General features: G+C 70.5%; 107 protein-coding genes and 1 pseudogene (2 of these 108 cut by a window edge). 62 read left to right on the top strand and 46 right to left on the bottom strand.

From position 1 onward, the window contains the following. Positions 1 to 55, top strand: partial view of a VOC family protein gene (locus tag ABT304_RS17675; protein ID WP_350717087.1) — the 3' end only. Its footprint begins 362 nt before the window's first position; only the last 55 of its 417 coding nucleotides appear in the window; its start codon lies off the left edge, out of view; its stop codon occupies positions 53 to 55. On the opposite strand, the gene ABT304_RS17670 is transcribed toward ABT304_RS17675, so the two are convergent. The 3 genes from ABT304_RS17670 to ABT304_RS17660 form a co-directional block, all read right to left on the bottom strand. After that, a complete protein-coding gene (locus ABT304_RS17670; RefSeq protein ID WP_350717085.1) occupies positions 44 to 919 on the bottom strand; it encodes an NAD(P)-dependent oxidoreductase in 876 nt (291 codons plus the stop codon). The genes ABT304_RS17675 and ABT304_RS17670 overlap by 12 nt on opposite strands. A gap of 80 nt (positions 920 to 999) precedes the next feature. Beyond that, positions 1000 to 1818: a sulfurtransferase gene (locus ABT304_RS17665; protein ID WP_350717084.1), complete on the bottom strand. Its 819-nt coding sequence runs from the start codon at positions 1816 to 1818 to the stop codon at positions 1000 to 1002. 24 nt (positions 1819 to 1842) lie between these two features. Beyond that, positions 1843 to 2736: a LysR family transcriptional regulator gene (locus tag ABT304_RS17660; protein ID WP_350717082.1), complete on the bottom strand. Its 894-nt coding sequence runs from the start codon at positions 2734 to 2736 to the stop codon at positions 1843 to 1845. Between the two features lie 94 nt (positions 2737 to 2830). On the opposite strand from ABT304_RS17660, the gene ABT304_RS17655 reads away from it, so the two are divergent. After that, positions 2831 to 3526, top strand: coding sequence for a type 1 glutamine amidotransferase domain-containing protein (locus ABT304_RS17655; protein WP_350717080.1), 696 nt, complete (start codon positions 2831 to 2833; stop codon positions 3524 to 3526). A gap of 66 nt (positions 3527 to 3592) precedes the next feature. Here the strand turns inward: ABT304_RS17655 and ABT304_RS17650 are convergent, their stop codons facing one another. From ABT304_RS17650 to ABT304_RS17635, 4 genes are all read right to left on the bottom strand, one after another. Beyond that, positions 3593 to 5134 (bottom strand): AbgT family transporter, encoded by a 1542-nt coding sequence (locus ABT304_RS17650; RefSeq protein WP_350717079.1) that lies wholly within the window; start codon positions 5132 to 5134, stop codon positions 3593 to 3595. 5 nt (positions 5135 to 5139) lie between these two features. Beyond that, the gene (locus ABT304_RS17645) at positions 5140 to 6120 is read right to left on the bottom strand and encodes a CE1 family esterase (RefSeq protein WP_350717077.1); all 981 of its coding nucleotides are present in this window, start codon (positions 6118 to 6120) and stop codon (positions 5140 to 5142) included. 103 nt (positions 6121 to 6223) lie between these two features. Then, on the bottom strand, positions 6224 to 6985 hold the full coding sequence (locus tag ABT304_RS17640) for a creatininase family protein (protein ID WP_350717076.1): 762 nt from the start codon (positions 6983 to 6985) through the stop codon (positions 6224 to 6226). Further along, positions 6985 to 7671 (bottom strand): FadR/GntR family transcriptional regulator, encoded by a 687-nt coding sequence (locus ABT304_RS17635; RefSeq protein WP_350717074.1) that lies wholly within the window; start codon positions 7669 to 7671, stop codon positions 6985 to 6987. The genes ABT304_RS17640 and ABT304_RS17635 overlap by 1 nt, the downstream gene beginning before the upstream one ends. Positions 7672 to 7760: 89 nt before the next feature. On the opposite strand from ABT304_RS17635, the gene ABT304_RS17630 reads away from it, so the two are divergent. The 5 genes from ABT304_RS17630 to ABT304_RS17610 all read left to right on the top strand — a co-directional run bounded on the left by ABT304_RS17630 (position 7761) and on the right by ABT304_RS17610 (position 13813). Beyond that, positions 7761 to 8780, top strand: a complete 1020-nt coding sequence (locus ABT304_RS17630; protein WP_350717072.1) for a LacI family DNA-binding transcriptional regulator — start codon at positions 7761 to 7763, stop codon at positions 8778 to 8780. Between the two features lie 118 nt (positions 8781 to 8898). Further along, entirely contained in the window at positions 8899 to 10578 is a 1680-nt protein-coding gene (locus tag ABT304_RS17625) for a glycoside hydrolase family 13 protein (RefSeq protein ID WP_350717070.1), read from the top strand. A gap of 30 nt (positions 10579 to 10608) precedes the next feature. Further along, positions 10609 to 11976 (top strand): ABC transporter substrate-binding protein, encoded by a 1368-nt coding sequence (locus ABT304_RS17620; RefSeq protein ID WP_350717068.1) that lies wholly within the window; start codon positions 10609 to 10611, stop codon positions 11974 to 11976. A 2-nt stretch (positions 11977 to 11978) separates the two neighbouring features. Continuing rightward, the gene (locus ABT304_RS17615) at positions 11979 to 12944 is read left to right on the top strand and encodes a carbohydrate ABC transporter permease (protein ID WP_350717066.1); all 966 of its coding nucleotides are present in this window, start codon (positions 11979 to 11981) and stop codon (positions 12942 to 12944) included. Further along, entirely contained in the window at positions 12944 to 13813 is an 870-nt protein-coding gene (locus tag ABT304_RS17610) for a carbohydrate ABC transporter permease (RefSeq protein WP_350717064.1), read from the top strand. The genes ABT304_RS17615 and ABT304_RS17610 overlap by 1 nt, the downstream gene beginning before the upstream one ends. 25 nt (positions 13814 to 13838) lie before the next feature. Here ABT304_RS17610 and ABT304_RS17605 read toward each other — a convergent pair whose 3' ends face one another. The 12 genes from ABT304_RS17605 to ABT304_RS17550 form a co-directional block, all read right to left on the bottom strand. Beyond that, positions 13839 to 15044, bottom strand: coding sequence for an MFS transporter (locus ABT304_RS17605; RefSeq protein WP_350717063.1), 1206 nt, complete (start codon positions 15042 to 15044; stop codon positions 13839 to 13841). Positions 15045 to 15053: 9 nt separating this feature from the next. Beyond that, positions 15054 to 15800: a respiratory nitrate reductase subunit gamma gene (gene narI, locus ABT304_RS17600; RefSeq protein WP_350717061.1), complete on the bottom strand. Its 747-nt coding sequence runs from the start codon at positions 15798 to 15800 to the stop codon at positions 15054 to 15056. Beyond that, a complete protein-coding gene (gene narJ, locus ABT304_RS17595; protein ID WP_350717060.1) occupies positions 15800 to 16468 on the bottom strand; it encodes a nitrate reductase molybdenum cofactor assembly chaperone in 669 nt (222 codons plus the stop codon). Before narJ ends, narI begins: the two co-directional genes overlap by 1 nt. After that, on the bottom strand, positions 16465 to 18129 hold the full coding sequence (gene narH, locus ABT304_RS17590; protein ID WP_350717058.1) for a nitrate reductase subunit beta: 1665 nt from the start codon (positions 18127 to 18129) through the stop codon (positions 16465 to 16467). The genes narJ and narH overlap by 4 nt, the downstream gene beginning before the upstream one ends. Positions 18130 to 18151: 22 nt before the next feature. Continuing rightward, positions 18152 to 21775 (bottom strand): nitrate reductase subunit alpha, encoded by a 3624-nt coding sequence (locus ABT304_RS17585; RefSeq protein WP_350717056.1) that lies wholly within the window; start codon positions 21773 to 21775, stop codon positions 18152 to 18154. Positions 21776 to 22060: 285 nt separating this feature from the next. Next, complete coding sequence (locus ABT304_RS17580; protein ID WP_350717055.1) at positions 22061 to 23260, bottom strand: NAD(P)/FAD-dependent oxidoreductase; 1200 nt, start codon at positions 23258 to 23260, stop codon at positions 22061 to 22063. A gap of 2 nt (positions 23261 to 23262) precedes the next feature. Beyond that, entirely contained in the window at positions 23263 to 23457 is a 195-nt protein-coding gene (locus tag ABT304_RS17575; RefSeq protein WP_350717053.1) for a ferredoxin, read from the bottom strand. Then, the gene (locus tag ABT304_RS17570; RefSeq protein ID WP_350717051.1) at positions 23454 to 24878 is read right to left on the bottom strand and encodes a fatty acid desaturase; all 1425 of its coding nucleotides are present in this window, start codon (positions 24876 to 24878) and stop codon (positions 23454 to 23456) included. The genes ABT304_RS17575 and ABT304_RS17570 overlap by 4 nt, the downstream gene beginning before the upstream one ends. A gap of 106 nt (positions 24879 to 24984) precedes the next feature. Further along, entirely contained in the window at positions 24985 to 26181 is a 1197-nt protein-coding gene (locus tag ABT304_RS17565; protein WP_350717050.1) for a helix-turn-helix domain-containing protein, read from the bottom strand. An 81-nt stretch (positions 26182 to 26262) separates the two neighbouring features. After that, a complete protein-coding gene (locus ABT304_RS17560; RefSeq protein WP_350717048.1) occupies positions 26263 to 27186 on the bottom strand; it encodes a universal stress protein in 924 nt (307 codons plus the stop codon). Continuing rightward, a complete protein-coding gene (locus tag ABT304_RS17555) occupies positions 27183 to 27392 on the bottom strand; it encodes a hypothetical protein (RefSeq protein WP_350717047.1) in 210 nt (69 codons plus the stop codon). Before ABT304_RS17555 ends, ABT304_RS17560 begins: the two co-directional genes overlap by 4 nt. Positions 27393 to 27399: 7 nt before the next feature. After that, positions 27400 to 28020, bottom strand: a complete 621-nt coding sequence (locus tag ABT304_RS17550) for a CBS domain-containing protein (RefSeq protein WP_350717045.1) — start codon at positions 28018 to 28020, stop codon at positions 27400 to 27402. A 232-nt stretch (positions 28021 to 28252) separates the two neighbouring features. Here ABT304_RS17550 and ABT304_RS17545 point away from each other — a divergent pair, with 232 nt between their 5' ends. From ABT304_RS17545 to ABT304_RS17525, 5 genes are read left to right on the top strand one after another with little or no spacing between them, the layout of a single operon-like run. Beyond that, a complete protein-coding gene (locus ABT304_RS17545) occupies positions 28253 to 29746 on the top strand; it encodes an APC family permease (RefSeq protein ID WP_350717043.1) in 1494 nt (497 codons plus the stop codon). Beyond that, positions 29743 to 30969: an arginine deiminase gene (locus ABT304_RS17540; RefSeq protein WP_350717042.1), complete on the top strand. Its 1227-nt coding sequence runs from the start codon at positions 29743 to 29745 to the stop codon at positions 30967 to 30969. Before ABT304_RS17545 ends, ABT304_RS17540 begins: the two co-directional genes overlap by 4 nt. Then, on the top strand, positions 30966 to 32009 hold the full coding sequence (argF, locus tag ABT304_RS17535; protein WP_350717040.1) for an ornithine carbamoyltransferase: 1044 nt from the start codon (positions 30966 to 30968) through the stop codon (positions 32007 to 32009). Before ABT304_RS17540 ends, argF begins: the two co-directional genes overlap by 4 nt. Further along, complete coding sequence (locus ABT304_RS17530) at positions 32006 to 32914, top strand: carbamate kinase (protein ID WP_350717038.1); 909 nt, start codon at positions 32006 to 32008, stop codon at positions 32912 to 32914. Before argF ends, ABT304_RS17530 begins: the two co-directional genes overlap by 4 nt. Beyond that, a complete protein-coding gene (locus ABT304_RS17525) occupies positions 32911 to 35391 on the top strand; it encodes a cation-translocating P-type ATPase (RefSeq protein WP_350717036.1) in 2481 nt (826 codons plus the stop codon). Before ABT304_RS17530 ends, ABT304_RS17525 begins: the two co-directional genes overlap by 4 nt. Here the strand turns inward: ABT304_RS17525 and ABT304_RS17520 are convergent. Continuing rightward, entirely contained in the window at positions 35354 to 37978 is a 2625-nt protein-coding gene (locus ABT304_RS17520; protein WP_350717035.1) for a cation-translocating P-type ATPase, read from the bottom strand. The genes ABT304_RS17525 and ABT304_RS17520 overlap by 38 nt on opposite strands. A gap of 252 nt (positions 37979 to 38230) precedes the next feature. Here ABT304_RS17520 and ABT304_RS17515 point away from each other — a divergent pair, with 252 nt between their 5' ends. The 8 genes from ABT304_RS17515 to ABT304_RS17480 all read left to right on the top strand — a co-directional run bounded on the left by ABT304_RS17515 (position 38231) and on the right by ABT304_RS17480 (position 49058). Further along, complete coding sequence (locus tag ABT304_RS17515; RefSeq protein WP_350717033.1) at positions 38231 to 39124, top strand: universal stress protein; 894 nt, start codon at positions 38231 to 38233, stop codon at positions 39122 to 39124. After that, positions 39121 to 40116 carry an ABC transporter ATP-binding protein gene (locus tag ABT304_RS17510; protein ID WP_350717031.1) on the top strand — a complete coding sequence of 332 codons (996 nt, stop codon included), beginning with the start codon at positions 39121 to 39123 and terminating at the stop codon, positions 40114 to 40116. Before ABT304_RS17515 ends, ABT304_RS17510 begins: the two co-directional genes overlap by 4 nt. After that, on the top strand, positions 40116 to 41291 hold the full coding sequence (locus tag ABT304_RS17505) for an ABC transporter permease (RefSeq protein WP_350717030.1): 1176 nt from the start codon (positions 40116 to 40118) through the stop codon (positions 41289 to 41291). Before ABT304_RS17510 ends, ABT304_RS17505 begins: the two co-directional genes overlap by 1 nt. Further along, positions 41288 to 42451: an ABC transporter permease gene (locus ABT304_RS17500; protein ID WP_350717028.1), complete on the top strand. Its 1164-nt coding sequence runs from the start codon at positions 41288 to 41290 to the stop codon at positions 42449 to 42451. The genes ABT304_RS17505 and ABT304_RS17500 overlap by 4 nt, the downstream gene beginning before the upstream one ends. Before the next feature lie 152 nt (positions 42452 to 42603). Then, positions 42604 to 45360: a bifunctional acetate--CoA ligase family protein/GNAT family N-acetyltransferase gene (locus tag ABT304_RS17495; RefSeq protein WP_350717026.1), complete on the top strand. Its 2757-nt coding sequence runs from the start codon at positions 42604 to 42606 to the stop codon at positions 45358 to 45360. Further along, positions 45360 to 46358, top strand: coding sequence for a zinc-binding alcohol dehydrogenase family protein (locus ABT304_RS17490; RefSeq protein ID WP_350717024.1), 999 nt, complete (start codon positions 45360 to 45362; stop codon positions 46356 to 46358). Before ABT304_RS17495 ends, ABT304_RS17490 begins: the two co-directional genes overlap by 1 nt. Further along, a complete protein-coding gene (locus ABT304_RS17485; protein ID WP_350717022.1) occupies positions 46355 to 47869 on the top strand; it encodes a bifunctional aminoglycoside phosphotransferase/ATP-binding protein in 1515 nt (504 codons plus the stop codon). The genes ABT304_RS17490 and ABT304_RS17485 overlap by 4 nt, the downstream gene beginning before the upstream one ends. A 166-nt stretch (positions 47870 to 48035) precedes the next feature. Next, positions 48036 to 49058 (top strand): universal stress protein, encoded by a 1023-nt coding sequence (locus ABT304_RS17480; protein WP_350717020.1) that lies wholly within the window; start codon positions 48036 to 48038, stop codon positions 49056 to 49058. Here ABT304_RS17480 and ABT304_RS17475 read toward each other — a convergent pair. After that, the gene (locus tag ABT304_RS17475) at positions 48979 to 49968 is read right to left on the bottom strand and encodes a 1-phosphofructokinase family hexose kinase (RefSeq protein WP_350717018.1); all 990 of its coding nucleotides are present in this window, start codon (positions 49966 to 49968) and stop codon (positions 48979 to 48981) included. The genes ABT304_RS17480 and ABT304_RS17475 overlap by 80 nt on opposite strands. A 179-nt stretch (positions 49969 to 50147) precedes the next feature. On the opposite strand from ABT304_RS17475, the gene ABT304_RS17470 reads away from it, so the two are divergent. Further along, the gene (locus ABT304_RS17470) at positions 50148 to 50570 is read left to right on the top strand and encodes an Hsp20/alpha crystallin family protein (protein ID WP_350717016.1); all 423 of its coding nucleotides are present in this window, start codon (positions 50148 to 50150) and stop codon (positions 50568 to 50570) included. Between the two features lie 3 nt (positions 50571 to 50573). Next, complete coding sequence (locus ABT304_RS17465; protein ID WP_350717014.1) at positions 50574 to 51785, top strand: universal stress protein; 1212 nt, start codon at positions 50574 to 50576, stop codon at positions 51783 to 51785. A 9-nt stretch (positions 51786 to 51794) separates the two neighbouring features. On the opposite strand, the gene ABT304_RS17460 is transcribed toward ABT304_RS17465, so the two are convergent. Further along, on the bottom strand, positions 51795 to 52778 hold the full coding sequence (locus ABT304_RS17460) for an Acg family FMN-binding oxidoreductase (RefSeq protein ID WP_350717012.1): 984 nt from the start codon (positions 52776 to 52778) through the stop codon (positions 51795 to 51797). 1 nt (position 52779) lies between these two features. Next, positions 52780 to 53295, bottom strand: coding sequence for a flavodoxin family protein (locus ABT304_RS17455; protein ID WP_350717010.1), 516 nt, complete (start codon positions 53293 to 53295; stop codon positions 52780 to 52782). A 153-nt stretch (positions 53296 to 53448) separates the two neighbouring features. Between ABT304_RS17455 and ABT304_RS17450 the strand changes: the two genes are divergently transcribed. The 3 genes from ABT304_RS17450 (at position 53449) to ABT304_RS17440 (ending at position 56755) form a co-directional block, all read left to right on the top strand. Then, positions 53449 to 54198 (top strand): DUF4389 domain-containing protein, encoded by a 750-nt coding sequence (locus tag ABT304_RS17450; RefSeq protein WP_350717009.1) that lies wholly within the window; start codon positions 53449 to 53451, stop codon positions 54196 to 54198. A 94-nt stretch (positions 54199 to 54292) separates the two neighbouring features. Beyond that, positions 54293 to 54961, top strand: a complete 669-nt coding sequence (locus tag ABT304_RS17445; RefSeq protein ID WP_350717007.1) for a response regulator — start codon at positions 54293 to 54295, stop codon at positions 54959 to 54961. A 99-nt stretch (positions 54962 to 55060) separates the two neighbouring features. After that, a complete protein-coding gene (locus ABT304_RS17440; RefSeq protein ID WP_350717005.1) occupies positions 55061 to 56755 on the top strand; it encodes a sensor histidine kinase in 1695 nt (564 codons plus the stop codon). A 1-nt stretch (position 56756) separates the two neighbouring features. Here the strand turns inward: ABT304_RS17440 and ABT304_RS17435 are convergent, their stop codons facing one another. Further along, entirely contained in the window at positions 56757 to 57815 is a 1059-nt protein-coding gene (locus tag ABT304_RS17435; protein ID WP_350717003.1) for an alcohol dehydrogenase catalytic domain-containing protein, read from the bottom strand. Positions 57816 to 57950: 135 nt separating this feature from the next. On the opposite strand from ABT304_RS17435, the gene ABT304_RS17430 reads away from it, so the two are divergent. The 9 genes from ABT304_RS17430 (at position 57951) to ABT304_RS17390 (ending at position 67956) form a co-directional block, all read left to right on the top strand. Beyond that, positions 57951 to 59615: a SulP family inorganic anion transporter gene (locus ABT304_RS17430; RefSeq protein WP_350717001.1), complete on the top strand. Its 1665-nt coding sequence runs from the start codon at positions 57951 to 57953 to the stop codon at positions 59613 to 59615. A 109-nt stretch (positions 59616 to 59724) separates the two neighbouring features. Then, on the top strand, positions 59725 to 60681 hold the full coding sequence (locus ABT304_RS17425; RefSeq protein ID WP_350716999.1) for a universal stress protein: 957 nt from the start codon (positions 59725 to 59727) through the stop codon (positions 60679 to 60681). A gap of 37 nt (positions 60682 to 60718) precedes the next feature. Continuing rightward, positions 60719 to 61366 (top strand): hypothetical protein, encoded by a 648-nt coding sequence (locus ABT304_RS17420; RefSeq protein WP_350716997.1) that lies wholly within the window; start codon positions 60719 to 60721, stop codon positions 61364 to 61366. A gap of 79 nt (positions 61367 to 61445) precedes the next feature. After that, positions 61446 to 62147 carry a hypothetical protein gene (locus ABT304_RS17415; RefSeq protein ID WP_350716995.1) on the top strand — a complete coding sequence of 234 codons (702 nt, stop codon included), beginning with the start codon at positions 61446 to 61448 and terminating at the stop codon, positions 62145 to 62147. Between the two features lie 367 nt (positions 62148 to 62514). Continuing rightward, positions 62515 to 63102, top strand: coding sequence for a hypothetical protein (locus ABT304_RS17410; RefSeq protein ID WP_350716993.1), 588 nt, complete (start codon positions 62515 to 62517; stop codon positions 63100 to 63102). Positions 63103 to 63166: 64 nt separating this feature from the next. After that, positions 63167 to 65521, top strand: a complete 2355-nt coding sequence (gene ppsA / locus ABT304_RS17405; RefSeq protein ID WP_350716991.1) for a phosphoenolpyruvate synthase — start codon at positions 63167 to 63169, stop codon at positions 65519 to 65521. 81 nt (positions 65522 to 65602) lie between these two features. Next, a complete protein-coding gene (locus ABT304_RS17400; RefSeq protein WP_350716990.1) occupies positions 65603 to 66565 on the top strand; it encodes a universal stress protein in 963 nt (320 codons plus the stop codon). A 44-nt stretch (positions 66566 to 66609) separates the two neighbouring features. Next, positions 66610 to 67026 (top strand): pyridoxamine 5'-phosphate oxidase family protein, encoded by a 417-nt coding sequence (locus tag ABT304_RS17395; RefSeq protein WP_350716988.1) that lies wholly within the window; start codon positions 66610 to 66612, stop codon positions 67024 to 67026. A gap of 39 nt (positions 67027 to 67065) precedes the next feature. Then, positions 67066 to 67956, top strand: coding sequence for a universal stress protein (locus ABT304_RS17390; RefSeq protein WP_350716986.1), 891 nt, complete (start codon positions 67066 to 67068; stop codon positions 67954 to 67956). A 3-nt stretch (positions 67957 to 67959) separates the two neighbouring features. On the opposite strand, the gene ABT304_RS17385 is transcribed toward ABT304_RS17390, so the two are convergent. Further along, complete coding sequence (locus ABT304_RS17385) at positions 67960 to 68475, bottom strand: GNAT family N-acetyltransferase (protein WP_350716984.1); 516 nt, start codon at positions 68473 to 68475, stop codon at positions 67960 to 67962. 267 nt (positions 68476 to 68742) lie between these two features. Here ABT304_RS17385 and ABT304_RS17380 point away from each other — a divergent pair, with 267 nt between their 5' ends. Next, positions 68743 to 70428 carry an ABC-F family ATP-binding cassette domain-containing protein gene (locus ABT304_RS17380; protein WP_350716982.1) on the top strand — a complete coding sequence of 562 codons (1686 nt, stop codon included), beginning with the start codon at positions 68743 to 68745 and terminating at the stop codon, positions 70426 to 70428. A 167-nt stretch (positions 70429 to 70595) separates the two neighbouring features. Here the strand turns inward: ABT304_RS17380 and ABT304_RS17375 are convergent, their stop codons facing one another. Beyond that, positions 70596 to 70988 (bottom strand): DUF5615 family PIN-like protein, encoded by a 393-nt coding sequence (locus tag ABT304_RS17375; protein ID WP_350716980.1) that lies wholly within the window; start codon positions 70986 to 70988, stop codon positions 70596 to 70598. Beyond that, entirely contained in the window at positions 70985 to 71233 is a 249-nt protein-coding gene (locus ABT304_RS17370; protein ID WP_350716978.1) for a DUF433 domain-containing protein, read from the bottom strand. The genes ABT304_RS17375 and ABT304_RS17370 overlap by 4 nt, the downstream gene beginning before the upstream one ends. 129 nt (positions 71234 to 71362) lie before the next feature. On the opposite strand from ABT304_RS17370, the gene ABT304_RS17365 reads away from it, so the two are divergent. Next, on the top strand, positions 71363 to 72121 hold the full coding sequence (locus ABT304_RS17365; protein WP_350716976.1) for an ArsR/SmtB family transcription factor: 759 nt from the start codon (positions 71363 to 71365) through the stop codon (positions 72119 to 72121). Between the two features lie 36 nt (positions 72122 to 72157). Beyond that, positions 72158 to 72538 carry a VOC family protein gene (locus ABT304_RS17360; RefSeq protein WP_350716974.1) on the top strand — a complete coding sequence of 127 codons (381 nt, stop codon included), beginning with the start codon at positions 72158 to 72160 and terminating at the stop codon, positions 72536 to 72538. On the opposite strand, the gene ABT304_RS17355 is transcribed toward ABT304_RS17360, so the two are convergent. Further along, entirely contained in the window at positions 72533 to 73135 is a 603-nt protein-coding gene (locus ABT304_RS17355) for a TetR/AcrR family transcriptional regulator (RefSeq protein WP_350716972.1), read from the bottom strand. The two genes, ABT304_RS17360 and ABT304_RS17355, sit on opposite strands and share 6 nt — an antisense overlap. A gap of 61 nt (positions 73136 to 73196) precedes the next feature. Here ABT304_RS17355 and ABT304_RS17350 point away from each other — a divergent pair, with 61 nt between their 5' ends. Next, positions 73197 to 74459: an oxygenase MpaB family protein gene (locus ABT304_RS17350; protein ID WP_350716970.1), complete on the top strand. Its 1263-nt coding sequence runs from the start codon at positions 73197 to 73199 to the stop codon at positions 74457 to 74459. A gap of 6 nt (positions 74460 to 74465) precedes the next feature. Here ABT304_RS17350 and ABT304_RS17345 read toward each other — a convergent pair whose 3' ends face one another. From ABT304_RS17345 to ABT304_RS17330, 4 genes are read right to left on the bottom strand one after another with little or no spacing between them, the layout of a single operon-like run. Continuing rightward, positions 74466 to 75047: a TetR/AcrR family transcriptional regulator gene (locus ABT304_RS17345; protein ID WP_350716968.1), complete on the bottom strand. Its 582-nt coding sequence runs from the start codon at positions 75045 to 75047 to the stop codon at positions 74466 to 74468. Between the two features lie 30 nt (positions 75048 to 75077). Beyond that, on the bottom strand, positions 75078 to 75542 hold the full coding sequence (locus ABT304_RS17340) for a GNAT family N-acetyltransferase (RefSeq protein ID WP_350716966.1): 465 nt from the start codon (positions 75540 to 75542) through the stop codon (positions 75078 to 75080). Next, a complete protein-coding gene (locus ABT304_RS17335) occupies positions 75539 to 75988 on the bottom strand; it encodes a hypothetical protein (protein ID WP_350716964.1) in 450 nt (149 codons plus the stop codon). The genes ABT304_RS17340 and ABT304_RS17335 overlap by 4 nt, the downstream gene beginning before the upstream one ends. Further along, positions 75985 to 77415: an MFS transporter gene (locus ABT304_RS17330; RefSeq protein WP_350716962.1), complete on the bottom strand. Its 1431-nt coding sequence runs from the start codon at positions 77413 to 77415 to the stop codon at positions 75985 to 75987. The genes ABT304_RS17335 and ABT304_RS17330 overlap by 4 nt, the downstream gene beginning before the upstream one ends. Before the next feature lie 158 nt (positions 77416 to 77573). Here ABT304_RS17330 and ABT304_RS17325 point away from each other — a divergent pair, with 158 nt between their 5' ends. Then, the gene (locus tag ABT304_RS17325) at positions 77574 to 77786 is read left to right on the top strand and encodes a dodecin (RefSeq protein WP_350716960.1); all 213 of its coding nucleotides are present in this window, start codon (positions 77574 to 77576) and stop codon (positions 77784 to 77786) included. Between the two features lie 12 nt (positions 77787 to 77798). On the opposite strand, the gene ABT304_RS17320 is transcribed toward ABT304_RS17325, so the two are convergent. Further along, entirely contained in the window at positions 77799 to 78638 is an 840-nt protein-coding gene (locus ABT304_RS17320) for a helix-turn-helix domain-containing protein (RefSeq protein WP_350716958.1), read from the bottom strand. A gap of 77 nt (positions 78639 to 78715) precedes the next feature. Here ABT304_RS17320 and ABT304_RS17315 point away from each other — a divergent pair, with 77 nt between their 5' ends. After that, positions 78716 to 79516, top strand: a complete 801-nt coding sequence (locus ABT304_RS17315; protein WP_350716956.1) for an alpha/beta fold hydrolase — start codon at positions 78716 to 78718, stop codon at positions 79514 to 79516. Positions 79517 to 79533: 17 nt separating this feature from the next. On the opposite strand, the gene ABT304_RS17310 is transcribed toward ABT304_RS17315, so the two are convergent. Next, positions 79534 to 80031 carry an Lrp/AsnC family transcriptional regulator gene (locus tag ABT304_RS17310; protein ID WP_350716954.1) on the bottom strand — a complete coding sequence of 166 codons (498 nt, stop codon included), beginning with the start codon at positions 80029 to 80031 and terminating at the stop codon, positions 79534 to 79536. A gap of 114 nt (positions 80032 to 80145) precedes the next feature. Between ABT304_RS17310 and ABT304_RS17305 the strand changes: the two genes are divergently transcribed. The 4 genes from ABT304_RS17305 to ABT304_RS17290 all read left to right on the top strand — a co-directional run bounded on the left by ABT304_RS17305 (position 80146) and on the right by ABT304_RS17290 (position 84312). After that, the gene (locus tag ABT304_RS17305) at positions 80146 to 81327 is read left to right on the top strand and encodes a trans-sulfuration enzyme family protein (protein WP_350716952.1); all 1182 of its coding nucleotides are present in this window, start codon (positions 80146 to 80148) and stop codon (positions 81325 to 81327) included. A 71-nt stretch (positions 81328 to 81398) separates the two neighbouring features. Next, on the top strand, positions 81399 to 82148 hold the full coding sequence (locus ABT304_RS17300) for a nucleotidyltransferase domain-containing protein (RefSeq protein WP_350716950.1): 750 nt from the start codon (positions 81399 to 81401) through the stop codon (positions 82146 to 82148). A gap of 243 nt (positions 82149 to 82391) precedes the next feature. Then, positions 82392 to 83705: a hypothetical protein gene (locus ABT304_RS17295; protein ID WP_350716948.1), complete on the top strand. Its 1314-nt coding sequence runs from the start codon at positions 82392 to 82394 to the stop codon at positions 83703 to 83705. A gap of 226 nt (positions 83706 to 83931) precedes the next feature. Beyond that, complete coding sequence (locus ABT304_RS17290; protein WP_350716946.1) at positions 83932 to 84312, top strand: hypothetical protein; 381 nt, start codon at positions 83932 to 83934, stop codon at positions 84310 to 84312. Between the two features lie 84 nt (positions 84313 to 84396). On the opposite strand, the gene ABT304_RS17285 is transcribed toward ABT304_RS17290, so the two are convergent. After that, positions 84397 to 85401, bottom strand: coding sequence for a 5'-3' exonuclease (locus ABT304_RS17285; RefSeq protein WP_350716945.1), 1005 nt, complete (start codon positions 85399 to 85401; stop codon positions 84397 to 84399). A gap of 307 nt (positions 85402 to 85708) precedes the next feature. On the opposite strand from ABT304_RS17285, the gene ABT304_RS17280 reads away from it, so the two are divergent. After that, on the top strand, positions 85709 to 86785 hold the full coding sequence (locus ABT304_RS17280; protein ID WP_350716944.1) for a lysylphosphatidylglycerol synthase transmembrane domain-containing protein: 1077 nt from the start codon (positions 85709 to 85711) through the stop codon (positions 86783 to 86785). Positions 86786 to 86829: 44 nt separating this feature from the next. Here the strand turns inward: ABT304_RS17280 and zwf are convergent, their stop codons facing one another. Further along, on the bottom strand, positions 86830 to 88272 hold the full coding sequence (gene zwf / locus ABT304_RS17275) for a glucose-6-phosphate dehydrogenase (protein WP_350716943.1): 1443 nt from the start codon (positions 88270 to 88272) through the stop codon (positions 86830 to 86832). Positions 88273 to 88411: 139 nt separating this feature from the next. Between zwf and ABT304_RS17270 the strand changes: the two genes are divergently transcribed. Continuing rightward, positions 88412 to 89278 (top strand): GNAT family N-acetyltransferase, encoded by an 867-nt coding sequence (locus ABT304_RS17270; RefSeq protein ID WP_350717138.1) that lies wholly within the window; start codon positions 88412 to 88414, stop codon positions 89276 to 89278. 40 nt (positions 89279 to 89318) lie between these two features. Here ABT304_RS17270 and ABT304_RS17265 read toward each other — a convergent pair whose 3' ends face one another. The 3 genes from ABT304_RS17265 to ABT304_RS17255 form a co-directional block, all read right to left on the bottom strand. After that, positions 89319 to 89879: a Uma2 family endonuclease gene (locus ABT304_RS17265; protein WP_350716942.1), complete on the bottom strand. Its 561-nt coding sequence runs from the start codon at positions 89877 to 89879 to the stop codon at positions 89319 to 89321. A 119-nt stretch (positions 89880 to 89998) separates the two neighbouring features. Next, positions 89999 to 90271: a hypothetical protein gene (locus ABT304_RS17260; protein WP_350716940.1), complete on the bottom strand. Its 273-nt coding sequence runs from the start codon at positions 90269 to 90271 to the stop codon at positions 89999 to 90001. Between the two features lie 123 nt (positions 90272 to 90394). Beyond that, complete coding sequence (locus ABT304_RS17255; protein WP_350716938.1) at positions 90395 to 91111, bottom strand: helix-turn-helix domain-containing protein; 717 nt, start codon at positions 91109 to 91111, stop codon at positions 90395 to 90397. 397 nt (positions 91112 to 91508) lie between these two features. Between ABT304_RS17255 and ABT304_RS17250 the strand changes: the two genes are divergently transcribed. Continuing rightward, positions 91509 to 92411: an NsdA family TPR-like regulatory protein gene (locus ABT304_RS17250; protein WP_350716936.1), complete on the top strand. Its 903-nt coding sequence runs from the start codon at positions 91509 to 91511 to the stop codon at positions 92409 to 92411. Further along, positions 92399 to 93130 (top strand): creatininase family protein, encoded by a 732-nt coding sequence (locus ABT304_RS17245; protein WP_350716934.1) that lies wholly within the window; start codon positions 92399 to 92401, stop codon positions 93128 to 93130. The genes ABT304_RS17250 and ABT304_RS17245 overlap by 13 nt, the downstream gene beginning before the upstream one ends. 105 nt (positions 93131 to 93235) lie before the next feature. Here ABT304_RS17245 and ABT304_RS17240 read toward each other — a convergent pair whose 3' ends face one another. After that, the gene (locus ABT304_RS17240) at positions 93236 to 94198 is read right to left on the bottom strand and encodes an LPO_1073/Vpar_1526 family protein (RefSeq protein ID WP_350716932.1); all 963 of its coding nucleotides are present in this window, start codon (positions 94196 to 94198) and stop codon (positions 93236 to 93238) included. 1088 nt (positions 94199 to 95286) lie between these two features. Between ABT304_RS17240 and ABT304_RS17235 the strand changes: the two genes are divergently transcribed. The 7 genes from ABT304_RS17235 to ABT304_RS17205 all read left to right on the top strand — a co-directional run bounded on the left by ABT304_RS17235 (position 95287) and on the right by ABT304_RS17205 (position 101342). Further along, the gene (locus tag ABT304_RS17235) at positions 95287 to 95904 is read left to right on the top strand and encodes a M23 family metallopeptidase (protein WP_350716930.1); all 618 of its coding nucleotides are present in this window, start codon (positions 95287 to 95289) and stop codon (positions 95902 to 95904) included. A 332-nt stretch (positions 95905 to 96236) separates the two neighbouring features. Next, complete coding sequence (locus tag ABT304_RS17230; RefSeq protein WP_350716928.1) at positions 96237 to 97310, top strand: class I SAM-dependent methyltransferase; 1074 nt, start codon at positions 96237 to 96239, stop codon at positions 97308 to 97310. A 25-nt stretch (positions 97311 to 97335) separates the two neighbouring features. Continuing rightward, positions 97336 to 97860: a 2'-5' RNA ligase family protein gene (locus ABT304_RS17225; protein WP_350716926.1), complete on the top strand. Its 525-nt coding sequence runs from the start codon at positions 97336 to 97338 to the stop codon at positions 97858 to 97860. An 86-nt stretch (positions 97861 to 97946) separates the two neighbouring features. Next, positions 97947 to 98648, top strand: a complete 702-nt coding sequence (locus tag ABT304_RS17220) for a class E sortase (protein ID WP_350716924.1) — start codon at positions 97947 to 97949, stop codon at positions 98646 to 98648. Between the two features lie 142 nt (positions 98649 to 98790). Continuing rightward, positions 98791 to 99444 carry a TetR/AcrR family transcriptional regulator gene (locus tag ABT304_RS17215; RefSeq protein ID WP_350716922.1) on the top strand — a complete coding sequence of 218 codons (654 nt, stop codon included), beginning with the start codon at positions 98791 to 98793 and terminating at the stop codon, positions 99442 to 99444. Beyond that, a complete protein-coding gene (locus ABT304_RS17210) occupies positions 99441 to 100676 on the top strand; it encodes an NADH:flavin oxidoreductase/NADH oxidase family protein (protein ID WP_350716920.1) in 1236 nt (411 codons plus the stop codon). Before ABT304_RS17215 ends, ABT304_RS17210 begins: the two co-directional genes overlap by 4 nt. Positions 100677 to 100691: 15 nt before the next feature. Next, a complete protein-coding gene (locus ABT304_RS17205) occupies positions 100692 to 101342 on the top strand; it encodes an enoyl-CoA hydratase-related protein (protein ID WP_350716918.1) in 651 nt (216 codons plus the stop codon). Here ABT304_RS17205 and ABT304_RS17200 read toward each other — a convergent pair. Next, positions 101337 to 101780, bottom strand: a complete 444-nt coding sequence (locus ABT304_RS17200; protein ID WP_350716916.1) for a pyridoxamine 5'-phosphate oxidase family protein — start codon at positions 101778 to 101780, stop codon at positions 101337 to 101339. The two genes, ABT304_RS17205 and ABT304_RS17200, sit on opposite strands and share 6 nt — an antisense overlap. Continuing rightward, positions 101773 to 102357, bottom strand: coding sequence for a dihydrofolate reductase family protein (locus ABT304_RS17195; protein ID WP_350716914.1), 585 nt, complete (start codon positions 102355 to 102357; stop codon positions 101773 to 101775). The genes ABT304_RS17200 and ABT304_RS17195 overlap by 8 nt, the downstream gene beginning before the upstream one ends. An 85-nt stretch (positions 102358 to 102442) precedes the next feature. On the opposite strand from ABT304_RS17195, the gene ABT304_RS17190 reads away from it, so the two are divergent. Further along, the gene (locus tag ABT304_RS17190) at positions 102443 to 103426 is read left to right on the top strand and encodes a winged helix-turn-helix domain-containing protein (protein WP_350716913.1); all 984 of its coding nucleotides are present in this window, start codon (positions 102443 to 102445) and stop codon (positions 103424 to 103426) included. Here the strand turns inward: ABT304_RS17190 and ABT304_RS17185 are convergent. The 3 genes and pseudogenes from ABT304_RS17185 to ABT304_RS17175 form a co-directional block, all read right to left on the bottom strand. Next, positions 103423 to 105045, bottom strand: a complete 1623-nt coding sequence (locus ABT304_RS17185) for an ABC-F family ATP-binding cassette domain-containing protein (RefSeq protein ID WP_350716911.1) — start codon at positions 105043 to 105045, stop codon at positions 103423 to 103425. The genes ABT304_RS17190 and ABT304_RS17185 overlap by 4 nt on opposite strands. 257 nt (positions 105046 to 105302) lie before the next feature. Continuing rightward, on the bottom strand, positions 105303 to 105698 hold the full coding sequence (locus ABT304_RS17180) for an STAS domain-containing protein (RefSeq protein ID WP_350717136.1): 396 nt from the start codon (positions 105696 to 105698) through the stop codon (positions 105303 to 105305). 87 nt (positions 105699 to 105785) lie between these two features. Then, positions 105786 to 106768, bottom strand: a pseudogene (locus tag ABT304_RS17175) (SulP family inorganic anion transporter); the annotation flags it as partial. A gap of 213 nt (positions 106769 to 106981) precedes the next feature. On the opposite strand from ABT304_RS17175, the gene ABT304_RS17170 reads away from it, so the two are divergent. The 3 genes from ABT304_RS17170 to ABT304_RS17160 are packed head-to-tail and all read left to right on the top strand — an operon-like array spanning position 106982 to position 110393. After that, on the top strand, positions 106982 to 108481 hold the full coding sequence (locus ABT304_RS17170; protein ID WP_350716909.1) for an arylsulfatase: 1500 nt from the start codon (positions 106982 to 106984) through the stop codon (positions 108479 to 108481). Next, entirely contained in the window at positions 108481 to 109497 is a 1017-nt protein-coding gene (locus ABT304_RS17165; protein ID WP_502890365.1) for a formylglycine-generating enzyme family protein, read from the top strand. Before ABT304_RS17170 ends, ABT304_RS17165 begins: the two co-directional genes overlap by 1 nt. Beyond that, complete coding sequence (locus tag ABT304_RS17160) at positions 109494 to 110393, top strand: HAD family hydrolase (protein ID WP_350716905.1); 900 nt, start codon at positions 109494 to 109496, stop codon at positions 110391 to 110393. The genes ABT304_RS17165 and ABT304_RS17160 overlap by 4 nt, the downstream gene beginning before the upstream one ends. A gap of 48 nt (positions 110394 to 110441) precedes the next feature. Here ABT304_RS17160 and ABT304_RS17155 read toward each other — a convergent pair whose 3' ends face one another. Next, the gene (locus tag ABT304_RS17155) at positions 110442 to 110642 is read right to left on the bottom strand and encodes a DUF8691 family protein (RefSeq protein WP_160023944.1); all 201 of its coding nucleotides are present in this window, start codon (positions 110640 to 110642) and stop codon (positions 110442 to 110444) included. 137 nt (positions 110643 to 110779) lie between these two features. On the opposite strand from ABT304_RS17155, the gene ABT304_RS17150 reads away from it, so the two are divergent. The 3 genes in view from ABT304_RS17150 to ABT304_RS17140 are tightly spaced (at most 4 nt apart) and all read left to right on the top strand, a layout consistent with a single transcriptional unit that may run on beyond the window. Then, positions 110780 to 111265, top strand: coding sequence for a DUF1269 domain-containing protein (locus tag ABT304_RS17150; RefSeq protein WP_350716903.1), 486 nt, complete (start codon positions 110780 to 110782; stop codon positions 111263 to 111265). Between the two features lie 4 nt (positions 111266 to 111269). Beyond that, on the top strand, positions 111270 to 111785 hold the full coding sequence (locus ABT304_RS17145; RefSeq protein ID WP_350716901.1) for a DUF1269 domain-containing protein: 516 nt from the start codon (positions 111270 to 111272) through the stop codon (positions 111783 to 111785). Positions 111786 to 111787: 2 nt separating this feature from the next. Next, positions 111788 to 112208, top strand: partial view of a DUF6069 family protein gene (locus ABT304_RS17140; protein ID WP_350716899.1) — the 5' portion only. Its footprint extends 38 nt past the window's final position; only the first 421 of its 459 coding nucleotides appear in the window; it begins with the start codon at positions 111788 to 111790; the stop codon falls past the right edge of the window.

The following is a 112208-nucleotide window of genomic DNA, read 5'->3' as shown; positions in this document are numbered from 1 at the left end:
GCTGCGCTCCGAGGCGGAGGTCGCCGCGCAGGAGGCACAGGTCTCAGGGGCGTAGCAGCTCATACATGCTGGAGAACCCCTGATCGCCGTGACCCTGGGCGATCCGGCGGTCCATCAACGACTTCACCTCGCGCATCCGGACCGCCTCGACGCCGGTCGACTCCCGGTGCCCGATCAGGTCGTCCATCAGGGCCGCCTGGACGTCGAGCGAGCCGAGGTCGGGGCCGTACGTCCCGCTCTTGATCGCTCCGGCCATCATCGTCAGCAGGCCGGCGTAGCCGTTCAGCGACCCGGCGAGCCGCTCGGTGAACGCCTCCAGGTCCATGCCCTCCCTCTCCACCAGGTCGAGGGTGTGCAGGAAGCCGATCAGGAACTCGTAGCCCATCGCGACCTGGGCGTTGAACTCCACGGCCGCGAACCCGGCGTCGGGTCCGTGGTAGCGGACCGTGCCGAGCTCCCGCAGGGCCGGCTCGGCGGTCTCGTAGGCGCCGCGGTCACCGCTGAAGGCCAGCGACACCCTGGGCGTGCCGACATCGGGCGGGTCTCCCATGACCTTGCCGTCCACATAGACCGCCCCGTGCTCGATGGCCCAGGCCTCGTTGGCCCGGGCCTGGGCGGGGGAGCCGCTGGTCAGGCTGACCAGGGTGCGGCCGGCGCCCGCGTCGCCGACGGACTCCAGGACGTCCGCGACCGCGGTGTTGTCCAGCAGGCTGAGGATCGTCAGCGGGCTGGCCGCCACCGCCTTCGCCGCCGTGGACGCGACGGCGGCTCCCGCGTCCGCGAGCACCTCGGCCTTGTCGGCGGTCCTGTTCCAGACCGTGGTCCGGTAGCCGCGTTCGAGGTAGGCGCGGGCGACCGCCGATCCCATGTTGCCCATCCCGATCACGGTCACCGCGGGTCGGTCGTTGCGTTCCGTCATGGTCCAGCTCCATCTCTCTCGTGGTGGATCACCATCGTCAAAGATGAAGTTGACTTGAGGTCGAGGCGATTGCTGTCGGGCTAGCCGGTCTCCACCGGGAGGTCGTGGTTGCTCCACTGGCTCCACGAGCCGGGGTAGAGCGCGGCGTCATAGCCGGCGATCGCCAGCGCGGCGACCTCGTGGGCGGCGGTGACACCGGAGCCGCAGTAGGCGGTCACCGGGGAGCCGGCCTCGACCCCGAGCTCGGCGAAGCGGGCCCGGAGCTCCTCGACCGGCAGGAACCGGCCGTCAGCTCCGAGGTTGTCGGCGGTCGGCGCGGAGACCGCGCCGGGGATGTGGCCGGACTTGGGATCGACGGGCTCGACCTCGCCGCGGTAGCGCTCGGCCGCGCGGGCGTCGAGCAGAAGACCCTCGTACGCCTCGACCTGCTCGAACCGCAGCACCGGCAGGTGGCCCGGGGTGAGTGTCACCGTGCCGGGCTCGGGCTCGACGTCGTCGGTGGCCAGCGGATGCCCGGCGGAGGTCCAGGCGCCGAGGGCGCCGTCCAGGAGGCGTACGTCGGCGACGCCCGCCCAGCGCAGCAGCCACCAGGCGCGAGCGGCGGAGGTGTTGCCGACGGCGTCGTAGGCGACCACGGTGTCACCCTCGGAGATGCCCCACCGGCGGGCGGCGGCCTGCAGGTCCGCGAGCTCGGGGAGCGGGTGGCGGCCGTCGGTGGGCTCGCCGTGGCGGGCCAGCTCGGTGTCGAGGTCGACGTAGACGGCGCCGGGGATGTGGCCCTCGAGGTAGGACTGGTGTCCGGGCGGGCCGCCGAGCTGCCAGCGTACGTCGAGGAGGACCGGGGGCTGGTCCGAGGCGAGCGCGGTCGCGAGCTCGTCGGCGTCGATGAGTACGTTCACGGGTGAAGTCTTTCAGGAAAGCGGTCAGGTGCTCGCCCAACCGGCGGCTTCGGCGCTCAGGTGTCGGCAGACGTGGCCGACGGCCGGTGGCGCGCTGCGGCCGGTGACGAGCCAGAGGGTGTTGAGCGGCCCGAGCCTGGGTTCGTGGAGGCGTACGACGGTGCCGTCGGCGAGGGCTCCGTCGACCAGGTAGCGGGGCAGCACCGAGGCGCCGATGCCCGCGACGACGGCGCGGAGGATGCCGCGCAGGTCGGGCAGGACGAGCGCGGTGCGGTTGGTGGGGCGCTCGTCGAACTCGGTGAGCCAGTAGCGCCGGATGATCGGCAGGTCGGGGGAGTAGGCCGCCAGGGGTACGGCCGCGAGCGCGCGGACCGGGTCCTGTGCCAGCTCGGCGGGGTCGACCTGTCCTGCGATCGCCGGCGCCGCGACCAGGAGGAACTCCTCGTCGACCAGTGCCGCCGACCGCAGCCGCTCGTCGCCGGGGCGTACGGAGGAGACGACGAGGTCCAGGCGCTCCTCGGCCAGGTCGTCGAGGAGCTCCTGCGCGAGTCCGGTGGTCACCGAGACGTCGAGGCCGTCGCGTACGAGCGGGGCGAGGGCGGGCACGATCCGGGTGGCCATCACGTCCGCGGCGCCGCCGATCCGGATGCTCCCCGGGCCGATCGAGGACTCGGTGCCGACGGCGCCGCGCAGCTGGTCGACCAGTGGCGTGATCCGGGCGGCGAGCGCGTCGGCGCGCCCGGTGGGCACCAGCCCGGTGCGGGAGCGCTCGAACAGGACCGCGCCGAGATCCTGCTCGAGCTTGCGGATCCGGGCGGTCACCGCGGGCTGTGAGAGATCGAGGCGACGGGCCGCGGCGCTGATCGAGCGCTCCCGGTAGGCGTGCGTGAACGCTTCCCAGAGATCGAGCGAGGTCATAGAAATCATTATGACCTCGCGACGGTGTTCGGGACTGAAGCGGGCGAGGGTCGTCGTTACGTCATCACCGAACCGAACAAGAAGGAAGAACCTCATGACTCGCGTACTGATGGTCGTCTCCGCGGCCGACACCCTCGTCCTCGCCGACGGCACCGAGCACCCGACCGGCTTCTGGGCCGAGGAGGTCGCCGCCTCCCACGAGACGCTCGCCGCGGCCGGCGTCGAGATCGACATCGCCACCCCCGGCGGCAGGGCGCCGACGGTCGACGCGCTCTCGCTCAGCGAGCAGGGCGGCGTCCAGCCCGAGGACGCCGAGCGGTTCCGCGCCTACCTCGACACTCTCGAGAAGCAGCTCGCCCACCCGCTCGATCTCGCCGACATCGACCCGGCCGCGTACGACGCCGTCTACATCCCCGGCGGCCACGCCCCGATGACGGACCTGGTCGAGGACGCCTCGCTCGCCGCGCTCCTGACCGCCACCGACTCCGCCGGCCGACCGGTCGTCGCGCTCTGCCACGGCGTCGCCGGCCTCCTCGCCGCGACCGGCGAGGGAGGCTGGCTCTTCCGTGGCCGCCGGATGACCGGTTTCACCGACACCGAGGAGCAGCAGGGCGGCTACGGCGATAGCATCCCGTTCTCGGTCGAGCAGCGGATGCGTACGGCCGGCGGCATCGTCGAGACCGGCGAGCCGTGGAGCGACACCGTGATCGTCGACGGCACCCTGATCACCGGACAGAACCCTCAGTCCAGCGTCTCGACCGCGAAGGCGCTGCTGGAGCTGCTCGCCTGAACCACTCCCGAAGGCGTGACAGCGGCCCGGCGACCTCGACAGGTCGCCGGGCCTCGTCGCAGCGGATCAGCGGACCGGAGCCCCCGGGCCGAGCGGGATGCCGAGCGCCCACCAGAGGAAGAACAGGGCGGTCCAGGCGAGGCTCATCGCGATGGCCAGCGGCAGCGTGTAAGAGGCGAGGGTGCCGATGCCGGCGTCCTTGCGGTAGCGCTGCAGGAAGCCGAGGGCCATCACGAAGTACGGGCTCATCGGGGTGATCGCGGTGGAGCCGGAGTCGGCGATCCGGAAGAGCGCCTGGGTGGTCTCCGGCGGCACCGAGAGCAGCATCAGCATCGGCACCAGGACGGGCGCGGCGATGGACCACATCGCCGAGCCGCTGGTGACCATGATGTTGACGATGCTGAGCAGGGCCAGGACGAGCAGGAAGACCACCCACACCGGGATGTTGCTGGTCTCCAGGGCCTCGGCTGAGTTGACCGCGAGCACGTCGCCGAGGTTGGACCACTCGAAGTACGCCAGGAACTGGGCGATCGCGAAGAAGAGCACCAGCACCGGCGCCATCTGCTTGATCCCCTGGCCCATCAGCGCCGGCACGTCACCGGCCTTGGTGATCGAACCGGACAGCGTGCCGTACACGGTGCCGGCGAGGCCGAAGAGCACCGCGACGACCGCGGCGATGCCGGTGAGGAACGGCGACTCGGTCAGCGACCCGTCCTCGCCGCGCAGCGGAGAGCCCGGCGGGATGACGACGGCGGCGACGACCACGATCGCGACCAGCAGGCTCAGCAGGGACCAGCGCAGCGCCCGGCGCTCACGGCCGTCGAGCTCGAGCGTGCCGAAGTCGCCGTCGTCGGCGTCCTCGTCGGCGTCGAGGTCGGGCCGCTTGGAGAGGACGAACTTGGTCATCAGCGTGATCACCGCGGCCAGCAGCACCGAGGAGGCGATGTTGAAGAACCAGTTGCTGACGGGGGAGACGTACGCGCTCTCGTCGACGATCTGGGCCGCGGCCGTGGTGATGCCGGCGAAGATCGCGTCGTTGGGCGTGGGGATCGGGCTGGCGTCGTACCCGCTCGCGATCGCGGTGTAGGCGACCACGATCCCGAGGATCGGGGAGCGCCCCACTGCCCGGAAGGCGAGGCCGCCGAGCGGGACCAGGATGATGTACGCAGCCGCCGATGCCACGTGGGCGACGGTTCCGGTGAACGCGACGGCGAAGACCACCCAGCCGACGGGCACCCGGGAGATCCCGGTCTTCATCGCGGCGGTGAGGAACCCGGTGCGCTCGGCGACGGCGACACCCATGATGACCACGACGATGGTCGCCATCGGCGGGAACTCGGCGAAGTTGGAGACCATCGTGGAGACCGCCATCGCCAGGCCCTCACCGCTGAGCAGGCTCTGTACGACGACCTCCTCCCCGTCGGTGGGGGAGATGACCGAGACGCCGGCGGCCGCGCAGATCGCACTGATCACGGCGAGGATCGCGGCGAGGATCCAGAAGAGCCAGAACGGGTGGGGCAGGGCGTTGCCGACGCGCTCGATCACGCCCATCGCGCGGATGATCCACGGCAGCCTGTCACTGCCGGTGGGTGTGGTGGTGCTGGTCATGGGGGTCACCCTTCGCTGGTGAGGCGGTGGCGGGAGAAGAAGTCCCAGATCACCGTCGCGGACTCGATGGTGTGGGTGACGTGGCCGCCACCCGAGTAGATGTCGCCGCCGGGCCAGACGTGGCCGCCGCCTTCGACGGCGACGTGCTGGACCTCGGCGCCCTGGTCGCACCCGGTCCACCGGGTGGTCTCGACGTCACGGTTGGTGCGCGTGGCGGAGGCGGTGCAGCCGTTGTGGTCGGCCCAGCCCTGGACCCACTCCGGGATCGCGGGCAGGTCACGGTCGGCGTCGCCCGCGTAGGGGATGGTCGCGTCGGCGACGCCGTGGATCTCCAGGATCGGCGTCGGCGGTGCCTCGGCGCACCCGGTCCGGGTGCCTGGATAGAGGGCAGGCGCGACCGGGGCGACGGCGGCGAACGTGTCCGGCAGCCGGCAGGCGAGCAGGGCGGCCAGACCGGCGCCGTTGGACTTCCCGGTGGCGTAGACGCGGGACGTGTCGATGCAGTGGTCGGCCTCGATCGCGGCGAGGAGGTCGGAGGTGAAGGCGACGTCGTCGACGCCGGGAGCCTCGTACGGTGCGCCCTGCCAGGCCTTGCGATAGCCCGACCCGGTGCCGATCGCGCCGTCGGGGTAGGCGACCACCGCCGGGAGGTCGGAGAGCTCGGAGAAGCCCTCGACCTCGACGCCGGTGCTGCCGCGGCCGTGGTAGGCGACGATCAGCGGCCAGTCCGCGCGCCGTTCGTAGCCCTCGGGCAGGCGGAGCACGTAGCTGCGCTCGAGGTCGCCGCTGGTCAGCTCGTACTTCTGGCTGCTGTCGGGCTCCTGGTCCGTGGGCTTGGCGCAGGGCGCCGGAGTGCTCTCGCCGGTTGCTCGGCCTTGACCGGAGGCGTGGGTGAGGGCGGAGGTGGCGGTCGGTACCAGGGACAGCGCGGCCACGGCCGCGACCGCGACGGCCGGGGCCAGGAGGCGGGATCGTCGTGGGGACATGGGTGCTCCTTCGGGGCAGATCGATGCGTTTTCGGGTGTGCTGGATCGCCCGGCGACGCGGTGTGCGTCCCGGTCGGGTCCCGAGCTGGAGAGGGCGGGTGGCCTAGGTGTCGAGCCACTCCTTGATGAAGGCGACGATGCGGTCGGTGGCCTCGGCGAGGATGGCGCGGCCGTCCTCCGCGGTGGCGTGCCGCGGGTCGCCGAGCACGCCGCTGGGGGAGAGGCGGTCGTAGGGGAGGGCCACGGCCGGGTGGTTCACCGAGCGGGCCAGGCGGGCGAAGGGGTCGAGCTGGTCGGGCGAGGTGGTGCCCGGGACGAGCTGGTCGCGGCGTACGAGGTGGGGGGCGATGTGCAGCATCTGGGCGGTCTCGGCCTCGCCGCTGTGACCGGACACCGCGGTGAGCTCCATCGTGGCCACGGCGTCCTTGGCCAGCGCGGTCACCGGCGCCCAGGCGAGCTCCAGGTCGGGCCGGTCGCGCAGCAGCTCCTGGGCGAGGGTGCCGAGGGTGGCGTTGTTGCCGCCGTGCCCGGTCACCACGAGGAACCGGCGCCAGCCGTGGCCGGCCAGCGACTCGACGTACTCACGTACGACGGCGGCGAACAGCGCCGGACGCAGGCTCACCGTGCCGGCGAAGGCCTGATGGTGGGGCGAGACGCCGACCGGTACGCCCGGCCCGATGACGACCTTGCCGGGCAGGGCCTCGGCGACCGCGTCGGCGAGGGCCTCGGCGCGGATCTGGTCGGTGGCGAGGGGCAGTCCGGCGCCGTGCTGCTCGAACGCGCCCACGGGGATCACCACGACCGTCCCGCTCGCGGCGGCGGTCGCGGCCTCGAGGGTGGTCATCTCGGCGAGCTTCGCGGTCATCAGGCCTGCTCCGGGCCGAGGGTGGACGCGATCGCCTCGCGGATGGCAAGCAGGTGCTCGCGGGTGAGGGTGGCCGCGGCGTCGGGGTCGCCGTCACGTACGGCCTCGACGATCCGGAGGTGGTCGGCGTGGTCACGGTCGCGGTCGGTGTAGCGGTGCCGGATCTCGATCTGGTCGCGGGCCCTCACCTGCAGCAGTGCCTCGATCGTCTCGCGCAGCAGCAGGTTGCCCGAGGCGCCGGCGAGCGCGACGTGGAAGTGCAGCTCGGGCCGCTCGTCGGCGTACTGCGGCTTGAGCGAGTTGTCGGCCGAGAGCATCAGCGCTGCCAGGTCGTCGTCGGTGCGCGCCGCGGCCGCGGCCGCCGCGACCGGCGGCTCGAGCACGATCCGGGCGTCGAGCAGCTCGAGGACCGACTCGCTGCGCGACTCCGAGACATGCGGGTTGACCAGCAGGCGCCGGTTCACCCCGCCGCTCACGTAGGTGCCCGACCCGTGCCGGAAGCGGATCACGTCGGTCGCCTCGAGACGGCGCAGCGCCTCCCTGATCGTCGGTGTGGTCACCTCGAACCGTTTGGCCAGCTCGCGCGAGGAGGCCAGGGCGTCGCCCGGCTCCAGGCCCGCGGCCTCGATCATGGCGACGATGCCGTCGGCGATGCGTTCAGAGAGCGATGATGTGTTGCTGGTCACAGAAAGTGACTAAATCACTTATTGAATTGCGCGTCAAGGAGGCCATCGCTTGCAGACAGCTTGCGTAAAGCAGTTATATTCTTGCGTTCATGAGTAGACGTCTTGCCGACGCAGCCGCCCGCGCCAAGGTCTCCGAGGCGACCGTGAGCCGGGTGCTCAACGGCAAGCCGGGGGTCTCGGAGGCGACCCGCGAGCGGGTGCTGACCGCGCTCGACGTGCTCGGCTATGAGCGGCCGGTGAAGCTTCGCGGCGAGCGCGCCAGGCTGGTGGGCCTGGTCCTGCCCGAGCTGCAGAACCCGATCTTCCCGGCCCTCGCGGAGGTCCTCGGCGCACACCTCGCCCAGCAGGGGCTGACCCCGGTGCTGTGCACGCAGACCGCCGGCGGCGTGACCGAGTCGGAGTACGTCGACCTGCTCCTCGAGCAGCAGGTGGCCGGCGTCGTCTTCGCCGGCGGCGCCTACGCCCAGCGGGACGCGGACCATGCCCACTACGACCGTCTCGCCGGCCGCAACCTTCCCGTCGTGCTCATCAACGCGGCCATCGACGATCTGCCTTTTCCCCGGGTGGTCTGCGACGACGCCGATGCGATGGAGCAGGCGGCCGAGCACCTGATCTCGCTCGGGCACGAGCGGATCGGCCTGGTCCTGGGCCCGCGCGACCACGTTCCCTCCGAGCGCAAGCTGGCCGCCTTCCGCACCGTCTGCGACCGGACCGGTGTGCCGTTCGAGGAGGATCTGGTCGTACGCAGCCTCTACTCGCTCCAGAGCGGGCAGGCCTCCGCGGCGCGGCTGGTCGAGCAGGGTGCGACCGGCATCGTGTGCGCCAGCGACCCGCTCGCTCTGGGGGCGGTGAGGGCGGTCCGCCGAGCGCGGCTCTCGACACCCGCCGACGTGTCGGTGATCGGCTTCGACGACTCGGCGTTCATGGCGTTCGCCGACCCGCCGCTCACCACGATCCGGCAGCCGATCGAGGCGATGGGCCGGGCGGCCGTCGACTTCCTGGTGAGCCAGATCGACGGCACGCTCGGGCCGGTCGACGAGCTGCTCTTCGAGGGCGAGCTGGTGGTCCGGCGCTCGACCGGACCCGCAAGCCAGCGCGCAAAGTCCTGAAATTAATTACGCTCTGTCAAGTTCTTGCGCACTTTCATCGGCTGGCTTTACGGTCGCTGCACGCCGTCAAGGTGACGGCGGTCACATGAACGTGTGACCTGCTGAGAACGGAGTGCCCGTGACCGCCACGGAACCTCGACGGAGCGAGCCGGCACCGGTGGCGCTTCCGGTCTTCACCGAGCGCCCCGCCGACTGGTGGCGCTCCGCGGCGATCTACCAGATCTACCCGCGCAGCTTCGCCGACGCCAACGGCGACGGCACCGGTGACCTGGCCGGCGTACGGGCGCATCTGACGTATCTGCGCGACCTCGGGGTGGACGCGATCTGGTTCACGCCGTGGTTTCCGTCGCCGATGGCCGACGGGGGCTACGACGTCGCCGACTACCGCGCGATCGACCCGATCTTCGGCGACCTCGCCGAGGCGGAGGCGTTGATCCAGGACGCCCTCGAGCTCGGCATCCGCACGATCATCGACATCGTCCCCAACCACGTCTCCGACCAGCACCGATGGTTCCGGGCCGCGGTCGCCGCCGGGCCCGGTGCACCCGAACGGGAGCGGTTCTGGTTCCGAGACGGCCGCGGAACCGATGGCGAGCTGCCGCCCAACGACTGGACCTCGGAGTTCGGCGGCACGCCATGGACGCGACTGACGACGCCCGACGGCGTCCCCGAGCAGTGGTACCTGCACCTCTTCTCCGCCGAGCAGCCCGACCTCAACTGGCAGCACGAGGACGTACGCCGCGAGCACGAGGAGATCCTGCGGTTCTGGTTCGACCGAGCGGTCGCCGGGATCCGGATCGACTCCGCCGCCCTGCTCGCCAAGGACCCGGCCCTCCCCGACGTCCCCGACGACCCGCGACCGGGCGAGCACCCGTACGTCGACCGCGAGGAGCTCCAGGAGATCTACCGCGGCTGGCGCCGGATCGCGCAGGAGTACGGCACCGACCGGGCTCTGATCGGCGAGGTCTGGCTCCCCGACACCGCCCGGTTCATCCGCTACCTGCGCCCCGACGTCCTGCACGCGGCGTTCAACTTCGACTTCATGACCGCGCCCTGGGACGCCGAGGCGCTGCGTACCTCCATCGAGACGACGCTGCGCGTGCACGGCGAGGCCGATGCGCCCGCCACCTGGGTGCTCTCCAACCATGACGTCACCCGGCCGGTGACGCGCTACGGCCGTGCGGACACCGCGTTCTCGTTCGAGACCAAGCGCTTCGGCACTCCGACCGACCGGGCCCTCGGCGAGCGGCGGGCGCGGGCGGCGGCGATGCTGGCGATGGGGCTGCCCGGGGCGTACTACCTCTACCAGGGCGAGGAGCTGGGCCTGGACGAAGCCGACATCCCGCCGGACCGGATCCAGGACCCGATGCACTTCCGCAGCGGCGGTGTCGACCCCGGCCGGGACGGCTGCCGGGTGCCCCTGCCATGGAGCGGGGACCGGCCGCCGTACGGCTTCAGCCCACCGGGCGTGAAGACCTGGCTGCCGCAGCCCGAGGGCTGGGCGCGGCTGACGGCGCAGGCCCAGTCGGCCGACCCCCGGTCGATGCTGTCGCTGCACCGGATGGCGCTGCTGATCAGGCGTACGCACCCCGACCTGGTCGCCGGCGACTTCAGCTGGATCGACACCGACCCCGGGATCCTCGCCTTCCGCCGCGGCACGCGCTTCGCCTGCGTCGTCAACCTGACCGACACGCCCGTGGAGCTGCCGAGCAGCGACCACGTCTGGCTGGCCAGCTCGCCGCTCGAGGCGGGCCGGCTCCTTCCCGATGCCGCGGTCTGGCTGCGGCCCACGACCTGAGACCCCACCACAACATCCAGGAGACAGACCATGAGAACCACTCGGTTGCGCAGCGTCGCGCTCGCCGCGGTCGCGGCTGTCGTGCTCGGCTCGCTCACCGCTTGCGGTGAGACGTCGGACGACGGCGACGGCGTCACGATCACCGTCGAGGGCTGGCGCCCCGGCGACAAGCAGGCCACGATCGACGCCGTCAAGGCGCAGGCGGCAGCCTTCAACAAGGAGCATCCCGACATCACCGTGAAGCCGGTGGAGTGGCAGTGGAACGCGCAGACGTTCCCTGCCCAGCTCGCCGGCGGGACGCTGCCGATCTCGTTCCGGGTGCCGTTCACCGACACCAAGGGCCTCGTCGAGCGCAAGCAGGTCGCCGACGTCGACGCCGAGGTCCGCGAGCTGCCCTACTTCGACAAGCTCAACCCGACGGTGCTGGCCGCGGCGCAGGGCACCGACGGGAAGGTCTACGGGCTGCCCTCCGACGTCTACGCCAACGCGCTCCACTACAACCGCGACCTGTTCACGAAGGCCGGCCTCGACCCCGACAAGCCGCCGACCACCTGGGAGGAGCTGCGCGCGGCCGCCAAGCAGATCCACGACCGGACCGGTGCCACCGGGTACGCCGAGATGACCAGCTCCAACACCGGTGGCTGGATCCTCACGACCCTGACCTACGCCCTCGGCGGCCGGATGGAGACGCAGGACGGTGACACGTTCACCGCGACCGTCGACAACCCGCAGACCGCGGAGGCGCTGCGGCTGCTGCACGACATGCGCTGGACCGACAAGTCGTTCTCCGGCAACACCTCCTACGACTGGAACAGCATCAACCAGGCGTTCGCGGCGGGGAAGGTCGCGATGTACATCAGTGGATCCGACGTCTACAACTCCCTCGTCACGACCTCGGCGATCGACCCGGAGACCTACGGGCTCACCGCGGTCCCGATGGGTGACTCGGCCGAGGCCGGCGCGCTCGGCGGAGGCTCGGTCAACGTCGTCAGCGCCAAGGCGACCGAGGCGGAGGCCGAGGCGGCCGTGGCCTGGGCGGACTTCTTCCGGGTCCGCAAGTACACCGACGAGTCCGCGGCCGTCGCCGACGCTAAGACCCAGACCGCGGCCGAGCAGCCCGTGGGGACGCCGACCTTCCCGATCTTCGACGAGGCGTCGTACACCACCTACCAGGGCTGGGTGAAGGACTACGTCAACGTGCCGTTGGAGCAGATGACCGGCTACACCTCCAGGATGTTCGACCTCACGCTGGTCGCCGAGCCGCCCGCGCAGACGCAGGCCGTGTACGGAGCGCTCGACCCGGTCGTGCAGAAGGTGCTCAGCGACGAGAACGCCGACATCCCCGCGCTGCTGAAGGATGCCGACGCCTCCGTGCAGCAGATCCTGGACAAGGGCTGAGCGTGGTCGCTGACATGTCCCGGGTGGGTGGGCCGGCCCTCGTGCGAGGGCCGGCTCGCCGGCGTACGTCCTTCGTCTCCATCGTCGCGAGCTGGTGGCGCGGCAGCGCCGCGACTCTGGTCTTCCTGCTGCCGATGCTGCTCGTCTTCGGGCTGTTCTCGTGGTGGCCGATCGCCCGGACCGTGGTGATGAGCCTTCAGGAGACCAACCTCGTCGGGCCCGCGGAGTGGGTGGGCCTGGAGAACTTCCGCACGGTGCTCTCCGACCCGCTGCTGCCGGTGGCCTTGCGCAACACGGCGGTCTTCGCGGCGATCGCGTTCGTCTTCGGCTATCCGATCCCGCTGGTCATGGCGGTGGTCTTCAGCTCGCTGCGGAAGCTGCGTGGCCTCTACGCCTGCCTGGCCTACCTGCCGGTCGTGGTGCCGCCCGCGGTGGCGGTGCTGCTGTGGAAGACCTTCTACGACGCCGGGTCCGGGGGCGTGTTCAACACGATCCTGGGCTGGGTCGGGCTCGGGCCGGTGCCGTGGCTGGAGTCGGCCGACTGGGTGCTGCCCTCGCTGGTGATGGAGGCGACCTGGGCCGCGGCCGGCGGCACGGTGATCATCTATCTCGCGGCGCTGACCACGGTGCCGCAGGAGCTCTACGACGCCGCCTCGGCCGACGGAGCTGGCGTGCTCGGCAAGGTCTGGCACGTCACCCTCCCGCACCTGCGCCCGGTGCTGTTGATCACCTTGATCCTGCAGATCATCGGCACCGCCCAGGTCTTCCTGGAGCCCTATCTCTTCACCGGCGGCGGGCCTTCGCACGCCTCGTTGACGCTGCTGCTCCTGATCTACGAGTACGCCTTCGGCAGCACCACAGGCGGCGGCGACTACGGCCCGGCGACCGCGCTGAGCCTAATGATGGCGGTCGGGCTGGCGCTGCTGTCGTGGGCCTACTTCCGGCTGACTCGCGGATGGAGCGACTGATGAGCTTCGTCTCCTCCCTCGACCGGCGGCGTACGTCGGTGCGCTGGGGTCTTCGCGGCGTGCAGCTGGCGACGCTCGCGGCGCTGGTGGTGGTCTGTCTCGGTCCGCTGCTGTGGCTGGCGAAGTCGGCGGTCACGCCGACCCAGGACACGCTGCGCTCGCCGATCTCGCTGTGGCCGAACGGGCCGGACCTCTCGATCCTGTCGCAGGCCTGGACCGAGCTGGGCCTGTCGGCCTACCTGGTCAACACGGTGGTCATCGCCGCCGGTTCCTGGGCCGTCCAGGTGGTGGTCGCCACGACCGCGGGCTATGCGCTATCGGTGCTGCGGCCGCGGTTCGGGCGGATCCTCTACGGAGCCGTGCTCGCCACCATGTTCGTGCCGGTCGTGCTGCTGCTCGTCCCGCTCTACCTCACCGTGCTGAGCCTGCCGGTCGTGCACTGGTCGCTGGTCGGGACGTACGCCGGAGCCTTCCTGCCCGCGGGCGCCTCGGCGTTCAACGTGGTGATCATGAAGCGGTTCTTCGACAGCCTGCCCCGCGAGATCCTGGACGCCGCGCGGATCGACGGCGCCGGGGCGTACCGGCTCTTCTGGTCGGTGGTCCTGCCGATGTCGCGACCGGTGCTCGGGGTGGTGTCGGTCTTCGCCGTGCTCGCCGCGTGGAAGGACTTCATCTGGCCGCTGATCGTGCTGCCCGACCCGGCCAAGCAGCCGATCGCGGTCAGGCTGCCCTCGATCGCGCCGACCACCGACCTTTCCGTGCTGCTGGCCGCGATGGCGATCTCCGCCGCGCTGCCGATCCTCTTCTTTCTCGCCTTCCAGCGGCTCTTCCTGCGCAGCGAGGGTCTGGAGGGAGCGGTGAAGGGATAGCGACGGCGCGGACCAGGCCGGGAGGTCACCTGGCGCCCGGGACCCGTCGCTCCGGCGACGCCTGGGCGGCGTCCCGGTTTCGGATGCCGAGGACGGCGTATGTGCCCGCCACCGCGGCGACGACGACCAGGAGCAGCAGGCCGATGGTGTAGGAGTGGGAGGCCTCGTCGTACGTGGCGCCGAGAACGAGCGGGGGGAAGAAACCGCCCAGGCCACCGGCAGCGCCGACGATGCCGGTGACGGAGCCGACGCGAGCAGGTGGAGCGAGCTGGGCGACCCAGGTGAAGACTGCGCCCGCGCCGAGACCGAGGCACGCGGCCATCAGCACGAAGACGATGCCGGCCGGGATCTCGAGCGGAGGCTGGAGCGCCATCGCGACCGCGAGGACGGCAGCGCCGCCCAAGGCGACGGCGGTGACGAGCTTGGGTCCGAGGCGGTCGGAGAGGATGCCACCCAGCGGGCGGCAGACGACCGCGGCGACCGCGAAGCCGGCGGTGCGGGTGCCGGCGGCGGTCAGGTCGAAGGCGTACACGTCCTTGAGGAAGGTGGGCAGGTAGGTCGAGAACGCGACGAAGCCACCGAAGGCGACCGCGTAGAGGAACGACATCTGCCAGGTGACCGGCAGCTTCGCCGCGGCGACCAGCTTGGGGACGACCGGGTCGTGGTTGGGACGCCACGAGGGTGCGTCACGCAGGGTGAACCAGACCAGCACGGCCGATGCGACCAGGGCAGCGGTGACGATCACGTGCGTGCCGACGTACCCGAACCAGGAGACGAACCGTGGGGTGAAGAAGGCCGACAGCGCGGTGCCACCCATCCCGGCACCGAAGACACCCGTGGCGAAGCCGCGCCGCGACTTCTCGTACCAGGCGTTCGCGAAGGGGATGCCCACCGCGAAGGTGGTGCCGGCGATGCCGAGGAAGAACCCGAAGACGAGAAGCAGCACGTACGAGTCCAACGAGCCCGCCAGCGCGACCAGCATCACGAACGGGGCCGCGGCCAGCATCAGCACCGGGAACATCACCCGGGCGCCGTATCGGTCTGCGAGGGCACCGGCGAGGATCCGGCCCACCGAGCCGACCAGCACCGGCGTGGCCACGAGCACCGACTTCTGGGTGGCCGAGAGCCCCAGCGACTCGGTGTAGGTCACCCCGAGCGGGGCGATCATGTTCCAGGCCCAGAACGAGATGGTGAAGGCCCAGGTGGCCAGGAGCAGGTTCTTCAGCTGCATCGGGACTCCTCAACGGTGCCGGTCGGAGGTGCCGACCGGTGACCAGCCGGGCCGGTCGGGACGGCTGCGTGGGGTGGGTGCCTCATCGCGGCTGCGGTAGACGATGTAGGGCCGGAACAGGTAGTGCAGCGGCGCGGTGAACGCGTGCACCAGCCGGGTGAACGGCCACATGGTGAAGAGCAGGAGCCCCACCAGCACATGGACGTGGAACTGCACCGGCGCGGCCGCCATCGCTGCCACGTCGGGCTGCAGGATGAACAGCGAGCGGAACCACACCGACACCGTCTCGCGGTAGTCGTGGGCGTCGTGCCCCGCTCCGATGCTCACCAGCGTGGTCCACAGCCCGAGCACGATCGCGGCCACCAGCACGACGTACATCACCTTGTCGTTGGCGGTGGTGGCCATGAAGACCGGACCCGTCGTACGCCGCCGGTAGACGAGCAGCAGGATGCCGGCGAGCGTGCAGACCCCCGCGATCGCTCCCCAGAGCAGCGCGTTGACGTGGTAGACGCCCTCGGATATCCCGACCGCCTCGGTCCACGACTTCGGGATCAGCAGGCCCGCGACGTGTCCGACGATGACGACCAGGATGCCGAAGTGGAACAGCGGCGACCCGATCCGCAGCAGCCGCGACTCGTAGAGCTGGGACGAGCGGGTCGTCCAGCCGAACCGGTCATAGCGGTAGCGCCAGATCGTCCCCGCGACCAGGATCGCGACGGAGAGATAAGGGAGTACGCCCCACAACGCGGTATCCACTAGCGGGCCCCCATCATCGTGGCTGGGCTCGTTCCCGGGCTCGTTCCTGGGCTCGTCGGGAAGGGCAGATCGATGCCGACCGACTCCCGCGGAGGCTCGGCCCGGGCCATGGCCAGAGCCTCACGGCGGTCCTTCGCCGACGGCCCCGGAAGGGTCGCGCACACCGCGGCGAGCACATCGGCGTACGCCGAGCCGCGCTCGGTCAGGGAGAGCCGGATGAGCTCCAGCGCCGAGCGGTTCTCGATCATGAGCTCCCGCCCGCCGGCCGGATCGGCGAGCGCGGCGTACTCCAGCACCATCGGCAGATGGTCGGGCAGCTCGCCACCGGTGTCGACGAGCCAGTCGCCCTTGGCCGACCCCTCTCGCAGCCGGGCCTTGAACGCGGCCAGCGACTCACCGCGACGCCGGGTGTCGCCGTCGCGCCAGTAGGAGAGGTGCAGGGTCTGGTGGCGGCGCAGGTCGAAGAGCTCGACGTAGACGTGCTGCAGCGCATGCGGGTCCTGTTTCGCGAGGGTGTCGACGAAGCCGCGCAGCAGCCGCACCGGCTCCGAGGAGGGCTGCTCGGCGAGGGCGCTGCGCAGCAGCGGGAGCTTCGCGATCAGCTCCTCGTCGGGGTAGCCCAGGCACCAGGCGGCGACCTGGTGCACCACCCGCCAGTCGCGTCTCATGCCTCCTCCTTCGTCGGCGGGAACAGGCCGTCAGGACGACCGTGGCCGTCCCAGTTGAGGAGGTTGACGCGGCCGCGGAGGGTGTCGTCGGAGGTGGGGGTGTCGGAGGTCTGGCGCTGTTGCAGCGCGTGGAAGGTCTCCACGGAGACCGGGGTCAGCGGGCCGGAGGCTTCGCCGAGCGGCCCCGAGTCGTACATCCCCGGGCCGTCGTCGTAGTCGAGCGAGCAGGCCATCTCCTCCAGCTCGTGGGCGCGCTCGGCGTGCGCGGTCGGGATCACGTAGCGCTCGGCGTACTTGGCGATACCGAGGAGGCGGTACATCTCATAGACCTCCTCCTCGCTCATGCCCACCGATGCAGGGATCGACTCGTCCGGCTCGCGACCGAGGGTGACCTCGCGCATGTACGCCCGCATCGCCGCGAGCCTGCGGAGCACGCCGGTCACCACGTCGGTGTCGCCGGCCGTGAACAGCTCGGCCAGATACTCCACGGGGATCCGCAGCGCTTCGATCGCGCCGAAGAGGGTGCCGGCGGCCTCGGCGTCATGGCCCTGCTCACGCAGCAGGTCGACGACGGGGGAGAGCGGCGGGACGTACCAGACCATCGGCATCGTCCGGTACTCCGGGTGCAGCGGTAGCGCGACCTGATAGTCCTTGATCAGCCGGTAGGTCGGGGAGCGGCGTGCCGCGTCGAGCCAGTCCTCCGGTATCCCCTGCTCCCGAGCGGCCCTCAGCACCGACGGGTCGTGGGGGTCGAGGATCACGTCGAGCTGGGCGGCGTAGAGCTCCTGCTCGTCCTCGGTCGAAGCGGCCGCGGTGACGGCGTCGGCGTCATAGAGGACCAGGCCCAGGTAGCGCAGCCGGCCGACGCAGGTCTCGGAGCAGACGGTCGGCAGCCCGACCTCGATCCGTGGGTAGCACATCGTGCACTTCTCGGCCTTGCCGGACTTGTGGTTGAAGTAGATCTTCTTGTACGGGCAGCCGGTGATGCACTGGCGCCAGCCGCGGCAGCGATCCTGGTCGACGAGCACGATGCCGTCCTCGGCGCGCTTGTAGATCGCCCCCGACGGGCAGGAGGCCATGCATGAGGGGTTGAGGCAGTGCTCGCAGATCCGGGGCAGGTAGAACATGAAGGTCTGCTCGAGCTCGGCCTTGACCTGCGCGTTCGATTCGGCCCGGAGCTTGGCGACGATCGGGTCCTTCTCGAGGTGCTCCGCGGATCCACCGAGGTTGTCGTCCCAGTTGGCCGACCAGGTGATCTTGGTGTCCTCGCCGGTGATCAAGGACTTCGGCCGGGCGACCGGGAAGTCGTCGCCGAGCGGCGCGTCGATCAAGGTCGCGTAGTCGTAGGTCCACGGCTCGTAGTAGTCGCCCAGCACGGGCTGCACGGGTGAGGAGAAGATGGTGAGCAGCTTCTTGATCCGGCCGCCGGCCTTGAGCTCGAGGCGGCCGCGGCGGGTGAGGGTCCACCCGCCGCGCCAGCGATCTTGGTCCTCGTAGCGGCGCGGGTAGCCCTGACCGGGCCGGGTCTCGACGTTGTTGAACCAGACGTACTCGGTGCCGGCGCGGTTGGTCCAGGCCTGCTTGCAGGTCACCGAGCAGGTGTGGCAGCCGATGCACTTGTCGAGGTTCATCACCATCGTCATCTGGGCCATCGGTCTCATCGGGTCGCTCCGCTCCGGGGCATCAGTAGGTCACTTCCTGCGATCGTTTGCGGATGGTCGAGACCAGGTCGCGCTGGTTGCCGGTCGGACCGAGGTAGTTGAACGTGTAGGAGAGGTGGGCGTAGCCGCCGATCAGATGGGTCGGCTTGACGAGCAGCCGGGTCACGGAGTTGTGGATGCCGCCACGTCTCCCGGTCGCCTCCGAGAGGGGTACGTCGATGGTGCGCTCCTGGGCGTGGTGGACGTAGACGACCCCCTCGGGCATCCGGTGGGAGACGATCGCGCGCCCGACCAGCACGCCGTTGGCGTTGGTGGCCTCCACCCAGTCGTTGTCGCGGACGTCGATGGCGTCGGCGTCCTGCGGAGACATCCACACCGTCGGGCCGCCGCGGGAGAGGGAGAGCATCAGCAGGTTGTCCTGGTACTCGGAATGGATCGACCACTTCGAGTGCGGCGTCAGATACCTCACCGTCACCTGCGCGGACCCGTCCGCGCCGAGCCGGGGCTCGCCGAAGAGACGGTGCATGTCGAGCGGCGGGCGGTAGATCGGCAGCCCCTCGCCGAGGTCGGTGATCCAGTCGTGGTCGAGATAGAAGTGCATCCGGCCGGTCAGGGTGTGGAATGGCTTGAGCCGCTCGATGTTGACCGTGAACGGTGCGTACCGGCGCCCGCCGGTCTCCGAGCCCGACCACTCCGGGCTGGTGATCACGGGCACCGGGGCCGACTGCGTCATCGCGAAGGTGATCCGCTTCTCCTCCGAGCCCTCGGCCAGGTCGGCGAGCGGCTTGCCGACGCGGGTCTCCTGATCGCGGAAGCCCTGCACCGCGAGCTCACCGTTGGTGGTGCCGGACAGCAGCAGGATCGCCTCGGCCATCCGCTCGTCGGTATCGATCGCCGGTCGCCCGGCCGCCGGCCCGCTCGGCATCACGCCGTGCTGTCGAGCCAGCCGTCGGGTCTGCTCGGCCACCCGATAGGTCACGTTCTTCACCGTGAAGCCGAGCGTGTCGGCCAGCGGCCCGACGCTGGCCAGCTTGTCGGCGATGGCGGTGTAGTCACGCTCCACCACCTGGAACAGGGGCGTGGTGGCGTACGGGTCGAGCGGGGTCTCGCCCGGGGTGTCGTGCTGCAACGGCACGCTGACCAGGTCCTTCCGGACCCCGAGATGCGTCTTCGCGAGGTCGGAGAGCTTCCGGGCCAGGCCGTGGAAGAGCTCGAAGTCGGTACGCGCCTCCCAGGGCGGGTCGATCGCCGGGGAGAAGGCGTGCACGAAGGGGTGCATGTCGGTCGAGGAGAGATCGTGCTTCTCGTACCAGGTGGCCGCCGGGAAGACGACGTCCGAGAGCAGCGTCGTCGACGTCATCCGGAAGTCGGCGCTGACCAGCAGGTCCAGCTTCCCCTCCGGCGCCTCCTCGTGCCACGCGATCGTCTCCGGTCGCGGCGTCTCGGGCGACTCGGTGCCGAGCACGTTGTGGTGCGTGCCGAGCAGCGTACGCAGGAAGTACTCGTTGCCCTTCGCGGAGGATCCGAGCAGGTTCGATCGCCAGAGCATGAGTGTGCGCGGCCACGCGGTGGGCGCGTCGATGTCGTCGATCGCGGCTCGGAGGTCGCCCGAGGCCAGGGCGGCGTTGACGTGGGCCGGGATCTCCTCGGGCGAGGAGACCGCTGCGGCCACCTCGTCGGCGACATCGAGCGAGTTGCGGTCGAACTGCGGGTAGAACGGCATCCAGCCGCGCTTGGCAGACTGGGCGATCACGTCGGCGGTGTGCCCGCGAAGATGACCCTTGGCAAGGGGCGTGGCGAGGGAGTCGGCCGAGTAGCCGTCGGTGCGCCACTGGCCGGTGTGCATGTACCAGAACGAGGTGCCGGTCATCGTGCGCGGCGGTCGCGACCAGTCCAGCCCGTTGGCCAAAGAGATCCAGCCGGTGATCGGCCGGCACTTCTCCTGGCCGACGTAGTGCGCCCAGCCGCCGCCGTTGCGGCCCATCGCGCCGGTCAGGATCAGCAGCGCCAGGATCGACCGGTAGGTCGTGTCGCCATGGAACCACTGGCAGATCCCGGCGCCCATGATGATCATCGACCTGCCCTGCGACTGCGCCGAGTTGGTGGCCAGCTCGCGGGCGATGCGCGCGCACTTCTCGGCCGGCACCGAGGTGACCTCCTCGGCCCACGCCGGTGTGTAGGGCACGCTCGCGTCGTCGTAGCCGCTCGGCCACTCGCCCGGCAGCCCCGCCCTGGCCACGCCGTACTGGGCGAGCATGAGGTCGAAGACCGTGGTGACCAGGTGGTCGCCGACCCGGCGGGCAGGGACGCCGCGGCGCAGCACCTCGCCGGAGCCGTCGGGCTGCGTGAAGGCTGGCAGGAGCACCTCGACCGGCTCGTCGCCGATCATGGTGAGCCGCGGGGTGATGCCGTCGAGATCGAGGTTCCATCTGCCCACACCGGAGTCGGCGTAGCGGAACCCCATCGATCCGTTCGGCACGACCGGCTCGCCGGTGGTGTCCATCACCACCGTCTTCCATCTCGCCTCGGGTGCCTGGTCGCCGAGGTCGGTCGCGGTGAGGAACCGGCCCGGGACGTACGCCCCGTCGTGCTCCTCCAGACGCACCAGGTGCGGCAGGTCGGTGTAGGTCCGCACGTACGACTCGAAGAACGGGGTGGTCCCGTCGACGAAGAACTCCTTCAGGATGACGTGGCCCATCGCCATCGCGAGCGCCCCGTCGGTGCCCGCGTGCGGGCGGAGCCACTCGTCGGCGAACTTGGTGTTGTCGGCGTAGTCGGGGCTGACCGAGACCACCTTGGTGCCGCGGTAGCGCACCTCGGCCATCCAGTGAGCGTCGGGCGTGCGGGTCACGGGGACGTTGGAGCCCCACATCATCAGGTACGTCGCGTCCCACCAGTCACCGGACTCGGGCACGTCGGTCTGGTCCCCGAACACCTGCGGGCTGGCCACGGGAAGGTCGGCGTACCAGTCGTAGAAGCTCGTCATCACCCCGCCGATCAGCTGGGTGTAACGCGTGCCGACGCAGTGGGAGACCATCGACATCGCCGGGATCGGGGAGAAGCCGATGTTGCGGTCGGGCCCGTGGGCCTTGATCGTGTGCACCTGCGCGGCGGCGACCATCTCGGTCGCCTCCTCCCAGCCGACCCGCACGAAGCCGCCCTTGCCGCGGGCGCGCTGGTAGCTGCGTCGCTTCTCCGGGTCGGCCTGGATCGAGGCCCAGGCGTCGACCGGGTCCTTCCCCTCGGCCCGCGCCTGGCGGTAGAGGTCGACCAGCACGCCGCGGGCGTAGGGGTAGCGCACTCGCGTGGGGGAGTAGGTGTACCAGGAGAACGCGGCGCCCCGGGGGCAGCCGCGGGGCTCGTACTCAGGCCGGTCCGGGCCGACGCTCGGATAGTCGGTCTCCTGGGTCTCCCAGGTGATGATGCCGTCCTTGACGTACACCTTCCACGAGCACGAGCCCGTGCAGTTGACTCCGTGGGTGGACCTGACCACCTTGTCGTGGCTCCACCGGTCCCGGTAGAACACATCGCCCTGTCGGCCGCCGCGACGGAAGACGGCCCGCCCGTCCTCGCTCTCCTCCCATCGGGTGAAGAACCGTCCTGCCTTGAGCAGGGCCTGCGACGCCGTACCCGCGATGTCGGTCACCTCTTTACCCTGCGACCGTCGGCATCGTCAGGACAAGGACTTTCGGCCCGAAATCGGTCCTTTTCGGTTGAGGCGTTCTCGTGACGGTGTCGCCGAACATCGACTCGTACGCGACTGCTGCTGGCATCTGGCTCACGTCCTTCCACCGGCCGCGCCCTCCGCCTCTGCCAGTGGCACCACCCTCCATTCGTACGCCTGCGCGCCGGCAGTGGCCCACGTCCCTCACCGGAGGACCTTGGTCCGATGCCGTCGGCAGCCGGAGGACGCTCGCCTGTGCTGCTCGACCTACTCCCGAGCGGGCGCGATGCCTCCGGCCAACGCGATGTGAGGCGCGATCCGGGAGGGAGCCGCGGCGGTCAGGGCACGACGGAGCCGGGCGATCGGCCCTGGGCTGTCGATGCCGACCGCGCCCACCTCGATGCCGTCTCGCCGATACACGATGAACCCGGGCTCGCGCTCCTCCTCGTCGGCGGCCGTCGTCTCCCCGACGACCTGGATCCGGCGACCGTGCCAGGCCGACCAGGCGAACGGGACCGAGGCGAAGAGCTCGCCGGCTCCGGCGGCGTTCGCGCCGGCCACCCGACCCTGCTCGCCCGCAGCGGTCCAGTGCTCGCTGCGCTCGCCCTCGACGCACGCCACGTCACCCGCGGCCCAGACCTCGGGTGCGCTGGTGGCGAGGCTGCGGTCGCAGAGAACCCCGCCTGAGCGTGGATCCAGGGCGACGTTGCTGCCGGCGAGCCACGCCGTCGCCGGGCGGGCGCCGATCCCCAGGACCACGGCGTCGGCCGTCAAGGTCTCGCCGCTGCTCAGCTCGACCTCGTCGACACCACGCTCGGAGGTGCGTACGCCGGAGACGGTCGTCCTGGTCAGCAGCCTGACGCCGGCGTCGGCATGCAGCCCCATCAGCCGCGCGGCCGCGAGCGGCCCGACCGCACGCTCCAGCGGACGGCCGCTCGCCTCGACGACGGTGACCTCGATGCCGCGGGCGCGGGCGGCCGAGGCGATCTCCGAGCCGATGAACCCGGCCCCGAGGATCACGACCCGGCGCGAGCGGGCCAGGGAGGCGCGAACGGCGAGCGCGTCGTCGTAGCGACGCAGCACGTGTACGCCGGGGAGTCCGGTCAGCCCCGGCAGGGTCGTCGCCGCGCTGCCGGTGGCGATCACGAGCGCGTCGTAGCCGAGCTCTCCGGCGCTGGTGGTCACCGTCCGGCCCTCGGTGTCGAGGCCGTGGACCCGGACCCCGGACAGATGGCGCACCCGCAGCTCCTCGATGACCTCGCCCGACCGCAGCGCGGGCACGTCGGGCAGCTCCTCGGCGGCGAGCACCGCCTTCGACAGCGGCGGCCGGTCGTAGGGCAGGTGCGGCTCGTCGCCGACGATCGTGATCGGTCCGGACCAGCCGGCTCCGCGCGCTCCCTCGGCCGCGCGGAGCCCGGCCAGGCCGGCACCGACGATCAGGAGATGACGGTCAGGGGGAGTGGACATGGTCACCCCTTGAAGCGGAGCGCGGAGACCGGGCAGGAGTCGATGGCGGCCCGGACGTACCCACGGTCGGACTCGGGCACGTCGGAGGTGAGGACCTCGACCAGGCCGTCGTCGCCGACCTGGAAGTAGTCGTCGGCCTGGGTCTCGCACATCCCGATGCCCTCGCAGATCGCCTTGTCCGCTTCGATGGCGCTCATCGCGCTGCCTCCTTCAGGTCGTGGTCCTTCAGCGGGATGAAGTCGACCTTCTCGCGTACGCCGCAGTCCGGGCAGCACCAGTCGTCGGGGATGTCGCGCCAGGCGGTGCCGGCCGCGAAGCCCTCGAGCTCGTTGCCGACCGCGACCTCGTAGACGTAGCCGCAGCCGGGGCAGCGGCCGGCGGCGACCTCGTCGTCGAAGCTCTGTCGGGTGATGTCGCCGAGCTCCTCGACCGTCGCCTCGGTGGTCGGCGGCGGGAAGGTGGCGAGCAGCTTGTCGAGCCGGCCGGGGCGTACGTTGGCGAGGCGTACGTCGCCGTCGAAGTGCGCGACCACGCGCTTGTCCATCACCCGGCGCCACAGCGGTGGGACGAGGGCCAGCACGATCATCCCGGCGTAGCCGGTCGGCAGGGCCGGGGACTCCCGGTAGTCGCGCAGGGTCTGGTAGCGCCGGGTCGGGTTGGCGTGGTGGTCGCTGTGCCGCTGCAGGTGGTAGAGCAGCACGTTGGTCGCGATGTTGTTGGAGTTCCACGAGTGCATCGGCAGCACCCGCTCGTAGCGCCCCGACGTGGTCTTCTGCCGCAGCATCCCGTAGTGCTCCAGGTAGTTCACGATCTCCAGCAGGGAGAAGCCGATGACAGCCTGGAGGACGAGGTAGGGCAGGATCCCGACGCCCAGCCACAGCGTCATCGCGGTCCACAGGGCCACGCTCATCAGCCAGGCGTTGAGGACGTCGTTGCCGAGGTGGAACGGGTGGGTGCCCTTGCGGCGGTAGCGCTTGGCCTCCAGGCCCCAGGCGCTCCGGAGCGACCCGGACACGGTGCGGAACCAGAACGCGTACAGGTTCTCGCCCATCCGGGAGGAGGCCGGGTCCTCGGGGGTCGCGACGCGGACGTGGTGGCCGCGGTTGTGCTCGATGTAGAAGTGGCCGTAGAAGCTCTGCGCGAGGGCGATCTTCGACAGCCAGCGCTCGTGGCTCTCTCGCTTGTGGCCGAGCTCGTGGGCGGTGTTGATGCCGATGCCGCCGATGAAGCCGATGGTGAGGGCCAGGCCGATCTTGTGCGCCAGCGGCCACTCCTGGGTCGCGATCAGGTACATCGCGAAGGCGAACCCGGCGTACTGGATCGGCAGGAACGCGAAGGTGATGTAGCGGTAGTAGCGGTCCTCCTCGAGCTCCTCGATGATGTCGTCGGGCGGGTTGGAGCGGTCCAGGCCGGCCGCGAAGTCGATGGCCGGCACCACCAGGAGCACCACGATCGGCCCCGTCCACAGGAAGACGCCCCAGCCGGTCAGCGCGTAGCCGCCCACGGCGATGAAGGCGAAGGACGGGACCACGAGCCCGAGGAGCCACAGGTAGCGCTTCCGGTCCCGCCACGTCGTCGTGGAGCCCCGGTCGACGGTGCCGCTGGCGTCGAGTGTCATCTGCTGCCTCCTGTGAGGTCGGTTACGTCTCCTGTCAGAATGGACGTACGCAGCAGGGAAGTCTCTGGCCGATCAGGCCGAATCGCTCACGGATTACTGTGAATATTCACAGTCGTCGCCGCAGGAAGGCGTCGTGGTAGTCGAGCGCCAGGAGCAGGTCGCCGGCCCGCTCGCGCGGCGGGCGGCCGAGCAGCCGCTCGGCCTGGGCGAGCCGGTAGCGGATGGTGTTCTTGTGGATGCCGAGCCGCTCGGCGAGCCGGTCCGCGGTGTCGGCCGAGGTGAGCACCTCGCGCACGGTCTCGCGCAGGCGCTCGTGGGAGGGGTCGGCCAGTCCGCGCAGCGTGGTGCGCGTGAACCGTTCGGCGGCGGCCGGGTCGTGGGAGACCAGGACCAGGGCGGCCACGTCGTCGTAGACCGTCACCGCCTGCTGCCGACCGGGCGCCAGCGCGACCCGCTGGGCCGCGAGGGCGTCCCGGTGCGCCGCGACGAAGCCGTCGAGACCCCCTCCGCCGACACCGACGGTCACCCGCACGGAGCCGGCGTCGATGCCGGTCCGGTCGAGGGTGTCGGGCCGTTCCCCCTGGGCGATCCAGGCCCACACCTCTCGGCCGCCGGGCCGCACCAGGACCGACCGGGGGTGGCCCGGCTGGCGGGCGATCAGGCCGATCGCGGGCTCGAGCTGCTCGATGGCGTCGGCGGTGAGCGCATGCGCGACCAGCGCGACGTGCCCGGGGATGTTGACGGGGTGGCCGTCGAGGGCGGCGGACAGCTCGGCGGGCGAGACGCTGCGGTCGCCGAGTGCCTGGGAGACCATCTCGAAGCGGCGAGCGTCGCCACGCTGACGGATCCGGTCGGTCTCGGTCTGGTGGAGCAGCACCGACTGCTCGACCGAGGAGCCGAACCATGCGGTCGCCTTCGTCCAGAACCAGACCAGCAGGCCCGCGCGGTCGAGGTCGCTCGGAGCCTCCTCGACGATCTGCACCGCGAAGTCCCAGCTCGCCTCCTGGGCGCGCTGGTAGATCTTGAGCAGCAGCGGAAGACCGAGATGGCGGCGCGCGATCTCGAGCGCCACCGTGCGCGCGGTCGGGACCAGCTCGAACGGTCCAGCCGGCAGGGTGAGACGGTCCAGGAAGGCGTACCAGTGCTCTTCGACGGCCTTCAGGAGGAGGGGCCTGAGGTCGGCCAGGTCGATCTCGCCGTCGGCCAGGATCGCATCCGCGGTCGACGCTGCCCAGCGGGCGACCTCCTCGGGCCGGCGCTGCTCGGCGGCGAACGACGTCACCCAGGCATCGAGCTCGGTCATCGCGTTCACCTCTCCTGCCCTGGGCGTCGGATGCCAGGGCAGTGTACAAATCCGGGATCCGAGGCGAGCCGCGCCGGGCGGTCAGGAGGGCATCGGCAGCACGTCGACGGGACAGTCCGCCTCACGAAGCAGGGCCCGGGTCACGCCACCCAGGTGCGGGAACGCGTTGAGGTGCGAGGCTCGCCCGACGACTATCAGCCGGGCGGTCTCGCTGGCCGCGACCAGCGCATCCGCGGGCCCTTCCGCGAGCACCCGGCCCTCGAGTCGCGTCGGCGGCGTCTCTTCATCGTGCGCACGGGCGCGCTGGACCAGCTCTGCCACGTACGTCTCCTCGCGCGTGGTCCATTCCCGGGTCATGGTGTGGTCGGCCAGCTCGGCATGGAGGGCCATCAGGTCGAGGCCGTGGAGGACCGTGACCGCCTCGTCCATCCGGCCCGCCTCGTCCAGGGCGTAGTCCAGCACGTCGTCGTCGGTCTTGTCGTGGCCGACGCCGGCAACCACCCCGGTACGTCCCTCCGCCGACCAGCCTTCGGGAACCACGGTGACGGGGCAGTGGGCGTGACCGGCCACGTGTGCGGAGACGGATCCGGTGAAGACCCGGCGGGTACGGGAGATCCGCCGGCGCTGGAGGACGACCCGGTGCGCGTTCTCGGACTCCTTGATCAGCACGTGTGCGGCGTGGCCGCGCAACAGCTCGCCGGAGACCTCGACCGCCTCGCCGACGACCTCGCGGGCGCGGGAGACGGCCTCGTGGAGCCGCTGCTCGGCGAGCCGGCCGACGGCCGAGTCGTCGATGATCATCGACTGCGGCTGCATCGCACCGGGGAGACCCAGGATCGGATCTCCGAAGACGACGTTGGCCTGGAACACGTAGACCAGGCGCAGCGGGCGGCCACAGCTCACGGCCAGGTGGCCCGCCTGCTCGATCAGTGCGGCCTCCGTCGACGGGTCGAGGATGCCGACGAGGACGGGCGCGGTGGCACCGGGCGTGGCGGGCGTGCTCATGCCATCACGCACACGTGGTCGCCGGGGTAGGCGTGAAGTCCCTGGTGCATGCCCGGGTTGTGCGCGCCGTCGAAGCCGACGGCCTGGGTGCACTGGACGACGTGGTGCCCGAAGTCGCGCTCGGCCGCGACCGCGGACGTGGCCGATGCGGGGACGAGGGCGAGGGCGGCGACGGCCGTCAGCGCGGGGATCAGGATTCGCTTCATGATGAGATCACTCCTCGGAGATCGGTGAGAGTTCTGGCTGGTTGATGCGTACGCGGGTGACACCGGCGACCGTCGCTGCGGCCGCCTCGGCCAGGGCCCGGTCCTTCGGTGTCGTCGGTCCGGTCATCACGACGCTGCCGTTGGCGACGACGACGAGCCAGTCGGGGTGCCCGAGCTCGCTGACGAGCGCCGACAGCTCCTTCTCCACCGCCTCGTCGTCCCGCGCCAGGGCGCGAGCCACGTCGCTGCGGCTGACGACGCCGACCAGGAGGTCGTCGTCATCGAGGACCGGCAGGCTCTTCAGCGACCGCTCGGCCATGGTGTCGACGACGACGGACACCTCGGCGTTCTCGCGCACCGCGACGGTCACCGGGCTCATCACGTCCTCGACGTGTGCCGGCGGCTGATCGGGCTCCGCGGCGGGTGGGAGCACGTGCGCTCGGGGATCGGGCAGGACCCGATCACGGATCAGGTCGATCTCGGCCACGACTCCGCAGACCCGGCCTGCGGACGTCACCACCGGCATCGCGGTGATGTGATGGTCACGGAGCTGCGCGAGCGCCACCTTGACGGGGGTGCGCCGGCGTACCGTGACGGGGGACGTGGTCATGATCTCTCGGACGAGCATGATCATCACCTCTGGGAGTGCTCGTAAGTCATGACACGAGCCTGACTCGGGCAGCGGCGTCGAGCATGAGCGCAAGGTCCCGGACCGGTCAGACCTTCGGCCCGGCGGAGGACGTTGGTCATCCACGCCCATGGACGAACGTCTGTCGGATCGGACCCGGCGGCACTCCTGAGGGACTGCGCGAACACGGTGTGCTGGAGCGGTCCCAGTCCCGAGATCGAAGGAGAGGGCCATGTCCCTTCTCGACCGCACCCGGTTCCACCGCGAACCGGGCACCCCCGCATCCGGCACGACGCCCCCACCCCGACCGGCCCGCCATCGGGCTGAGGACGAGACCGCCCCGGCCGGGCAGCTCCGGCTACCCCAGGCGACGGCGCTGGTGATGGGCTCCATCATCGGCGTCGGTGTGTTCAGCCTGCCCTACGCCGTCGCGTCCTACGGCCCGATCAGCCTGGTGGCCATGGCGGTCGCGACCGTGGGAGCGGTCGCGCTCGGGCTCATGTTCGCCGTGCTCTCCCGCCGGATGCCGGCCGGCGGCGGTCCGTACGCCTATGCGCGAGCCGCCTTCGGCAACGGCTGGGGCTTCAGCCAGGCATGGCTCTACTGGATCACCGCCTGGGCGGGCAACGCCGCCATCGCGGTCGGCTGGGTCTTCTACGTGGAGACCTTCGTCAACAAGGGCGGCGCGACCGGCTGGTCCATCGTGATCGCCCTCGCCGGGCTGTGGATCCCGGCGGCGATCAACCTGACCGGCGTACGCTCGATGGGTGTCTTCCAGGTGTGGACGACGGTGCTGAAGTTCATTCCGCTGGCGCTGATGGCGACCGCCGGGCTGTTCTTCATCGAGGCCGGGAACTTCACCCCCTGGAACACCAGCGGTGAGACCAGCATCTCCGCGATCGGCGGGGCGATGGCGATCTGCCTGTTCAGCTACCTCGGCCTCGAGACCGCATCGGTCGCCGCCGCGCAGGTGCGCGACCCCGGGCGCAACGTCCCGCGGGCGACGGTGCTCGGGACGGTCGGCAGCGCGGTGGTCTACCTGCTCTCGATGATCGCCGTCTTCGGCATCCTGCCGGCGACGGCACTGGCGCAGGACGCCAACCAGGCCTCGTACTCGGCGGCCGCGAACCAGGTCTTCGGCGGCAACGTCGCGGGAGACATCGTGGCCGCGGCGGTCATCATCTCCGGGATCGGCGCCCTCAACGGGTGGACGATGATCTGCGCCGAGATGCCGCTCGCGGCGGCCAAGGAGGGCCTGTTCCCGCGGGTCTTCGGCCGGGTCTCCGGCCGCGGCGTGCCGGCGTTCGGCATCGTCGCCTCCGCGGCGCTGGCCTCGGTCGCCGTGGTCGTGAGCTATCTGGGCGCCGACGGCGCGACCGTGTTCACCACGCTGGTGCTGATGACGGGCATCACGGCGGCGATCCCGTACGCCTTCTCCGCCCTGGCCCAGATCAAGTGGCGGTGGCAGGACCACCGCCGTGGACCCACCCCGCACTTCGTCCTCGACCTGGCGGTCGCCGTGGTCGCCCTGGCCATGTCGGTCGCGTTCGTCTACTACTCCCGCAACACCGGCAGCACCTGGTACGTGGTGTGGGGCCCGTTCCTGATGACCGGCGTCGCCGCGATCCTCGGGGTGCCCGTCTACCTCTCCCAGCGGCGTAGGTTCCAGACGGTCTCGGCCTCCTCGGACGGCGCCACGGGCACGACGGACGGGGCGGACGCATGAGCTTCCATGTCGACTCCGAGGTCGGCCGCCTGCGGCAGGCGATCGTCCACCGGCCCGGCCTCGAGCTCGGGCGGCTGACGCCGAGCAACATCGAGCGGCTGCTCTTTGACGACGTGCTGTGGGCCGAGCGAGCCCGGTCCGAGCACGACGGGTTCGTCGCGGCGCTCGAGGACCACGGGGTGGTGGTCCACCACTTCGCGGACCTGCTGACCGAGGCCCTCGACCAGCCGGGCGCCCGGGAGGTTCTCCAGGAGGAGCTCTCCACCGCGCACCGGTTCGGTCCCGCGCTCGATCAGCCGCTCGACGATCTCGTCGCGACGACCCCGGCGGCCGAGCTGTCCACCTATCTGATCGGCGGCGTGCTCAAGTCCGACGTCGCCGACCGGGTGCAGGCCGGGAGCCTGCTGATGGCGTACCTGCGTGACGACGACTTCCTGCTGGCCCCGCTGCCGAATCACCTCTTCCAGCGCGACAACGTGGCCTGGGTGTACGACGCCGTCTCGCTCAACCCGATGGCGAAGCCGGCCCGGCGCCGCGAGACGATCAACTCGAAGGTCGTCTACGACTTCCATCCGATGTTCCGCGGCCGCGCCGACTATCTCTACGGCCACGACGGCCTCGATTACGGCGGCGCGACCCTGGAGGGCGGCGACGTCACCGTCATCGGCAACCGCGCCGTGATGGTCGGGATGGGGGAGCGGTCCACGCCCCAGGGCGTGGAGAACCTGGCCCGCGCACTCTTCCGGCGCGGCACGGTCGACACCGTGATCGTCGTGGAGCTGCCCCGGGAACGGGCGTTCATGCACCTCGACACCGCGATGACGATGATCGACGTCGATGCCTTCTCGGTCTATCCCTACCTCCCCGACGAGCTGCGCTCCTACTCGTTGCACCGCGTGGGTGGGGGCGGCGAGTTCAAGCTCGAGGAGAACGAGGCGCTGTTCCCAGCGGTCGCCGACGTGCTCGGCCTGGACCGGGTGCGGGTGCTGCGGGCGCCCATCGACCGGCTCGGCGCCGAGCGCGAGCAGTGGGACGACGGCAACAACTTCCTCGCCGTCGCTCCCGGGGTCATCGTCGGCTACGAGCGGAACACGACCACGAACGCCTACCTGAGCGACCAGGGCATCGAGGTGGTGCCGATCGTCGGAGAAGAGCTGGGGCGCGGCCGCGGCGGCCCCCGGTGCATGACCTGCCCGATCGAGCGCGAGGCGGTGACGTCATGACATTGCTCGCCTCGGATGCGACCATCGGGTCGCTGGCCGGCCGCGACTTCCTCAAGGAGGTCGACCTGACCGTCGAGGAGTGGCGCTCCCTGGTGGCGCTGGCCGCCGAGCTCAAGATGGAGCGGCGACTGCCCGGCAGGACCCGGCGACTGGCGGGGCGGTCGATCGCCCTGCTCTTCGAGAAGGCCTCGACCCGCACCAGGTGCGCCTTCGAGGTCGCCGCGCACGACGAGGGAGCGCAGGTGACCTACCTCGACCCGGCGAGCTCCCACCTCGGTCACAAGGAGTCCGTCGCGGACACCGCGCGGGTGCTCAGCCGGATGTACGACGGCATCGAGTACCGCGGCTCCGACCACGCCACGGTGGAGGCCCTCGCGGCGTACGCCGACGTCCCGGTGTGGAACGGACTGACCGACGCGTGGCACCCGACCCAGTCGCTGTGCGACGTGCTCACCATGCTGGAGCACTCGACCAAGGAGGCGGAGCAGATCGCGGTCGCGTACGTCGGCGACGCCCGCAACAACGTCGCCCGGTCGCTTCTCGTCGCCGGTGCCCTGATGGGCATGGACGTCCGGCTGGTCTCACCGGCCGCGCTCGCCCCCGGCCAGGATGCGGTGCGCCAGGCCGAGCTGGTCGCGGCGAGCACGGGGGCGCGGCTGACGATCACCGCCGATCGCCGCCGCGGGCTCGCCGGCGCCGACTTCGTCTACACCGACGTGTGGGTGTCGATGGGCGAGCCGCCCGAGCGGTGGGACGAGCGGATCGAGCAGCTCGCGCCGTACGCCGTCGACGACGCGCTGCTCGAGCTCACCGGGAACCCGGAGGTCCGGTTCCTGCACTGCCTGCCGGCGCTGCACGGCACCGACACCGAGCTCGGCCGTCAGCTGGCGAGCCGGACGGGGCGTACCTCGTTCGAGGTCACGCCGGACGTCTTCGAGTCGGAGCGCTCGATCGTCTTCGACCAGGCGGAGAACCGGCTGCACACCATCAAGGCCGTGCTCGTCGCGACGCTGGCGAGCCGCGGAGAGGGGATCAGATGAGGATCGTCGTCGCCATCGGGGGCAACGCACTTCTGCGGCGTGGGGAGCGGCCGGACGCCGCGCCCCAGCGCCGGCACGTGGCCGCGGCAGCGGCGGCGCTGGCCGGGGTCGTCCGCGAGCACGAGGTCGTGGTGGTCCACGGCAACGGCCCGCAGGTCGGTCTGCTCGCCTTGGAGAGCGGCGCAGATCCGAGTCTGTCCGAGCCGTACCCGCTCTCCGACCTGGTCGCGGAGTCCCAGGGACTCATCGGGCTCTGGCTCCAGCAGGCCCTCCTCGACGAGGGGATCGGCGACGTGGTCACGCTGGTCAGCCAGACGGTGGTGGACCCGGACGACCCGGCGTTCCAGGCGCCGACCAAGTTCATCGGCCAGGTCTACGACGAGGCGACGGCCGCCGGGCTCGCCGACAGGTACGGCTGGACGGTCCGGGCGGACGGGGACGGCTGGCGACGAGTCGTCGCCTCCCCGGTTCCCCGCGCCATCGTCGAGCTGCCCGTCGCCGAGCGGCTCCTCGCCGCCGGCGTGACCGTCGTGCTCGCCGGAGGCGGGGGAGTGCCGGTCGTCGACGGCGACGTCGGCTACGACAGCGTCGACGCCGTGGTCGACAAGGACCGGGCGGCCGCCCTCGCCGCGGAGGCGCTCGGGGCCGACCTGCTCCTCGTCCTCACCGACGTCGAGGGGGTGATCCGCGACTTCGGCGGACCCGCCGAGAAGGTGCTGCGGGAGGTGAGCGTCGCCGAGCTGTCCGCGATGCAGTTCCCCGCGGGGTCGATGGGCCCGAAGGTCGACGCCGTCTGCGCCTTCACCCGGCGGACGGGCCGGCGCTCGGCGATCGGCTCGCTCGAGGAGATCAACGGCGTGCTCGCCGGCACCTCGGGCACCCAGGTGCGGAGCCGAGCCCGGTGACGTCGAACCCGCACCTCGAGTCCGGCGGGCTCAGCGCCGCGGAGGCGGCGCGCCTGCTGGCGGTCGAGGGCCCGAACGCGGTGCCCGCGCCCGCGCCGACCACCTTGGCCGCGAGAGTGCTGCGGCAGCTGCGTGACCCGATGATCCTGCTGCTCGGCGTCGCCTTCGTGGTGGTGATCGTCCTGGGCGACGTCCCGGACGCGGCGATCATCGCGGTCGTGGTGCTCGTCAACACCGCCATCGGGGTCGTCCAGGAACGGCGTGCCGAGCACGCGATGGCGGCCCTGGACCGGATGGCCGCGCCACGGGCCCGGGTGCTCCGCGACGGCCTGGTGAGCGACATCGAGGCCGCCGCGCTGGTGCACGGTGACGTCGTACGCCTCGAGGCGGGTGACGTGGTCCCGGCCGACCTGGTCGCGGAGGAGGCGGTGGGCCTCGAGGTCGACGAGTCGTCGATGACCGGCGAGTCCGTGCCGGTCGGTCGTACGGTCGGCGACGAGCTGCTCTCCGGGACCGTGGTCACCAAGGGACGCGGGTGGGGTGTCGTGGTGCGTACCGGCCCGGACAGCGGTCTGGGCCGGATCGCGGCCCTCATCGCCACCACCCATGTCGGGCCCACGCCGCTCCAGGCCCGGCTGCGGCGGCTCTCCCGTCAGCTCGTCGCGGTCACCGGCGCCATCGCGGTGCTCGTCCTGGCGCTCTCCGTCCTGCGCGGCGTCTCCTTCGGGGAGGCGCTCATCCTGTCGGTCAGCCTGGCGGTCGCGGCGATCCCCGAGTCGCTGCCCGCCGTGGTGTCGGTGGCACTCGCCCTGGGTGCTCACCGGATGGCGAAGCAGTCGGCGATCGTGCGCTGGCTGCCGGCGGTCGAGACCCTCGGGTCGGTGACCGTGCTCGCCTCCGACAAGACCGGCACCCTCACCGAAGGGCGCATGAGCGTGCAGCGGATCTGGACGCCGGACACCGTCGAGGAGGCGGAGCTGCTCCGCGACGTCGTGCTGTGCAACGACGCCCGGCTCACCGGGGACGCGGCCGAGCGGACCTCGATCGGTGAGCCGATGGAGGCCGCGCTGCTGCTCGCCGCGGCCGACCGCGGGGTCGAGCCGGCGGAGCTGCGCCGGCGGTGGACCCGCATCGACGAGGTCCCCTTCGAGAGCGAGCACCGGCACATGGTGACCGTCGACCGCAACCAGGACGGTACGTCGCTGGAGGTCGTCAAAGGCGCCCCCGAGGTCCTCATGAGCATGCTCCCCGACGACGCCGAGCGGCTCGGCGCGGCGGCCGTCGCCGAGGAGCTGGCCGGCGCGGGCTTCCGGGTGCTGGCCGTGGCGCACCGGACCTGGCGACCGCCCCAGGAGCGGCCGGGGGACCTCGAGCTCGCCGGCCTCGTCGGTGTCGCCGACCCGCCGCGGGCCGATGCCGCGGCCGTCGTGGCCGACTGCCGGGAGGCCGGGATCCGGACCGTCCTGATCACCGGCGACCACTCCGCGACCGCCGGCGCGATCGCTCGTGAGGTCGGCATCCTTCCGGGGCCCGAGGGCGAGGTGACGGACGGTGTGGTCATGGACGGTGCCGCCGTGGACCGTGGCGAGCACGTCGGCGTGGTGGATCGGGTCCAGGTCTACGCGCGGACCCGGCCGGAGCAGAAGGTCGACATCGTCGACGCGCTCAAGTCCCGGGGGCACATCGTGGCGATGACCGGAGACGGCGTCAACGACGGCCCCGCGCTGCGTCGTGCGGACATCGGGGTGGCGATGGGGATGCGCGGCACCGAGGTCGCTCGCCAGGCCGCGGACGTGGTCCTGGCCGACGACAACCTGCGCACCCTCGTCACGGCCGTCGGTGAGGGCCGGCGGGTGTACGCCAACATCCGCACCTTCCTGCGCTACGGCCTCTCCGGTGGGCTGGCCGAGGTGCTCGTCATCCTCCTCGGTCCCTTCCTCGGCCTGCCCTTCCCGCTGAGCGCCGGGCAGATCCTGTGGATCAACATGCTCACCCACGGTGTTCCCGGTGTGGCCTTCGGCGGCGAGCCGCTCGACCGACGCGACATGCGCCGGCCCTCGCCGTCGCCGGAGCGTTCGGTGCTCGGTGGCGGGCTGGCCCGTCAGATCCTGACCTCGGGCCTGCTGATCGCCGCCGTGAGCCTCGTCGCCGGGCTGTTGGCCCAACGCGAGGGATGGCACGTCCAGTCGGCGGTGTTCCTCACCCTCGGGGCGGCCCAGCTCGGCCTGGCTCTTTCGCTGCGTGCCTCCGGGGGCCGCCGTACCCTGCGCGGTCGAGGCCTGGAGGTCGCCGTGGCGATCGCGCTGTTCCTGCAGCTGGCCGCCCTGTGGTTCAGTCCGCTCCGGGCACTGCTGGGGACATCGGTCCTGGAGCCGCAGGCCCAGCTGATCCTGCTCGCGCTGGCGTGCGTGCCGGGCCTTGCGATCGCCGGCGGACGGCTCATCGGTCGTCTGGGCCGGCGTCTGCGGCCAGCCTGACCGACCTGCGCCGGGCGGCGCGCCTGGCCTTGTGCAGCCGGTCGCCGATCAGCAGGGCGACACCGGCACCGACCGCCCACAGCCACCCGGACCCCGAGGGCCAGCTGCCGCCGAGCATGTCGGAGAGCCACGGCAGTCCGAGGAAGCCCGCGAGCAGGACCAGCTCCACCGCCACGGCGGCGAGGACCAGTGGGTTGCGACGGGGGTCGACGCGCCAGGCGGCGCGAGTCTCGCTGCGGCAGGCGAAGGCGTTGGCGACCTGGCCGACGGCGATCGCCGCGAACGCCGTCCCGGACGCCTGGGCGAGCAGGGCGGCACCGGGCGTCTCGCCCAGCCTCCAGCCGCCGCTGGTCAGCACCCAGACGAAGGCCGCCATGGAGACGGTGGCCTCGATCGGTCCGAGCACCAGGAACGCGCGCCGGAGCACCGATCCGCTGGCCACCCGCTCCCGCGTCCGGGGCCCGTCCATGGTGCGCTTGCTGGGCGGCTCGGCCCCGAGCGCGAGAGCTGGAAGCATGTCGGTGCCGATGTCCAGCGCGAGGATCTGGAGCACTCCGAGCGCGGCCGGCACCGAGCCGCCGGAGAGCGCCCAGACCGCGAACGGGGCGAGCTCGGCCACGTTGTCGGTCAGGTGGAAGGTCAGGAACCGGCGGATGTTGGCGTACGTCGCCCGGCCGAGCTCGATCGCCTTGACGATGGTGGCGAAGTGGTCGTCGAGCAGCACCAGGTCGGCCGCGTCGCGGGCCACGTCGCTGCCGCTGAGACCCATGGCGACGCCGACGTCGGCACCGCGCAGCGCGGCGGCGTCGTTGACCCCGTCGCCGGTCATCGCGACCACGTGGCCGTGCAGCCGGAGCGCGTTCGCGATCCTGAGCTTGTCGGCCGGGGTGACCCGGGCGACCACCGCGCCCCGGGGATCGTCGAGCAGGTCGGCGAGGGCGGTGTCGTCGGCCGGCAGCCTGTCGCCCTCGATGACGACACCACCTGCGCGGAGCAGCCCGACCTCGGTGGCGATCGCCGCGGCCGTACGGGCGTTGTCGCCGGTCATCATGGCCACCCGGATGCCAGCGGTGCGGCACGACTCCAAGGCCTCGCGTACGCCGTCGCGCGGCGGATCCTCGATCGCCAGCAGCGCGAGCAGCTCCAGGGAGTCGTCGAGGAGGCCGGCTAGCTCGTCGGGGGTGGTGGGCGACCGGTGGGCGCGGGACCTCGCCACCGCGACCACACGCCGGCCCTCGTCCGCGTAGGCGTCCAGGACCGACGTGGCCGAGGCACCTGGGGCGCCGCACGCGGGCAGGATCCTCTCCGGAGCGCCGAGGAAGTAGCTGTGCTCGCCGACCACCGCGGCGCTGAAGCGTCGCTCGGTGACGAACGGGACCCGCAGCTCGGGGTCGGTGCCGCCGTCGCCGAGCCGGGCGGCCAGGACGTCGAGGGCGACCTCCATCGGGTCGCCGGAAGGGTGCCAGAGCCCGTCTTGGAGAACGGCGCGCCCGGTGACGCAGGCCCGGGCGGCCGCGGCGGCCTCGGCAGCCGTGGCGATCGCCTCCTCCGAGCCGCTCACGGTGCCGGTCGGCTCATAGCCGACCCCCTGGGGGACGGCTCGTCCGGCCGGTGTCCAGACCTCCACCACCGTCATCTCGTTGCGGGTGAGCGTGCCGGTCTTGTCGGTGCAGATGAACGTGGTCGACCCGAGCGTCTCGACGGCCTCCAGGTGACGTACGAGCGCCTTGCTCTCCGCCATCCGCTGGGCGCCGCGGGCCAGCGACAGCGTCACCGTCGGCAGCAGCCCCTCGGGAACGAGCGCGACGCTGACGCCGACGGCGAACAGCAGGGCGCCGGTGGCGGTCCCGCCGAGCAGCAGCGAGACCACTCCCAGCACGACGCCCACCGTCAGTGCTACGGCGGCGATGATCCTGACCAGCCGGTCGAGCTCGCGGTTCAACGGGCTCGGCGGCCGGTGGGCGCTGGAGATGAGGCCGGCGACCGAGGCGACCTCGGTCCGGGCGCCGGTGGCGGTGACCAGGGCCCGTCCGCTGCCCTGGACGAGGAACGTGGCAGCACGCACGACGGCGCCAACGGGCTTGTGCACGGGCACGCTCTCGCCGGTGAGCATCGACTCGTCGGCCGTGACCTCTTCGCTGCGCAGCAGGGTGCCGTCGGCGGGCACCCGGTCGCCGGCCTCGAGGAGGACGACGTCCCCCGGCACCACCTCGGCGGCCGAGACCTCCTGGGTACGGCCGTCCCGAACCACCCGGGTGCTCGCCGGCATCAACGACCCCAGCTTCTGTGCCGCGCGGTCGGCCCGATGCTCCTGGGCATAGGCGAAGAGGCCGTTGAGCACCACGATGACTGCGATGGCCAGGGCCAGCGCCGGCATGCCCGCGAGCAGGGCGAGCGCCGCGGCGCCCCACAGCAGCACGGCGAAGAAGTGGGTGAGCTGCGCGACCAGCAGTCGCCACCAGGGGCGGCGCGGTGGACGGGGCAGCTCGTTCGGCCCGCACCGGGCCAGAAGAGCGGCGGCGTCGGCGGAGGTCAGACCACCCGGCTCATCCTCCAGGACGGCGCTCCGGGCCTGTCGAGCGGTCAAGGGTCCCCTCCTCCGTGGGACCTCGTTCGAGCCCCTCCGCCCGACTCTCGCCGACGCGCGGACCGGGGCGCAGGTCCATTGGTCCTTGGGAGCGCAGACATCCGTCCTGTCCTCAGATGGCGGGCGGTCCGGGCCGTCCGCGCGCGGACCTAGGTCCTCCGCGCCCAGCACCGATGGCCCTGACGCGCGGGCGTGGCACCCGGCGAGATTGGAGGCATCGCCGGACGCGCACCGAGTCCCCGAGGAGGGAACATGTCCAAGCAAGACCGGATCCTGGTCGCCATCGACGGAGGAGAGGGCGGCAGCGCCGCGCTTCGCTATGCCACCGAGCAGGCCAGCCGGAGCGGCGCCGACCTGTGGCTCGTCCACGTGATCGACCTCGCCATCGCCACCGGGGTCTTCTACCCGTACGGCTACTCGGGGCTGGCGGACCAGATCCGTGAGGCCGGCGCGGGCATCCTGGCCCGTGCGGAGAAGACGGCGGCCGAGCACATCGGAGCCGATCGGGTGACCACGTCGCTTCGTGACGGGGGAGTGGCCGTCGAGCTCGTCCATGCGGCCGCCGACGCCGCGATGGTGGTCCTCGGCGACGAGCGCCACCTCAGCCTGGCGCGCATCGTGACCGGCTCGGTGACCGGCAAGGTCGCCTCGCGCGCGCCGGTGCCGGTCGTCGTCGTGCCGAGCGCGTGGAGCGCCGGCTCGGGTACCCGCCAAGTGGTCGTGGCTGTCGCGGACTGCGACGCCTCCACCGAGCTCGTCGCGCACGCGCTGCGGGAGGCGGCCGACCGCGGTGCCGAGCTGGTGATCGCCCACGCCTGGGAGGTCCCCGCCGTCTACTACGAGACGACGCTGGGGCAGCTGGACGCGGCAGGCTGGGAGGCGGACGCACGCCGCCGCCTGACGAAGACCCTCGAGCAGGCACAGCACCTCGTCCCCCTCGCCGCGGAGACCAAGGCCCGGATCGAGATCCACCGTGGTCAGGCCGCGCGGGTCATCACCGAGGCATCGAAGGACGCGGACCTGCTGGTCATCGCCCGGCGTGGCCACGCCTTCCCGCTGCGCCGCCTGGGCAGCACCGGCCACGCCCTGCTGCGCGCGTCGCACTGCCCGGTCGAGGCGGTTCCTCCGGAGCCCGAGACACCGTGAGCAGCCTCGACACCTCCGCGACCGTCGGAACCGGAGCGCCGCTCCGGGCGGTCCCGGACGTGCTGCGCTGCGCCGACCTGCGCCGGTCGTTCGGACCGGTCACCGCGGTCGACGGCATCTCGTTCCGGATCCGCGGTGGCGAGACGTACGGTCTCCTCGGCCCCAACGGAGCCGGCAAGACGACCGTCATCTCGATGGTGGCGGGCGTGCTGGCGGCCGACTCGGGCTCGATCCTGGTCGGCGGCGAGGAGATGCACCCCGGTGCGTACGGTGCCAAGGCGGCGATCGGCTACGTCCCCCAGGACGTGGCCCTCTACCCGGACCTGAGCGGCCGGGAGAACCTGCTCTTCTTCGCCTCGTTGTACGGCATCGGCCGCCGTCGCGCCCGAGCCCGCGTCGAGGAGGTCCTCGACATCGTCGGGCTGGCCGACCGCGCCGGCGACCGGGTGGAGAAGTACTCGGGCGGCATGAAGCGCAGGCTCAACATCGCGGTGGGCCTGATCCACCAGCCCCGGCTCCTGGTGCTCGACGAACCCACCGTGGGCGTCGATCCGCAGAGCCGCAACTCCATCCTGGAGAGCGTCGAGCGGCTGAGCGCGGAGGGGATGGGGGTGCTCTACACGACCCACTACATGGAGGAGGCCGAGCGGCTCTGCGACCGGGTCGCGATCATGGACCTCGGGAAGATGGTCGCCGAAGGCTCGCCCAAGCAGCTGGCCGCGGAGCAGCTCGGCGACTCCGAGCACATCCGCCTCGTTCTCGGCGGTGATGTGACCGGAGCTGTCACAGCCCTGCGCGAGCTGCCGCTCGCCATCAGGGTGACCGGCGCCGACGACATGGTCGATGTGCTCGTGAGGGACGCCGGGTCGGCGCTCCCGCAGGTCATCCAGGTGGCCGCGGCCCACGGCACGGTGCGTTCGGTCACCGCGGAGGAGCCCGACCTCGAGACGGTCTTCCTCGGCCTCACCGGCAAACGGCTGCGGGACCGATGATGCACCCGACCCTGCAGATCGCGGCCAAGGATCTCCGGCAGCGTGTTCGTGACCGGTCCGCCTTCCTGCTCGCGATCGTCGTGCCCTTCGTGCTGATCGCGATCTTCAACCTGCTGTTCGGGCCGGCATCGACGCCACGGGCGTTCGAGTACGCCGTCGTCGACCAGGATCACACCGCGGTGTCGCGGACCTTCACCGTCGACGTCCTCGGTGCCCTGGCGGACCAGGGCGTCGCCGAGGTGAGCGAGCTCGACGAGGACGAGGCACGGGCCGGAGTCCGCGACGGCGATCTGGACGCCGCGTTCGTCGTGCCGTCGGGATTCGCCGACGACGTCGCGAGTCCCGGGCCCGCCGAGCTGCTGGTGGTGGGCAGCGCCGATGCCCCGACGGCCACCGTCGCGGCCCGCTCGATCGCCCGTTCCTACGCCGGAAACCTCGACGCCGCCCGGGTCGCGGTGGCCGCGGTCGGCGCCGCCCGGCCCGGGCTCGCCCCCGCCGAGATCGAGCGGGTCGCACAGGAGACCGTGCACGGCGCCTCGCCCGTGGCCCTCGAGGACATTTCGGCCACGACCCGGGTGCTCGACACCAAGACCTACTTCGCGGCCGCGCTCGCGGTCTTCTTCCTGCTGTTCACGGTGCAGTTCGGCGTCTCGTCGCTGATCGACGAGCGAGGCGGAGGCACCCTGGTGCGCATGCTGGCGGCTCCGGTGCCGCCGTGGGCGATCCTGGTCGGCAAGCTGCTCACCAGCGTGGTGCTCGGCATCGTCAGCCTCACGGTTCTGATGGTGCTGAGCGCGCTCATGCTGGGCGCCGAGTGGGGTGACCCGCTCGGGGTCGCCCTCCTGGTCGTCGCCGGCGTCCTGGCGGCCACGGGCATCACCTCGGTGGTCGCCTCGCTGGCGAGGACCTCCGAGCAGGCCGGGACCTGGCAGGCCGTCATCGCGGTGTCGCTCGGGCTCCTCGGCGGCTCGTTCTTCCCCGTGCAGCAGGCCGGTGATCTGGTCGCGGGCCTCAGCCTGGTGACGCCGCACGCATGGTTCCTGGGTGGCCTGGGCGATCTCGCGGGCGGTGGCGGAGCCATCGAGGCACTGCCGTCGGTCGCGGCGCTCCTGGCGATGGCCGCCGTCACGATGGGAGTCGCACTGCGGCGTACCGGACGGGTGGTCGCGCCATGAAGGTGCTCACGATCGCCTGGACGAACCTGCGCCGCTCGCTGCAGGACCGCACCAGCGCCTTCTTCTTCGTGCTCTTCCCGCTGTTGATGATCACGGTCCTGGGCGTCGCGTTCGGTGGTGCGTACGAGCCCCGGGTGGGCGTGGTGCAGCCGGCGACCGGTGTGCTCTCCGACCAGCTCGTGGCGGCCCTCGAGGACGCCGAGGGCTTCGACGTACGTCGCCTCGACAGCCGTGCCGAGGCCGTTGCGGGAGTCGAGGAGGGAGACCTGGAGGCGGCGGTCGTCATCCCCGCTACGTACGCCGCCACGCTCGCGGAGGGACAGGACACCGCGGTGCAGTACCTGTCACGCTCCGGCCGGAGCGCCCAGCAGATCGGCGTGATCGTCCGTGCCGTCGTCGACGACCAGGCGGGCCGCTACCGGGTGGCCAGGACCCTTCAGCACGAGCTCGGCGGGGACTTCGGCGCCAACGTCGCTCGTGGGGAGGCGTTCGCCGGGCGCGTCCCGGAGGTGGCGGTCTCCACCACCACGGTCGGCGCCACGGCGCTCCCGGAGGACCTCGGGCGCTTCGACCTCGGCGCGAGCAGCCAGCTGCTGCTGTTCATCTTCGTCACCTCCCTGACCGCGGCCGCGTCGATGATCGACACCCGGCGGCTCGGCGTCGCCCGGCGGATGTTCGCCACACCCACCGGGATGGCCACCATCGTGGCCGGCGAGGCACTGGGTCGCGTGGGGGTCGCGCTCGTCCAGGGCCTCATCATCATGGTCGGCGCCGCCGTGCTCTTCGGCGTCTCCTGGGGTGACCCGATCGCCGCTGCGCTGCTGATGCTGTCGTTCGCGACGGTCGCCGGCGGTGCGGGCATGGTGCTCGGAGCGATGGCGACCAACGTCCAGCAGTCCACCGCGGTCGGCCTGCTGGTCGGTCTGGGCGCCGCCGCCCTGGGAGGCTCGATGATGCCGCTGGAGTTCTACTCGCCCGTGATGCTGACCGCCGCCCACCTGACGCCGCACGCATGGGCGGCCGACGGCTTCGCCGTCCTGGTCCGCCACGACGGCACGGTCCTCGACATCCTGCCGGAGCTGGGGGTCCTCGCCGCGTTCGCGGCAGCGCTCTACGCGATCGGCTCGTGGGCGCTTCGCCGCCGGATCCTGGCCGGCTGAGGTGGCCAACGTCCTCCGGCCCGTGGGACGAACGGCCCCGAGCCTCCGGACTCCCTTCTCTCACCGCCGATGCGCCCGGGGCGGTTCGCTGGACTCATGGCACGAGCCGACGACATGGCGCTGCTCGGACATCGACAGCAGGAGGTAGCAGCATGAGAGGCCAGATGGAGGTCGGCGCGGGTGAGGCTGGACCCACCCCGGAGGACGTGCTGATGCGCGACGGCACGATCGCGGGCATCCGCGACGCGGTTCCCGCGGATCGGGAGCGCCTGGTCGCCCTGCACGACGAGCTCTCGGACCTCGGCCGCTACCGGAGGTTCTTCCACCTCGGACGCTTCGACGGTGCACGGTTCGTCGACGACCTCCTGCCCCGGCTCGGCCGCGGCGAGGCGATCGCGAAGGTAGCCGTGGTCGACGGGCGCGTCGTGGCGCTGGCCAGCTGCACGAGAACCGAGATCGGTGGCGAGGCCGAGCTGGCCCTGGTCGTAGCGGACCGCTTCGCCGAGAACGGCCTGGCCACCCTGCTCCTCGAGCACCTGGCCGTCGCCGCGACCGAGGCGGACGTGATGGAGTTCGTCTCCTACCTGCTGGCCGACAACGCCCCAGCCTTCGACGTGATGCGGCACTCCGGTTTCGAGATCACCTCTGTTCCCCACCAGGAGACCGTCGAGGTGCGCTTCCCGGTACGGCTCACCGAGCGGGTCCTGGAGGCGATGATCGAACGCGAGCAGCAGGCCGACGCCGCCTCCCTCGGCGCGATGCTGCGGCCGCGGTCGGTCGCGGTGATCGGCGCCGGCCGGCGCGACGAGAACCCCGGCCACCAGGTCGTCCGCAACCTGCTGCGCGCCGGCTTCACCGGGGACGTCCACCCGGTCAACCCGCACTGCGACTTCCTGCTCGGCCTCAGGTGCCATCGCTCGATCCTCGAGGTCGCGCCCGTCGACCTGGCGGTCATCGCCGTGCCGGCGGCCGAGGTGCTCGGGATCGTGCGTGAATGTGCTCGCGCCGGCGTACGCGACCTGGTGATCCTCTCCAGCGGCTTCGCCGAGACGGGTCCGGAGGGACGACGTCTTCAGGACGAGATCCTCACGGTCGCCCGCAGAGCTGGGATGCGCGTGGTGGGCCCCAACTGCCTCGGTATCGCCAACACCGACCCCGAGGTACGCCTGGACGCGACGTTCTCGCCCATCACCGTCGGCCATGGCCGGGTGGCGATGATGGTGCAGTCCGGCGCGGTGGGCATCGCTGCGCTGCAGCGGGCCGAGGACCTGGGTGTCGGTGTGTCGAGCTTCATCTCCGCCGGCAACAAGGCCGACATCAGCGGCAACGACCTGCTCATGTACGCCGCCGAGGACGACGCGACGGAGGTCGTCGCCCTCTACCTGGAGTCCTTCGGCAACCCGCGCAAGTTCTCCCGGCTGGCGAGGCGCCTGGCCGCGCACAAGCCGATCGTCGCGCTCGTCGGCGGCAGCAGCCAGACCGGCCGGCGTGGCGCCGTCGGCCACACCGCCTCGGCGGTGACCTCGTCGGCTGCGGTGGAGGCGCTGTTCGAACAGTGCGGTGTGATCGGCGTGGACGGCCTCGAGCAGATGCTGCAGACCACCAGCGTGCTGGCCAACCAGCCGCTGCCCGGCGGTCGCCGGGTCGGGATCGTCAGCAACGCCGGCGGCCCCGGCATCCTCGCCGCCGACGCCTGCGAAGGTGCCGGGCTGCGACTGAGCACGCTGAGCGAGGAGACGATGGCCAGGATCCGCGAGATCGTACCGGACGCCTCGTCGGTGCAGATGCCGGTCGACCTGGGCTCTGGCGTCGGCTGGGAGGCCTATGCCGAGGTGGTCTCGATGATCGCCCGCAGCGGCGAGGTCGACATGCTGATCGCGCTGCGTACGCCCCTGCCCGCGCTCTCCTACGCCGCCTTCGCGCGTGCGCTGCGCATCGCGTTGCGCGCCCTCCCCGGCGAGACCACCCCGCCGGTCGCCACCGTCGCCGTCATTCTGGACACGCACTGCCCGAGCCGGCCGATCAGCGCAGGGAACCACCACATACCGGTCTTCGCGTTCCCGGAGGACGCCGCGCGTGCCCTCGGTCCGGTCGCCGGGTACGCGGAGTGGCGGGCCCAGCCGCGCCGCGCCGCAGCCGAGGCCGCCTCCGGCAGCCGCGAGGCGGCTCGCGACGTCGTCGACCGCGCGCTGCGGACGGCCCCGGAGGGCTGCCGGCTGGCGGCCCCCGACGTGCGACAGCTGCTCGCTGCGTACGGGATCGGCGTGCTGCCGAGCGTGCTCGTCGACGGCGTGGAGGAGGCCGTCGACGCGGCCGAGTGGCTCGGCTACCCGGTCGTGGTCAAGCTGGCCGATCCCGAGGTCGCCCACCGCACCGACGTGGGTGGCGTACGCACCGGGCTCGGCAGTCCCGACGAGGTGCGCGTCGCGGCGCACGAGGTGCTCCGGGTGCCGGGCAAACACGCCGGTCTGCTCGTCCAGCGCCAGGCCTCCGCCGGGGTCGAGCTCATCGCCGGCGTCGTTCAGGACCCGGTCTTCGGACCGCTGGTGATGGTCGGCTACGGCGGCGCGTACACCGAGCTGATCGGCGACCGCAGCTTCCGGCTCACCCCGCTCAACCGGGCCGACGCCGCCGCGGCGCTCGCGGAGCTGCGTACGGCGCCGCTGCTCGCCGGCTACCGCGGCTTGCCACCGGCCGACGCGGGTGCCGTCGAGCATCTCCTGGTTTCCCTCGGTCGCCTCGCCGACGACTTCCCCGAGATCGCCGAGATCGACCTCAATCCCGTGATCGTGCACGAGCGAGGCGTCTCGGTCGTCGACGCGAAGGTCCGGCTGCACCCGGCTCCGCCGGCCATTGCCTCTGACCTGAGAAGCCTGCGCGCACCGGTCGGGCCGGGTGCGGATACCTGATGGCGACGATGCGCGGGTGGCGGACGACCGGCGACGGTCGGCTGTCGAGCGGCGAGCTCGAGGTGCCCGAGCCGGCGTCGGGGGAGGTTCTGATCGGGGTCGAGGCGTGCGCCGTGTGCCGGACGGACCTGCACGTCGTCGACGGCGACCTGCCGCGGCACCGGAGCCCGGTGGTGCCGGGCCACGAGATCGTCGGCCGGGTCCTGGCGCGGTTCGACCACGACGTCGACGGGCCCCGCGTGGGCACCCGGGTCGGGGTGCCGTGGCTGCGCTCCACCTGCGGCCGCTGCCGATGGTGCCGTTCCGGTCGGGAGAATCTCTGCGAGCGGTCTCGCTACACCGGCTGGGATGCGGATGGCGGCTACGCCGAGTACGTCGTCGCGCCGTCGGCCTACGTCTACCGGATCCCGGACTCGCTCGATCCGTTCCAGGCCGCGCCGCTGCTGTGCGCGGGGATCATCGGCTACCGTGCGCTGCGGCGCGCGGCACTGCCCCCGGGAGGACGGCTGGGTCTGTACGGATTCGGGGCCAGTGCCCACCTGACCGCGCAGATCGCGATCCGCCAGGGCGCGGAGGTCCACGTTGTCACCCGCGGCGAGCCCGCGCGCCGGCTCGCACTCGACCTCGGTGCTGTGACAGCCGTCGAGCCCGGTCGTGCGGTCCCGCCGCTCGACTCGGCGGTCGTGTTCGCCCCGTCCGGTGAGGTCGTACGTGAGGCTCTCGCCGCGCTGGACGCTGCGGGAACCTGCGCCGTGGCCGGCATCCACCTCTCCGACATTCCACCGCTCGACTACCAGCACCAGCTCTTCCGCGAGCGGACCCTCACCAGCGTCACCTCGAACACCCGCGCCGACGGGGTCGAGCTCTTCAGGCTCGCCGGCCGGCTCGACATCCGCGCCGAGGTCACGCTGTACCCGATGAGCCAGGCCGACCGGGCGCTGGCCGACCTCGCGGCAGATCGGGTGCGAGGCGTCGCGGTCCTGGACGCGACGCGATGACGGACGAGACGACGTCCGCGGCGACCGACTCGGGAATGAGCGCCCACGGCGTGCCGTACGGGGAGGTGCGGGAGACGCACTCCGGCCTGGTGGTGCTCGTGGGGGAGACGGCCTACAAGGTCAAGAAGCCGGTGGAGCTCGCGTTCCTGGACTTCCGGGAGCGCGACGATCGCCGTCGGGTGTGCCGTCGGGAGCTGGAGCTCAACCGCCGGCTCGCGCCGGACGTGTACGTCGGTATGACCGAGCTCCCGCAGGCCGACGGCTCGACCGAGCCTGCCATCGTGATGCGGCGCATGCCCGACGAGCACCGGCTTGCCACCCTGGTCGGGCGGGGTCGCCCGGTCACCGACGAGGTGCGGCGGATCGCGCGGGTGATGGCCGCCTTCCATGCCGGTGCGGAGCACGGCCCGGTCATCGCGGCGGAGGGCGGAGTCCGCGCGCTGCGTGAGCGTTGGCGGCACAACCTGGAGGAGGTCGCTCGATTCCGGGGCACCCTTCTCGACGACGCCATCGTCGGCGACGTCGAGCGGCTCAGCGACCGGTACACGGCCGGACGTGAGGATCTGTTCGACGAGCGGATCGATGACGGACGGATCGTCGACGGTCACGGGGACCTGCTCGCCGACGACATCTTCTGCCTGGCCGACGGCCCGCGCATCCTGGACTGCCTCGAGTTCGACGACCGCCTGCGCCGGATCGACGCGCTCGATGACATGGCCTGTCTGGCGATGGACCTCGAGCGTCTCGGTGCGTCGGCCGCTGCCGCGGAGCTGATGACCGCCTACCGCGAGTTCAGCGCCGACACGTTCCCCACCTCCCTCGCTCACCACTACATCGCCTACCGGGCGTTCATGCGCGCAAAGGTCGCGGCGCTGCGCGCCGAACAGCCTCGGGTGGGGCACGGACCGAGCGAACCGGCAGCGGAGGCCGTACGTCTGGCAGGGCTCGCGCGCGACCATCTCCGCCGTGGCGAGGTCCGGCTCGTGGTCGTCGGCGGGGCTCCCGGGACGGGCAAGTCGACGCTGGCCGGGGCGCTCGCCGACCGCCTCGAGCTGACCATGATCAGCAGCGACCGGCTGCGCAAGGAGCTGGCCGGGATCGACCCTCGGCAGCACGCGGGCGCCGGCTGGCAAGAGGGCATCTACAGCGCCGCATGGACCAATCGAACCTACGACGAGATGCTCCGGCGCGCGACCGCCCTGCTCGGCCGCGGGGAGTCCGTCGTGCTCGACGCCTCCTGGACGGAGCCGGCGCACCGGGTCCTCGTGGAGCGCGCGGCCCAGGCCACGTACAGCACCCTCACCGTCCTGCGCTGCGCTGTGGGCGCTGAGGTGGCAGCCGCGCGGATCCTGGCTCGTGACGACATCTCCGATGCCGACGAGACGGTCGCGGCCACGATGAGCCGTGCGGAGAGGCCGTGGCCGGGAGCGGTCACGATCGACACCAGCGGAGACGAGAAGGAGAGCGTGGAGGCCGCGCTCGCCGTCGTGCTCGGACCAGACCGCTCGTAGCGGTGCGTTCACGGTCGCGCGGGCTCGCCCTCGTGGACGTAGGGCGATTGGTCGCAGGGGCTCGGGACCATGGGCCCTTCGTCCGCGAGCGACCGAACGGTTGGCTTGAGGTGTCGGGGAGCACTCGGCCAGAGGAGGTTGTGATGTCGGTCGTCTCGTCCATTGAGTGTCTGAACAGGCGCGGAGCCCGGCGATGACGTACGCGGGCGACCAGGCGATCGTCGTCGTCGGAGTCGACGGCTCGGAGCGTAACCAGGCGGCGATCGAGTACGCCGTCGCCTCGGCGCTCGCTCTGCACCGTCCTCTGCTGCTGGTGAGCGTCGTCAGCTTCGACCCGGCCGAACCGCACCGTGCCGAGTCCGGCCCCGACCGTCAGTGGACCCTGCTGGAAGACATCCGGGACCGGCTGGTCGAGGAGCATCCGCGCCTGCGCGCAAGCACGTCGGTCCGATTCGGTCACCCGGTATCCTCACTCGCCTCCATCGTCGGCGAGCGGGACCTGCTCGTGGTCGGGAAGCGGGGGATGGGCCCCTCGCGCGCCATGCGGATCGGCAGCACGGCCATTCGGCTCGCCGCAGTGGCGCCATCGCTGCTGGCGGTGGTGCCGCCGAGATGGCAGGCGCCGGCGGGCCATCCGGGCCCTGTCGTCGTCGGGGTGGACTCGGCGTGGGACAACGAGAAGACGCTCCGGCTGGCTTTCCTGCAGGCTCTCCGCACCGGAGCGCCCCTCTGCGTCGTGTCCGCCACGGACCTGCGGCCGGCACTGGTGTGGGATCGTGCTCGGGGCGAGCCTGCCTATCGGCAGTGGGAGCGACGCAGCGCGGCGGCTCTGGCGGAGATGATCGGCCCTCTCCGCGGCCAGTTCCCGGACGTCGAGGTCACGGTCGCCCATGACCAGGGCCACGCGGCCGACGTGCTGACCGCCCAGGCGCGGACTCCACAGCTGATCGTTCTGGCCAGGCGAGATCACCGCGGCGAGTCGACCGGGTTGGGATCGGTGGCTCGGGAGGTCCTCGACGTCGCGGCCGCGCCTGTGCTCGTGGTTCCGGTGGTGGAGACGGCCGAGAGCGATCAGCCGGTCGCCGTCTCGGAACCGGGTTGGCCTCAGGTCACGACGCCCGGCGATCGGCGGATTCCCGGCGACCTTCCTCACGACGGTCGTGAGGGCCCCACGGCACGTCGTCGGTGAAGGCGGCGATGTCTTGGCGAGCGAACACCGAGGTGCCGGCGGTCGCGATCATGGCCGCGCTGCACGAGAGACCCAGCCGGGCCGCCCGGGGCAGGTCCCAGCCGTGCACCAGCCCGGCGATGATCCCGGCGACGAGGGCGTCGCCGGCGCCGACGCCGCTGACCACGTCGGAGGCGACGGCGGGGAGCAGCACGTCATCGGTGGCGGTGACCAGGGCGATCCCGAGGTGGCCGCGGGAGAGCACGACCACCCCTGCCTGGGTCGCGACGAGCAGCTCCCGGGCACCGGCCAGCTGATCCTCGGCCGACTCCAGGTGGCGGCCCAGGTGCTCCTCGAGCTCGCGGACGCTCGGCTTGAGCAGGAACGCGCCATGCGCCCGGGCGAGCGCGCCCCCGGAGGCGTCGAGGACCAGTCGTGCGCCGATCGAGTCGGCCAGGCAGGTCACGCGGGCGATCACGTCGCTCGAGACCCCGGGCGGCAGGCTGCCGCTCAGCACGACGTACGCGGCATGGTGTCCGACGCGACGCACGACCTCGAGGCAGCGGTCCAGGTCAGCCTGGGAGAGTGGCGTCCCCGGCAGGACGAAGCGGTACTCCAGGCCGGTGCTGAGGTCGGTCACGTGGTGGCTGAGCCGGGTCTCGCCGCCGACCTCGATCCCCTCGAAGGGGAGCCCCTCGGCCTCGAGCAGCTCCGTCAGCGCCCGCCCGATGTGACCCGCCGTGGGGAAGACCGCCAGCGTCGGGACGCCGAGCACGTGCAGCACCCGGGCCACGTTGATGCCGCCGCCCCCGGGGTCGAACCGCGGCGCGCTGCACCGCAGCTTGCGCGCAGGGACGAGCTTCGGCACCGAGAAGGAGTCGTCCAGCGCGGGGTTCAGCGTGATCGTCACGACGTCGGGTGAGTCGAGCATCGGGGTCCCTTCCGGCTTCCGTCGAGGTTGCCTCTCCAGGCAACCACCGCCCGCGCGTGGCGGCAGGTGGCGGAGGTCCCGGCGCCGGTGACCAAGGTCTCGTGAAGTGGTCGCCGGTCCCGCCAAGACTGGTGATCGAAGGGGTGCCGGAGGGCACCCGACGAACTCAAGGAGGACAGATGGCTGCCATCATCAAGCGCTCGGCGAACCCGGTCGCGGACCTGCTCGGCTGGCTGGAGACGGAGTCGGCGGCGATGCGCTCGTTCGGAACCGCCCCCTACATCAGGGTCGAGGACTTCGTCGAGGACGGCAACTACGTCGTGCGTGCGGAGATGCCCGGGGTCGACCCGAACAAGGACATCCAGATCGACATCGCCGGTGACGTCATGACGATCCGCGGCGAGCGCCGGGAGGAGGAGCACGACCGCAACCGGAGCGAGCTGCACTACGGGTCGTTCGAGCGCACGCTGCCGCTGCCCGCCGGTGTCAAGGCGGAGGAGGTTCGCGCCACCTACATCAACGGTGTGCTGGAGGTGCGTGTCCCCTACGCGGTCGAGGAGCCGAAGACGACTCGGGTCGCCATCGAGCACAACGGGAGCTGACCTATGGGCTCCGACGTGTCATCGCAGGTGCCCTCCGAGGTGGAGCTCCACGCGAGCCGGGTGTGGTCGGTCGACGTCTTCATGGAGAGGTACGACGGCGGCGTACGTGCCGAGGCACGGCTCCATGCGAACGACCGGCCCGATCTCGTCGGCTGGGGGGAGTCGGGCCTGTGTCCCGGGCAGGATCTGACGCTGGGCGAGGAGCTCGCCGCGAGCCGCGCCCTGGAGCGCCTCGCGGTCGCGCTGCTCGCCGAGGCGCACGGTCGTGTCGACGACACGGACCAGGCCGCGGCAGACGGGTCGGAGCGAAGGACCCGCCTGCTGCGTTCGGTGCCGAGGATCCTCGTCGGCGCCGACCGCCCTCTTCACCTCACCGCCTCCCTCGAGTGGTCGCTCGCGCACGCGGATCCGGACGGTCTCGGGATCGAGCTGTGCCATGTCGTCGACGACTCGGGGCCGGCGTGGGAGCAGACGCTGCGCTCCTCCGTCTCGGACGCGAAGGACGAGATGACGGAGCTGCTCGACGAGGTGCGTGAGCTGCACCCGTCCCTGAACGTCACGTCCTCGGTGCTGGTGGGCTCGGAGAGCGCACTGCTGGCCCGGTCACAGAGCCGGGAGCTCGTCGTCATCGGCCGGGCGGACATGGACGGCCAGGACGGCTCGTACGTGGGTGCGACGGCGATCACGATCGCGCAGGGCGCGAAGGTGCCGGTCGTGGTCGTCCCGCCGGGATGGTCGCCTCGTCAGGACGGTCTCGGACCGGTGATGGTGGCGATCGACGCGCTCGAGCCGCACCTGGAGGCGGTGGAGTTCGCCCTGGCGTACGCGCACTGGCGGGGCCTCCCGCTCCTGGCGGTCTCGGCATGGGATCGTCCGGCCGATCTCGGCGCACGGATGATGCTCGACAGCGAGGAGGAGTGGATGGAGCGGATCGCCGACGGGCTCGACGCCGCGGTCACGCCGCTGAGACTGCTCTATCCGGACGTCCCGGTGACCAAGCGGTCCCCGCACGGTCCGCCCGTGGACGTCATCCTCGGACTCGCCGAGAGCGCGTCGCTGCTGGTGGTGGGCAGGCCGGGGCACGGGAGGCACTGGCGGATGCCGCTGGGGTCGGTGAGCCGGCGCCTGCTGCATCGCGCCACGGTGCCGGTCGCGGTCGTTCCGACCGGCTGGCATGCCGAGGCCAGCGCGCTGCCCCGTCGCGCGCTGGGCTGATCGTTCGGCTCACGACGAGGCGGAGCTCTCATGGTGGAGGACGTCGTCGACGGGGCGCCGCGGGGTCGGCGGCAGCGGTTGATACGCGCGCTGCGGCCAGCCGATCCGCACCAGGACCTGGGGACAGGAGTTGTCGCCCAGGAGGTCGTGCTGCAGCGTACGTCGGGTGGAGCCGATCTCGATCGGCTGCGTGTAGGGCACCAGGGCCAGGCCCGAGGTCGTGCAGGAGAGCCAGATCGCGTCCAGTGCCTCGCCCGCGCGCAGCCAGGAGAGCGGGTCGTCCGAGGCGGTCGTCAGGACCAGCCACTCCTCGGCGGAGGGGCCGGCCTCGTCGTGGCTGTCGGCGAGCGTCCCGCTCGGGAACCGGGTGTAGGACGCCGGGTCGCTGCCGGCGGCGAGCAGGCTGGACTCCGGGATGCCGTCCTCGGTGCCGCCACGGGTCCAGGAGTAGAGCTCGGCCAGGTAGGCCTCGTCGGTCGACTGGTGGGCGCGGGCGTTCTCCAGCGCCGACACCACGACCGGGCGCAGGTGGTCGGGGATCGTGGTGGCCACGACGGCGTGGTCGCGGACGAGTCCGGCCAGGTGGTCGAGGCGCTCGCGCGGCACGGGCCAGGACGAGACCTGACGCCGGTCGGTGTGCCGCTGCTCGAGGGCCGCCAGCCGGCCGAGGTCGGCGACGTCCGGCTCGCGCGGCGAGAACGTCACCACGGCGAGCAGGTCGGTGCGGCCGTTCTCGGGGGTGCGGTGCACGGTGCACGCCCAGCCCATCCCGGCGGCGGCGACGACGAGCTCGTGCAGTGCGGCGCCGCAGCTCATCACCAGGTCGCGCTCGTTGGGGTCGGCGTGCAGGAGCTTGCGGTGCGGGTCGGCGCGCAGGAGCAGCATGGTGTCGCGTACGGCCCAGGCCCACGGCTGGGTGTTGTGGACCGAGGGAGCGCGGCAGGCCAGCTCGATGATCGCCCGCAGCGTGGCGTCGTTGGGGAGCCGGGACATCTCAGGCCACCTGCCGCATCAGCTGGTGGGCGAGATCGGCGGCCCAGTCGCCGGCGCGGGCCTCTTCCTCGTGGGCGAGGGGTCCCTCGATGGAAGAGACATAGAAGCTGGCCGCCGGGGGCACCTCGTAGCCACGGCGGCGCAGCAGGTGCGCCACGTGCCGGGCGGCGGAGCCGGGGAGGTGACGCATCGAGCGCGCCCGGGTGTCGAAGGCGGCGAGGTGCACGTGCTCGGCATCCTGCACGGTCTCGAGCCACTCCCGTACGCCGCGGGCCTCGACCTCCGCCGGAGCGCCCCGCAGCACCGCGTCGGCGCGCGTGTTGGGGCGGCTCATCCCGAGCGCGTGCGTGGGTGCCCCGATCACGACCAGGTCGTGGGTGCGGAGCACGTCATCGCCGGCCAGCGTCACCGGGATCACCTTGACCTCGATGCCGGCCTTCCGCAGCCCGTTGGCGACCGAGGTCGCGATGGTCGCGGTGTTGCCGAACATCGACTCGTAGACGACTGCTGCTCGCATCTGGCTCACATCCTTCCTCCGGCGCCGCGCCCTCTGCGCCCGCCATCGGCACCACCTTCCGACGGCGCCTGTACACACGGTCAGTGGCGCACGTCCCCGACCCGAGGACCTTGGTCCGATGCCGTGGACCGGTGCCGCGAGGAGCCTGGAGGTATGAACTCACTCGAATCACCCGTGGTGGTGGAGGGTCGCCTCGACGCCGTGACCAGCCGCTGGTTGTGGCTGGTCAAGTGGCTGCTGCTGATCCCGCACTACGTCGTCCTGTTCTTCCTCTGGATCGCGTTCGCCGTGCTGAGCGTCGTGGCCTGGTTCGCGATCCTGTTCACCGCGCGCTACCCGCGCGCGATCTTCGACTTCAACCTCGGCGTGCTGCGCTGGGCGTGGCGCGTCGACTTCTACGGCTACTCGGCCCTCGGTACCGACGCCTACCCGCCGTTCACGCTCGAGGACGTGCCCGACTACCCGGCACGCCTCCACATCGCCTACCCCGAGCAGCTCTCCCGGGGCCTGGTCCTGGTCAAGTCGTGGCTGCTGGCGCTGCCGCACCTGATGGTGCTCGCCTTCTTCCTGGGCGGGGGACTGTACGTCACCCAGGCCAGCGACGACCCACAGACCTGGACCTGGGCGCGCGGCATCGTCGGGCTGCTGGTGCTCTTCGCCGGCGTCGTGATGCTGTTCGGGCGCCGCTACCCGCAGGGGATCTTCGACCTGGTGCTCGGCATGGACCGCTGGGCGCTGCGGGTCGCGGCGTACGTCTTCCTGATGACCGACACCTACCCGCCGTTCAGGCTCGACCAGGGCGGGAGCGACCCGGCTGGGCCGGTGCTGCCGGAGCCGTCCTCGCCTGCAGGCGAGGCCGTGACGCCGCCCGTGGGCAACCCGGTCGGGACGGCACGGTCGTGAACGTTGCCGCGCGAGTCCGTCGAAGGACTTTGGTCCTCGGCCTGCGGGCCCGACGGGCATTGGCGAGCGCTGTTCGCGGCCGTAGATTGAACACGTGACCGAATCAGCATCGCCCGAGCGCGCGACGGAGCCCATCCGGGTCTTCCTGCTCGACGACCACGAAGTGATCCGCCGGGGGATCAAGGACCTCCTCGAGGACGAGGACGACATCATCGTCGTAGGGGAGTCGGGGCTCGCCGACGAGGCCCGGCACCGGATCCCGGCGCTGCGTCCCCATGTCGCGATCCTCGACGGCCGGCTCCCCGACGGCTCCGGGATCGACGTCTGCCGCGACATCCGCTCGGTGGACCCAAGCATCGGCGCGCTCATCCTGACCTCGTTCGACGACGACGACGCACTGTTCTCGGCGATCATGGCGGGTGCGGCGGGCTACCTGCTCAAGCAGGTGCGCAGCGCCGACCTCGTCGAGAGCGTCCGCCAGGTCGCCGCCGGCCACTCGATGCTGGATCCCGCGGTGACCGCGCAGGTGCTCGAGCGGATCCGGAGCGGCCCGAAGTCCAATTCGGCCTTCGAGAACCTGACCAACCACGAGCGCCGGATCCTGGAGCTGATCGGCGAGGGCCTGACCAACCGGCAGATCGGCAAGGAGATGCACCTGGCGGAGAAGACCGTCAAGAACTACGTCTCCTCGTTGCTGGCCAAGCTGGGTCTGGAGAGCAGGACCCAGGCTGCCATTCTGGTGACCAAGTCCCTGCAGGGTTGATAGGTTGGGGGGTGTACCAATCCTGCGACACGGGGGATCGACGTGGGCCGTACGCCGCCCAGGCAGCGCCGTTCGCCAGAGGACACTGCCGAGAAGACCTTGCACAACACACCGCTCGACGAGCTGCTGACCGAAGTGGTCGAAAGGGTCACGGACGCCCGCGACGAGCAGGTGCGGTGGCGGTTGCTGCTCGATGCCATCGTCACGATGGGCGCGGGGCTCTCGATCGACGACCTGCTGGAGCGGATCGTCGAGGTCGCCCGGGCGCTGGCCGGGGCGAAGTACGCAGCGCTCGGAGTCCTCGCCGACGGCGGTGAACGGCGGCTGCGCCTGTTCATCACCCGGGGACTCACCGAGGAGCAGCAGATCCTGATCGGGGACCTGCCCAGCGGCCACGGCGTCCTCGGCCTGCTCATCGACCACCCCGAGCCGGTCCGGATGGGCGACATCACCGCCCATGCGGCGTCCTACGGCTTCCCCGCGAACCACCCGCCGATGCACTCCTTCCTCGGTGTGCCCGTGCGCGTCGGGGAGAAGATCTTCGGCAACCTCTACCTCACCGAGAAGACCGACGGCAAGGAGTTCACCCAGCAGGACGAGAGCATCGTGGTCGCCCTGGCCGCGGCGGCCGGCGTCGCGCTCGAGAATGCGCTGCTGGCCGAAGAGGCGGCCCGTCGTGGACGCTGGCTCGGCGCCCGGGCCGAGATCACCAGCGCGCTGCTGGACGACACCGACCGGGCCACGGCTCTCCAGCTCGTGGCGGACCGAGCTCGGGAGATCTCCGGCGCCGACATCTCCTGGATCGTCACCGGTCCCTCGGCCGACCAGCTGCGGGTGGAAGTGGTCTCCGGCACCGAGGTCGACGTCGACGTGCTCAAGCACGCGCCGCTGGGAGAGTCGGTCGCCGGGCGGGCGATCAGCGAAGGTGTGCCGATGATGGTGGAGGACATCGCCGAAGCGGCGGCCGGTGGGGCTGCGGCGGCGGTCATCGACCTCAGCGAGATCGGTCCGGGTGTGCTGGTGCCGTTGGGGCGCACCGACCCCTCCGAGGAGATGAATGCGGTAGGCGTGCTCGCCCTGGCCTGGCGACGCGCCAATGCCGAGGAGGCCCAGCACGTCGACCTGGCGGTGGCTGACGCGTTCGCCGGGCAGGTGGCGGTGGCCATCCGGCTCGCACAGAACCGTGAGGAGCGCAAGCGGCTGGCCGTCTACGACGACCGCGACCGGATCGGTCGTGACCTCCACGACGTCGTGATCCAGCGGCTCTTCGTCATCGGTCTGCGGCTCCAGGGCGTGCTCAACCTCGCCGACAACCCGAAGCTGCACGGCCGTCTCGACCAGGCCATCGAGGACATCGACGACACCATCCGCGACATCCGGCGTGCGGTCTTCGAGCTCGGCACGCCGGACCACAGCGGCGACATCCAGTCCCAGGTCACCGAGATCGTCAACCGGGCCGCGAAGTCGCTGAAGTTCCGTCCGTCGCTCGCCTTCGACGGTCCGGTCCGGCTACGTGCGACCCCTGAGGTCACCAAGGACGTCCTCGCTGTACTCGGCGAGGCCCTGTCGAACACCGTCCGCCACGCGAACGCGAGCGAGGTGGAGGTCTCGCTGTCCGCCGAGACCGACCTGACGCTCCGGGTGCGTGACGACGGGGTCGGGGTCCCCGCCGACGCGGTCGAGAGCGGGCTGGCCAACATGCGTCACCGGGCCGAGGCGCACGGCGGCCGCTGCACCGTGAAGCCGGCGCGGCCGCGTGGCACCCTGGTCGAGTGGTCGGTGCCGCTGGGCTGAGTCACGTGCGGCTGAGGTCGGCCTCGTCACCGAGCATGACGACCTTCATCGCTCCCGTGTCCTGAGCGTCCGCGAAGATGTCGTACGCCTCCTGGATCTCCGCCAGGCCGAACCGGTGCGTCACCAGGTCGGGCAGCGTGATCCGCCCGGCGGCGAGCATCGACATGAGCATCGGCGTCGAGCTGGTGTCGACGAGCCCGGTGGTGATCGTGACGTCACGGTCCCACAGCGACTCCAGGCTGAGGACCGCGCTGCGTCCGTGGACGCCGACGTTCGCCACCCGGCCACAGGGCCTGACCAGCTCGGCGCACAGCTCGAAGGTCTCGGGGATGCCGACCGCCTCGATGCTCACGTCGAACCCGTCGGTTGTGTTGCTCCGCACCCAGTCACGAGCCTCCTCGGCATCGGCGAGGGTCACATCGGCGCCGAGCGCCTCGGCGGCCTTGCGCCGCGACTCCGCGGGGTCCACCACCACGATCCGCAGCGGGCTGTAGAGCCGGGCGGTCGCGATCGCGGCGAGCCCGATCGGCCCGGCACCGACGATCAGGACGGTGTCTCCGGGCCCGACCTCGCCGTTGCGTACCCCGACCTCGTAGGAGGTGGGCAGGATGTCGGCGAGCAGGACGGCGGTGACGTCGTCGATCTCGCGGGGCAGGTGGTGCATCGAGTGGTCGGCAAACGGCACCCGGACCCGCTCGGCCTGGGTGCCGTCTATCAGGTGGCCGAGCACCCAGCCGCCGCCCCCGGTGCAGCGGCCGTAGCTGCCGGAGCGGCAGTAGCGGCAGCGTCCGCAGCTGCTGATGCAGGAGATGAGCACCCGGTCGCCCGGTGCGAAGTCGCGTACGCCGGGTCCGGTCTGCTCGACCACCCCGACCGCCTCGTGGCCCAGCACGGTGCCGGGTGCCACGCTCGGCACGTCCCCCTTGAGGATGTGCAGGTCGGTGCCGCAGATCGTGACGGCGTCGACGCGGACGATCGCGTCCTCGGCGTCGCGGACCACGGGATCGGGGACATCGGTCCACTTCCGGGATCCGGGTCCGTCGTAGACGAGTGCTTTCATGGTTGCCTCCTGAGATGTGGTGCTGACGATCCTTCGCCGCCCACGGTGTGATCAGGAGTGGCCATCGGCCACGGGCGGCGGGGCCTTGGTCCTGACCGGCACACGCGACTCCCGCGCGCGTGGGAAAGTGCTCCCATGGACGTACGCCGCGTGCTGCCGACGTGGGCCATCGGCTACCAACGGCAATGGCTGTGGCCCGATCTGCTCGCCGGCGTGACGATCACCGCCTACCTGGTGCCTCAGGTGATGGCGTACGCCGAGCTGGCCGGCCTGCCGCCGGAGACCGGGCTGTGGGCGTGCGTGGGCGCGATGGTCGTCTACGGGCTGCTCGGCACCTCGCGGCTGCTGTCGGTCGGGCCGGAGTCGACCACGGCGCTGATGACCGCGGCCGCGATCGGGACCATCCCGGCCGCCGCGGCCGACCCGGCCTCCTTCGCGCCGACGCTCGCACTCGTGGTCGCCGCGATCTGCCTGGTCGGCTGGCTCGCCCGAGTGTCGGTGCTGGCCGAGCTCTTCTCCCGGCCGGTCCTGGTCGGCTACATGGCGGGCATCGCGATCCTGATGATCATCTCGCAGCTCGACAACCTGACCGGCGTCCAGATCGAGGGCGACGGGGTGCTGGCCGAGCTCGCCAGCTTCGCCGCAAACCTCGATCAGGTCCATGTGCCCACGCTGCTCCTCGGCGGGTGCGCCGCCGCTGCGATGATCCTCGGCTCCCTGCTCGCTCCGCGTGCGCCGGTCGCGCTGCTCGGCATGCTGGCCGCGACGGGGATCGTCGCCCTGCTCGGGGAGGGGCACGGCCTGCAGCTGGTGGGGGAGATCCCGGTCCGGCCGCCCACCCCGGGACTCCCGAGCCTGGACCCGGGCGTCATCGTCTCGATGCTCGGTCCCGCGCTCGGCGTCGCCTTCGTCGGCTACACCGACAACATCCTGACCGGGCGCGCCTTCGCCCGCCGCGACGAGCACGTCGATGCCCGCCGGGAGCTGCTCGCGCTGGGTGGGGCCAACCTCGGCGCCACACTCATGCACGGCTTCCCGGTGAGCAGCAGCGGCAGCCGCACCGCGATCGGTCATGCCGTGGGCGGGCGCACCCAGCTGACCTCCTACTTCACCGCCGCGGCCACCGTGCTCGCCGTCGTGCTCCTGGCTCCGGTCCTGGCCGCGTTCCCGCAGGCAGCGCTCGGCGCCGTCGTCGTCTACGCCGCCACCAAGCTGGTCGACGTCGGTGAGCTGCGCCGCTTCGCCCGGTTCCGGCGCAGTGAGCTCGTCCTGGCTCTCGTCGCGACCGTGGCGGTCCTCGTCGCCGGGGTGATGTGGGGCGTACTCATCGCCGTCGGCCTCTCCGTGCTCGACCTGCTGCGCCGGGTCGCGCACCCGCACGACGCCGTCCTGGGCTACGTCCCGGGCCTGGCCGGCATGCACGACGTCGACGACTACGCCGACGCCGAGGAGGTGCCCGGGCTGCTCGTCTACCGCTACGACTCGCCCCTCTTCTTCGCCAACGCGGAGGACTTCCGCACCCGAGCGCTGGCCGCGGTGGACGGGGCGGCCTGGCCGGTGGAGTGGTTCCTGCTCAACGTGGAGGCCAACGTGGAGGTCGACATCACCGCGGTCGACGCCCTCGAGGCGCTGCGTACGGCCCTGGCCGAGCGCGGCGTCGTCCTCGCCATCGCCCGGATCAAGCAGGACCTGCGCGAGTCGCTGGCACCGTCCGGGATCCTGGACCGGATCGGAGACGAGCTGCTCTTCCCCACGCTCCCGACAGCTGTCGAGGCCTACCGCCGACGCGGCGGTGAGTGACGGACCAAGGTCCCCGGATAGAGGCCCCGACGTCCCTGCCCGCCGAGGCGGGGTCGGATGAGAGTAGTGCTGGGGACGGCCGTACGTGCCGCGCCCGAGAGGAGACGACATGTCCGAGAAGAACCGGATCCTGGTCGGGGTCGACGGGGGGAAGGGCGGACGGGCGGCGATCGCCTACGCAGCGGCGGAGGCCGGTCTCGACGACGCGAGCCTCTGGCTCGTCCACGCGACCCTGACAGAACCCGCCGACGTGGTCCGTCCCTACCCCTGGCTCCCCGACGAGGCCCGCCGGCCCGGGATGAGGGTGCTGAAGCAGGCCGCCGACGAGGCGGCCACCTACGTGGGTGACGAGCGGGTGAGCGGCACCCTCCTGGAGGGCCGGGCGGCCCCCGGCCTCGTGCACTCGGCGGCAGACGCCCGTCTGGTGGTGCTGGGCGACGATCGCGGGCACCGGCTGGAGCACGTCGTGACCGGGTCGATCATCCACCGGGTCGCGGGCCACGCGCCGGTCCCGGTCGTGGTCGTGCCGACCGGCTGGTCGGCCGAGCAGCCCGTTCGCCGGGTCGTGGTCGCGGTCAAGGACTGCGAGGACTCGACGGGGCTGATCACCGAAGCGCTGCGGCACGCGGCGGACCGCGACGCCGAACTGGTCATCCTCCACGCCTGGCAGCTGGACACGGTCTACGAAGACATGACCCTGTCGCGCATCGACGTGAGCGACTGGGAGAGCGGCACCCGCCGTGCACTGGCCGACTCGCTCGACCGAGCCCGCCGGCGGGTGCGGGACGGGTCTGCGGTGGTCGTCGGCATCGAGGTCCGTCACGGGCAGCCCGCTCGGGTGATCGCCGACGAGGCCGCCAAGGCCGATCTGCTGGTCATCGGCCGGCGCCGCCGTTCGTTCCCGTCGGGCCGACTCGGATCCACCGGCCGTGCGGTCATCCGGGAGAGCCGATGCCCGGTCGAGATCCAGCCGCCGATTCCCGACGTCATCGCCATCGAAGACCTCGTCCTCGAGCACGAAGGTCGGTTCGAGAAGGCCGGCGCCGACCCGGCGTCCGTCGGCTGAGCCGCTCCGGCCGCTCAGTGACAGAGCGTCGGCCGTGATGACCCAGCCGCTCTCCGCCCGCCCATTTCACCTTCGGTGGACTCTGACCGTCACGGCGGCCGAGGCCGCTGGCTTCCTCGCCCCCGCCGTGGTCGGTGCTGCCACCGCGGATCTGCCGTGGTACGGCGCTCTTCCGGCGCTGCTCGCGGCCGGTGCGGTCGAGGGGGCCGTCCTCGGCTGGGCGCAGGCCGCGGTGCTCCGTCGAGCGCTGCCCGCACTCCGCGGAACCCGTTGGGTGATGCTCACCGCCGTCGCGGCGGTGGTGGCGTACCTGCTGGGGACGGCGATCGGGCTCGGCGCGACGGGGCCGGGCTGGGCGGCGATCGTCGTCGCGGCCGTCTGTGGTCCTCTGCTCCTGCTGTCGATCGGTGGCGCGCAGTGGCTCGAGCTGCGCCATCACGTCGCACGCGCGGCCACCTGGATTCCGGCCACCGCGGTCGCGTGGCTCCTGGCGCTGGCCGCCTTTCTCCTCCTCGCCACCCCGTTGTGGCACGAGGGGCAGCGGGTCGGGGTCAGCGTCGCGATCGGTGCGGGCGCAGGAGTCGTGATGGCGTTCGTCCAGGCGGTGCTCACCGGATGGTGGCTGCTTCGGCTGCTGTCTCAGGGCAGGAGGCCCCGGCGTCGACAGCCAGTGCCAACCGGGTGATGTCGTCGGGGCCTTGGTCCCGAACCGATGGGCTCGTCGACCCTTCGCGTGGCGTCGGCGCCCGTGGAGGCTGGCTCTCATGCGACGTTGGGTGTGGAGCCTGGTGGCCGGCACGACCGCCGGTTGTGGACTGGCCGTGCTCATGACGTGGTCGGTGGCCGCGACGGTCGGATGGTGGCTGGCCATCGAACTGGTCGCGGTGTCGGTGTGCGTGTGCCTGTGGCCCGATGGGCACCGGATCCGCTGGTCCGTGTTGTTCGTCAGATGCCTGCCGTGGCCGACGGTGCCACTCGCCGCAGCCGGCCTCGTCATGGCCGTCGGGCCGGCGACCGCCACCCTGGTGGCGGCCGCCGGGCTGGCCGCGGCCTGGGAGGCCGGCTGGCTCGACGGGCGGGCCTTCGAGAAATGGTCGGCGAGAAAGGCGGCCAAGGTCGAGCGCCGCGGCCGGGCCCGTGCCGATGGCCGGCCCACCACCGTGGTCAACCCCCGGGTCGTGGACGTGGTCGACCCCGTCGATGCCGTTCTGGAGGTGACCGACGAGCTGACCGACGCCGACCTCTGCAGAGCGTGGCGGTCCAGCTACGTCGCCCTCGACCGCGCCACCGAACCGAACCAGAAGCTGCGGGCCGTGCAGATCCGCGCCCTGCTCCTCGACGAGCTCGGGCGTCGCGACCCGAAAGGGCTGGAGGCCTGGTTCCGCTCCGGGGCGAGAGCCGCCGGATGGCCGGACCGCTACCTCCGTGGCGGCGTACCGCCCCGCCAGCCTCGGAGCACGCTCTGAGCCATCCGTAGCCGCTGTCCCAGGGACCTAGATCCCGGTGAACGGGGACCATGGCCCCTCGCTCCCGGCCACCGGACGCGGTTCTGATGGAGCTGGCCGACGTGGCCACGAGCCTCCGGGAATCGGACTCATGGGGGAGGCCCGACCCGGATGGGCGCTCGGCGGGGCGGATCACGCATCCGCCCCGCCGGGCGGTGCACGTCCGGACACTCGCCAGGCCGTGGCCCCACGGCCCACAGGCCCGACAGGCCGAGGACCTAGGGCCCCTGGGGTGCGGACCCCGTTCCCTCGTCGCGGTGGGGGCGGTGGCGATTCGCTGAAGGTGTCCGGCCCGAACCCACGGACCGGCGACACCGATGGAGGAATCATGACTTCGATCTCCACGCCCGGCTCCGCGACAGCGCTGCCCGGACAGTACTCGACGCCGGCCGCTCGGATGTTGGCGGCTCTGCGGATCGGGTTCGGGCTCACGTTCCTGTGGGCCTTCTTCGACAAGCTGCTCGCGCTGGGGTTCCACACCGGCGCGATCACCAACGAGGCCGGCACCCGCACCGGCATCGACTTCTTCGCCGAGGACGCTGCCTGGATCAACGGCGGCAGTCCCACCGAGGGCTATCTGTCCAACGTTCCCGAGAACAACTGGCTGCAGGGCATGTGGAACGACATGGCCGGCCAGTGGTGGGTCGACGGGCTGTTCATGCTCGGCCTGCTCGGGGTGGGCCTCACTCTCACGCTGGGGATCGGCATGCGGATCGGCGCCATCGCCGGAGCGGCGATGTACCTGCTGATGTGGTTCGCGAGCTTCCCGCTGGAGCAGAACCCGATCATCGACGGGCACCTGCTCGGCGCACTCACGGTCGGCGTCCTGGCGCTGACGTACGCCGGTGACACCTGGGGGTTCGGCAGGCGCTGGGCGCGGCAGCCGATCGTCATGCGTCACAGCTGGCTGCGATGAGCTCTCGTGCCCAGACCTTTCGAATCCAACACTTCGAGCACAACTCCCGAGGAGAGAAGCATCCATGAGCTACGTACGCGCCTTCGACGAGGTCGGCATCGATGACATCTCCCTGGTGGGAGGCAAGAACGCCTCGCTCGGTGAGATGTACCGCCGGCTCCGCGACCGCGGCATCCGGGTGCCCGACGGGTTCGCCGTCACGGCCGACGGCTATCGCCACTTCCTGCGTGCCGCCGGCCTCGACGCGGCCCTCGAGGCGAACTTCGCCGCTCTCGACGTCGACGACCGGGACGACCTCGCCGAGCGCGCCGGCCGGGCGCGCGGCCTGTTGCTCGCCGCGGAGCTTCCGCGGGACCTGGTCGAGCAGATCACGGCGGGCTACCAGGTGCTTCAGCGTGAGTACGGCCCGGAGGTGACGCTCGCGGTTCGCTCCTCGGCGACCGCCGAGGACCTGCCGGACGCGAGCTTCGCCGGCCAGCACGAGTCCTTCCTGCACATCGAGGGCGAGGAGGCGCTGCACGACGCCGTACGCCGCTGCTTCGCGTCGATCTTCACCGACCGGGCCGTCGACTACCGGGCCAGGCACGGCTACGACCAGCTCTCGGTGGCGCTGTCGGTCGGGGTGATGAAGATGGTGCGCTCGGACCTCGCCTGCTCGGGGGTGTCGTTCACGCTCGACACGGAGTCGGGATTCCGGGACGTCGTCCTGGTGACCGGCTCCTACGGGCTGGGGGAGAACGTCGTGCAGGGCCTGGTCGAGCCCGACGAGTTCTACGTGCACAAGCCGACGTACGCAGCCGGTCACCGTGCCGTCCTGAGCCGGCGCCTCGGCGGGAAGGCGGTCCGCATGGTGCGCGGCGAGGCGGAGCCGGTGCGCAACGAGCCCACCCCGCCTGCCGACCGCGACCGCTTCTGCGTCACCGACGAGGAGGTGCTCGAGCTGGCCGGCGCCGCGATGACCATCGAGAGCCACTACGGCACGCCGATGGATATCGAGTGGGCCAAGGACGGCACCGACGGACTGCTGTACGTCGTCCAGGCCCGCCCCGAGACGGTTGCGGCGCGACGGCGTTCCGCTACGACGACCCACTACGTGGTCGAGACCCACGGTGACCTGCTCGCGACAGGCCGTGCGGTCGGCGCACGAGTCGCCGCCGGGCGCGCCCGGATCGTCCACGGCGTCGGGGAGGACGCCGAGTTCGCGCCCGGTGACGTGCTGGTCGCGCCCAGCACCAGCCCGGACTGGGAGCCGCTGATGAAGATCGCCTCCGCCGTCGTCACCGACCACGGCGGGCGCACCTGCCACGCCGCGATCGTCGCCCGGGAGCTCGGCATCCCGGCCGTCGTCGGCACCGGCGACGCGACGTCAGCCATCGCCGACGGCGAGAAGGTGACCGTCTCCTGTGCGGAGGGGGACGACGGCCGTGTCTATCGAGGCCTGGCCGACTTCCATGCCCGCGAGACCGCCGCCGAGGTCACGACGCGTCCACGCACGAAGGTGATGCTCAACCTGGGCAACCCGGGCATCGCGTTCGAGTCGTCCTTCCTGCCCAGCGACGGGGTCGGGCTGGCCCGGATGGAGTTCATCCTCGCCGAGCACGTGCGCGTGCATCCGCTGGCCGCGCTCCACCCCGAGCGCGTCACCGATGCCGGCCAGCGTGCGGAGGTCGAGCGCCTCGTCAGCGGCGATGGCGCGGCGTACGTCATCGAGAGGCTGGCCGAGGGCATCGGCACGATCGCGGCGGCCTTCCACCCCAAACCGGTGGTCGTGCGCCTGTCCGACTTCAAGACCAACGAGTACGCGGCACTCCTCGGTGGCGCCGCCTTCGAGCCGGCTGAGGCCAACCCGATGCTCGGCTTCCGTGGAGCCGCGCGCTACGCCCACCCCGCCTACACCGAGGGCTTCGCCCTCGAGTGCGCCGCGTTGCGCCGGGTGCGTGAGGAGATGGGCCTGGAGAACGTGGTCGTCATGGTGCCGTTCGTGCGGCGCCTGGACGAGGCCGACAGGGTGCTGGCCAGGATGGCGGAGCTCGGGCTGCGCCGCGGTGAGCACGGTCTGAAGGTCTACGCGATGTGCGAGATCCCGTCGAACGTCGTCCTCGTCGACGAGTTCGCCGAGCGCTTCGACGGGTTCTCGATCGGCAGCAACGACCTGACCCAGCTCACCCTCGGCGTCGATCGCGACTCCGAGCTGGTCGCGTTCGACTACGACGAGCGCGACCCGGCGGTCGAGAAGATGATCGCCCTCGCCGTCGAAGGCTGCCGGCGCCACGGGATCCACTCCGGCATCTGCGGTCAGGCCCCGTCGGACCACCCCGAGGTCGTACGCACCCTCGTCGGTCTCGGCATCGACGCCATCAGCGTGACGCCCGACTCGATCCTCGCGGTCACCCAGACCGTGCTCGCGGCCGAGGGCTGAGCCGTGGTGGGTGACCAAAGGCCCTCGGCTCGGGCCGACGGTCCGTGTCGAAGGACGGCCTCGGAGAGCGACGCTGGAGTCATGAACGAGAGCAGAGACCTCATCCTGGCGGGAGTCGACGGCACCGAGGCCGGGCTGGCCGCCGCCCGCTACGCCGCCGCAGAGGCGGTACGGTGCGGCGCAGCGCTCCACTTGGTGTACGTGGTCGACCCCTATGCGCCACCGCTGCCGACCTGGCCGGTGGCTCCCACGGCCGCCGACTCGAGGATGGGGCAGCTCGGCCGAACGATCCTCGCCGAGGCGGAGGAGGCGGTCGCGGACAGCGGCGCGGTGGTGAGCACGTACCTCCTGCTCGGCCTGCCGGCAGGGGTGCTGGCCCAGCAGGCCGCCAAGGCGCGCCTCGTCGTGCTCGGCGACCAGCCGCGCTCGTTGTTCGACCGGATCATCACCTCATCCATCCTCGGCCCGGTCGCGGCGCACTCGCCGGTGCCGATGGTCGTGGTCCCCGCCTCGTGGCAGCGCGGTGAGGAGTCCCGCGAGATCGTCGTCGGAATCCAGGACCCCGCCACCTCGGTCGCCCTGGTACGCCGCGGTCTGGAAGTGGCGGCCGAGAGGGGTGCGCGGCTGCGGCTGCTGCATGCCTGGCACACCTTCGGGGCGTACCAGGACTACCTCACGGTCGGGAGCGAGGAGCAGGAGTGGATCGACCGCGCCGAGCGTGAGCTCCTCGCGGTCCTCGCGACGGCCCGAGCCGAATCGGGTCCGGCGGCCGCCGAGGTCGACTCCCGCGTCGAGGTCGTGCACGCACAGACCGCGTACGCCCTGGTGGAAGCGTCCCGCACCGCGGATCTGCTGATCCTGGGTCGCGGGCGGAGCTTCCTCGGCTTCGGGCATCTGGGCGGCACCGCCCGGGCGGTGCTGCGGGAGAGCCGCTGCCCGGTCGAGATCGACCCGCACGTGGCCCCGACGTTCGAGGGGGACGTCGGGGCCACGGACGGGGTCACCGTGGCCGACAGCCGGCCGGCTCATGCCGGACGAGCGTGATGAAGACGACTGTGTCGAAGACGACTGTGAGGAAGGAGCAGGCGATGTACTTGGCAGCACGATGGTTCCCGGGGCACCTGGCCGCGATGGAACAAGACGAATGCGTGGAGCTGCTGGACCGGAGCGAGGTCGGCAGGGTCGCCTTCGACGATCCTGAGGGTCCGCTGGTCCTGCCGGTCAACCACGTCATGGCGGGCGAGCGGATCGTGTTCCGCACGGCCCCGCGCACGGCGATCGCGAACCACGTCGGCACCGGTCAGGTGTCGTACCAGGTCGACGAGTTCGACTCCTACACCTCCTCGGGCTGGAGCGTGCTGGCGCGTGGGACGGCGGAGTTCGTCGACGGGGTCTGGCTGAAGGCGCACGACCTCGAGCCGGAGCCCTGGGCGGACGGCCGGCGAACGTTGTTCGTCTGCATCACGCCCACACAGATCACCGGCCGGCGCGTCGTCCCGGTCTGAACCGTACGTAGCACACGACTGGAGCCGAAGGAGCCCGACATGTCGAACGCATCCATCCCCGAGGGCGCCGTGCTGGTCGGCGTCGAGAACTGGCCGGCAGCGGCCGAGAGCGTGTCCTGGGCCGCTGAGCAGGCGTTCCGCGACGGACGCGACCTGTGCCTGCTCCATGTGGTGACCGGGGCGACCCTGGACACCCCGCCCGGATTCCGGGCCGGGGCACCCTCGGAGGTCGACCAGGACCATGGCGCGGTGGTGCTGGCGAACGCGAGCCGGTACGCCGACCGTCGCCTCGACGAGCTCTCCCGAGCACCCGAGTTCCTCGGGTTCCGGAGGCCGGAGGTGCGCGTGGACCTGCAGATCGGACCGGTGGCATCGGTCCTGGACGCCGCCTCTGACCACGCGTCGCTCCTGGTGCTGGGGTCACGGGGGAGAGGGCCGATCAGCAGCCGGATCCTCGGCTCGGTCAGCAGGTCGGCGCTCGTGGAGGCCCGGTGCCCGGTGGTCGTGCTCCGTCCGGGCACCGGCGGGCTGGGCCGTGGTGTGCTCGTCGGCATCGACGGGACCAGCGACTCGATCCCTGCTCTGGAGTTCGCCTTCGCCCAGGCCGCCCAGCGCAGCCTGCCGATCACGGTGCTCTACTGCTACCGCTCCGGCGGCGCAGATCGCCCGGACGACGACCGGGTGCTGGTCGCGGAGAGCGTCGCCGGGCTCCGGGAGCGCTACCCAGACCTGCACCCGCGCCTGCGGATCGAGGCCGGAAGCCTCGCGCACACGCTCTCCGAGCAGTCGCCGACGATGCACATGGTCGTGGCCGGGAGCAGCGGCACCGGCGTGGCGAAGTATCTCCTGGACCACGCGCACGGTGTCGTCGCTGTGATCCCGCCGGCTCTCTCCCGAGCCGACACGTCGCCGCCCGCCGCCGCGGTGTGAGCCTCAGATCTGCATCCGGAGAATCGCGCCGGGCCAGGGCTCGGCCTGCCCGGTGTCGACCGTGAAGCGTCGCTCCAGCGCGAACCCGAACCGCTCGTAGACGCCGATGAGCGCCTGGTCGTCACCGGCGTAGCAGTCGAGTCGCAGCTGCTCCACCTCGCGCTGCCGGGCGATCTCGACGGCGTCGTCGACAAGCATCCGGCCGACGCCCGCACCGCTGTGGGCGCGAGCGGTGACGAGCAGCTGCAGGTAGAGCTCCGGGACCGGTGCGGGATCGACGTACGGCAGCGGCTGGTCGGCCAGGACGCAGACCCCGACGACGTCCCCGTCCACCTCGGCGATGCGGGCGGTGCGCTCCGAGAGCATCTGCCGGATCTGCTCGACCCGCGCCTCGATGGCCGAGAACGGCTCCGTGCCCCACTGGCCGGTGCGGCCCTGCGAGGCGAGCCAGAGCACGGCGGCGTCGAGAAGGCTCAGGGCGGCGGGGAGATCGCTGACCGACCCGGATCTGACGTGCATGGGCGGAAAACTGCCACGACCGCGATCGCCTGTCGAACGGTTTCGTGGGGCGTACGAGTAATTGCGTCGCGTGCGATCTCCTTCGCCCGCTATCGTTCACGGCGATGGGAACGCTGAAGTAATCGATCGGGACGCTGCGTCGAGCTCTCTCCGCAGCGGGTCCTGAGCGACCGCGTCGCCTCGTCGGCGCGCTCGAGGTCCATTTCCGATCCCGCGTCCCCGGACGCGAGTCATCGTGGCGGATGCCCGCCGCGTCGAGGAGTCCTCATGTTCCCGTCTGCTTCCCTCCCTGACCGCTCCGTCCGCAGCCACCGTGTCTGTGAGCTGCGCGCGACCACGGTCCGCTTCGCTGAGCGGATCGTCCTCGACCGGGTCGACCTCGTCGTCGGCCCGGCCGACCGCCTGGCCGTCATCGGCGACAACGGCGCCGGAAAGTCGACGCTGCTCGACCTGCTCGCCGGTGTCGTAGCGCCCGCCGCCGGCGAGACCCACATCGTCGTCCCCGGCGGCATCGCGCACGCCTCCCAGGCGCCGCGGTTCCCGGCCGGCGCGACCGTGCAGGATGCCGTCGACCTCCTGCTCGCGGACCTCCGCGATCTGGAGTCGCATATCCGGTCCTGCTCCGAACGACTGTCCCGCGCCGGCGAGGGCGAGCAGCCTCGGCTGCTCGAGGAGCTCGGCGCTCTCGTCGACGCCTACGAGGCACGTGACGGCTACGGCGTCGACCGCCGCGTCGACGCCGCGCTCGACCAGCTCGGCCTGGGCGGCCTCAACCGGGCACGTACGGTCGACGGCCTCTCCGGAGGCGAACGGGCTCGTCTCGCGCTCGCCGTCGCGCTGTCGGCCAACGCCGAACTCCTGCTGCTCGACGAGCCGACGAACGACCTCGACGACTCCGCGCTGGCATGGCTCGAGGACCGTCTCGCCGAGCACCGTGGCGCGATCGTGGTGGTCACCCACGACCGCGCCTTCCTCGAGCGGTTCGCCGACGACATCGTCCAGGTACGCGACGCCGGGCTGCGCCGCTACGGCAACGGCTATGCCGGGTTCCTGGTGGCGCGGGCGACCGAGCGACGACGCCAGGCCGAGCGGCACGAGGAGTGGAAGGCCGAGCTCGCCCGCAACGAGGCACTCGTCGAGGCGAACGCGTTCCGGCTCGAGGCGATCCCGCGCAAGCTCGAGCTCGACGGGTTCGGGCACGGCGCCTTCCGTGCCCGCAGCCGCGACCACGGCGCGAAGAGCCGGATCCGGATGGCCAAGGAACGCGTCGCCAGGCTCCGGGCCGAACCCGTCGCGCCGCCGCCGGAGCCGCTCCGGTTCGCCACCGGGCTCGAGGATGCAACGACACCGGCCGCCGAGCCCTACCTCGCACTCCATGACGTACGTCGCTCAGCGGGTGCCCGGCTGAGGATGGCCGAGTGGACGCTGAAGGCCGGGGACCGGTGGCTGGTCACCGGACCGAACGGGGCCGGCAAGACCACGCTCCTGCGACTGCTGGTCGGCGAGCTCGCGCCGGATTCGGGGACGATCGAGCGCGCACCCGGTGTGCGGCTCTCCTGGCTCCGGCAGGACGTCGCGGCGCCACCTGCGGGCTCGGTCGTCGGCGTGTTCGCCCGCGCCGTGGGGATCCACCGCGCGGACGCGGTCGAGCGCCTGCGGCGGTTCGGGCTGTTGCGTGAGGAGGAGATGCGCCGCCCGGTGCGGGCTCTCTCGGTCGGGCAGCGTCGCCGCCTCGACCTCGCGATCGCCCTGTCAGACTCCGGTGACGTACTGCTGCTCGACGAGCCGACCAACCACCTCGACCCCGAGCTCGTCGAGCAGCTCGAGGACGCCCTCGAGGCTCATCCCGGTGCCGTCGTCACGGTGACGCACGACCGTCACTGGATCCGCCGAGCCTCCGGAGCGCGGCGCGTGCGTGTACGGAGCGGTGGTGGGGCGGAAGTCGTCGGCTGAGGCTCTCCTGGGGCGAACGAATTTTCGTTCGCCCCGGGACAACGCCGTACCCGTGGGCGCGTTCCTTGCCACGATGCCTAGGGACAAGGAGCACGACGCCGTCTTCCTGCTGAAGAACCCGCAAGGGTGACTGCTGGCCCGGACCGTGCTCGCTCTCGATGAGTGCGTTACTCCTTGACGGTTGCGGTGATACCGAGCGGCAGTCGCTGCACCCGGACCGGGCGGTCGGGTGCGATCGAAAACACGGCGTCGCCGACTGAGCCGATCGCTTCCTGGATCTGGGGAAGATGTCGGAGCAGAGCCGCAGCCAGAACGTCTTTGTGCGGTAAGAAGCCGCGGACGATCACCACGCTTGGGGCGCTGGCCCTCGAGGATGCGAGGAACTTCGTGAGCTTCTTGTCGGCTGTGACCAAGACACGTTCAGCCGCTACGCAGTAGGAGAAGATCTCGGGATCGGTAACCCGCTGAAGCGCGACGTCCTCGGTGTGAACGACATCGCAATCGGCGGCGAGCGCCTTGGTGATCGAGTACGGCAGGTTCTGGTCCAGAAGCAGTCTCACGCAGATTCCTGCAGCGGAAGGTAGAAGTCGCGCTGCGCGAGCGCGGCGGCGTACGCGAAGACCTGCTGGGTGTCCTCTGGCTCGAGGAAGGGGAAGTCTTCGCGGATTTCCTCGAAGGTCATTCCGGCCGCGAAGAGCTCGAGAAGCTGTTCGACCCCGAACCGATAGCCGCGAATGCACGGCTGACCACCGAGCTTGTCGGGCTCCACGGTCAGCCGGTCGAATCCCGGAACTGTCTGCGTCATGCGGTGAAGTCTACGCCTCTGTACATCTCGATTGATTGAGATCGCACGTGGGCATCGCGCCCGTTGTTGTCGCCAGGAAATCAGGCGCGACCATTGACATGAAACCAAATGGTTTCCTATTCTGAAGGCGTGGAACAGGTGTTTCGAGCCCTCGGCGACCCGACTCGGCGGGCGTTGCTGGACGCATTGCTGCAGGAGGACGGACAGACCCTGTCCTCGCTGGTGAGCCGACATGCGATGACCCGGCCCGCGGTGGCCAAGCACCTGGCGATCCTGGAGGACGCCGGCCTCGTGGTCGTCGTGCGCAAGGGGCGCGAGAAGCACCACTTCCTCAACGTCGTGCCGATCCGCGAGATCCATGACCGCTGGGTGACGAAGTACACCGAGACCTGGGCGAGCGGCCTCGCCGACCTGAAACGAGACCTGGAGCGCACGATGGAGAAAGTCTTCGAGATCTACATCCGCACCACGCCGGAGCGGCTGTGGGAGGCGATCACCGACCCGCAGATCCGCGCGAAGTATCACTTCGGCGCGGGTGTCCACTCCGACTGGACCCCGGGATCCGGCTTCACCATGGTCCACCCGGGAGCGGAGCAGCCCCTCGCCGAAGGCGAGAACCTCGTCGTCGAGCCGCCGAGGCGACTCGTGCAGTCGATGCGCACGCTCTGGTCCGAGGCGGCCGAGGAGCAGGGCACCACGCGGGTGACCTGGGAGATCGAGCCCGTCGGCGACTCCTGCCGCCTCATCGTCACCCATGACCAGCTGCGCGGCGACGCGCCCCCGGAGCTCTACGGCGGCTGGCCGATGATCCTGTCCGGCCTCAAGACGTGGCTGGAGACGGGGGAGACCCTGACCACCCCGGGATCGCAGATGTACGGCCCGAGCTGACCTGAGACCGACGTCATCTAATCGAGAGGAATCCTCATGAGCACCATCACCGACATCCGCACCGTCGGCATCACCACCGCCGACCAGGACAAGGCCATCACCTTCTACCGCGACACCCTGGGCTTCGAGGTGCGACTCGACGTCGACGGACCGACCCGCTGGGTCGAGGTCGCGCCGGCCGGGGCCGACGTCTCCGTCGCCCTCGTCGCCGGCGACCGCGAGGCGGGGACGGTCACCGAGACCGGCATCCGGTTCAACGTCCCCGACGCGGCCGCCGAGCACGATTCGCTCAGCTCTCGCGGCGTGAGCGTCGGCGAGCTGCTGCGCTGGCCGGGCGTACCGCCGATGTTCACCTTCGACGACCCCGACGGGAACCGCTTTGTGATCCTCGAGCAGACCGCCGCCGCGGCGTCATGACCGCTCGGTGTTGCTCAGGTAGCCCGCGGTGAGCGCGACCATCTCCTCGAGCACGGCCTCACGTGGGTAGGGCGGCCGGTCGAGCACCCAGCGCAGGGCGATGTTCTCCATCGCCACCACCAGCACCCACGCTGTGATCTGCGGGTCGGGGCGGGTCAACCCGACCGACCCGGCCCGCAGATAGGCGGCGGTGAGGTCGCGTACGCGGTTGACGAGCGCCGCGTGGCGATCGCGGTTGCGGGAGGCGGGGAGCTCCTCGGTCAGCACGCGCAGCAGGGCCGGATCCTGCTCCAGCCCGGCGAGGAGTGCGTCGGCGACCGACCGGATCGCCGGTGTGCCGACGGTGCTCGTCTGGAGTGCCAGGGCCGAGGCGGTGCGCTCGGAGACGTCGTCCCAGTAGCGGCTGATTACGATGTCGAGGATCGAGGCCTTGTCGGAGAAGTACTGGTAGAGCGAGCCGGGGCTGATGCCGGCGGCGATCGCGACGCGGTTGGTCGAGAACGTCTCGTAGCCGTCATCGACCAGCACCTGGCGCCCAGCCTCGAGGATGCGCTCGACCGTCGCCCTCGAGCGGGCCTGGGTGGGTGTCTTGCGCATGGCTCTACGTTAGGCAGAACGCGAATTGAAAGCGAGCTCTGGCTCGCATCACGCTGGAGGTATGACCACACTCGCGCAGCAGGGCACCCAACCCACCGGATTCCCCACACGTTTTCGCGAAGGCGAGGCGCGCAGCCGCCGTCTCGGGCGGCCGTTGCGCCTCCTGGGCCGCATCGACGAGGTCGACGAGGACCTGATGGAGCGGATCGGGCGGGCGTTCGGCGAGCGGGACGAGGCCGGTGCGCGGCTGGCGGAGGCGATCCGGATGCGAGCCGGGACTCCGGGCAAGGTCATGATGACCCAGCTGCGTACGGCACTTGAGCACGGTGTCGCGGCGGTGGAGTCACCACCTCAGGCGCTCGCCGACTTCTTCGCGCAGGTCGAGGCCACGCCGGAATGGGTCGACTGGGACCTCGTCGACGAGGGCGGCCGGGTGTTCACCCGACTCGGCCAGAACGCGGCCGACGTGCTGCTGCAGCTCTCGCTCATCAGCGGCTACCGGTTCGGCGGCCCGCCGGACCTGCTCGTGGCCACCGGCGGCCTGACCGGCAACACCACCCGGCGGCGCTTGGCCGAGACCCAGCACTGGGCGGTGAGCCTGCGCAGGCTCGGAGGGCTGCGGCCACCGGCGCCGGGATCGGCCTCGGGGGAGGCGTGGCGGCTCACGGTTCACGTACGCGCGATGCATGCGCTGGTCAACGCCGGGTTCGAACCCAGGTGGGACACCGGTAGGTGGGGGCTGCCGATCAACCAGGCCGATCAGGCGGCCACGCTGGGCCTCTTCGACGGCGTGCTCATCATCGGGTGCCGCGCGCTCGGAGTGCCGATCTCCAGGCGGGACGCCCGGGCGCTGATGCATCTGTGGAAGTACGTCGGCTGGCTGATGGGCGTCGACGAGGACTTCCTCGTCGACGACGAGTGGGAGCGGCACCGGATCAACTACCACGTGCTGCTCTCGCAGGCGGCGATCTCCGAGGCCGGCCCGCAGCTGGCGCAGGCGGCGGTCGAGGCCCAGCGGGAGCGCCGCTATCCGGGCTGGCCGGGTCCGCTGCAGCGCGTGCGCGGCTGGTACGAGCGGGAGCGGCTCCTCTCGATGCTGACCGTCTTCCTCGGGACCAGGTCGATGCAGGAGCTCGGCCTTCCGAAGAGGCCCCCGTGGGCGCACGCCTACCTGCTGCCGCTGAACGTGCTCAGATACCGGGTCCTCGGACGGACCGCCGAAGGCCGGGCTCGCCTGGAGCGGCGAGGCGAGCGAAATGCCGACTCGCTGCTGGCCAGCTACTTCGGCTCCGGTCGCGCGGCGGTCGGCGACCTCCCGGAGTGAGGGGCGTCAGTCGCGGGTGGCGCCGGGAGGGGTGAGGGCGGCCTGGACGGTGCCGTCGATCAGGGCGGCGGCCTCGGCCGCCTTGATCTCGCCCCGGTAGACAGCGCCGGAGGCGGCGTGCAGGACGCTCTGGAGCAGGGTCAGCTGCCACTCGAGCGGCTGGTCGTCGCGGAAGCTGCCGTCGCGGCGGCCGCGCTCCATGAGCGGCTTCCAGCGGTCGATCAGCCCGAGGTGGACCGCCTGGAACTGCTCGTGAGGCATGCTCTGCTCGGCGGCGACGATCAGCGCGCCGTACTGCTGGGTCAGTCGCCACGACGCCTCGAGGAGGCGGCTGAGAGCGGCACGGGGATCGCCGTCGAGGTCGACCGCACCGAGCGCCTCGTCGGACTGCTGGATGGCACGTTCGACGACCTGGGTCACCAGGGTCGCCCGGGACTCGAAGTGACCGTAGAGCGTGACCCGGCCGACGCCCGCTGCTTTGGCGATGTCGGCGACGCTGACGTCGGGATCGCGGGCGAGGCAGGCAGTGGCCGCGTCCATGATCGACTCGATGTTCTTACGTGCGTCGGCGCGCTTGAGGGTCGTCACGGCCGGGAACCTCCCACGAGATGTTGAGCATCAGGGTATCGGCTGCCGCGCGGCCGGCCACGCGCACATCACCTTGGCGCGGACCGTGGCGCCGAGACGTCGATAGAACCGGATCGCTGCGTCGTTGTCGGGTTGTACGCCCCAGGTGATCGTCAGGCCGCCGGCACGCTTCGCCAGCGCGGTCATCAGCAGCCGGCCGACACCGGCGTCGCGATGGCCGGGGCGGACATAGAGGTCGTCGAGGGCGATGATGTCGCTGCCCGACCACAGGTGCAGGCGGCGTACGGCCGAGACGTAGCCGACCGGGTGCCGGTCGATCTCGGCGAGCAGCACGATGATGTCGGGGCGCTCGAGGTATCCGGCCCACTGCGCGGCGGTCACGGTGACGGAGCCGGACTGGGCCTGGTGGGCGGCGATCTCGCCGATGAGCGTACGCACGGTCTCGGCGTCGTCCGGGGTCGCTTCGCGTACGACGACGTCCGGGTGGGTGCTCATGCTGGTTCCTGGTCCGTCGCTGCGTGGGAGTGATGGGCGTGGCTCCCGGAGTACTCGCCGGGGCGCGCGAGCATCGCCACGAGCATGAAGAGCAGCATGAGTACGTGACCGAGCAGCATCAGGCCACCGGCGTCGATGAGCCCGAGCCAGAGGAAGGGAAAGAGGACCACGAAGCCGGCGTACATAGCCGCCGACATCTCCACGATCGGCCGCGGTCCGTGACCGCGGAAGCGCATCCAGGCAGCCATCGGGATCACCATCGTGGTGGCCATGACCAGCGAGTCGACGTCGGCGCGGTGCACCCACGCGCTCTCCGGGGCTCCGCCGACGGCGAGCAGCCAGAGCGGGTAGAGCAGCATCATCCCGACGGCCATCGCGATGACCATCTGGAGGTAGTGGAGCGCGAACGAGAGCGCGCGGGGTCTGGGGCGGTGGGTCTTGGTCATGACTGGGTCTCCTGGTGAGTCTCTTGGGAATCAGCGGTGGGTGCCTGGCGGCCGGGGATCAGCGCCCCGGCGAGGACGGCGGCGAGAGCTGCGATCACGGCCGCGACCAGGTAGGCCCTCTCGAAGCCGTCGGTGGTGCCGTCGACGAGGCTCGCCGCGGCGACGCCGGACATGACCGCCGCGCCGAGCGAGGCGCCGAGCTCGTGGAAGGTGCTTAGGATGCCGGAGGCGACGCCCGCGAGCTGCGGCTCGACCTGGCTCAGCGCGGTCGCGGCCGCGACCACGAAGAGGACGCCGAGGCCGGCGGAGCCGATGCTGACCGCGACCACGGTGGACACCGTGCTCATGCTGATCGCGGGTACGACGAGCCCCGCTGCGGCGATGAGCAGCCCGGTGATCCCGAGGGTGCGAGCGCCGATGCGGCCGATGAGCCTGCCGGCCAGCTGTGCGCCGACCATCGTCGCGGCGGCCACGGGGAGGAACAGCAGCCCGGTCGCGAGCGGCCCGTGCCCGGCGGCGCTCTGCAGGTAGAACGTCCCGAGGAAGAAGACCGCCACCATCAGCCCGGTCGCGACGAACAGCACGAAGGTGCCGGACAGGACCGGTCGCCGGGTGACCAGGGCGGGGTCGATCAGCGGGTGGCGCGTACGTCGCAACCAGCCGGCCAGGACGGCGTACCCGGCGATCCCGGCGAGGACGAGCAGGATGGTGCGACTCGAGGTCCAGCCCTCGTCGCCGGCCTCGATGAAGCCGAGGATCAGCAGCCCGGTGGAGGCGGTGACGATCAGTGCGCCGACGATGTCGAGACGTACGTTGCCTCCCCAGGCAGGCAGCGGCGGGAGCTGTCGGGCCAGGAGGACCGCCACGACGACGCCGACGGGGACGTTGATCAGGAACACCGACTCCCAGCCCGTCCCGGCGGTCAGGGCACCGCCGAGGAGTACGCCGAGCGCCGCCCCGCCGGCGCCGAGCGCCGACCAGACCCCGAGTGCGCGGTTGCGCTCGTCGCCGTCGAAGAGCCGGACCACGATCGAGAGGGCAGCGGGGGAGAGCATCGCGGCCCCGACCCCCTGTGCGACCCGTCCGCCGATCGCCAGCTCCGCGCTGGTGGCGAGGCCGGTGGCCAGCGAGGCGACGGTGAAGGTGGCGAGCCCCGCGAGCACGACGGGCTTCGGGCCGAACAGGTCGGCAGCCCGGCCGCCGAGCAGCATCAGCCCGCCGAACGCGAGCGTGTACGCACTCACCACCCAGGTCAGCGCATCGCGACCCAGGCCGAGGTCGGCGCCCATGTGCGGCAGCGCGATCGCCACCACTGTGACGTCGAGGATCAGCATGAGCTGCGCCAGCCCCAGCAAGCCGAGCAGCCGCCATCGGCGCGGGTCGGGAGACTGGGCGACGGCAGCGTCGGAGTTGGTGTCTGAGGTCATGGCGCGCCTCCTGAGGGCACAAGTCGAACATCGATGTACGAGATACTAACTCGAACATCGATGTTCGACAACGGGGTTTCTCGGAGCGCCGCCCCTTGCACGGTCCTGAGGTCGCGCCCATGGTGGGTACAGCGACCATCGAGAGAAGGGCCAGGAGCATGTCTTCACACACCTACCGCGTCACCGAGATCGTCGGGACCTCAGACGAAGGACTCGAACAGGCGATCCGCAACGGCGTCGGCCGAGCGAGCAAGACGCTGCGGCACCTGGACTGGTTCGAGGTCACCGAGATCCGCGGACACGTCGACGACGACGACATCCAGCACTTCCAGGTCGGGCTGAAGGTCGGCTTCCGGATGGAGGACGACTGACCGCCACCCGGTCTACGCCCGAGGGCTCCTCGGCATGAACGCAGGCCAGGCGGCGTGGTCGATGGCGAGCCAGGGCTCGGCGGCGACTCCGCGGGGCGTGGCGTCCACGATCGCGCGCACCTCGCGGTTGAGATGCGGCTGATCGGAGTAGCCGGCGCGCGCCGCGGCCTCAGCGGGCGGAGTCCCGCCGGCCAGGAGTCGGGCGGCGCGGTCGAAGCGTACGAGTCGGGCGGCGTGCTTGGGGGAGAGGCCGACCTGGGCGCGGAACCGGGACCACAGCCGCTGCCGCGACCAGCCGGTCTCCGCCGCGAGCGTGCTGACGTCGGTCCGGCCGTGGTGGAGATGGGTCTGGTGCCAGGCGTACGCGACCTCGCGGTCGACCCTCCGCCGACCGTCGAGGCGGCTGCCGAGGAAGCCGGACATCACTGCGAACCGCTCGTCCCACGACGTGGTGCGCCGCAGGCGGTCGCCGAGGCGTCTCGCGCTCGGTCCCAGGACATCGTCCAGCCCGGCGAAGGTGCCGGTGAGGCCGGCGGTGTCGAGGAGCTCGGTGGCGAGCACCGGCGACAGGCGCACCTGCAGGCACTCGCCCGCGCCTGCGCCCCGCACGGTCACACCGCCGGGCAGCAGACCGACCGCGACGTCGCCTGGCAGGCGTACGCCGTGGTCGTCATCGACCGCCCAGGCCTGGTCGCCGAGGTCGAAGAGCAGGGTGACGGCCGGGTGGGCGACCATCGCGATGGCCGCCGGACCGGTCCCGCGATAGCGGAAGCCGGCCATGTGGACGCCAGGGATCGGCGCGGCACCGAGCGAACTCCGGGGGATGGTGACATCCACCTGCGACCAGTCCATGGCTTCAGGCTAGATCGGAACCCAAGGCTGACATTCGTCCAAGACGGCGCAGGCGGCGGCAGGCGATCCTGACGACCATGACTACGTACGAACAGCCGACCACCCACGGTCTCCACCTGCTTCGAGACGGCACGGAGACGGCGCCGCCCGTACTGCTCATCCATGGCTCCGGCGCCACGGGATCGACCTGGCAGCCGATGGTGGCGCCGCTCGCGGATCGGTTCCAGGTCCTCCGGGTCGACCTACCGGGCTGCGGCAGGTCGAGCGCGGCGGCGACCTACGCCGTGCCCGACCAGGCCGAGCGGGTCGCCGCGGTGCTGGACGAGCTCGGCCTCGAGGACGTGGCGGTCGTCGGCCACTCGAGCGGCGGATATGTCGCCACGGCGCTGGCCGAGCGGCGTCCGGAGCTGGTCGGATCGCTGGCGCTGATCAGCACCGGACCGAGCATGGCGGCGCTGCTTCCGGAGCCGGCTCTGGTCAAGCTGCTGACCGGCGCGGCGCTCGGTGCGCTGGTGTGGCCGCTGCGGACGAACGCGCTGCTCCGGAAGGGGATCGCCGCCACCGCCGCCCGGCCGGTGACGATCAGCGACGAGGTGGTCGACGACCTGAGGAGAACGTCGTTCAAGACGTTCCGGGCGATCATGCGGGCGAACCGCGACTACATCGACGAACTGAGCATCCCGCAGCGGCTCGCGAGGCTGGGCCGGAAGCCGTTGGTGGTCTTCGGCGATGCCGATCCGCGATGGGATCCTGCATCCGCGCACGACTACGACATCGTGCCCGGTTCGCGGGTGGCGTACCTCGCCGGCGTCGGACACCTCGCGATGCTGGAGGCGCCGGAGGAGACGGCCCGGCTGCTGCTCGACTTCCTCGGCTGAGCTCGGCTGAGCTCGGCTCACGGGAGCGCGGGGTCGCGGGGGAGCACGCCTGGTCCCTCGCGGAGCTCGAAGACGAGCTGCGTCTCGGTCTGCCGTACGACCCGGTGGACCGTGACGTGCTGGAGGACGAAGTCGCGCAGCGCCTCGGCGTCCTCGACGGCGACGTGGAGGTGGAAGTCGTCGGCGCCGGCGACGTGGAAGGCCTGGATCACGCCGGGGGTCGTGGCCAGGTCGTCGTAGAGCTTCTCGACGTGCTCCTTGCTGTGGCTGCCGAGCCGCACCTTGATGACCGCCTGCAGCGGATAGCCGAGAGAACGGACGTCGACGTCGAGACGGCGGCCGGTGATGACGCCGCTGTCGCGCAGGGCGCGCAGCCGGTAGGCGCAGGTCGACTCGGCGAGGCCGAGGCGCGATGCGAGGGCCTTGTTGGTGAGCTCGGGATTGCTGCCGAGCTCGCCCAGGATGCGGCGGTCGATGGAGTCGAGGGCGGTGGTGGAGGGTTGTTCTTTCGCCAACGGTGACTCCCTGGGACGCGGGCTGAGTTGCTCGAAGATGTCAGTATCAGGCATTCGCTGGGATCTTCGGCAATCGATCTGGCCTGATCTTGTGGTTCCCGCCAGCATCGCACCATGCCGATCGCGAACCACCACCTCGACTCACTCGCCGTCCACGCCGGCCGGGACGACCTGGCGATGCTCGGCGTCCACGCCCTGCCACTGGACCTTTCCTCGACCAACCCGCTCCCCGACATCGAGCGCGGTGGAGCCTCCTACGAGGCCATGGCGACCGGCGGCCAGCCGTTGTCCGATGGCGGGTACGTCTACCAGCGGCTGTGGAACCCCACCGTCGCGCGCTTCGAGTCGGCGCTGGCCCAGCTCGAGCGCGCGGAGACGTCGGTCGCGTACGCCTCGGGCATGGCGGCCATGACCGCCGCGATCATCGCGAGCACGTCCTTCAGCGGCAAGCGCCACGTCGTCGCCGTCCGGCCGCTGTACGGCGGCACCGACCACCTGCTCGCCTCGGGACTCCTAGGTGTGGAGGCGACGTTCTGCGCTGAGCACGAGGTCGCCGCGGCGGTTCGGTCGGACACCGCGCTGGTGGTGCTGGAGACCCCGGCCAACCCGACCCTCGACCTCGTCGACATCGCCTCTGTCGTGGCGGCCGCTGGTGACGTACCGGTGCTCGTGGACAACACCTTCGCCACCCCGATCCTGCAGAACCCGCTCGAGCTGGGCGCGGCGATGTCGCTGCACAGCGCCACCAAGTACATCGGCGGCCACGGTGACGTCGTCGGCGGCGTGATCGCGTGCGACGAGGAGACCGCCGGGCTGTTGCGCCAGGTCCGGGCCGTCACCGGTGGCCTCCTCCATCCCCTCGGCGCCTACCTCCTCCACCGCGGGCTCGCCACCCTCCCGACCCGCGTCCGCGCCCAGCAGGCCGGCGCCGTCGAGATCGCCGAGTGGCTGCAAGGGCACCCGGCAGTCGAGCGGGTCTACTTCCCCGGCCGGGACGACGATCGCGGCCTGGTCGGCAAGCAGATGACCGGCCCCGGCGCGATGATCGCGATCGCCCTGCGCGGCGGATACGAGGCCGCCGCCCGCCTCACCTCGTCGGTGCAGCTGTTCACCCACGCCGTCTCGCTCGGCGGCGTCGACTCCCTCATCCAGCACCCCGCCGGCCTCACCCACCGCCCCGTCGCCGCCCACGCCAAGCCCTCAGCGAATCTCGTACGTCTCTCGATCGGCCTCGAGAGCCCGCAGGACCTGATGACCGACCTCGACGCCGCGCTCTCGGGATCGGCAGCGACCTAGGCGACCCGACCGTCGGCTCGGCCATCGGAACCCTGTTGCGTTCGCGGGCCGTGGTGGTCAGGCTGACTGCCATGACACGCGGAGCACCTGTTGAGGTGGCCGGGCGCCTCGTTCGCGAGCGGTTCCCGGTGGCAGCGCAGGCTTGGCTCGGGGGTTCGGCGATTCGTGGGGAAGCGACGGAGACCTCGGACCTGGACATCACGGTGCTCGACGAGGACGCCGTTGTGCACCGCGAGTCGCTGCGGTTCGAGGGCTGGCCGGTGGAGCTCTTCGTTCACTCCGAGGCGAGCATTCGGCACTTCGTTGCCACGGATCTCGCGCAGCGTAAGCCGACGATGGCCCGCTTGGTCGCCGAAGGGGTCGAGCTGCTGCCGGGCGATAGCGGGGCCGGGATCCGTACGTTCTGTGAGCATGTCCTCGCCGCCGGTCCTGGTCCGTTGTCGAGCGACGCTCTCGACGCGTCTCGGTACGCGCTGAGCGACCTCATCGATGACCTCCGCGGTGCCGAGGCCGGGCCTATCGGCACCGCGATCGCGGTCGAGGCATGGCGGCGTACCGCCGACCTCGTCCTCGCCGCCAACGGATGCTGGACCGGCGGCGGAAAGTGGCTGGCGCGTGAGCTGCTTTCGCTCGATGCGGCCGTCGGAACGAACTGGGCGACGACCCTTCACAGGTCGCTCCAACTCGCGGTTGCGGGGGATACGGCACCCCTGGAGCAACTGGCCGACGACGCGTTGGCCGAGGTCGGCGGCAGGCTCTGGGTCGGCCATCACCAAGTTGCCATGGTCTGCGAGAACGGTGAGATGCCAGGCGGGCAATGACGGATCCACGCCGTCAGCCGGTCCGGGGTGTGCCGGCCGAGACGGAAGCACGGACGATCTTGCAGGCGTCTGCCAAGCTGGACCGCCGACAGCTTCGATCCCGCTGTGCCCGATCGCTGGTGGATCGCCCCCGAACGCCGGCTGAAGCCTTTGCTGATCCGGGTGTCTCCGAATCAATGAGACAACGCCAAGGTCGAGGCCGCTTGTGCTTCCTGTTTCTGCAGGTCAGAGGTAGAATTAGGCATGGAATCAGACCTCGGGAAGACTCCCGTTCACACCCTCCTGTCCGACCTTGCCCAGGCCCGTGTCGACGAGGTCAGGGCAGCCAATGATCGGCTCGTTCTGGTCGCGGCGTATCTGTCCGAGAGGCCGCCGCGGGGACCTGATGATGTGGCCTACGACCACGATCCGTGTCTCCTCGGGGATCGCCGGCTCAGTCTGGCCGGCGAGGGTGCGGCCGAGGTCTCCGAGTTCGCGGTGATGGAGCTCGGTCCGGTGTTGGGGATGTCGTTGGGATCGGTACGTCGCCTTGCCGGTGACGTGGTCGAGCTGGAGTATCGGTTGCCGCGAATCTGGGCGCGGGTCCTGGACTGCTCGGTCGAAGGGTGGCGGGCGCGGCAGGTTGCTGATCTGACCAAGAAGCTCTCCCCGGAGGCTGTCGGCTGGGTTGATACCCAGATCGCACCGGTCCTGCACCAGCGTGGCAGGGTCACGATCAGTCGGCTGGTCGAGAAGGCCCTCGCCTTGTTCGACCCTGAAGCCGCCGCGCTCGCCGCGGAGGAGCGTGCCGACCAGTTCGGTGTCGAGATCGATCTCGACACCCCCATGCTCTTCACCGAGGACCCCGCGAATCTCGGTGACGGCGCGGCCACCGGCCACGCGCACCTCGAGGCCACCATGGATCTGGCCGACGCCGCCGATCTGGAGAACGCGGTGGCCGCGATCGCTCGTGACCTCGGCAACGACGACCGTTTCGGCAGCTGGTCGTTGGGGCGGCGCCGTGCGAAGGCCCTCGGCGAGCTGGCCCGCGGTTACACGGCCGACGCTGAAACGAGCGGCACCGCTCGCGTGCTCCACCTCTACTGCCATGTCGACCAGGGCAACCTTCGTGGCAGCGGCCTGATCAGCGTCGACAACTACGGTGCGATCGTCCCGTTCGAGCGGGTCGATGAGTGGGCGATGGCGCCTGGCACGGTGGTGCGTCCGGTCAAGGTCATCGACCTGAACACCGAGATCACCCGCGAGGGGTACACACCGTCCCCGATTCAGCATGAACAGGCCGCGCTGATCGCTGGTGGCACCTGCGTCTACCCCGGCTGTACCCGCTCTGCCTGGCTGGCCGACACCGAACACCTCGAGGCCCACGGGACCGGCGGCTCGACCACGACGACCAACCTGGCCAAGACCTGCCGCAGCCACCACCGCCTCAAGACCTTCGGCGGCTGGACCTACACCCAACCCACTCCCGGCACCTTCATCTGGCGCTCACCACTCGGCATCGAGTACGCCCGCTACCCCGACGGGACCTACGAACAGCTGGTAGTCCAGGCTGCGTGAGACGCCGTTTGGTTCCACTCTCGTGCCTGGGGCCCAGTCTCGATCCGATACCTCACCTGCCGAGGGAGAGAGACCTGCTTCGGGTCTGCTGATCTGGCTGTCCGAGAAGCGATCTCGGTCCGCTCTGCGGGCCGAACAGCAGGAATCCGGCGAAGCTCGCACTTGCACACGCGAAACCTCGCTACGGTCGAACGAGCGGAAACCACACTCTCGGGAGGCTGCCGCTATGGGAAGGAAGAAGTCTCGGTTCGCACGCTATTTCGGCTACCTGCTGCTTGCCGGCGCGGTGCTTTTGCTCTTCGGGCTCGACGTTGGGCCGCTCATGCTCTCAGGCCTGTTCGTGTTCTGCTTCGTATGGCTGCTGTTCGCTGCGCCGACGTCGTGCGGCGCAGAGATCCGGACCGGCGAGAACTGCCGGAACAACTCCTACGGCCTCCTCGGCGGCTGCAGCATCCGGCAGCACAAGTGGCAGCGCGTTCGTGCCCTCACCCGCATCGACACGGCCCGCAACGCATGCCGCGGCTGGTTCACCGGCCCGCAGCAGCAGGTCGCGACCTGCTCGATGTTCATCGCCGCGTTTGGTGCGTTCGCCGCCCTCTTCAAATAGGAGTCGGGGACGCGGCCATCGCCCGTGAGCACAGCCGCGGCCGAACAGCCGGATGCGATCGAGCCAGCGACATCTCCTGCCGGTCTACGAGACTGTCGAGGCGGGATTCGTGCTCAGCACTCGTTGTGCGACAGCGGTGGTCGCCTCGACGCCGAGGAACCCGACGACGCGGGTGACCCGATCGATGTCGAGCGGAAGCAGGCCGGGGGTGCCGGGGACGTCCGGGGTGAGTCGAAGGTCGAGGTCGTCGCGGCAGGTCATCATCCGCAGGTTGAAGTCGTAGCGCTCCCGGGCACCGGGCGCGGACAGTGCGCGGACGACGCGCGCGCCGATGCGGCGTACGCCGGTCTCGGCCGCCCACGCGTCGAGGACCTCGGTCACCTTCCGCCCGTCGTTGTCGGAGATGTCGGACCAGACACCGTCCATGGGGCCGACTTGGTCCAACAGGGCCGCCGCGGTCTTCTCGCCGATGCCGCTGACTCCGGGCAGGTTGTCGCTGGCGTCACCGCGGAGGGCGGCGTACTCCAGATAGCGAGAGGCCGGCACGCCGTACATCGCATACAGCCGGGCGGGGTTGAGCAGGGGAGAGCCGTTGATCCCGCCGTTGATCAGCCGCAGGACCTGGGTGTGCTCGCTGATCAGCGCGAACGCGTCGCGGTCGGAGGTGATCACGACGCAGTCCCACCCATTGCGGCCCGCCCACGCGGCGCCGGAGGCATTGACGTCGTCGGCCTCGAGGCCCGGGGGAGTGAGGGTGGCGAGCCCGAGGGCGTCGAGCATCGCGCCGGCGCGGCCGAGCTGCTCGACCAGCATCGGGTCCTTCTCGGCGCGGCCGGCCTTGTAGTCGGGATAGGCGTCCCGGCGTACGGAGGCAGTGCGGTCGTCGAGACCGAAGAGCACCGCGTCGGGAGCGAAGGCGTCGATCGAGTCGAGGATCTGTCGCAGCATGCCGTGCAGCGCCCAGGCGGGCCGGCCGGCACGGTCGATCATGCGGGTGTGCGCCCGGGCGTGATGGTTGCGGTGCAGCAGCGACGGGGCGTCGACGACGAGCAGGAGGCGGCGCGGGCTGGGGGAGCTGTTCAGCGACATCGAGCCCATCGTAGGTCTGCTGCGTCCTGGCTCGAGCGAGGCCTGCCGGTCGGCATCGGGGCGAATGGCGCGAGATCGGGGACGAAGGACACTCCCCAGCGCCGCGCCGTCGGAGCGAGATTGGTCTGAGCCCTCGGAAGTCGGCGTCGTCGTCATCGACGAGGGCCCGGATCTGGAAGGGAGCCGGACTTGCCAGGTACGTCGCCACCCGAGCGGTCGCCGGCTCGAGCACGTCGTGACGCTGTGCTCACCCTCGACGTCGGCGGTCCCGCTGGCCTGTTGGGTCGCTGATCAGGCGGGGCGGCGGATGCACCGAGAATCCTCATCCGGCGGGACCGACCGAGCAGGGCGCGAGCGCGGCCCAGCTGCTCCGCTGTGGTCCTGGCTTCGCCGCGTCGGACTGCTCCTCGTCACAGTCGTGGCGATCGAGTACGTCGCGGTCGACCTGATCACCGGTGCGCGCCAGTCCTGGACCTCGGTCGGCACCGCCGCGCCGCTGGTTCTGGTCCTGGCCTTCGCGCTCGAGGCCGCGTCCTTCGGCTGCTACAGCGGCCTCACCCATGCGCTGCTCCCCCCTGCCACGCGTCCGCCCTACCTGACCGTCCTGGCGATCGACGTCACCGGCAACGGCTTCAGCCACGTCGTGCCCGGCGGGGGAGCAGTGGCCGCCGCGTTGCGGTTCCGATTGCTGAGCCGGGCCAAGGTCCCCGCGGCGGACGCGGTCGCTACCGGAGCCGTGCAGTACGCGGTCACCGTTCTCTGGCTGGTCGCCGCCTTCATCCTGGGTCTGATCACCGCGGTGCCCCTCCCCGGCACCCATCCTTTCCTCAAGACGGCCGCGATCCTGACCGTCGTCCTGGTCGTCACCTTCGGCGGCCTGGTCGCGGTGCTGATGGTGCGTCCGGACCAGGTCGTGACGGTCACTCATACGCTCGCTCGTCGGCTGCCGCTGATCCACCCGACGGCGTTCGAGAGGCTGGTGCGCGCGATCATCGACCAGGTTCATCTGGTGCTCGGCAGCCGCGCACAGGGCCGTCGGACGCTCCTGTGGGGGCTGGGATACTGGTCGTTCGACGCGGCCAGCCTCTATCTCAGCGTCCTTGCGTTCGGGGACGCCCCGAACCTTGGCGGACTGATCGCCACCTACGCACTGGTGTCACTACTCGCCCTGTTGCCGATCACTCCCGGCGGCCTGGGGCTCGTGGAGGGTGTCGCCGTGCCGGTCCTGGTGTCCTTCGGGACTATTCAGGACGCCGCCCTCCTCGGTGTCCTGACCTGGCGGCTCTTCGGGTTCTGGCTGCCCGTGCCCGTTGCCGGGGCGACGTACCTCTGGCTTCGCGTCCGCGTCCTTCCCCGCATGTCCCGCGATCACGGACCTGGCTGAGTCTGGCTCCGGACTCCGCGAACCGGCCGATCGCGTCGCCCGGTCTACGTCGAGGTGGTCCGGCCCAGCCGCCAGCCGCCGATCGGCAGCTCGAGCGCCGCCTCGGGGCCCCAGGACCCCTGCGGGTAGCTCTCCACATCGGGCCGGTGCTCGAGGACCGGCTGGCAGATCTCCCACAGCCGCTCGACCTCGCGCGCGCTGGTGAACAGGGTCCGGTCGCCGTTCATGACGTCGAGGATCAGCCGCTCGTACGCCTCCAGCGGTCCGGCGTCCGGCGCGTCCCCCGCGAGGTCGAGGCGGAAGACGCCCTCGGTCAGCGCCATGCCGGGGCCAGGCCGCTTGGCACGTACGTCGATCTCGATCCGAGGGTCGTCGCTGAGCTCGATCACCAGCTCGTTGGGCTCCGAGGAGCCGGAGTCGGCCGGCTGCAGCCAACGGTGGCGCGGGTCGATGAACCGGATCGTGATCGTCCGCCGCCCGGCCGCGAGCGCCTTGCCGGTGCGCAGGTAGAACGGCACCCCGCGCCAGCGGTCGTTGTCGATCCACGCCTCGATGGCGACGTACGTCTCCACATCGGAGTCGGCGGCGACATCGGGCTCCTCGCGATAGCCCTCGTACTGCCCGAAGACCACGCGCTCGGGGTCCAGCGGCCGCACGGCCGCGAAGGCGGCGGCCTTCGCCGCGCGGATCGCACCCTCGCGGAAGGCGTGCGGATCCTCCATCGCCACGAACCCGAGCAGCTGGCACAGGTGGGTGGTGACCATGTCGCGCAGGCACCCGGTGCCCTCGTAGAAGCTGCCGCGACCCTTGACGGTGAGCTTCTCCGGTACGTCGATCTGCACCGACTCGATGCTGTGCCGGTTCCACGCGGGCTCGAAGAGGCCGTTCGCGAAGCGCAGCGCCAGCAGGTTCTGCACCGCCTCCTTCCCGATGAAGTGGTCGATCCGGAAGATCTGCTTCTCGTCGAACGCCTCGCTGAGCACCGCATCGAGCTCGCGCGCTGAAGCCAGGTCCGTGCCGAACGGCTTCTCCGCGACCAGCCGGCTGCGGACGTTCAGCTGCTCGCGGTCGAGCATCGCGACCATCGGCTCCACGGCCTGCGGCGGCACGGAAAGATAGAGAAGGCGCTGTACGTCGCCCAGGGTCTGCCCGCTCGCCAGCGCCAGCCGGTCCTCGGCCTCGTGCACCGCCTCCGCCAGCGCCTTGCCGTCCTCGGCGGAGGAGGCGACGAAACGGATCCGCTCCAGCAGCGGCCGAGCCACGGTCTCGTCGACCTCCCCGACGAACTCCTTCAGCGCCTGATGCACGTGGCTGCGGAAGTCTTCGTCGGTGCCCGGCGAGCGCCGCCCGCTGCCGATGATTGCGAGCTGGTCCGGGAGCCGCTTCGCCAGCGCGAGCCGATACAGCCCGGGGAACAGCTTGCGCGCGGCCAGGTCGCCGGTCGCGCCGAAGAGAACGAGTACGTGCGGGGCTGGTTTGGAGGACACATCCTTAGTCAACCACTCGCGGTGATGTTGTCCGGTTCGCGCACGACGACACTGCTGAGAATCGGGGGTTCGTGCGCCCCATCGTCGGTCGCGGCTGCCGTAGCATCGGAGGCAGCGAGAGGAGTTGGTCGCGGTGGCCATGCAGACCTCGACGGCGAGGCCGTACGCCGAGTCGGACCTTGACGAACTCGTCGAACTGCTGAGGAAGAAGGAGCCGATCCCGGGACAGCCCCGAGTGTCTCCCGACATGGTCCGTGCCGCGCTCGATGGCACCAGCCCCATCGACGGCGGTTGGTGGGCCGAGCTCGCGGATCTTCGGCATCTGGTTGTCCCCGTCGGCGAGGGGTTGGCCGGCGCAGTTGCGGTCGGTACGTCGAAGACGGACGGTGCCGGCTATCTGCTGTGGTTGGCCGCCGATGACCAAGACACCGTAAGGACGTTGATCGCCGCAGGGTTGAAGGCGTTGCGGGGCACCAAGGTGCAGCGCGCGTTCTACTTCGCCACAGCGCTCGACGAGGGTATGGAGGGGTTGCCGATCCATCTACGTCCCACGGTCCATGAGGCCCTTCTCGCCAGCGGTTTCTCCGACGAGGACATGTGGGTCTACATGCGGCGAGATCTCACGCCGTCAGACCCACTGCTCGCCGACGATGATCTCGCCGCCGCGTTCTCCGTCGCTGAGGCCGAAGATCCTCAGACATGGAGGATCACAGCCGATGCCGGGCCCGACGAAGGAGTCGTCGAGGTCGGACTGCTGCCATCGGGCACAGGCATCGTGGAATGGCTCCACGTCGACGACGTACATCGTGGTCGCGGCTTGGGCAGAGCCGTTCTCAGCGTCGGGTTGCGACATCTCGTATCCCTCGGCGCTACCGAGGTGATCCTCTATGTCGATCACGATGCCCCAGGCACCGAGCGGGACCGCACCGCCGCTTTGGCGCTATACGAGGCGGTGGGGTTCGAGGTCGTGGATCACCTGCACAGCTACGAGCGCATTGGTTGGTAGGCACCGCCGATTGCACCCGTCCCCAGTCCTCCAGCGATTCTCAGGGGAGGTCGATCTCCAGCGGGAAGGGCTTGGTGACTCGAAGCGTGTCGCGGTGGATCCCGGTGGGCAGGTAACTGCGAGTCACGGGGTCCAGCTCGTAGACGTAGACGACTGCGTGCCCGCGCTCCTCTTCGACGAGCCAGAAGCTCGAGATGCCTGCTTGCGCATAGCGGGTCGGTTTGGCGAGGCGGTCACGTTGGGCGGACTCGGGGGAGACGATCTCGACAGCCAGTGCGACCTCGGCAGCGTTGACGAAGGTGCGGTCGTCGTCGACCGGGTTTGCGGTCACCACCAGGTCCGGCTCCGGCCGGGTCCGATCGTCGAGCTTGATCGAGAACTCAGCCATGACACGACCCGGGTCCTCCGCCAGCTTCAGCAGTGCGAACTCGAGGGTGCGGATCACGCGATGATGCCAGGCGCGTTGCGGTGCTGTGTTGAAGACCAGCGCCCCGTCCCAGAGCTCTGTGTGTCTGGGGGCGTCGGGGAGACGGTCGAGGTCGTCCGCGGACCAGCCTTCAGGTTCTGGTGGGACCACCCAGTCAGGAGGCGACGCCGTCATGAGGTCCGGAGTAAGAAAGGCAAGGTCCGATGTGTTCATGTGAAAGTGGCTCGGAGCCCAGAATCAGGTGGAGAGCAAGCGACTGCCGTGCCTCGCGCGTGGTCCTGAAGCAGACCAGGCTAGGCGTCCGTGTCAGCGTGTCGCTTCTGCAGCAGGTCGTGGAACCGCGCGTACGCGACGTAGTAGTCATCGATCATCTGCTCGAAGATCGGGTCGACCACATAACCGACCGCCGAGAGTTGTCTCTTGTCCATGAGGCCGAAGATGACCTTCTCTCCGGTCTTCGTCAGTTTGTGTTTCACCTTGTCAGCCGCAGGAAGGCGTTCAGTCTTCACAGCTCCGTTGCCGGTGACCTCGTCGCCGATCGATTGAACCGAGAGTTCTCCGGTCACCTCGGCGCCGTACCTGTTGTTGACGTACGCGACCGCTAGATCGTGAGCGATTTGATCCATGTTCACGCCCCGAATTCTCCGTCATCGATCGAGACATGTGCGACCTTTGCGGCCGACGCGTGGTCAAAGGTAGGTGTCGACCAGCGCAAGCGCTCTGTCGGCCGCAGTCCGATCGAGATCCCCGCAGAGGCGTAGGCCCGAGATCGCGATGCTGCGGATGACGCCGTCGTCGACGGGGCGCCCGGCCTGACGCATGGCGATGACGACCTCGGCCAACTGGAGGAGAAGGGCGCCGATCGGGGTCGAGCCCCAGGCGTCTTCCGATGTCGAGCCGCCACGCGGAACGGCGTTGGCTGCGAAACGCTCGTACGCATCGCTGAGGTCGGCGCGAGCACTCGCGAACTCAGCGAATGCGCTTGTGGACATCACGTCGGGCAGGTGTTGTAGGAGCCCGATGTTGTGCTTCGCATCGGCGAGGGTGCGTACGTCGATGAGGAGCAGGAGGCACAGGGCGACATCCCAGCCGAGCTCGGCGGCATCGGCCTCGAGCTGCTCGATCCGCGTCGTCGTCGGTCGGATCGTTCGTTTCAGCAGCTCGCGGAGGACGGCCTCCTTCCCCGCGAAGTGATAGTAAAGAGACGCCTGCCGGATCCCGACGGCGTCGGCGATCTCTCGCGTCGACGTGGCGGCGTATCCGCGTCTGACAAACAGTCGGGCGGCGTGATCGATGATCTCGTCGTGCGGTGAAAGTCCTCCTGCGGCCGCTCCGGTGTGTCTGGGACGGCCAGCTCGCAGGCCCCTGCGGATGACCGGGTCCGGGTACGCCGATTGTGCGCTCATAGTTCGATAGGTTGGGCGATAGTTGTTGATCTCGGGAGATGCCGCCTGCTGAACTGGTGTGGTTAACCCCGACTGACCAGGGAAAACGCTGAGTGTCGAGTCTCGGAGGCGGGCCATGACGAGCAGGTTGCGTGATGCGCGGCTGCGTCGGGGCTGGTCACAGATGCGCTTGATCAGCGAGCTCCAGGCTGTCGCGGCTCGGCGCGGTGCAGCCCTACCCGAGACGTCCGTGCTCAAGACCCAGATCTCCCGTTGGGAGAACGGTCGCCGTGCACCCGATGAGTTCTATCGACGTCTCCTGCAAGACGCACTCGACCTGTCGGCGCCTGAGCTTGGATTCCCGTCGGCCGCTGAACCAGCTCACGTCTCCGCCGGATCGGTACGTCTGAACAATGCCGTGAGCTCGGATCTTCTGCAGACGCTCGAGGCTTCGCTCGCCCAGCTTGCGTCGCTCGACGCCGCCAGTGGGCCGCGGGCTGTTCTCGCCCTTGCGAGGGAGCAGGCCAGGTTCGTGACGGGATTCGTACGCGGAGCGACCGGGCCCGAACGGACCGATGTCCTGCGCGTCGCTACCCGGCTGAGCGAGTTCACCGGCTGGCTCCACCAGGACTCGGGCGAACTCGACGAGGCCATGGCGTGGACCGACAGGGCGATCCAGTTGGCGAACGAAGTCGGCGCTCCTGAGTTGGCGGCGTATGTTGCGATGCGACGCAGCAACATCGACTCCGACCGCCATGACACTCGAGCGGCGCTCGACCACGCGAGCGCCGCCGTCGGCACAGGGTCGATCGATGATCCACAGTTGAGTGGCGTGCTCCTTCGACAGCGTGCGATGGCACACGCTCTGGTTGGGGACGAGGTGGCCTGCCGTCGGGATCTCGAGGATGCCCTCCAAGCCGTCCTCACTACTGCAACTGCCCTCGAGGCGACGAGCCTGGTCCCGTACGTCACGTCGTCCTACATCGAGATGGAGGCCGCGAACTGCTACCTCCGTCTCGGTAAGCACGGGGACGCTCTCGACATCCTCAACCGAAGCATCGAGGCATGGCCGGCCGGGACCCAGGACCGCGACCGTGGTCTCGCACTCGCTCGCCTGGCCACTGCGTACGCTGGCGCGCATGAGGTCGAAGAAGCCGTGAGCACAGGACATGCAGCTCTGAAGGTCTTGGACGTGACGAGATCCGCACGGATCCTCACTCAGATGCACGACCTGCGCCGCGAACTGGCGCCGGTCTGGGAGATGCCCGCAGTGCGCGACTTCAACCGCGCCTTCAAGGAAACTACGGCATGGAAGGCGTGAGCATCCCCTTGACCAATCCCGACGTGATCTCTACCGAGACCAGCCCTGATGTTGCGGCTCGCGGCAGCAAGATCGCGGTGCTCCCGATCGGCAGCTTCGAGCAGCACGGCGACATCCTGCCGCTGTCCACCGACACCATCGTCGCCACCCAGATCGCCTCGATGGTCGCCCACGCCAACGACCTGTGGCTGCTTCCGCCGATCACCGTCTCGTGCTCCCAAGAACACGCCGACTGGGCGGGAACCATCAGCATCCCTGCTGCCACGCTGATCCGACTGGTCCAGGACATCGTCGCCTCGGCCCGCGCCCAAGGTGCCGAGCATGTCGTGCTCATCAATGGTCATGGCGGCAACTACGTCCTCCAGAACATTGTCCAAGAAGCCAGCGATCTTTCCCTTTTTCCTGGTCGTAGCGACTGGGCCGACGCTCGTGAGGCCGCCGGTCTGGAGACGGATTCTCATGACGACATGCACGCTGGCGAGCTCGAAGTCAGCATCCTTCTGCGCTGCGCCCCCGACTTGGTGGGCCCGGACTTCAAACACCGGGATCATCTGGCCGACAGCCGTCCGCACCTATTAACTCACGGTCTGCGCGCTTACACCGATACGGGCATCGTCGGCAGCCCGTCGCTAGCAAGCGCGGAGAAGGGCGCGGCACTCTTGGATGCACTGGCGATGCTCTTCAATGAGCACATCAGCGGCGTTCGTGTGTCCCAGTAATTCTCGGTAGTCGTGCGCGGGCGACGCGTCAGTCCGCCCACTACGACGCGCCCCGGGCACCGACGCAGGAGCGCGATCTGACGGTCGGGCGGTCGGCGATGACTCCTATAGCCAGTCGCTAAGCGGCTCTTCCCCGCCGAACCGGCGCCAGTAAGTGTGACCGAGCGCGATGCCGACTGACGTGAGTGTCAGTTTCTTGAGACTCGTGGATTCCCAGACGTCGATGAGGGTAGCGGCGTCCGGTGTGTGCGCCAAGACCTCCGACTTGACCTCGTCGGCGGACAATCGACCAATGGCGCGCACCGACGTTATGGCGTCACGCACGTCCTGCTCCTGGACGGTGGACAACAGTTTGTCGACATCCTCGTCCGCTGCAACAGCGAGCTGGAACCTCGCAGGATCTCGGTACGAATCCATGACCAAGCGGTCACGACTCTCAAAGTTCCTAAGCGCGTCAGGCATCTCGTCTTCGGCGAATCCTCGAGTGAACGCGCAGGTTTGAGTCCACAACAGCAATTCACCCAAGGACATTTTGCCCATGCTCACAGCGCCGACGCCGACGTATTCGAGATGCTGCAAGTCCATTTCGCGAAGCCCCTCGATCGACGGCAACTTCAGAAGCGCGCCACGGAATCGGGTCTCGATGATCGACGAGGCATCCGCGATGACTGCCATTCTCGCGTATCTGAGTAGGAATACGACCCCAATAGCGCACCTCTGACGCTCGGTCAACTTTGGCGCGGCCAAGATCGCTTCATTGAGGGCCAGCGCGCGAAGGTTACGGTCTTCCTGTTGCACGCGATCTACCAGGAGATCGATCAGCACCTGGCCCAGTTCTTCCTCCCCCGAACACGCAAATTCGCGTTGTGCGGCGTAGACGGTGCGCTGAACATCTGGGTCACTGAAGTTGGCGGTCGCACCCGGAGCCTCGGCAGCCAGTCTTGACAAGAACTCGCTGGTCATCTTCTCGGCGCGCCCAATGGCGACCTCCTCGGCCACCCCTTGAAGCTCCAGGAAGTTGGCTCGGAACACGTCGAGGGCGATCGTCTTGACTTCGTCGTACGACATCCCGACATGCACGATGTCACGTCCCGCTTGAAGGTTTGTCGAACCTTCGCCCCCAGACTGATCTTGTCCTCGACGGCCTCGGGTCATTCACGCGGCCTTTCATCGCGGATGGAGATGTCGCGTCCAGCTTGATAGTTCCGCGAGTCCTTCCCCCCACGCTGAACTTGGGTTGTGGGCGCTGAGTCTGATCCCGCCAGTAGGCCCCACAACATGACGCAGAGACCAACGATGAGCACCGCGCAGGCGAATACCATCGGCCAAGCCCACACGGGCTTGTTCGCCTGCATCGCATAGATCCAATACCCGGCAGCGAACGTCGCTCCTAGGCCAGCTATTGAGCCGCCGGCTCCCGTGAGTTCGACCCGCCCGCCCGCCATAGAACCCGATCCTAGCCCTGCGACCCGAGGGGCGGCGGTCTTTGTCTCCGCCCCATGCCTCGGCGCTGCCGACGCTCTCGCTCCGAGGCATCCGTCGCTCTCTCATTCTCCAAAGTCGAATTGCGTCGTAGGGCCGCGAGCTGAGCGCCCGAATCCTCCCGTACTCGCGTCGACGGCTTTACTCTTCGATGAGCACGTATCCCCGTCGCTTACTCTCGAGCAGGTTCCGTCCGAGCTCGCTGCTCACACGAGCATCGATGTCAGGAGGAATCGGACACCCACCCCCGCCTCCGAAGCCCTGAGGCGCCTGGGCCTCACATCTCAACTCCGGTGGCAGGCCACGGCCCGTGGGCCTACACATCTCGTGCTCGTGGCCAGAGCGACAGATGAACTTCACTCGAACCCGGTGCGGATCAGGCAACGGTGCCTCCTTCGATTGCTTCTCTTACTAGCAGGAGGAATGAGAGGACGCTCTAATACTCGTCGGCACAGTCTTCCCGCTGTCCTCGTACGGCCAATGAACCCCGGCGCCCTCCGGCGCGCGTCACTCCGCCGCCTCTGATCGCCCGCGATGACCATGCAGGAATACGCCTGACCGGCCCGACATAGGGCCTAGCGGCCTGTGCCTCGTGGGAGCCGCACACCTCGGTTCCCAGATCCGGGGAACCGGACGACAGGTCACCCGGACGCGCCAAGAGTAGGGTCAGCCGAATGATGCCGTCCGTCGACCTGGCATACCCGTTTCGGGACCGTTGGCTGACCCAGAACAGTCCCGCGAATCGGGTGCCCAGTCACGGCACCGCCCTGTTCGCGACGTCATTCGCGATCGACTTCGTCCCGATGAACGAGGCAGGACGCACGGCACCGATCACGCTGGGGTCGCTTCTGCGCCCCGAACCGGCAGAACGGTTTCCTGGCTTCGGCCGTCCCATCCTGGCACCTGTCGACGGCGTGGTCGCCGGGGTGCATCACACGGCGCCCGATCACCCGTCCTTCCGTGGGCTCCCGTCCGTGATGTATGCCCTGGCCCAGGGACGACGGGCAGCAGTGGGTTGGCCACAGCTAGCTGGCAACCACGTAATGATCGAAGCAGTTGGCGGACCGGTGATTGCCGTATGCCACCTGCAACGCGGCAGCGTCCAGGTGCGGCAGGGGCAACGCGTTCGAGTCGGCCAGACGCTGGGGCGTTGCGGCAACTCGGGCAACAGCACCGAACCGCATGTCCACCTTCAGGCCATCGACCGCTTGGACGTGCGGCACGCCCACCCCGTGCCAATCACCTTCGGGGGCCGCCTACCCCGCAACGGCGAGATCATCGACGCGGGGTAGGACGATACCTCTGACGCGAGCGCCGCGTTCTGCGTCACTCCAGGCCGTACGCGATTCCCGGGCCACCCGCACCGCGCTTGCCATCCCGATATACCTCGATGTGTGCCACACAGTGCGTCACACCGCCGCGAAGGTCTCATCACCCATTGGGGTTCGATCGCTTCAGCGGCAAGCAGGCCGTGCATGGGCGGGCTTTGTGAAGCGGCCGGTCGAGGTCGTAGTGCTCCGAGCTGGCATCTTGTTCGCCGTGGAGGTCGAAGCGACGTACCTCAAACCAAGTAGGGCTCGAACTGGACTGCTCAGGTGGACGTCGGGCGGCGGATGGTGGATCGATGGACGCATCGCAGCAGACGGCGGATGAAGTCGCTGAGCGACTCTTCGGGTCACTCCTCGGCACGGTCGAGACGGTCTCGATCTTCATCGGAGACCGCTTGGGCTGGTATCGGTCGCTGGCGGACGAGGGGCCGGCGAGTGCGGTCGAGCTGGCGGGGCGTACGGGGACGCAGGTCCGGTACGCACGGGAGTGGCTCGAGCAGCAGGCGGTGGTGGGGCTGTTGGTGGTCGAGGCCGACGGCGAGCCTGACGAGCGGCGGTTCGCGATTCCAGAGAGCACCGCTGAGGTGATGACGGATACGAGCAGCTTGGCCTATCTGGCGCCCATCGCCCGGATGTTCGGGGCGGTGGGGCCGGCGCTGCCGCAGCTGATGGAGGCGTACCGGAACGGTGGTGGGGTCAGCTGGGACGAGCTCGGGAATGATGCGAGGCAGTCGCAGGCTGATGCGAACCGGCCGTGGTACGAGAAGCAGCTCGGGCCGGCGCTGGCAGGCGTGCCCGAAGTCCACGATGTCCTCGCCACGGAGGGATGTCGGATTCTCGATGTGGGCTGTGGAGGGGGATGGTCGAGCATCGCGCTGGCTCGCGCCTACCCCGATTCCACCGTACTGGGCATCGACATCGACCAGCCTTCGGTCGACATGGCAGTCGCCAACGCCCGCGAGGCAGGGGTCGAGGACCGGGTGAGGTTCGTGTGCCAGGACGCGGCAACCCTTGACGAGGGCACGGTCGACGTGGCGTTCGCCTTCGAGTGCGTGCACGACATGCCTCGGCCGGTCGAGGTGCTCAGCGCGGTGCGGAGGACGCTCGTGCCCGGCGGCTCCATGGTGGTGATGGACGAGGCCGTCGCGGATAGCTTCGCGCCGGACGGCGACGAGCTGGAGCGGCTCATGTACGGGTTCAGCCTCCTGGTCTGTCTGCCGGACGGGCTCTCGTCGCCGCCGAGCGTCGGGACCGGGACGGTGATGCGGCCCTCGACGCTGCAGGGCTACGGCGAGGCCGCGGGGTTCAGCGGGTTCGAGGTCCTCCCGGTCGAGGGGTTCGGGTTCTGGCGGTTCTACCGGCTCTTCTGATCCGTCGTGGCGACGAGCTGATCTCATGGCGCTTGCGGTGTGCCAGCTCTTCGACGCTCGGTCCGACAGGCTGGTGCGTGAGCTCTGGGCGCGGTTGGAGGAGGCCGGAGTCCGCACCATGGCGAGCCACACCCACGGCCACCACCACCCGCACCTCTCGCTCGCGGTCCTGCGGACGTGGGAGCTCCGTTCGGTGCGCGACACGCTCGACGAGCTCCCGGAGGGCGAACCGTTCCACTGCCCCAGTCATGGCTCACTGATCTTCCCGCGTGGCCGGGTGGCCCTGGCGCCCTCGTGCTCAGCCACGGTGGCGATGCGGCAGGACCGTGTCGCGAGAGCGCTGCTCGAGACCGGAGCAGACCTGCACAAGCACTACCGGCCGGGTCTGTGGTTGCCGCACGTGTCGGTGGCCACTCGTGCCTCGGCGGACCAGCTTCCGGTGATCGTCAACGCCGTCGCGGATGCCCTTCCGCTCGAGCTGCATGCGGTTCGTACCGCCTTGGTGGACAGCAGCAGCGGCCGGATCTGGCGGCTGCCCCGGATGCTCTGACCGGCTCTCCTGACCGCATCGGGCGAACGGGCTTTCGCCGCGGCGTACGGTGGATCGCGACCCAGCAGCTCGCCTGAGGCGGCGCCATGAAGATCACATCGTCCCGGGCCGTCGCTACGGTCCTCGGCGCACTCGCACTCGGCGGGTGCGGCGCGGAGACACCGTCGGTGAAGGGCACGCCGCCGGCACCGTCGAGCTCCCCGCCGGCCACGACATCCCCTACCGCATCCCCGACGGCCTCACCAACCGCTACCGAGACACCACCGCTGTCCTCCGAGGGCCGGCCGATGCGCGGGGAGCTGTCGATCCCCAAGATCGGCGTATCCGACCTGGAGGTCGTGCCCTACCGCGGCTGGACCGACGACGCCCCGGGCACCGAGATCCAGAACAACGGCGTCGCGGCCAGCCCGTACGGCCCGCGCGGCGGCACGGGGCCGGGAGGGATCGGCAACTACCAGGTGACCGCCCACCGGCTCTCCTCGACGCGGGCGTTCCTCAGGCTCCCCGAGCTCCGACGAGGCGATCGGGTCTCTGTGCGGACCACAGAGGCCACGTACGTCTATCGCATCACCGGCACCCGGGAGACCTCGTTTCGGTCGGCGGCGTCGCTGCGGGCGCAGCGGGCGCCGGTCCCCGGCAGGCCCGGCGAAGATCCCACCCGCGCGCTGATCACGCTGTCGACCTGCGCCACGCCCGAGGACCACGCGGCCGGCAACTACTGGTCGGACGAGTTCGACAACCCTGAGCACCGTATCGACAAGATCGGCGTTCTCGTCGCAGTGCGATGAGGCTCAGCGGCTCTCGGCGACCGCTGGCACGCCTCGCGCGACGAGCCGCGCCATCGTGGGCTTGCGCTCATCAGTGGCACGTGACGCGTGCCACACCCGGATCCATTGATCTAGAGCGCCTGCTCTAATTAGGTTTGGCTGCATGTCCCGGCAGCGACTCCACACGCTCGACGATCTTCTCGACGTCGCCGAGCAGATCGTGACCAGCGGCGACCCGTCCGGGCTGACGCTGCGGTCGCTGGCCGCCGCGGCGGGGGCGTCCAACGGGACGATCTACCACGCGTTCGGCTCGAAGGACGTGCTGCTCGCGCGGCTGTGGCTGCGGTCCTGGTGCCGGCTGGGCGACCTGATGGCGGAGGCGATGGGGGAGAGACCCATGGAATCCACCGGGGAGGATGCTGTCGTCGCAGTGGCGCTGACCCCCGTCGAGTTCGTACGCCGCTTCCCGGCCAGCGCGCGGCTCTTCTTCGCTCAACGCCGCGACCAGCTCTTCTCCGCCGACCTTCCGCCCGAGATCGAGACCGAGCTGAACTCCGTGCAGGAGAAGTTCGTCGAGGTGCTGATCGCGCTGGCGCGCGGCGTGTGGGACCGCGGCGACCGGGTCGCGGTCGAGGCGGTCGCGGTCTGCGTCGTCGACCTGCCCGGCGGGATCCTGCGCCGCTGCATTCTCGAGGACCGTGAGGCCGACGAGGCGACCGCGGCCCGGCTCGAGGCCGCGGTCCGCGCCGTCCTCACGGTCCCGATCGAGCCGCGTCCGGCCAAAGCATCACCGAACACAACGAGGAGCAACCCGTGACCCGAGAGCAGTCGATCCTGGCCCAGCCGCTCGAGCTGCCGAACGGGTTCGTGATCCCGAACCGGCTCGCCAAGGCTGCCCTCAGCGAGGGCCTGGGGCGTCGTGACTTCACCCCCGGAAGCCGCATCAAGAACCTCTACCGGCGCTGGGCCGGGAGCGGGGTCGGCCTCTCGATCACCGGCAACGTGATGGTCGACCGCACCGCGATCGGCGAGCCCGGCAACGTCGTGGTCGAGGACGATCGCCACGTCGACGACCTGGCGGAGTGGGCACAGATCGCGAAGTCCGGCGGCTCGAAGGTGTGGGTCCAGATCAACCACCCGGGGCGGCAGACGCCGCGTACGCTCACCGCTCGTCCGGTGGCCCCCTCGGCGGTCGCCGTGCCCGGCACCGGTGGTCTCTTCGCGGAGCCCCGAGAGCTGACCGCAAGGGAGATCGAGGACCTGATCCGGCGCTTCGCCACGACAGCGAAGGTCGTGACCGGGGCGGGCTTCGACGGCGTACAGATCCATGGGGCGCACGGCTATCTGATCAGCCAGTTCCTCTCGCCGCTGTCCAACCAGCGCACCGACGCCTGGGGCGGCACCGCGGAGAAGCGGCGCCGCTTCCCGGTCGAGATTCTCCGGGCCATCCGGGAAGAGGTCGGACCACACACCCCGGTCGCGATCAAGCTCAACTCCGCCGACTTCCAGAAGGGCGGCTTCGGCGAGGAGGAGTCGCTCGAGGTCGTCCACGCGCTCGCCGAGGAGGGCCTGGACCTGCTCGAGATCTCCGGCGGAACCTACACCTCGGCGGCCATGCTTGGCGTGGACCCGTCGCTGAAGGCGAGCACCCGACGGCGGGAGGCGTACTTCCTCTCCTACGCCGAGCGCGTCCGCGCCGAGCTCCCGGCGTTGCCCCTGATGCTCACCGGTGGCTTCCGCACGGCCGGCGGGATGGTCGACGCCGTCGAGTCCGGTGCCGTCGACCTGGTCGGCCTCGGCCGGCCGCTCACCGTGCAGCCCGATTTCCCGGCCCAGCTGCTGGCCGGGCGCGCCGACGAAAGCGTCGTCAACCCGCGGCGCAGCGGCATCCGGATGCTCGACAGCCTCACCGAGCTGACCTACTACAGCGTCCAGATGTGGCGGATGGCCAAGGGCAAGGAGCCGGCGCCCGACCGGCACGCCGCGCTCAACGTGACCCATTACCTCCTCAACAACGGCCTCGAGAGCCTGCGCTCCCCGCGCGGCTGACCCGAAAGGAACACCATGACCGTGACCCTGATCCAGAAGAACGACGTGTACGTCCTCGACATCGGCGACACCGAGAACCGGTTCAGTCCCGACTGGATGACGTCGGTGAACGACGCGCTCGACCAGGTCGTGGCCGCGCCCGCGCCGCTGGTCCTGACCGCGACCGGCAAGTTCTACTCCAACGGTCTCGACCTCGACTGGCTCGGGCAGAATGCCGACCAGTTCGAGCAGTACGTCGCCCAGGTGCAGGCGATCTTCGCCCGGCTCCTGGTCCTCCCGGTGCCGACGGTGACCGCGATCAACGGGCATGCCTTCGGCGCCGGCGCGATGCTGGCGATGGCCGTCGACTGGCGGATCATGCGCGAGGACCGTGGGTTCTTCTGCTTCCCCGAGGTCGACATCCAGATCCCGTTCACTCCCGGCATGGCCGCCCTGATCCAGGCCAAGCTCACCCCGCGAGCGGCGGCCGACTCGATGACCACCGGCCGCCGGTTCCCCGGTCCCGACGCGCTCGCCGCCGGGATCGTCGACGGCACGGCACCCGAGGCCGAGCTCCTCGACCAGGCGATCGCACGCGTCGCCCCGCTCGCGGGCAAGCCTGCCGACACGCTGGTTCAGATCAAGTCGACGATGTACGCGACCGCGGTCGCCGCCCTCGGCTCATAGCTGGACCGGGTGGCGGCGGTCGTGGCCGTCGAGGACGTACTGCTCGCTGATGGCCGCGCGATAGAGCCGGAACTCGCTCTCGGCCGACACCTCCGCGCGTGACCAGGGGCGGAGGTCGTGCGCCACGGAGGTGCGGTTGAAGGCGGTGAGCGCGGCGTCGACGTCCTGGACCACCGCCGCCCGGCCCGTCATGTAGACGGCCGCCCAGCCACCCGGTCGGTGCGAGTCGTAGATCACGGCCGCGACCTCCGGTCGCCGAGTGAGGTTGCGGGAGTGTCGCGCGCCTTGGCGCGAGACCCAGATGTAGTCGCGGTAGGAGGCGGCGGCGTACCAGACGGGGGAGACCCAGGGCGTTCCGGCGCCGTCGGCGGTGCCGAGTGCCATGAACCGGTTCTCGTCCACGATCGAGCGCGCAATCGTCTCCAGATCCTCAGCCACGACGCACCCGGTAGCGCAGGTGGAGCACCCTGTCGCCACGTACGACCACGTCCGGGTCCTCGAGGAGGTGCTGGCTGTCGAGGGAGCCGAAGTAGCGCTTTCCCGACCCGAACACGACCGGGACGACGTCCATCGCGACCTCGTCGATGAGCCCGAGGGCGAGCGCTTGGCCGCCGACCTCGCCGGCGGCCACGGTGACGGTACGTTCGCCGGCGAGCTCGCGTGCCCTCGCCACGCCCTCGGTGACGTCGCCGACGAAGTGGTAGGAGGCCTCGGGGTGCCAGCCGTCGGGCTTGGGCCGGTGCGAGACGACCACCACGTGGTCGCCGGCGGGTGGCCTCCCGTCCCAGCCGTTCATCATGTCGAAGAGGTGCCGGCCGATGACCATGCTGCCGATCCCGGCCCAGACCGGGCGTACGTAGTCGGCCGACGCCGCCGAGACCCGGAACCCGCCCTCGTCGGTCAGCGGCGTGTCCCCGTTGAAGTACCAGTCGAACAGGGGCCCGATGTCGTCGTGGGCGTCGGCGATGAAGCCGTCGATCGAGACGACGTTGTGCATCACGACGGTGCTGCTCATGGTGTGCGTCCTTTCGATGGGGTTGTCGGCATCGGTCTACTCCGTCGGTCCGGGTGGCGCGAGAGATTCTGACTATCCTGAATCCGTGACGCCGAGACGCTCGATCGACTTCCTCTTCGGTGAGGACGATCTGCTGCGTACGCGGTTCGCGATCTCGCCGCTCACCGAGCTGGTCGCGGCCACCTATGTGCTGCGCCGGCCGCAGGGCTTCTCGCCGCACCGCAGGTGGGTCGAGTCGGCGGCGCCGCGCGTCGCCGGGTTGCGCCTGGACCTGCTGTCGGCGGTGAATCCGCTGGGCCGCTCCATCTGGCCCAACTTCAACGCCCCACCGCCCATCAGCCCGCATCCGCGGATCGAGGACGAGCTGGCCCGGGTCGCGGCGACGGACCCCGACATCGTCCGCGCCGACGTGGAGAGGGCCTACCCCGAGGGTGTCCCGCCCGAGGCCCGGCCGTTCCTGACGGACACCGAACCGGCCCTGGCCGAGCTCGTCGCGCAGATGGGGGCCTTCTGGGACGCCGCACTGCAACCGTGGTGGGACCGGATGTCGGCGTTCCTGGAGAGCGAGATCGCAGCCCGGGCACGACGCCTGGTCACCACGGGAGGCGCGGCCGCCTTCACCGACCTCGACCCGACCGCGACCTGGGACGGCCGGACCCTCTCGGTCGCCTCCGCCCGGATGACGCCGCGCACGGTCAGACTCGGAGGTCGCGGCCTCCTGCTGCTGCCGTCCGTGCTCGCCTTCGGCGCGTGGCCGCGGGTGGAGCCGCCGTGGGAGCCCGCCCTGACGTACCAGCCGCCGGGGATCGGAGAGGTCTGGGTGCGTGAGTCCGACCCGGAGACCGCGCTCGCCGACCTCATCGGCCGGCGCCGCGCGCGACTGCTCGCAGCCCTGGACCGCCCACAGTCGACCCTCGAGCTCGCGGCCGGCACCGGGTGGAGCCCGGGTGGGGTGAGCACCCACCTCGGCGTGCTCCTGCGCGCGGGCCTGGTGGCCCGGCGCAGGAGCGGTCGCGAGGTCCACTACTCCCGAACGGCGACGGGTGACGCGCTGGTGGCCGGGACCTAGCTCGGGCCGGACGGCCCGTCCAGGTCCCGACGCTGATGCATCCGTCCGTCCGCGTCGAGCTCGATGACGGTGTCGATGCCGATCCGCTCGAGGAACCCGAAGTCGTGGCTGACCACGAGCAGCGCGCCGCGGTAGGCGTCGAGGGCCTCGGCGAGCTGTTCGACGCTGGTGATGTCGAGGTTGTTGGTCGGCTCATCGAGGATCAGCAGCTGGGCGGGCGGGTCGGCCAGGAGGAGGCGGGCGAGGGAGACGCGGAAGCGCTCGCCACCCGAGAGTGTACGCACCGGCCGGTCCACGCTGTCGCCGCGCAGGAGGAGCCGGGCGAGCTGGTTGCGGACGGTGCCGGGCGGCAGCTCCGGTGCCACGCTGCGTACGTTCTCCATCGCGCTCGCCTCGTCCTCGAGTCCGTCGAGACGCTGGGGGAGGAGACCGACCAGGTCGGTGAGGAGACGGCCGTGCGGGCGACCTTCCACAGGCTCGGATCCCCGCACCAGATGCGCGAGAAGCGTCGACTTCCCGGAGCCGTTCGCGCCGATCAGCGCGACCCGCTCCGGCCCCTGGATCACGACCGTCCGGCCCTCGTCCTCCAGCTCTGCGATCCGGCGACCACGCGGTACGCCGGGATCGGGGAGGGTGAGGTGGATGTGCTCCTCGTTGCGTACGCGAGCACCGGCCGCGTCGGCGGCGGCCTGGGCGGCCTTCACCTTGTCGTCGAGCGTCGAGCGGAGAGAGCCGGCGGACGCCTGGGCCTTGCTGGCACGGTTGCCGGCCAGGATCTTCGGGATCCCGCCGTCCTTCTGGGTCTTCTTCGCGGTCCGCTCACGCCGGGCGAGCTTCGTCTCGGCCTCGATGCGCTGCCGCTTCTCGACCTTGAGCGCCTGCTGGGCGGACCGAGCGGCCTGAAGAGCGGCCGCCTGCTCCTGCTCCTGGTGCTCCTTCCAGGCGCTGTACGGCCCGCCGTACGTGCTCAGCGTGCCGCCGAACAGCTCGGTGGTGCTGTCCATGTGGTCGAGCAGCTCGAGGTCGTGGCTGACGACCACCAGCGTCCCCGGCCACTGGTCGACGAACTCGGCGAGCTTGGCACGGGTGGCTCGGTCGAGGTTGTTCGTCGGCTCGTCGAGCAGCGTGATCGGGGTGCGGCGGATGCGGAGGCCGGTGATCGCGATCAACATGCCCTCACCGCCGGAGATCTCGGCGACGCGACGGTCGAGGTCGGCCGCGGAGAAGCCGATCTGGTCGAGGGCCTCGTCGGCACGGGACTCGATGTCCCAGTCGTCGCCGATCGCGTCGAAGTGTCGTTGGTCGACCTCGCCGGCCTCGATAGCCCGGATCGCGGCGAGGATGCCGTCGATGCCGAGCAGGTCGGCGATCGTCGTCTCCTGCCGCAGCGTGAGCGTCTGCGGCAGGTAGCCGACCTCACCTCCGGCGTCGATGTGACCGGACGTCGGGGTGAGCTCGCCGGCGATGAGGCGGAGCAGGGTGGACTTGCCGGCGCCGTTGCGGCCGATCAGACCGGTGCGGTCGGTGCCGAAGGTGCCGTTGACCCGTTCGAGCGCGACGGTGCCGTCGGGCCACTCGAAGGTCAGGTCGCGCAGGGTGATGGCAGAGGGGGTGGACATGGCTGTGTTCTCTCGTCTCTTCCGTCGAGCGCCGACAGGGCGCGACGGGAATCAGGTACGTGTCGACAGAAACGCGAACGTGCCGGAGAGCCACACGCGTCGACGCCCGAAGAAGGGCGGACGCGCGTGTGCGTCGAGAAGTGATCGTTCGCCGATGCGGAATCCCCGCACGGGCGAAGCCACCGGCAGTCCGGTGGCTAGATCTTGTCCACTTCGATCAGCTCCACGTCTTCACTTTAACAGCCGTACGGTCCCGCTCACCCGACGAACCCTTCCTGCTCCGCCTCCACGAACCACGGTGCTCGACGGAGGACGGGCAGCACATCATCGGGCACGTCCAGGAGCACGAGCTCGGTCTCGTCGGAGGCGAGGTCGTCGCGCAGCGCGCGGAGGGTGTTGAGCAGCGGGACGGTGACGTGGGTGAGCGTTGAGATGTCGAGGGTGACCGTCCGGGGAGCGGCGGCCTGCACCAGCCCGAGCGCCGCGTCGTAGGTCGCCTGGGCGTTGCCGGTGTAGAGGTCGCCGGTGAGCAGAAGGTGAAGCACCCCAGCAGGCGCCGAGGGGCGCTCGAGAAGGCGTACCCGCGGCTGGTTCACCGCGCGGATGACCAGCAGGAGCGTGAGACCGACCCCGACCGCGACGCCGAGGAGCATCCCGCCGGTCAGGCCGACGGCTGCGACGGCCAGAGCGACCCAGAGCTCCGCCCGGTCGACAGCGGCGTACGTCCCGAGCTCCCGTGGATCGAGCAGCCCGGCCACGGCCACCAGCACCATGGCGGCGAGGATGGTCTGGGGCAGGTCGGCCAGCAGAGGCGCCAGCGCGAGCGCGACGAGCAGCGCCAGACCGACCGTGACCAGCCCGGAGAGCTGGCTGCGGGCGCCGGAGCGGAGGTTCACGGCCGACTGCGAGAACCCGCCGGCCGGGGGCAGGGACTGGGTGAGCCCACCGGCCAGGGCGCCGATGCCGGTGGCGACCAGCTCGCGGTCGACGTCGATGGCAGGTTCGTGGCGACGCCGGTTGGTCCGCGCCACCAGCACCGTCTCCAGGAACGACATGAGTGCGATGGCGATCGCGCCGGGGAGCAGCCCGATCACGTCGTCGACGACCGGCAGGCTCAGCGCCGGCAGCCCGGTCGGCACCGGGTCGATGAGGGCGAGACCGCGATCCTCCACGCCGCTGAGCGCCACCAGCACGATGCCCGCCGCGACGACGACGAGCGGCCCCGGCACGGCCGGGGCCAGCCGCCGGAGCACCAGGAGCAGCACGATCGCGGCGATCCCGACCACCGCGGTCACCGCCGAGAGCTCAGGGAGCTCACGGGCGACCGCGACGAGCTCCTCGATGAAGCCTTCCGCCTCCGGGTCCGTCGCCAGGCCGAGCAGAGCCGGCAGCTGGCTGGCCACGACGGTGAGCCCCACGCCGAGACGGATCCCGGTCATGGTGGCGGGGGAGATGCTCTCGACCAGCGCGCCCAGCCGCGCCAGCCGCATGATCAGCAGGCAGACGCCCACCAGGAAGGTCAGCGTGAACGCGGCCCGCATGAGCTGGTCGGGGTCGCGCTCGGGCAGCGTGGCCAGCGAGCTGGCCACCAGGACGGAGATGGTCGACGTGGTCGAGACGCTAGCGCGCGGGAGCCACCGAGCAGGGCGTACGCCGCCATCGGCAGCAAGCACGTGTAGAGCCCGACGCTGGCCGGCATCCCCGCGATCGTGGCGTACGCCATGGCTTGGGGGATCACGACCGTCCCCGTCGCCAGCCCGGCGAGCACGTCACCGCGCAGCCACGAGCGGTCGTAGCCGCGCATCGTCGGGATCAGCCACGTCTTCACGGCCCCACTCCATCGCGACCGGATGGACCGGCAGGTCACCCGAGTCGGGGGAGGTCGCCCACTGGAGGGCCTGCCTAGCCTCCGAGCACACACACGAGGAGGTTCTCCATGTCCGACAAGCCCAACATCCTGGTCATCTGGGGCGACGACATCGGCATCAGCAACCTGAGCTGCTACAGCGACGGGCTGATGGGCTATCGAACACCGAACATCGATCGGATCGCTGCCGAGGGCATCCGGTTCACCGACTCCTACGGTGAGCAGAGCTGTACGGCGGGCCGGGCGGCGTTCATCACCGGACAGAACCCCTACCGCACGGGGCTGACCAAGGTCGGCATGCCAGGCGCCGACCTCGGACTGCGCGCGGAGGACCCGACCATCGCGACGGCGCTGAAGTCCCTGGGCTACGCGACCGGGCAGTTCGGCAAGAACCACTTCGGAGACCGCGACGAGTTCCTGCCGACCATGCACGGCTTCGACGAGTTCTTCGGCAACCTCTACCACCTCAACGCCGAGGAGGAGCCGGAGCAGTACGACTACCCGCGGGAGGAGGAGTTCCCCAACTTCCGCAAGAGGTTCGGGCCGCGCGGGGTCATCCACTCCTGGGCCAACGGCGACGGCACCCAGCGCATCGAGGACACCGGCCCGCTCACCAAGGAGCGGATGAAGACGATCGACGACGAGGTCGTCCCCGAGGCCCTGCGGTTCATGCGCGACGCCAGCTCGAACGACACCCCGTTCTTCGTGTGGCTCAACACCACCCACATGCACTTCCGGACCCACATCAAGGACGGCAGCCGCGGCAAGGCCGGGCGGTGGCAGTCCGAGTACCACGACACGATGGTCGACCACGACGAGCTGGTCGGGTCGGTCCTCGACTTCCTCGACGAGAACGGTCTGGCCGAGAACACCATCGTCATGTACTCGACCGACAACGGCCCGCACATGAACAGCTGGCCCGACGCCGGCATGACCCCGTTCCGCAACGAGAAGAACTCCAACTGGGAGGGCGCCTACCGGGTCCCGGCCATGGTCCGCTGGCCCGGTCGCATCCCCGCGGGGGAGGTACGCAACGGAATCGTCAGCCACAACGACTGGTTCGTCACGCTGCTCGCCGCCGCCGGCGACACCGACGTCGCCGACCGGCTCAGGACCGGGACCGAGCTGGCCGGCACGACGTACAAGGTGCACCTGGACGGCCACAACCAGCTCGACTACTTCACCGGCGATGCCGAGGAGAGCCCGCGCAAGCACTTCTTCTACGTCACCGACGACGGCGACCTCGCGGGCATGCGGTTCGACAACTGGAAGTTCATCTTCCTCGAGCAGCGTCGGACCGGAACGCTGGAGATCTGGCTGGACCCGCTGGTCGAGCTGCGAGCACCCAAGATCTACAACCTGCGTCTGGACCCGTTCGAGAAGGCCGAGGGCACGTCGAACACCTACTTCGACTGGATGCTCGACCACGTCTGGCTGCTCATCCCGGCACAGACGTACGTCGCGGAGATGCTGGCCTCGCTGATCGAGTTCCCGCCGCGGCAGACGCCGGCGACGTTCAGCGTCGACCAGGTGATGGAGAAGCTCAAGGCCGGCATGCCGAGCAGCTGATGACCAGCCAGCCCCTCACCAGACAGCCCAGCTCCGGGCAGCCCAGCTCCAGGCAGCCCAGCTCTAGGCACCCGGTCGTGGACCTGCCCGGCGGCACCTTCACGATGGGGTCCGACGACCACTATCCGGAGGAGGCCCCGACCCACCGCGTGCGGGTCGGGGCGTTCTCGATCGACGCGCACCAGGTCACCAACGAGCAGTTCGCGAGGTTCGTGCGCAAGACCCGCTACGTCACCGTCGCCGAGCGGCCGGTCGACCCTGCCGACTTCCCGGACGCGCCGCCGGAGAACCTGCAGCCGGGCTCGCTCGTCTTCACCCCGACCCCCGGGCCGGTCGACCTGCGGCACGTCAGCCAGTGGTGGACCTGGACGCCGGGTGCGTGCTGGTCGGCGCCGGAGGGGCCGGGCAGCTCGGTCAAACGCCGGCCCGACCACCCGGTCGTCCACGTCGCTCTCGAGGACGCGCTCGCGTATGCCTCCTGGGCAGGCGGCGACCTGCCTACCGAGGCCGAGTGGGAGTACGCCGCCCGCGGCGGTCTCGAAGGAGCGGCTTTCACCTGGGGCGACGAGCCGCGCCCACAGGGCCGGATCATGGCCAACACCTGGGACGGTCCCGACTTCCCGTGGCGGCACACCCGGGAGAGCGGCTTCTCCCGCACGTCCCCGGTCGGCAGCTTCCCGGCCAACGGCTTCGGGCTCTTCGACATGGCCGGCAACGTGTGGGAGTGGACCAGCGACTGGTGGACCGACCGGCACCCCGACGAGGTCGCGAAGCCGTGCTGCGTGCCCGTCAACCCGCGCGGTGGCGACGCCGAGCAGAGCTTCGACCCCGCGCAGCCCCAGTTCCGGATCGCCCGCAAGGTCGTCAAGGGCGGCTCGCACCTGTGCGCCGACACCTATTGCCTGCGCTACCGGCCCGCGGCACGTCGCCCGCAGATGGTCGACACCGGCACCAGCCACCTGGGCTTCCGATGCGTACGCCGCCCCGAGACCCAGCAACCGAAGGAGACACCGTGAACGACCAGCCGTTGCCGTCCTGGCGTCCGGGTGCCACCCGCGACGCCGTCATGGCCTTCCTCGACGCGGCCGAGGAGGTGCCCGTGGCCGACCGGATGGCGTGCTTCGACAACGACGGCACCCTGTGGTGCGAGCGTCCCACGTACGTCCAGTTCGACTTCTTCGTCGACGCCCTGCGCACCAGCGCGGCGGCCGACCCGTCGGTGACGGAGCAGCCGGAGTTCGCGGCGCTGCTCTCGGGTGACCAGCAGGCGATAGGCGACATCGGGCTGGAGCGGATCGCGATGGCGCTCACCGGCCTATTCGTCGGCCTCTCACCCCAGGACTTCACCGCGCGGACCCGCGATTTCATGGCTCGCGCCGACCACCCGACCCTCGGGCGGCCGCATCGGACCTGCACCTACGTACCGATGCTCGAGCTCATCGCCGAGCTGCGGCGCCGTGACTTCTCGGTGACCGTCGTGACCGGGGGAGGGACCGAGTTCGTCCGCGCCATCAGCCAGGACCTCTACGGAGTGCCGCCCGAGGCGGTGGTCGGCACGCTCATCGAGTACGACTACGCCCCGGACCCGCCGCGCCTGAGCCGGTCCGCACGCCTGGTCGGTGCCGCCAACGAGGGCACCGCCAAGGTGTCGAACATCCAGACCCAGCTGGGACGACGCCCGATCCTCGCCGTCGGCAACTCCGGCGGCGACCGGGAGATGCTGGAGTGGGCGGCGGCCGGCGACGGCCCGACGCTCGCGCTGCTCGTCGACCACGACGACGCCGAGCGTGAGTTCTCCTACATCAGCGCCGCACAGACCTTCACCGAGCCCGAGCCGATCACCGACGTCGGCGCCCGGCTCGGCTGGACCGTGATCAGCATGGCCCGCGACTGGGAGACGATCTTCGCCTGAACCGCCGAGTCGGCTCGTCAAGACGAGCCGACTCGGCGGGGAGCTCTGTCAGTCGGGGATGGTGACGACCTCGATGACGTCGATGTCATCGGCACGCAGCGCGTGCAGGACACCCTGCAGCGCCTCCTGGTCGGGGACCTCGCCGGTGAGGGTCGACTGCTCGTGATGGGCCTGGACGGCCAGCTGCGGGAACGCCTTCTGGAGCTCACGGGAGAGCTCGCCGTTCACCCTGATCAGGACCCTCGTCATGGTCTTCCTCGACTGCTCACGTACGGCACGCTACGAATCACCTCAGCGCCGTGGTTCACCGAATTCGGGTGATGCTGTCCGCACGCAGCGCCGGGATCGTCGATGACGAACGCAGTCGACGACGGCAAGGACGTGAGATGGCGACCCTGACGGTATGGAAGTACGACACGACCGACGGCGCAGACCAAGCTGTGAAGAGGCTCGAGGAGCTGGTCAGGCAAAACCTCATCATCCTCGAGGACGCCGCGACCGTGCACTGGGAGGTCGGCAAGAAGAAGCCGAGGACCAAGCAGCTGACCAGCACCAAGGCCATGGGCGCGATGAGCGGCACGTTCTGGGGCATGCTCTTCGGCCTCATCTTCTTCGTCCCGCTGCTGGGTGCAGCGGTCGGCGCCGCGACCGGCGCCCTGACCGGATCGTTGACCGACGTGGGCATCGACGACGCCTTCATCAACAAGGTCCGCGACCAGGTCACCCCCGGCACCTCGGCACTGTTCCTGATGACCTCCGACGCGGTGGTCGACAAGGTGCACGAGGCGATGAAGGGCCACGAGGGGGACCTGATCTTCACCAACCTCAGCAGTGAGCAGGAGAAGGCGCTGCGCGAGGTCTTCGCCGAGTGACGTCATGGCCAGCCTGACCGCGTGGGTCTACGACCGGATCATGGGCGCTTCAGACGCCGAGGTCTGGCTCCAGGACCTGCAGGAGCGTGGTGCGCTCACGGTCCATGACGCCATCACGCTCACCTGGTTCCCGGGAGCTTCGGAGCCGCAGATCGGTCATCTTCGCCACCGTACGACGGGCGCCGCGGCCAAGGGCTCGTTGCTCGGTGGTCTTCTCGGGATCCTCGTGTTCAACCCGGTCGCGGGCGCCGTTGTGGGGGCGGCGTCCGCGGCCGCGGTTCAACGGCTGAGGCAGGCCGGCATCGGCGACGAGCTGCTCACCGAGGTCGCCGGCCACCTCGGGCCAGGCAAGTCCGCGCTGGTCGTGCTGAGCAGCGACGGGGACCCGGACGCGGTCGCCGCGGCCATGAAGCACGGAAACCCGACGCTCGTCTACGCCGAGCTGGACGACGCGGTCGCCGAGGAGCTCAAGGACATCCTCCGCGCCGAGACCACAGAACCGACTGACGACGGAGACTGATCATGGCGATGAACCAACCTCCCGCCCGACGACTGCAGCCCACGGTGAACGCCGGCCGGCTCTGGGCGGGCGGCGCCGCCGCCGCGGTCGTGGCCGCGCTGCTCGCGGTCGCCGGCATCGTGATCGCCCGTGGCATCTTCGACGTGCCCATCCTCGCCCCCGAGGGCGACGGGGTCTGGGGAGACGCCTCGACATGGTGGTACGCCGTCTGGGCAGCGATCGCCGGGCTGCTGGCCACGGCCGTGGCCCACGTCCTCCTCCTGACCACACCGCAGCCACGGACCTTCTTCGGGTGGATCGTCGGCCTGGCCACCGTCATCGCGGCGCTGTGGCCGTTCACCTCCGACGCGGGGCTGGACACCAAGCTCGTCACGATGCTGATCAACCTGGTGATCGGGATCGCCATCGGGTCCCTGGTCTCGA

The sequence above is a fragment of the Nocardioides sp. NPDC000445 genome (assembly GCF_040300245.1).
Lineage (GTDB): Bacteria > Actinomycetota > Actinomycetes > Propionibacteriales > Nocardioidaceae > Nocardioides.
This window is presented reverse-complemented; position numbering and strand designations above follow the sequence as displayed.

What these genes read in the sequence shown, in the direction of transcription:
- ABT304_RS17670 (WP_350717085.1), bottom strand. Translation starts at nt 919, where the DNA reads ATGACGGAACGCAACGACCGACCCGCGGTGACCGTGATCGGGATGGGC.
- ABT304_RS17660 (WP_350717082.1), bottom strand. Translation starts at nt 2,736, where the DNA reads ATGACCTCGCTCGATCTCTGGGAAGCGTTCACGCACGCCTACCGGGAG.
- ABT304_RS17655 (WP_350717080.1), top strand. Translation starts at nt 2,831, where the DNA reads ATGACTCGCGTACTGATGGTCGTCTCCGCGGCCGACACCCTCGTCCTC.
- ABT304_RS17650 (WP_350717079.1), bottom strand. Translation starts at nt 5,134, where the DNA reads ATGACCAGCACCACCACACCCACCGGCAGTGACAGGCTGCCGTGGATC.
- ABT304_RS17645 (WP_350717077.1), bottom strand. Translation starts at nt 6,120, where the DNA reads ATGTCCCCACGACGATCCCGCCTCCTGGCCCCGGCCGTCGCGGTCGCG.
- ABT304_RS17640 (WP_350717076.1), bottom strand. Translation starts at nt 6,985, where the DNA reads ATGACCGCGAAGCTCGCCGAGATGACCACCCTCGAGGCCGCGACCGCC.
- ABT304_RS17630 (WP_350717072.1), top strand. Translation starts at nt 7,761, where the DNA reads ATGAGTAGACGTCTTGCCGACGCAGCCGCCCGCGCCAAGGTCTCCGAG.
- ABT304_RS17620 (WP_350717068.1), top strand. Translation starts at nt 10,609, where the DNA reads ATGAGAACCACTCGGTTGCGCAGCGTCGCGCTCGCCGCGGTCGCGGCT.
- ABT304_RS17610 (WP_350717064.1), top strand. Translation starts at nt 12,944, where the DNA reads ATGAGCTTCGTCTCCTCCCTCGACCGGCGGCGTACGTCGGTGCGCTGG.
- ABT304_RS17605 (WP_350717063.1), bottom strand. Translation starts at nt 15,044, where the DNA reads ATGCAGCTGAAGAACCTGCTCCTGGCCACCTGGGCCTTCACCATCTCG.
- narJ (WP_350717060.1), bottom strand. Translation starts at nt 16,468, where the DNA reads ATGAGACGCGACTGGCGGGTGGTGCACCAGGTCGCCGCCTGGTGCCTG.
- narH (WP_350717058.1), bottom strand. Translation starts at nt 18,129, where the DNA reads ATGAGACCGATGGCCCAGATGACGATGGTGATGAACCTCGACAAGTGC.
- ABT304_RS17580 (WP_350717055.1), bottom strand. Translation starts at nt 23,260, where the DNA reads ATGTCCACTCCCCCTGACCGTCATCTCCTGATCGTCGGTGCCGGCCTG.
- ABT304_RS17575 (WP_350717053.1), bottom strand. Translation starts at nt 23,457, where the DNA reads ATGAGCGCCATCGAAGCGGACAAGGCGATCTGCGAGGGCATCGGGATG.
- ABT304_RS17570 (WP_350717051.1), bottom strand. Translation starts at nt 24,878, where the DNA reads ATGACACTCGACGCCAGCGGCACCGTCGACCGGGGCTCCACGACGACG.
- ABT304_RS17565 (WP_350717050.1), bottom strand. Translation starts at nt 26,181, where the DNA reads ATGACCGAGCTCGATGCCTGGGTGACGTCGTTCGCCGCCGAGCAGCGC.
- ABT304_RS17560 (WP_350717048.1), bottom strand. Translation starts at nt 27,186, where the DNA reads ATGAGCACGCCCGCCACGCCCGGTGCCACCGCGCCCGTCCTCGTCGGC.
- ABT304_RS17555 (WP_350717047.1), bottom strand. Translation starts at nt 27,392, where the DNA reads ATGAAGCGAATCCTGATCCCCGCGCTGACGGCCGTCGCCGCCCTCGCC.
- ABT304_RS17550 (WP_350717045.1), bottom strand. Translation starts at nt 28,020, where the DNA reads ATGCTCGTCCGAGAGATCATGACCACGTCCCCCGTCACGGTACGCCGG.
- ABT304_RS17545 (WP_350717043.1), top strand. Translation starts at nt 28,253, where the DNA reads ATGTCCCTTCTCGACCGCACCCGGTTCCACCGCGAACCGGGCACCCCC.
- ABT304_RS17540 (WP_350717042.1), top strand. Translation starts at nt 29,743, where the DNA reads ATGAGCTTCCATGTCGACTCCGAGGTCGGCCGCCTGCGGCAGGCGATC.
- argF (WP_350717040.1), top strand. Translation starts at nt 30,966, where the DNA reads ATGACATTGCTCGCCTCGGATGCGACCATCGGGTCGCTGGCCGGCCGC.
- ABT304_RS17530 (WP_350717038.1), top strand. Translation starts at nt 32,006, where the DNA reads ATGAGGATCGTCGTCGCCATCGGGGGCAACGCACTTCTGCGGCGTGGG.
- ABT304_RS17515 (WP_350717033.1), top strand. Translation starts at nt 38,231, where the DNA reads ATGTCCAAGCAAGACCGGATCCTGGTCGCCATCGACGGAGGAGAGGGC.
- ABT304_RS17505 (WP_350717030.1), top strand. Translation starts at nt 40,116, where the DNA reads ATGCACCCGACCCTGCAGATCGCGGCCAAGGATCTCCGGCAGCGTGTT.
- ABT304_RS17500 (WP_350717028.1), top strand. Translation starts at nt 41,288, where the DNA reads ATGAAGGTGCTCACGATCGCCTGGACGAACCTGCGCCGCTCGCTGCAG.
- ABT304_RS17495 (WP_350717026.1), top strand. Translation starts at nt 42,604, where the DNA reads ATGAGAGGCCAGATGGAGGTCGGCGCGGGTGAGGCTGGACCCACCCCG.
- ABT304_RS17490 (WP_350717024.1), top strand. Translation starts at nt 45,360, where the DNA reads ATGGCGACGATGCGCGGGTGGCGGACGACCGGCGACGGTCGGCTGTCG.
- ABT304_RS17485 (WP_350717022.1), top strand. Translation starts at nt 46,355, where the DNA reads ATGACGGACGAGACGACGTCCGCGGCGACCGACTCGGGAATGAGCGCC.
- ABT304_RS17475 (WP_350717018.1), bottom strand. Translation starts at nt 49,968, where the DNA reads ATGCTCGACTCACCCGACGTCGTGACGATCACGCTGAACCCCGCGCTG.
- ABT304_RS17470 (WP_350717016.1), top strand. Translation starts at nt 50,148, where the DNA reads ATGGCTGCCATCATCAAGCGCTCGGCGAACCCGGTCGCGGACCTGCTC.
- ABT304_RS17465 (WP_350717014.1), top strand. Translation starts at nt 50,574, where the DNA reads ATGGGCTCCGACGTGTCATCGCAGGTGCCCTCCGAGGTGGAGCTCCAC.
- ABT304_RS17460 (WP_350717012.1), bottom strand. Translation starts at nt 52,778, where the DNA reads ATGTCCCGGCTCCCCAACGACGCCACGCTGCGGGCGATCATCGAGCTG.
- ABT304_RS17455 (WP_350717010.1), bottom strand. Translation starts at nt 53,295, where the DNA reads ATGCGAGCAGCAGTCGTCTACGAGTCGATGTTCGGCAACACCGCGACC.
- ABT304_RS17450 (WP_350717009.1), top strand. Translation starts at nt 53,449, where the DNA reads ATGAACTCACTCGAATCACCCGTGGTGGTGGAGGGTCGCCTCGACGCC.
- ABT304_RS17435 (WP_350717003.1), bottom strand. Translation starts at nt 57,815, where the DNA reads ATGAAAGCACTCGTCTACGACGGACCCGGATCCCGGAAGTGGACCGAT.
- ABT304_RS17430 (WP_350717001.1), top strand. Translation starts at nt 57,951, where the DNA reads ATGGACGTACGCCGCGTGCTGCCGACGTGGGCCATCGGCTACCAACGG.
- ABT304_RS17425 (WP_350716999.1), top strand. Translation starts at nt 59,725, where the DNA reads ATGTCCGAGAAGAACCGGATCCTGGTCGGGGTCGACGGGGGGAAGGGC.
- ABT304_RS17420 (WP_350716997.1), top strand. Translation starts at nt 60,719, where the DNA reads ATGACCCAGCCGCTCTCCGCCCGCCCATTTCACCTTCGGTGGACTCTG.
- ABT304_RS17415 (WP_350716995.1), top strand. Translation starts at nt 61,446, where the DNA reads ATGCGACGTTGGGTGTGGAGCCTGGTGGCCGGCACGACCGCCGGTTGT.
- ABT304_RS17410 (WP_350716993.1), top strand. Translation starts at nt 62,515, where the DNA reads ATGACTTCGATCTCCACGCCCGGCTCCGCGACAGCGCTGCCCGGACAG.
- ppsA (WP_350716991.1), top strand. Translation starts at nt 63,167, where the DNA reads ATGAGCTACGTACGCGCCTTCGACGAGGTCGGCATCGATGACATCTCC.
- ABT304_RS17400 (WP_350716990.1), top strand. Translation starts at nt 65,603, where the DNA reads ATGAACGAGAGCAGAGACCTCATCCTGGCGGGAGTCGACGGCACCGAG.
- ABT304_RS17395 (WP_350716988.1), top strand. Translation starts at nt 66,610, where the DNA reads ATGTACTTGGCAGCACGATGGTTCCCGGGGCACCTGGCCGCGATGGAA.
- ABT304_RS17390 (WP_350716986.1), top strand. Translation starts at nt 67,066, where the DNA reads ATGTCGAACGCATCCATCCCCGAGGGCGCCGTGCTGGTCGGCGTCGAG.
- ABT304_RS17385 (WP_350716984.1), bottom strand. Translation starts at nt 68,475, where the DNA reads ATGCACGTCAGATCCGGGTCGGTCAGCGATCTCCCCGCCGCCCTGAGC.
- ABT304_RS17380 (WP_350716982.1), top strand. Translation starts at nt 68,743, where the DNA reads ATGTTCCCGTCTGCTTCCCTCCCTGACCGCTCCGTCCGCAGCCACCGT.
- ABT304_RS17370 (WP_350716978.1), bottom strand. Translation starts at nt 71,233, where the DNA reads ATGACGCAGACAGTTCCGGGATTCGACCGGCTGACCGTGGAGCCCGAC.
- ABT304_RS17360 (WP_350716974.1), top strand. Translation starts at nt 72,158, where the DNA reads ATGAGCACCATCACCGACATCCGCACCGTCGGCATCACCACCGCCGAC.
- ABT304_RS17355 (WP_350716972.1), bottom strand. Translation starts at nt 73,135, where the DNA reads ATGCGCAAGACACCCACCCAGGCCCGCTCGAGGGCGACGGTCGAGCGC.
- ABT304_RS17350 (WP_350716970.1), top strand. Translation starts at nt 73,197, where the DNA reads ATGACCACACTCGCGCAGCAGGGCACCCAACCCACCGGATTCCCCACA.
- ABT304_RS17340 (WP_350716966.1), bottom strand. Translation starts at nt 75,542, where the DNA reads ATGAGCACCCACCCGGACGTCGTCGTACGCGAAGCGACCCCGGACGAC.
- ABT304_RS17335 (WP_350716964.1), bottom strand. Translation starts at nt 75,988, where the DNA reads ATGACCAAGACCCACCGCCCCAGACCCCGCGCGCTCTCGTTCGCGCTC.
- ABT304_RS17330 (WP_350716962.1), bottom strand. Translation starts at nt 77,415, where the DNA reads ATGACCTCAGACACCAACTCCGACGCTGCCGTCGCCCAGTCTCCCGAC.
- ABT304_RS17325 (WP_350716960.1), top strand. Translation starts at nt 77,574, where the DNA reads ATGTCTTCACACACCTACCGCGTCACCGAGATCGTCGGGACCTCAGAC.
- ABT304_RS17320 (WP_350716958.1), bottom strand. Translation starts at nt 78,638, where the DNA reads ATGGACTGGTCGCAGGTGGATGTCACCATCCCCCGGAGTTCGCTCGGT.
- ABT304_RS17315 (WP_350716956.1), top strand. Translation starts at nt 78,716, where the DNA reads ATGACTACGTACGAACAGCCGACCACCCACGGTCTCCACCTGCTTCGA.
- ABT304_RS17305 (WP_350716952.1), top strand. Translation starts at nt 80,146, where the DNA reads ATGCCGATCGCGAACCACCACCTCGACTCACTCGCCGTCCACGCCGGC.
- ABT304_RS17300 (WP_350716950.1), top strand. Translation starts at nt 81,399, where the DNA reads ATGACACGCGGAGCACCTGTTGAGGTGGCCGGGCGCCTCGTTCGCGAG.
- ABT304_RS17295 (WP_350716948.1), top strand. Translation starts at nt 82,392, where the DNA reads ATGGAATCAGACCTCGGGAAGACTCCCGTTCACACCCTCCTGTCCGAC.
- ABT304_RS17290 (WP_350716946.1), top strand. Translation starts at nt 83,932, where the DNA reads ATGGGAAGGAAGAAGTCTCGGTTCGCACGCTATTTCGGCTACCTGCTG.
- ABT304_RS17285 (WP_350716945.1), bottom strand. Translation starts at nt 85,401, where the DNA reads ATGTCGCTGAACAGCTCCCCCAGCCCGCGCCGCCTCCTGCTCGTCGTC.
- ABT304_RS17280 (WP_350716944.1), top strand. Translation starts at nt 85,709, where the DNA reads ATGCACCGAGAATCCTCATCCGGCGGGACCGACCGAGCAGGGCGCGAG.
- ABT304_RS17270 (WP_350717138.1), top strand. Translation starts at nt 88,412, where the DNA reads ATGCAGACCTCGACGGCGAGGCCGTACGCCGAGTCGGACCTTGACGAA.
- ABT304_RS17265 (WP_350716942.1), bottom strand. Translation starts at nt 89,879, where the DNA reads ATGACGGCGTCGCCTCCTGACTGGGTGGTCCCACCAGAACCTGAAGGC.
- ABT304_RS17255 (WP_350716938.1), bottom strand. Translation starts at nt 91,111, where the DNA reads ATGAGCGCACAATCGGCGTACCCGGACCCGGTCATCCGCAGGGGCCTG.
- ABT304_RS17245 (WP_350716934.1), top strand. Translation starts at nt 92,399, where the DNA reads ATGGAAGGCGTGAGCATCCCCTTGACCAATCCCGACGTGATCTCTACC.
- ABT304_RS17240 (WP_350716932.1), bottom strand. Translation starts at nt 94,198, where the DNA reads ATGTCGTACGACGAAGTCAAGACGATCGCCCTCGACGTGTTCCGAGCC.
- ABT304_RS17235 (WP_350716930.1), top strand. Translation starts at nt 95,287, where the DNA reads ATGATGCCGTCCGTCGACCTGGCATACCCGTTTCGGGACCGTTGGCTG.
- ABT304_RS17230 (WP_350716928.1), top strand. Translation starts at nt 96,237, where the DNA reads ATGGACGCATCGCAGCAGACGGCGGATGAAGTCGCTGAGCGACTCTTC.
- ABT304_RS17225 (WP_350716926.1), top strand. Translation starts at nt 97,336, where the DNA reads ATGGCGCTTGCGGTGTGCCAGCTCTTCGACGCTCGGTCCGACAGGCTG.
- ABT304_RS17220 (WP_350716924.1), top strand. Translation starts at nt 97,947, where the DNA reads ATGAAGATCACATCGTCCCGGGCCGTCGCTACGGTCCTCGGCGCACTC.
- ABT304_RS17215 (WP_350716922.1), top strand. Translation starts at nt 98,791, where the DNA reads ATGTCCCGGCAGCGACTCCACACGCTCGACGATCTTCTCGACGTCGCC.
- ABT304_RS17205 (WP_350716918.1), top strand. Translation starts at nt 100,692, where the DNA reads ATGACCGTGACCCTGATCCAGAAGAACGACGTGTACGTCCTCGACATC.
- ABT304_RS17195 (WP_350716914.1), bottom strand. Translation starts at nt 102,357, where the DNA reads ATGAGCAGCACCGTCGTGATGCACAACGTCGTCTCGATCGACGGCTTC.
- ABT304_RS17185 (WP_350716911.1), bottom strand. Translation starts at nt 105,045, where the DNA reads ATGTCCACCCCCTCTGCCATCACCCTGCGCGACCTGACCTTCGAGTGG.
- ABT304_RS17180 (WP_350717136.1), bottom strand. Translation starts at nt 105,698, where the DNA reads ATGCTCCTCGGCGTCGCGGTCGGGGTCGGTCTCACGCTCCTGCTGGTC.
- ABT304_RS17170 (WP_350716909.1), top strand. Translation starts at nt 106,982, where the DNA reads ATGTCCGACAAGCCCAACATCCTGGTCATCTGGGGCGACGACATCGGC.
- ABT304_RS17165 (WP_502890365.1), top strand. Translation starts at nt 108,481, where the DNA reads ATGACCAGCCAGCCCCTCACCAGACAGCCCAGCTCCGGGCAGCCCAGC.
- ABT304_RS17155 (WP_160023944.1), bottom strand. Translation starts at nt 110,642, where the DNA reads ATGACGAGGGTCCTGATCAGGGTGAACGGCGAGCTCTCCCGTGAGCTC.
- ABT304_RS17150 (WP_350716903.1), top strand. Translation starts at nt 110,780, where the DNA reads ATGGCGACCCTGACGGTATGGAAGTACGACACGACCGACGGCGCAGAC.
- ABT304_RS17145 (WP_350716901.1), top strand. Translation starts at nt 111,270, where the DNA reads ATGGCCAGCCTGACCGCGTGGGTCTACGACCGGATCATGGGCGCTTCA.